Origin of the sequence: Skermanella stibiiresistens SB22 (assembly GCF_000576635.1) — a bacterium.
Lineage (GTDB): Bacteria > Pseudomonadota > Alphaproteobacteria > Azospirillales > Azospirillaceae > Skermanella > Skermanella stibiiresistens.
Genome location: NZ_AVFL01000011.1, coordinates 56,912 through 171,769 on the forward strand (window position 1 = coordinate 56,912; position 114,858 = coordinate 171,769).

The following is a 114,858-nucleotide window of genomic DNA, read 5'->3' on the forward strand; positions in this document are numbered from 1 at the left end:
AAGTGGCGGCCGAGAACGAGGCGAACATCAAGGAACCATCGTCACCGCAAGCCTCGAAGGCCCTACGGGCGGCGTCCTCGAAAGCCTTGCCATGCAGAGTGGTATAAAAGCCCAGCCGCTCACCAGAGAGTGGCTCGTAGGCGTCCCGCCACGCATCCAGCAAGGCGTCCGGCGCGTTCAAGAGCAGTCCATCAGGTTGGACCGCCGCCCATTCCCGGTCGAGCAAGGCCGCGCGAATATTGCTGACATGGCCCAGACTGACATTGGCCGCCGCAGCGAGATTGGCGACACGCCACGCTTTCGCGGGCGAGCGCAGCATGACGCGCAAGACCTGCGCGGATTTCGGCTTGAAGAGGGATTTCAGCTCACGCCGTTCGGCCGGCGGCTTGCCCTCCACGCGGCGTTCGATGAACACGCCGTCGAAAACGATCCGAGCGTTGCCTTCCAAATCAAGGAAGCCAACTCCATTGTCTCGGCACAGGGCCTGAGCTTCCGGAGAGAGATAGGACGCGACAAGGATTCCCATCGCCTCACCCTCGGCATGGGACATCCAGTGACGCAACTGGTGCAGTTGCGCCCTTACGTTTCTAAGCTGCCCACTGAACTTGCATTCCACCAACAATATTTTCTCGCGGCCATCCACATTCAAATGAATGACGAGATCCGCTCCATTATCCCCTTGGAGAGGATTGCGGACAAACTCGACACCGTCCGGCCCGATCGCCGGCACCTGCTCAAGAAGCTGCCTGACAGCGTGAGCCGCCTGCCCCTCGAACGTTTTCACCAATTCATGAGTTTTCAGCATCCGCTGAAAATGCTGATTTCAGTGAAAATTGTCAATCGAGATTTCACTGAAGTAGCCTATTTCAGCATTTGCTAAAACCGCCTCCAGGAGTGAAAACGCCGATCACGCCAGCCTGCTTCGCACAACGTGAAACGGGGGCCGAACCTTCCAAGGGGGCGTCGCTTCCTTGACATTCCGGGGTAATCCGATCAGAGTCGTCGCGGCTCCGCACCCGCGGGGCGGCCGAGCGGAAGGGGGCCAACCCTCCCACCCGGCCTGACCACTGATAGTCCGTCTGAAGGAAACCGTATCAATGGCTACCGCCAGCAATAGCACACCGCCCGGCGCGTTCGCGCGCCGATTTTTGGCGTCCGCCGCCGCGGGGGTTCCGACCCTTGCGGCGGCGGGAAAGCCGCCCCACCGCGTCCCACCTCCGGCCTGAACGCCCAGCCCTCGGCCCGCCTTCCTCCCGAAGGCCAGCCCGCTCCTCGACCCAGGGGCGAGCGCCGCACCCGCGCGCGTCATCCCCCGTCGTCGTGTCGTTCCTCCGGAGACGCGGACCATCCCCCATGTCCAAAAACACCCAAATCGACCCCGACCTGACCTTCGAACCGCTCCGCCGCGTCATCGGCAAACTGCTGCTGGTCTGGGGCGCCCTGCTGCCGCTGATCGCCTTGCCCTACACCCTGGTCGACGCCTATCCGCCGGTCCCCCTGCTGATCCTCCCCCTGACGGCGGCCACCGCAGCCGTCGACCCCGGCGCGCTGGTCCTGGCCTACCACGACATCATCGCGGGAGCGCTGACCCTGATCGGCATGGGACTCTCGTTCCTGGTCCTACCACCACCCTTCCGCTGAAGCCAACCCAACCTGCCGCCGCCAATCCGGACGCTGGTCCTCCAAGACTTCATCGGCATCACCAACGCGCCATTCCACGACGTGATCCCACAAGCGCTTACTTGAAGTCTCCACCCATCCCAATTCGTCATACCCGGACTTGATCCCACAAGCGCTAACTTAAGATGGGTCGCAGTCCAGATCAGGATATCAATTCTCCCACATCGTCATACCCGGACTTGATACGGGTATCTGCCCTCGGGAGATTGGACGGTCGAAACCGAACTTTAGATTGAAGTCACTACGTCGGTTTCGGCCGATAGATACCCGGATCAAGTCCGGGTATGACGATAAGGGGAGTGAGGATCCTTAAGTTAGCGCTTATGGGACTTGATCCGGGCACCTGTCATCGGGAGATCTGCGGGCGAAATCCGAATTCAAGATTGAAGGGACTTCACTGAATACTAGTCTCGTAAGTCATCAATTAGGTATCAACTCGAATGGTTCCCGCCCTCCCACCGCCCCTACCAACCCCCTCCCGGAAGTCGAAACCGCCAGCTCGGCTAAAATTCACTGGCGTCAGTCACCGCGTCCAGAATAGGATAATAATCCATACCCAATCCCATCCCACCAAAGGCCACCGCCATGAAGACCCCAGCCTCCGCCAATCCCGCCCCCAACAAACCCGCCTCCACCCGCCCGAAGCTGACCTCCCGCCAGGAGGCGTTCTGCGAGGCGATGTCGGCCAATGTCGGCGGGGCGGAGGCGGCGAGGCGGGCGGGGTATTCGGTCAGCGGGGCCAAGCAGCGCGGCGCGTTCCTGATGCGCCAGCCGGAAATCCGCCTCCGTGTCGATGAAATCCGGGCCGCCCGCCGCGCCCAGCATCAAGCCCACCTGAACGAGGCCGACGAGCAGGTCGGCTGGGTGATCGAGGACGCGTTCGAGAGCAAGCGGCCGGCTTTGGCTCTCCGCGCCATCGAGTTTCGCCTGAAGCTGCGCGGCGTCATCCAGGACAAGCGCATCGCCCAGCATTACCACGGGGCGCACGATACCCGGCCACACCCCGACGCCGACTTGGAGAGCCTTCCCGGCGATCCGGACGAGGACCTTGATCCCATCCGCTTCAGCCCCGGCTTCGACCAGCACGCTCAAGCCACCCCCGCCCCGCGGGATGACCAATCCGTGCCGATAGTGACCAATGCTGACCTTCCAACGGATTTTCCGCCGCCGCCCAAGCCCGTCCCGGCGAAATCAGCCCTGGCCCCGGTCCCGAACCGCGTCCCGCCCGCCAACCCCCTCGCCGGGATGACCTATGATGACCTTTTCCGCGAAATCGAGCGGATCACCTCCGACTTCCCGTCGCTCCTGACGGCCTCGCCCCCCGCTCCCCCGCTCGGCGCCACCGCTCCCGCCTGACCGGCACCATTTCCCCGAACAACGTCCGGTCAGGCCGCGTCATGCAGGAAGCTGTCCTTGACCCGCGCCAGGGCTTCCGCCCCGGCGCTGGCGATGGCGTCGCCCAGCGGGCCGACGTTGGCGGCATCCCGCGCCCGGCACGCCGCGTCCATGTCGCGCCCCAGAGCCTCCAGCCGGCGCGCTCCCATGTTGCCCGCCGTCGAAATCAGGTCGTGGGCCTCGCGGCGCAGCGCGTCCAGATCGCCCGCCCCGGCCTTCGCGATGATGCGCTCGATTCGCAGTTCCAGGTTCTCGACAAAGCTGGTCACCAGATCGCGGAACTGCTCCGGCGGCACGTCGGCCCGCAGGTCGCCCAGCACGGGTACGTCGAGCACAGGCAAACCCCGCGGCACCGCGCCGCCGGTCTCCCCCGCCTTGACCTCCGCGACCGCGCCGGCCGCCACCTCGCGCCTCGCCGTCCAGCCCGCCACGATCGACAGGAAGTTTTCCGGCGCGAAGGGCTTGGAGACATAGTCGTCCATCCCGGCGGACAGGTATTCCTCGCGCATGCCGCTCATGGCGTTCGCCGTCATCGCGACGATTGGAACCGCCCCGGCCGGGCCGGGCAGGGCGCGGATCGCCCGCGTCGCCTCGATGCCGTCCATGCCGGGCATCTGGATGTCCATCAGGATGGTGTCGTAGCGGGTCGCCGTCGCCGACGCCACGGCGGCCTCGCCATTCTCGGCCGTGTCGACCCGATAGCCCGCCCGCGTCAGCATGATCGTCGCGATGCGCAGGTTGATCTGGTTGTCATCCACCAGCAGCACCCGCGCGCCCTCGGCGGTGACCGTCCTGACCGGAGCCGTCACCACCCGCCGCCGCTCAGGCTGACCCGCCACCGTCACCTGATCGTGCAGCCTCAGCAGGCAATCGCTGATCGCCTGCTGGCGCAGCGGTTTGGTCAGCATCGCGTCGAACGCGAACTCGCCGGCGTTCCTGTTGTCCAACTCGCCGACCGACGACGCCAGCACGACCTTCAAGTCATGGAACAAGGGGTTGGGCCGGATCCACGACAGCAGCGTCTCGCCAGACATGCCCGGCATGTGATGGTCGGTCATGACGATGTCGAACGGCGCCGAGGCCTGCCATGCGTCGTTCAGCGCGCCCAGCGCCTCCAGCCCGCCGCCGACGTCGTGGACCTCCAGCCCCAGTTGCGTCAGGTGGTGGCGCAGGATGCGGCGGTTCATCTCCAGATCGTCGACGACCAGTACCCGAAGCCCACGCAACTGCTCCGGCAAGGCCCGCGCGCTGACCACCAGCCCGGCGGACGCCTCCAGCGGCACGGTGAACCAGAACACGCTGCCGGCGCCAAGCTCGCTCGTCACCCCCAGATCGCCGCCCATCAGCGCCACCAGCTCCCGGCAGATCGACAGTCCCAGCCCGGTCCCGCCATAGCGCCGGCTGGTCGAGGCGTCGGCCTGCGTGAAGGGCTGGAACAGCCGCTCGATCTGCGCCGGCGTGATGCCTATCCCGGTGTCCCTGACCTCGAACCGCAGCCACGTCGCGGCTCCAGCCGCATCCCCAGTCCGGCCACCACCCCCGACCACCCCAACCTCGACCGACACCGAGCCGCGGCTGGTGAACTTGACGGCGTTGCCGACCAGGTTCATCAGCACCTGCCGCAGCCGGGTAGGGTCGCCCCTGTAGGCCGCCTGGACCTCCGGCCCAACCAGCGCCCCGATCTCCAGCCCTCGTTCGCGCGCCTTGGGCGCCAGCAGGCCAACGACGCCCTCGACCACTTCGGAGACCATGAAGTCCATGATCTCCAACTCGACCTTGCCGGCCTCCAGCTTGGACACGTCCAGGATGTCGTTGATGATTCCCAACAGGGCGTCGGCGCTGTCGCGGATCGCCTCCGCGCAGGATTTTTGTTCCAGCGTCAGGTCACTGTCCAACAGCAGCGCGGTCATGCCCATCACGCCGTTCATCGGCGTCCGGATCTCGTGGCTCATGCTCGCCAGGAACTCGCTCTTGGCCAGGCTGGCCTCCTCCGCCCGGCCGCGTTCCTTTTCGGCCTCCAGGCGGGAGCGGTCCAGATCCTCGGCGATGGCGACCAGATCCTCCGCCTGACGCTCCAGCTGGTCGCGCGCCGCCACCATCTCCCGGTCGTGGTCGACATAGACCGACACGTCCCTGCCAGTGCCGCGATAGCCCGCGAATTCACCATCCCGCCCGAACACCGGCTTGCCGCTGATGATGATGTGGCGTTCATAGCCATCCTCGCCGACCAGCGAATAGGCGAAGTCGCGGAACGGCAGCCGCGCCGCCAGATAGCCGTCATACGTCACCCAATGGTCGGCATCGCCTCGCGCCCCGCTACCCGCATCGACCCCCTCGGCCGGCTCGACTCCTTCGAAGGAGGCGGCGAGTTCGCGGCGGTGCTTGCCGATCACACCAGCCGGATCCAGGGAGATCGACCGGACACCCTCGCTCATGAAGGTGAAGCGATGGTCCGGTCCCGTCTCCCAGAACCAGTCGGTCGAGACCTCGGCCAAGTCGCCAAGCCGCTGCGTCGCATCGTCGACCCGTTCCGACATGTCGTTGAAGGCACGCGCCAGATCGGCCAACTCGCCGCCCGACGGCAGCATCGCCGCCCGCACGCCCCGTTTGCCCGCCGCGATCTCTCCCGCCGCCACGGACAGCACGTCGATCCAGCCCAGCACCCACCGCCGGGCCCCGGCCAGGGCGAGGCAGATGCTGGTGGCGACCGACAGGAGCAGGATGCCGATCGACAGATTGAAGCGCCATTGGGCACCAGCCAGCGCCGCGTCCCGGTTTCGCCCCACCGCCAGGACCGCGTCGCCAACCTGGACGAAGCCGAACAGCCGCTCGACGCCGTCCAGTCCCACCGCGTCGGCGACACCGCTGCCCTCCGACAGCAGGCGCCGCACCAGGGGATTGTCGGCGAACGACCGGCCGAGATACGACGCCGTGTCCGGATGATGGGCCAACATCGCGCCATGGCTGTCCAGCAGCATCATGACGGTGTCCGGCTTCTGGCGCGCCTCGGCCGCCGTGCGGTTGATCCAGTCCAGATCCATCGACACGCCGATCACCGACGTCACCGCGCCGTCGGCGCCGACCATCGGCAGGGCGGCGACCATGATCGGCTTGCCCGTCAGCTTGGCGGTCAGGAAGCCGCTGACCGCCAGGGTCCTGGTGGCGACGGCTTGCTTGAAGTACTCCCGGTCGGAAATGTTGAGCGATTGACGCAACATCTCGGCGCCGGAGCCACAGGTGATCGCGCCGTCGGCCCCCGCGCGCCAGATCGCCGCCGCCCAGGGTTGTTCGCCCGCGACATTGGCCAGGACCTCGCCGCACTCCGCCGGCCCGCCGGCCTGAACCGTCGGCACCTTGGTCAGGACGGACAGCAGGGTGCCAGCCGCCGCCTCTATCTCCTCGTGCCACGACGCGGAAATCCGGGCGAGCGTGAACGCCTCCGCGTAGGCGGACTCCATGTCGTCGCGGATCTGCCGATGGGCCAGATAGCCAACCAGACTCGCGCACGGAATGACGGAAACCGCCAGCAGCAGAAGCAACCTCGCTTTCAAGGTGCGCGTTCCATTGCTTTTCGGGTGGATTGTCACGATCGCTCCTTTGGACTTGCGCCGGGAGGATGCGGACTCATTGGTTACCTTACCACTAAGACGAAGGATATGTCGTATTCTGCCAAACTAAATAACGAACATAAATAAAAGGCCAACATTGGAGTCATCACTGCGTTAACCCCCCGATCCTGGGAAAATGGGAACAATTTCATTTCAATTGCGTTCCACATTGCATGGGATTGAGGAGGTTATGTTGGACAAGACCGAACAGGTGATTTGCTTATCTTCAATCGCTCCTATAGTTGCTATCGCGGCGAATGGCCGGGCGATCGGGTTGGAGCGGGGAGTGCGCGCGTGACGGGAGACAGGCACAAGGAGGGCGACGCGGAACCGCGCGGCATCGACATCCAAGGCGAGGGCCGCCAGAGCAGCCACGGCGTTCCCGCCGAGGGAATGCCCGACCACAGCTCCTTCAGCCCGACCGGCTCGCACGGCATACGGCATTGGCAGGAGGGAACGGTCAGCGAACCCGGCCTCGATCAGCGCGGCAACGTCTTCTTCGCGGCGATCGAGATGACCCGGATGCCGATGATCCTGACCGACCCCAACCTGCCCGACAACCCGATCGTCTTCGCCAATCGGGCCTTCCAGGACCTGACCGGCTACGAGGAGGAGGAGATCGCCGGTCGCAACTGCCGTTTCCTGCAAGGCGCCAACACGGACCGCGAGACGGTTCGGGAACTCCGGGAAGCCGTCGTGGCGCGGACGGCGATCCAGACCGAGATCCTCAACTACAAGCGCGACGGAACGCCGTTCTGGAACGCGCTCTACATGGGGCCGGTGTTCGACCAGGACGGCAAGCTGCTCTACTTCTTCGCCAGCCAGCTCGACATCACCAAGCGCCGCGGTTCGGAGGCGGCTTTCCGGCAGGCCCAGAAGATGGAGGCGATCGGTCAGCTCACCGCCGGCTTGGCGCACGACTTCAACAACCTGTTGCAGGTGGTCGCCGGCAACCTCGAACTGCTGGAATCCCATGTCGAGGGCGAGAAGCCGGTCCGGCTGCTCGACACCGCCAGCCGGGCTGTCGAGCGCGGCGCCCGTCTGACCAAGCAACTGCTGGCCTTCGCCCGCAAGACGCGGCTGGAGCCAAAGCCGACCAACCTGAACAGCCTGATCATCGAGTTCGGTGACATGCTGAGCAGCACGGTCGGCGGCTCGGTCGATATCCAGTTCAACCTCAAGCCGCGCACGCCGCCTTGCCTGGTCGATCCGGTCCATCTGGAGATGGCCTTGCTGAACGTCGTCATCAACGCGCGCGACGCCATGCCCAAGGGCGGCACCGTCACCATCAAGACGGCGCCCCTGCGCCTGAACGGCGACGCCGGGTCCCACCACCTGCCGCCGGGCGACTACGTGGCGCTGGCGATCACCGACGAGGGCGAGGGCATGCCGCCCCACGTGGTCGAGCGCGCCATGGAGCCCTTCTTCACCACCAAGGAGACCGGCAAGGGCACGGGGCTCGGCTTGGCGATGGTCCATGGCTTCGTGCAGCAATCGCTGGGCAAGCTGGAGATCGACAGCGAGCTTGGACGCGGCACCACGGTCCGCATGCTGTTCCCGGCAGGCGCGTCCCCCGATGCCGCGACGGCGGCGCCGAAGCCGGCACCCGTGCCCTCCACGGTCGCGCGGCCGCAGCCGGTCGAGCCGCGCGGCTCGGTGGCCCAGACCATCCTGGTGGTCGAGGATTCCGAGGACGTGCTGGTCCTGGCGCGCGAGTACCTGACGGCGTTGGGCTACGCCGTGCTGACGGCCGGCAACGCGGACGAGGCGCTACAGGTGCTGTCGGCCGAGAACACCAGGATCGACTTGCTGTTCACCGACCTGATAATGCCGGGTGGCATGAACGGCTTGGCCTTGGCGGAGCGGGTGCGGGCGATGCATCCCGACCTGCCGGTCCTTTTCACCACCGGCTATAACGAGGATCTTGTGACCGACGGCCAGCGCGCCGCCGGCATGGACCTGATCGGCAAGCCCTACCGCCGCACCGAGCTTGCCGACCGCGTCAACGCCGCCCTCAACCGCCCGAAGATCCGGCGCGCGCCCCACCTGGGCATTGGACACAAGGAGGGGTGATGGGAATAGCATGGGCATTGGTTCCCCCGCGGCGCCGGATCCCGGCGCCCACGCTCCCGAACGGCTGACGGACATCCGATCAGCGGAGACCTGCCGATGACCCTTCCCGCCGACACCACTCCCGAAGACCTGTCCGATCTTCTCCGGAGCCACGGCCTCTGGGCCGCCACCGACGGCGCCCAAGGTGAGCGCGCGGACTTGAGCGGCATGAACCTCGCCGGACGCGCCTTCTGGCGAAGCGACTTGCGTCGGGCGTCGCTCGACCGCGTCAATCTCGCCGGCGCCAATCTCGACCACGCGGACCTGCGGGGCGCCTCCCTCCAGGGCGCCAAGCTGTCCAGCGCCTCCCTGTGGGAAGCCAAGCTGGCCGGGGCCGACCTGCGGGACGCCGACCTGCGCGACGCCAAGTTGGACCACGCCGACCTGCGCGGCGCCGATCTGACGGGCGCCAACCTGGACGGCGCGTCGCTCAAGTCGGCATTGCTCGACGACAAGCCGGCCTCGGCCTGGGGGACGGATTTCCTGGCGGACTGAGCGGGGGCGCCCGCCAGATTGTCCAAAAACATCGTCGTAAGATGCAATATCGGCGTTCCCCGCCGTGCCAGTCTCATGCGATCGAAGCAATTGCCAGGAAGTGACACATGGCCATCCTTAAAACCCGCGACGGGGTCGAGATCTTCTACAACGACTGGGGCACCGGGCAGCCCGTCCTGTTCAGCCACGGCTGGCCGCTCACCGGGGACGCCTGGGAGAACCAGATGATGTTCCTCGCGTCGAACGGCTACCGCGCCATCGCCCATGACCGCCGGGGTCATGGCCGGTCGAGCCAGCCCTTCGACGGCCACGACATGGATCACTTCGCCGACGATCTGTCCGAGCTGATCGAGGCGCTGGACCTGAAGGACATCGTCATGGTCGGCCATTCGACCGGCGGCGGCGAGGTCGCCCGCTACATCGGACGCCACGGCACCAGCCGGGTCGCCAAGGCCGTGCTGGTCGGCGCGGTGCCGCCGCGGATGGTCAAATCCGACACCAATCCGGGCGGCCTGCCGATGAGCGTGTTCGACGGCATCCGCGACGGCGTCGCCAACGATCGCTCCCAGTTCTTCATGGACTTGGCCGTACCGTTCTTCGGCTACAACCGCGAGGGCGCCAAGAGCAGCGACGGTGCCATCCACGCCTTCTGGCGTCAGGGCATGATGGGCGCCATCAAGGCCGAATACGACTGCGTCAAGGCCTTCTCGGAAACCGAGTTCTCCGAGGATCTGGCCAAGTTCGACATCCCGACGCTGCTGATCCACGGTGACGACGACCAGATCGTGCCGATCGACGCGGCGGCCAAGCGGTCCGCCCAGTTGATCAAGGGCGCCGTTCTCAAGGTCTACGCCGGGGCACCCCACGGGCTCGCGGTGACGCACAAGGACCAGCTCAACGCCGACCTGCTCGAGTTCATCAGGGGCTGATCTCGTTGGGGGTCGGTCTGGCCTCGCCGATCCCGGACTGGCGGCTCCGCCGCAGGCGCTGCCAGGTTCCGGGGCTGGTCCCGACCACCCGGGAGAACACCCGGGTGAAATGGCTCTGGTCCGAGAAGCCGCATTCCAGCGCCACCTCGGCCAGCGACATTCCGGTGTTCAGCAGCAGGTCGCGGGCACGCTCGACGCGGGACTCCAGCAGCCACTTGTGCGGCGGCTTGCCGGTGCATTGTTTGAAGGCGCGGGCGAAATGGCTGACGGACAGGCCGCACTCGCCGGCGATCGACGCCAGCGACAGGTCGGTTCCGGGTTGGCCCCCCATCAATTCCTTGGCCCGCCGCTCCTGCCAGGGCGCCAAACCGCCGCGGGCCTGTTGCGCCTGGGGTTCGGAAATGCTAGGAATATGATCTTGTCCGCGTTGCGCGTCCAACGCCAGGGCCACATGGTCCACGAAGATGCGGGTGGCGAGTTCGGGCCTCTCGGTCATGGTCAGCAGGTGGGAGGCGAGCTGTCTCACGATCGGATCGAGAACGCCGTCGGTCGAGGCGCGCAGCGTGCCGATGACGAGTTCCCGCGCGCTTTCCAGCTTGGAGGTCTGGCCGGCGGTGTTCGCTTGTTTCATGTCAATCCTTCCCCGACGAAGCTGAACATCGGATTGGATGCGCCAAGCTTCGTAATTGGATTTGCGGCTTTTGGTTCGTTTCAACAATCCCGCCCGACCGGAGGCGGAGATACTGGGCCGCGTGTGGGGTGAATGATGGAGCCAATCCCGCGTCCCATCCATCGCGCACAGGTTTGCCGAACCGCCGACTTGGTTTGCTCGGCATATACTCAGGTCTTATGGTCTCTGGCCGCATGCTGGGGAACTCAGAGTGGCGCGCGGATGTCGAAACCGTTCCTGATAGCCATCATCGATGATGACGAGGCGATCCGCGTCGCCACGGCCAGCCTCCTCCGGTCGTTCGGCTATGACACGCGGGTCTTCGCGTCGGCCGAGGAGTTCCTGGATTCGGGCGCCGAGCGGGAGGCGGCCTGCCTGCTCACCGATGTCCAGATGCCGGGCATTGGCGGCATCGAGTTACAGCGTCTCCTGGCCGAGCGGTCGTGTCCGTTCCCGGTCGTCCTCATGACGGCGTTCGGCGGCTCGGATCTCCGCCATCGTGCCCTGGCCGCCGGCGCCTTCCGCGTCCTGGACAAGCCATTCGACGGCGAGACGATCTTCCAGTGCCTGCGGGAGGCGCTGTTGGGGAATTGATCGCCCCCTCGGGACGCGACATGCTGGAGGAATGGACATCCCCGAAACCGCGCGTGACGTATCACTTGGCGACAGCCAGCCCATCGACCTCAAGCGCTTCCTGACCGTCGCGATCGGACTGGCCGCGGCGCTCGGCCGGGTCCATCGGAAGGGTTCGCTCCACCCCGATATCAGACCGGGCACGGTGCTGGTCGACGCCGAGGGACGCGTCAGCCTGTCCGATGCCGGCGATGGGGCGGTCGGGCCCCTGATCTACTGGGCACCGGAGCGAACTGGCCGCGTTGGCCGCCCGGCAGACGCGCGGAGCGACCTCTACTCGGTCGGGATCACCCTCCACGAACTGCTGACCGGATCGCCACCCTTCACGACATCCGATCCAATGGAATTGATCCACTGCCACATCGCCCGGCCACCGCCGCCACCAAGCCGCTGGGTGCCGGATCTGCCCGCTCCGGTCGAGGCGATCATCCTGAAGCTGCAGGCCAAAACCGCCGACACCCGCTACCAAACCGCGCGGGGTCTCGAGGCCGACTTGCGTCTTTGCCTGGAGCTCTGGGAGACGACAGGGATGATCGCCCCGTTCCCCCTGGCGGTCCACGACGCGCCCGACCGGCCCATCTTTCCGGACAGGCTCTATGGCCGTGAGACCGCCACCGCCACGCTGACCGCCGCGCTGGACCGCGTGGCCGGGCAGGGTGGCATGGAGCTTGTGCTGGTCTCCGGCTATTCGGGCGTCGGCAAGTCGTCTGTCGTCGACGGGCTGCGCTCCGCGCTGCCGCCGGTGGGCGGCTTGTTCGCCGTCGGCAAGTTCGACCAGTTCAAGCGCGACATTCCCTACGCGACCTTGGCGCGGGCGTTCCAGGGATTGATCCCACCGATCCTGGATCTGCCCGAGCCCGACCAGACCCGGTGGCGCGACGCCCTGGCGGAGGCGCTGGGACCGAACGGCCAACTCATGGTCACCCTGATCCCGGAACTGGAGCGGATCATCGGCGCGCAGCCGCCGGTCCAATCCTTGCCGCCCCACGATACCCAGGTTCGCTTCCAGCAGGTGTTCCGGCGCTTCCTCGGCGTCTTCGCCCGCCCGGAACATCCGCTCGTCCTGTTCCTCGACGACCTGCAATGGCTCGACGCCGCCACGCTCGACCTGATCCGGCACCTGGTCACCGGGCCCGATCCCGGCCCGCTGCTGCTGGTCGCCGCCTATCGCGACAACGAGGTCGGTCCCGACCATCCCCTCGCGGCTGCTCTGGCGTCGATCCGGCACAGTGGCGCCGGCGTCGGCGAAGTCACGCTGGAGCCACTGGGCCTCGGCGACATCGTCCGGCTGCTCGCCGACACCCTCGCCACCGGAAGTGCCGCCGTCGAGCCCTTGGCGAGGCTGATCCAGGACAAGACCGGCGGCAATCCCTTCTTCTCCATCCAGTTCGTGGCGGCGCTGGCCGACGAGGGATTGCTCGTCTTCGATCTGGCGGACCGCGTCTGGCGCTGGGACCTGGAGCGGATCCACGCCAAGAACCTGACCGCCAACGTCGTGGATCTCATGACGCTCAAGCTGCGGCGCCTGCCGGCGGAACAGCGGGACGTCCTGAGGCACCTCGCCTGTCTTGGCGATGGGACCCGCGCTTCGGCGCTCGCTCTCGTCACCGGGGCGCCGGAGGACCGGCTGGAGACATCGCTGCGGGACGCGGTCCAGGCCGGCCTGATCAGCTGGCGGGACGGCGCGCTGGCGTTCGTGCATGACCGCGTCCAGGAAGCGGCCTACGCGCTGGTTCCCGACGACCAGCGCGCGGCTACCCATCTCGTCATCGGGAGGGCCCTGACGGCTGGGATGACCGCGGCGGAGATCGAGGAGAACATCTTCGAGATCGTCAACCAGCTCAACCGCGGCGCGTCCCTGATCGGGGATGAACGGGAAAGGCTGGGACTGGCGGCGATGAACCTGACGGCGGGCAGGCGGGCGAAGGCGTCGACCGCCCACGCGGCCGCGGTCCGCCACCTGACCCTTGGCCGGGATCTCCTGCCAGCCGACCGCTGGAAGAGCCACTACGACCTGGCATTCAAGCTGGAGTTCGATCTGGCGGAATGCGAGTTCCTGACCGGCGATCTGGAGGCGGCGGAGGACCGGCTGGCCGAACTGCTGTTCCGCTCGGCGGATCTGGTCGACCGGGCGGCGGTGACGTGGCTTCAGGTGACGCTCCACACCGCGCGGGGCGAACTCGACCAAGCTGTCGGGATCTGCCTGCTCTACCTGCGGCGGGTCGGTATCGACTGGTCGGCGCATCCGACCCGCGACGAGGTCGTGGCCGAATACCAGCCGATCCGCAAGGTGATCGAGGCCGACGGGATCGAGGTGGGCGGGATCGAGCGTCTGGCCCTGTCGCCTCCCATGACCGACCGGGAGCGGTGTGCCACCCTCGACGTGCTGACCGCCGTCCTGCCGCCGGCCTTCTTCACCGATAAGAACCTCGTCTGCCTCGTCCTGTGCCGGATGGTCAACCTCAGCGCGGTGAGCGGCAACTCCGGCGCGTCCTGTCTGGCCTACGCCTATCTCGGCATGGTGCTGGGGCCATATTTCGGCGAATACCATGCGGGATACCGCTTCGGCAAATTGGGCTACGATCTGGTCAGGGAGCGCGGCTTCGACCGCTTCAAGGCCCGGGTCGGCATGTGCTTCGCCTATCACGTGACGCCCTGGACCAAGCCGATGCGCTCGGGCCTGCCCCTGTTGCGGCAGGCCTACGAAAACGCCAGCGAGGCGGGCGACCTCACCTATGCCGGATTCTGCTCCTGCACCCTGATCTCGACCCTGCTCGGCGCTGGCGGCCCCTTGGCCGATGTCCAGCGCGAGGCGGAACGGGGCCTGGAGGTCGTCCGCAAGGCCCGGTTCGGGCTGGTGGCCGACATCATCGACACCCAGCTCCAGCTGATCCGAAGCCTGCGCGATCCGGCGTCGGGCCTATCCGCCTTCGAGGACGCCGAATTCGAGCGGCGGCTGGCGTCCCATCCGGGACTGGCGATCGCCGCCTGCTGGTACTGGATCCGCAAGTGTCAGGCGTTGGTCCACACCGGCGACTTCGCCGGGGCTGTGGCGGCCGCCACCAAGGCCGAGCCGCTGCTCTGGACCAGCGGTGGGCATTTCGAACTGGCCGAGTACCATTTCCACGCGGCGCTGGCCCACGCGGCGCCTGGCGCTGGCGGGGGTGACCGGAAGGAACTTGTCCCGGTCCTTCGCGGTCACCTCGCCCAACTCCAAATCTGGGCCGCCAACGCCCCGGACAATTTCGAGCACCGGGCGGCGCTGGTCGCGGCGGAGCTGGCCCGCGTCGAGAACCGGGGAATGGACGCCCTCGGGCTGTACGAGACCGCGATCCGATGCGCACGGGAGAACGGCTTCGCCCAGGTCGAGGCGCTGGCCCATGGGACCGCCGCCCGGTTCTGCCAAGCCTCCGGTTTCGCCACCATGGCCCATGCCCATCTGCGCGGCGCCATCGAGGCTTACCGGCGGCTAGGCGCCGAGGCGATGGTGCGGCGGCTCAGCGCCCTGTGCCCAGCTCCCGCGTTGGAGGCGCAGGTCACCGAACCCGCTTGGACGGCCGAGCACCTGGACCTCGCCACCGTGGTCCGGACGTCCCAGGCGATCTCGGGCGAGGTGGCGCTAGACCGGCTGATCGACACCCTGATGGTCATCACCCTGCAACACGCGGGGGCTGACCGGGGCTTGCTGATCGTCCCGAAAAGCGACGAGTTGTGGATCGAGGCCGAGGCGCGGGCGGGGCAGGGCGGTGTCACGGTCGATGTCCGGCAGGTGGCCGCCTCCGACGCGGATTACCCAAGGTCGGTGGTCCATTCCGTCATCGCCACGCGGCAAGCCGTGCTGATCGAGGATGCCGGGTCGGCGGGAGCCTTCTCGGCGGACGAGTATTTCCAGCTGTGGCGCTGCCGGTCCGTGTTGTGCGTGCCGCTGGTCAAGCAGGCGGAGCTGATCGGCCTGCTCTACCTGGAGAATAGCCTGACGCCCTATGTCTTCACGCCGGCCCGGACGGCGGTCCTCAAGCTGCTGGCGTCTCAGGCCGCCCTCTCGCTGGAAAACGCGGCGCTCGGCGAGAAGGAGGCCCTGCTCAAGGAGATCCATCACCGGGTCAAAAATAACCTGCAATTGATCAGCAGCCTTCTCAATCTCCAAGCCTCCAGGATCGCCGATCCCGAGGTGGCGGAGCTGTTCGCCGATAGCCGAAACCGGGTCCGCTCGATGGCCCTGGTCCACGAGAACCTGTACCGCGCCGGCAACTTCGCCCGCATCCCAATGGAGGCCCACGTCCAGAATCTGTGCGCCCACCTGATCCGGGCCTATGGCGCCCAAAGCCGCAACGTGGAATTGGTGACGGTGGTCGAGGACTTGCGGCTGGACATCGATCGCGCCGTCTCCTGCGGCCTGATCATCAACGAACTGGTCTCCAACGCGCTCAAGCACGCCTTTCCCGACGACAGTGCGGGACGGATCGAGGTCTCGCTGGCACGGGGGAACGACGGACGGTGCGCGCTGACCGTGCGCGACGACGGCCTGGGAATGAAGGCGGGGCACGACGACGCTGACACGCTGGGGCTTCAACTGGTACACGATCTGACCCATCAACTGCGAGGCGCCATCACCGTGAACACCGACAGCGGAACCAGCTTCACGATCACGTTCGACCCCGAGGGCCGGTCCAAGGGCCGGCGATGAGGCCGGTCAAGGTCCTGATCGTCGAGGACGACCGCATCGTCGCCCGGGACATCCAGCAGCAGCTGACCCGGATCGGGCACGGCGTCGTCGGCACCACCGCCACCGGCGAACAGGCGCTCGCCCTGACCCTGGAGCTCCGTCCCGACCTGGTGCTGATGGACATCCGGCTGGAGGGGGACATGGACGGCATCGACGCCGCCCAGCGGATCCGCGAGCGCTGCCAGATCCCGGTGATCTTCCTGACCGCCTACGCCGATGACGAGACCGTCGAGCGGGCGAGCCGGACCGAGCCGTTCGGCTATCTGCTGAAGCCGTTCGAGGACAGCCAGCTCCGGACCGTGATCGAGATGGCGATGGCCAAGCACCTGGCCGAACGGAAGCTGAGGGAGAGCGAGCGCCGCTTCGTCGCCACCTTGTCGAGCATCGGCGACGCCGTCATCGCGACCGACGACCAAGCCCGGGTGACCTTCATGAATCCGGTCGCGGAGGCCCTGACCGGCTGGCCCCAGGCCGACGCGCTGGGCCAGCCGCTGCCGCTGGTGTTCCGCATCGTCAACGAGGACACCCGCGAGACGGTCGAGGACCCCGCCGCCAAGGTGCTGCGCATGGGGACCATCGTCGGGCTGGCGAACCATACCCTGCTGCTCTCGCGCGATGGGCGGGAACTAGCGATCGACGACAGCGGTTCTCCGATCGTCGACGATCACGGCGCCATCATCGGTACCGTCCTGGTGTTCCGCGACCTGACCGAGCGCCGGGGAGTCGAGGAGGCGCTGCGCAAGGCCCAGACGGACATCGCCAATGTCACGCGGCTGACGACCATGGGCGAGTTGGCCGCCTCGATCGCCCACGAGGTCAACCAGCCGCTGACCGCCATCGTGACCAACGCCGGCGCCTGCCTCCGCTACCTGGACGAGGCCAAGCAGGCGATGGAGCGGATCGTCCGCGACGGCCACCGCGCCGGCGACGTGGTCAGGAGCATCCGGGGCTTGACCCGTAAGTCGTCGGCGGAACTGGCGCCGCTCGACATCAACGACACGATCACCGACATCCTGACGTTGCTGCGGGGCGAGTTCCGCCGCCATGAGGTGACACTGGAAGCCAGCCTGTCCGACGAGGTCGGGCTGGTGCTGGGCGACAGGGTGCAGTTGCAGCAGGTCATGCTGAACCTGATCAAGAACGGCATCGAGGCCATGGCCGGCGTCACGACCCGGAGCCGCCTGCTGCGGGTCACCACCACTCCGGAACGGCACGATCTGGTGCTGGTCGCGGTCGAGGACACCGGCGTCGGCGTCGATCCGACCCAGCTGGATGGCATCTTCGACGCCTTCTTCACGACCAAGCAGGAGGGCATGGGCATGGGGCTGGCGATCTGCCGGTCGATCATCGAGAGCCACGGCGGCAACCTCTGGGCGGCGCCGCGCCAGCCCCACGGCAGCGTCTTCCGGTTCACCCTGGGATTGGCGACCGAACAGTTCTAGGAGGGTCCCGAGGTCACCGGGCCATCTCCAGCGGCGTGCCGACGCCCAGCGCCTCGGCCTGGCGGACGAGGTCGGCCAAGGATCGGGCGCCCATCTTCCGCATCAGGTTGCCCCGGTGGATCTTGACCGTGATCTCGCTGAGGCCGAGCGCCGCCGCGATCTGCTTGTTCATCAGGCCGGAGGTGACATGGGTCAGCACCTCCTGCTCGCGCGGCGTCAGCGAGGCGAAGTGCGATCGGAGGTTGGAGATCGCCTCCAAGTCGCGCCGTCGCCGCCCATCGCATTCGATCGCGGCGGCGACGGCGTCAAGCATGTCCTGCTCGCGGAACGGCTTGGCCAGGAAGTCGATAGCGCCCGCCTTCATGGCCCGGACCGACATCGGGATATCGCCGTGGCCGGTCATGAAGATGATCGGCAGGTGGATGCCCAACGCGGAAAGCTGGGTTTGGAAGTCGAGCCCGCTGACACCCGGCAGCCGGACATCGAGGACGATGCATCCGGGCGTCTCACCCGGCTTTCCCTGCAAGAACTCCAAGGCGGATCCGAACAGCCGCACCGCCAGCCCGATCGATCGGAACAGCGCGCCGAGCGCCTCCCGCACCGATGCGTCGTCGTCCACGACGAACACGACGGGGCCGGATTGGGATGCGGCCGGAGACGTGTCCCGCGACGTGAGGGTCATGCCCATGCGGGCACGCGAAGCTGAGGCGACATCTCTGTTTCCACTGTCTCTGGCGGACCCGGCCTCCCACGGACCAGGGCGCGCGGCCATTATGGGACGTTGGGGAATTAAATGAACCTAAACCAACGTATGATCATGCCACCATCCCAGGATCGGTGTCTTGGCTGCCCAGCGCAGACCGCGCTTCGCCGATCGGCCGCCATCCCCTATTAGCCGGGACGCAGAGTCATCCAGGAACAGTGTGGCCCACCATGGCGATCTTCGTGAGCATCATCCTGCCGGTGTTCGGCCTGATCCTGATCGGCTACGTCGCGGGCCGGACACCGATCCTGCCCGCCACCGCCGTGCGGGGCATCGCCAACGCCGCGACCTACCTGATGATCCCGGCGCTCCTGTTCCGCTCCATGGTCGGGGATGGCGCGGTCCCCAGCATGGAACCCGGCATTGTGCTCGCCTATTTCGGCGGCTGCCTGATCATCCTCGCCCTGGCTCTGATCTGCGGCCGGGCGCTCTTCCGCATGACCCTGGACCAGCTTGGCGTGTTCGGCATGGCGGCGATGTACTCCAACGCGGTGCTGTTGGGATTGCCCCTGATGCAGACCGCGTTCGGACCCAGCGGCGTGATCCTGCAAACCCGGATCATCGCCTTCCACTCGCTGATCCTGCTGCCGGTGACGACGATGCTGATCGCGGTCGGACGCGGGCAGTCGGGTGGATTTCTCAAGATCATCGGCTCCGCCGTCAAGGACACCGTCACCAACCCCATCATCATCGGCCTGATCGGCGGCCTCGCCTGGAGCTTCACCGGGCTTGGCATCTGGCAGCCGCTGGACAGGATGATGGCTATGCTGGGCGCGGCCGCCTCGCCCACCGCCCTGATCGCGCTGGGCGCCGCCCAGGCGCAAAGCTCGCTACGCCTCGGACGGGAGATGACGGAGGCGCTGACGGCGGCCGCGCTGAAGCTGGTGCTGCACCCGCTGATCGTCTGGTTCCTGACCGCCAAGGTGGTCGGCTTGCCGCCCGAGGCCGTCGCCGTTGCCACCGTGACCGCCGCCTTGCCCGCGGGAGCCAACGTCTACCTGCAAGCCCACCAGTTCGGCGTCTACGTCGCCGGCGCCGTCAACGCCGTGATGCTGACAACCCTGCTCTCCGTCGTGAGCATCACATTGATCCTCGGGCTGCTGCATCCGGGGTGAGGACTCGAGGCCACGGCCTCCAGACTGATGGCCCCCAACTCCTCACCGGTCCCAGCCGCGCCGGGTGTACAGGTAGCGCTGGAAGGAGCGGAGGTCGGAGCAGCGGAGGTGGCGGGCGGCGGCGCTGTCGCCTTCCTCGATCGCCAGTACCAATTCGTCCTGGATGTGCAGGGTGAATTGCAGGAATTCCTGGTCGTCGGGCATGTCGACCGACAGGGTCTCGGTGATGAAGGGGGCGTAGCGGAGGCGGAGCCGCATGACCATCTCCTTCAGGATCGGCGAGCCCGCTCCCTCGGTCAGGTCGGCGTTCCAGCTCATGATCGCGCGCATGGTGGCGTTGATCTCGCGGGCGCGGAAGTGCTCGCGGAGTTCGCGGGTGTGGCGGTAGAGGCGCCGCGCCTCGTCGGGGCGGTTCCGGGCGGCGAACCGCGCCGCCGCCTCGCCCTCGAGCAGGAGCCGGAGACCCCAGATCTCGTCGGCTTGCTCGCGGGTCAGCCGGGGCACCCGGATGGCCCGGCCGCGCGTCATCTCCAATGCTGAGGCCGCCACCAGCCGGCCCACGGCCTCCCGGACCGGCTGCATGCTGGTATCCAGCGACTTGGCGAGCTTCCGCAGGCTCATCTTTGTTTCGGGAGGCCACGTCCCGTCCAGGATGCAGGCCTCCATTTCCGAGTAGATCTGGTGAGCCAGCGTCGACGGCTCGCCGGTTCGTGTCGGGGGGTCCTCCAGGTCCTGTTCCATCGCGTCCTTGTTTCGACCCGGCCATTCCATGCGGAGGCCTAATACGGAGCGGCCGGGTGCCTACTCAAGAACTAACTTGCCGGACAGCTTTTTCTACCCGGCGGCCAACCGCCGCAGTTCCGGCGTCGAGGTCTCCAGCGCTCGCGCGAAGCGATCGACCGCCTCGTCGCAATCCGCCTTGGTGATGCACAGCGGCGGCGAGAACGAGATGACCTCCAGGTAGGGCAGCGCCCGCACCATCAGGCCATGCTCCACCGCGTGCGCCGCCACCAGACGGTGCGCGTTCTGGGCGGCGGCGAAGGGCTTCCGCTTGGCGCGGTCGGCCATGAACTCGACGCCGATCATCAGCCCACGGCCGCGGATCTCGCCGACATGGGGGTGATCGCCCAGGCGCGCCTTCAAGCCCTCCAGCAGATAGGGCCCGACCTCGGCCGCGTTGCCGACCATGCCCTCGTTCTCGATGATGTCCAGGTTGGCCATCGCGATGGCGGCTCCGACCGGGTGGCCGGAATAGGTGAAGCCGTGCATCACCGGACCGTGCTCGGGCGAGGCGGCCTCAAGCACCTTCCAGACCCGCTCGGAGATCACCGAGGCGGAGACCGGGAAATAGGCGCTGGTGATGCCCTTGGCGAGCGTCACCATATCGGGCTTCAGCCCGAACAGCCCGGTGCCGAACCATTGGCCGGTGCGGCCGAAGCCGGTGATGACCTCGTCCGCGATCATCAGGATGTCGTGCTTGTCCAGCACGGCCTGGACCCGCTCGAAATAGCCGGCGGGCGGGATCAGCACGCCGCCGGTTCCCATGATCGGCTCGGCGATGAAGGCTCCGACGGTGTCGGGGCCCTCGCGCTCGATGATCGCCTCCAGGTCGGCGATGAGGCGGTCGCAATAGGCGGCCTCGCTCTCGCCGTCGAGACCGAAGCGGTAGAGGTGCGGACACTCGGCGTGGACGACGTCGGTCGACGGCAGGCTCCAGGCGGTGTGGTATGACTCGATGCCGGTCAGGGTCGCCGCCGCCGCCGTCAGTCCGTGGTAGCCGCCCTTGCGGGAGATGATCTTCCGCTTCTCCGGCGTGCCGCGCAGGTTGGCGTAATAGCGCACCAGCTTGTAGTTGGTGTCGTTGGCGTCGGACCCCGAGGTGCCGAAGAAGACGCGGCGGAGGTGCCGCGCGTCGGCGTGCTCGTGCATCAGGTTGAGCACCCGGTCGGCCAGCCGGATCGACGCCTCGTGCGAGGACGAGCCGAACAGGTGCCAATAGTTGAGGTCGAGGATCGCCTTGCTGGCCGCCTCGGCGATCTCGGGCCTGCCATAGCCGATGTTGACGCACCACAGCCCGCCGGAGCAGTCGAGCATCTCGCGCCCGGCGTGGTCGCGCAGACGCACGCCCTTCGCCCCCGCCATGATCTTGGGACCGCCCTGCTGGTGGGCGGCGATCGAGGTCAGCGGGTGGAATAGGCTGTTCCTATCCATTTCCTCCAGGGAATAGTTGGATCGGTCGGGGGAGGGGCGGAGGTCGAGCATGGTGGGTTGGTTTCCCGGGAAGGATTGAAGGGGCGGGGGCCGCCGCGGCGTCAGGCTCAGCTCTTGTCGAGCTTGACGAACAGGACCCAGAAGAAGGCGCCCATCACCGGCAGGGTGACGGCCAGGATGATGGTGGTGAGCGAGAAGATGATCGGGACCTGCGATTGCTGGGAGGCGGCCATGGCCCAGTTGTAGATCGGCAGGGTGGTCTCCAGCCCGCGCAGGAAGAGCGAGCGTGGCAGCTCGTTGAAGGACAGCAGGAAGCCGAAGATCCCGGCGCCGAAGATGCCGGGCCGCAGGATCGGCATCTCGATGTCCCAGAAGCGCCGCCAGGGCGACGCGCCCAGATCCTCGGCGGCCTCCAGCAGGCGGAGGTCGAAGCGGCTGGCGATGACCAGGATCAGCAGCATGCAGAACGGCAGCGCCCAGACCAGCTGGCCTAGGAAGATCGACCAGATGCCGAGCTTCAGTTCCAGGATGGTGCGCAGGAAGATGAAGAGCGCCGCGCCCGTTGTCAGGCCGGGCACGAACAGCGGCAGCAGCGTCAGCAGGATGACGCCGCCGGGCCGCCGCATGCGGGTGATCGACCGGCCGACCACGGTGGCGATCAGCATGCAGACCAGCGCCACCAGCCCGCTCAACCAGACGCTGGTCCATAGGGGCGGCAACCAGCGACCGTCGCCGCCGAGCTGCCGGTAGTTGTCCAGGGTCAGCGGGAACGGCACGCCCGACAAGGGGCTGGCGGCGAAGGACATCACCGCCAGCCAGAGAAGGGGGATGTAGATCATGGCGAGGGCCACGACGCCGAAGACCTTGGCGAGCGTGATCCACCCGGTGGATTGGCCGAGCCGGCTATGCCGCTTGGTTTGGGCGCGTTCGGCCCGATCCTGGGTGAGGGTCATCGTCGACATGGGGGCGGCTCCGGGATCAGCGGCGGATCGCCATGAACATGGAGGCCATGTCATGACGCTTGCGGGTGACGAGGATGAGGACCACCAGGCACAGGCCGAGCAGGGCCACCACCACGGTGGAGAGGGCGGCGGCGGTCGGGTACTTCAACTGCTGCAGGGCCGAGTTGACCGAGTTGCCGAGTAGGTCGACGAAGCCGCCACCCAGCAGTTGCGGTTCGACGAAGGCCGCCATCAGCGGCACCAGCGTGAACACGATGCCGGCGACGATGCCGGGCAGCGCCATCGGCAGGATGATGTTGAACAGCGTTTGGGCCGGCCCGGCGCCGAGGTCCTGGCTCGCCTGGATGTAGTCGTCGTCGATCAGCGCGATCGACATGAAGATCGGGAACACCATGGTCGGGAAATGGGTGCCGAGCAGCCCGAAATGGACGGCGAATTCCGAATAGAGCAGCCAGTCGATCGGACTGTCGGTGATGCCCAGCGACATCAGGGCGGTGTTGATCGCGCCATTGGTTCCCAGGATCGAGCGCCAGACGATGATGCGCGAGGAGGCGTCGAGGAAGAACGGGATGGTCAGCAGCGTGATGATGACCGATTTGAAGGTCTTCGACTTGCATCCCTTGGCCAGCCACAGCGCGAAGGGGAACGCCAGGAGGAGTTCGATCACCGTCATGGTCAGGCCGATCCGCAGCGTGCGCACGGCGGTCATCCAGCGTCCGGAATCGATCAGCGACACCCAGGTGTCCAGCGTCGGCACATAGACGACCCGGTACGCCTTCACTTGCAGGAAGCTGAACAGGACGATCACGACCAGCGGCGCCAGCACCAGGAACGACCAGGACAGCAGGAAGACCGGCACCGCGAGGCGTGATGGCGACAGCCCGTCGAGCAGGCGCTTCGCGAAGGGGCGTCGCGGGGACGGGGCGGAGGTGTCGGATCGGCTCAGGGATGTCATGACGGTGGCCTTTGTCTTGTCCCGAGGCGGGGAGAGGCGGGGGAGGCTGTTTCCCCCGCCCCGGCGGTCAGGCGTTCAGGAAGCGCTGCCACTCCTCTTCCATGGCGTCGGCGTTGTCCGGCACCACCTTGCAGAAGAACGGCTTCTGGAACTTGCGACGGACCTTCTCCTCACTCCACTTGAGGTTATCGACGTCCTCCTTGGACCAGCCGTTGTCGATCGCGTATTGGACGCCCAGATCCATGTTCGGGCCGGCGTAGCCGCGCTCCTTGGCCTGGAAGGCCCGGTACTCGCCATCGAGGAAGTAGTTCAGCAACTTGTAGATGTTGTCGACGTTGTCGCGCTCCATGGCGGCCTGAGCCACATAGGCGCCGTGGCCCCAGAGGTAATAACCTTCCACGGTGAAGGCGTAGATGACCGAGTTGGGGCCCAGCGCATTGTTCGCCTCCTTGGTCGCCGGCTCCCAGCAATTGATCATGGCCACTTCCTTGTTGGACAGGAGCTGGACCTGTTCCTCGAAGGCGGTGAAGATGGTGCGGAACTGACCGGCTTTCTTGCGCTCGACCAGATAGTCGGCGACTTGGCGCGCCACGGCGGGCGGCAGGTCGGCGGGATCCTCCACGGTGATGCGGCCATGGTGCTTGAGGTAATTGGCCGTCTCCGACATCGACTGGAGCCAGCTTCGGTCGATCGCGACCCGCCCCTTGACGTTCTCGCCCTCGAAGAAGGTGGTCCAGGGAACCTCGTCCATGCCGTTCGGGTTGGCGTCGATCGCCGCCGGGAAATAGCCGAAGGCGTCGCCGTTGCCGATCACCGGGACGCCGAACTGCTTGTCGCCGGCGCGCAGGAAGGCCGACCGCTTCCAGCTATCCGCCGTGCGCGCCCACAGCTTCAGCTCGGGATGGTCCTCGTCGACCTCGGCGTAGTAGCCTTCCTTGCCAAGGATATCCTCGGTGCCGCCATCGAAGATGAAGATGTCGTGGGTCGCCGCCAGGTCGTTGCCCATGACGTCGCGCATGAAGACGCCGATATCGGCGTTGGTGGGCGTGTAGTCGATGCCGACGCCGATCGACTTGGTCATCCGCGACCAGTCCTTCGGCTGCGCCGTCGTGACGCCATAGCCCTTGACCGTCGTTCCCGCCGCCCAGGCCTGCTGCGAGAGACCCGGCATCGCCGATGCCGCCATGCCCATCGCCGTGACGGACAACACGCTCTCCATGAAACCGCGGCGGGACATGGGAAGCCCGTTGGCGATCTTGTCATCACTCATAGTCATCTCCTTCAGACAGCCTGGGGGAAGTGAGGGTGCGCGGGTATCAGTGGGGGAGTTGGTTCTTGGGCGGTGTCAGGGCTCCATGACGATGCAGTCGTCCTTCCGCCACCAGACGCAGGACGGTTCGCCATCGGCGGCCGAGGCATCCCAGATCCTTGCCTTCATCGGCGCCACGTCGGTTTCGACGGCGCGGTCCAGGTACTTGCCCTTGTAGATGGCACCGCCGCCGCGGCAGGGCAGGACGTTGAGATCGGGGCCAGTGGGTGCCGCCCGCGCCAGCCGGAGCCGTTCGGCGCGGATACCGACCGCCACCTTGGCGCCGGCCTTGGGCGGTTTGCGGCCGGACCAGCGGCCGATCAAGTGGTGATCGCCGACGCGGATCAGGGCGTCGCTGCCCGACACTCCCGTCAGTTCGGCGTCGAAGCAGTTCTCCACACCCATGAAGCGGGCGGCGAAGCTGCTGACCGGCCGGTCGAAGATCGTGGTGGGCGGGCCTTCCTGCTCGATCTTGCCCTTGCGCATGAGGATGATGCGGTCGCTCATGGTCAGCGCCTCCTCCTGGCTATGGGTGATGTAGATGAAGGTCATGCCCAGCCGCTTCTGCAACTCCAGCAACTCGACCTGCATGTCGACGCGCAGCTTCTCGTCCAAGGCTCCCAGGGGCTCGTCCAGCAGCAGGATCGCCGGCTGTGGCACGAGGGCGCGGGCCAAGGCGACGCGCTGGCGCTGGCCGCCGGACAGCTGGTGGATCTTGCGGTCGTACATATCGGCCAGTTGAACCAGTTCCAGCGCTTGGCGGGCGCGGGTCCGCCGCTCCGCCGCGGCGATGCCACGCACCTTGAGGCCGTACTCGACATTGGCGCCGACCGTCAGGTGCGGGAACAGCGCGTAGTTCTGGAACACCGTCGTGCAATCCCGGAGGAAGGCCGGGACCTCGCGCACGTCGACGCCGCCCAGCCGGAGCGCACCGATCCGGTAGGGCTTCTCCAAGCCGGAGATCAGCCGCAGCAGCGTCGTCTTGCCGGACCCGCTCTCGCCCAGGATCGTCAGGAACTCGCCGGGCGCCGCCGTGACCGTGACGTTTTCAAGCGCCACGACGCCGTCATAGGCGTGGGTCGCGTCGATGACCTCGAGGATGGGCTGGGTGGGCGCCGGCGATGACGGGCGCCGGGTCGGCGCGGATGTCGGGCTGTCGATCGGGTCTGACAACATGGTGACCTCATCAGCAGTTTCGCGATCTGGTGCTCACCAGCACCCGCGATCAGGCATCATCTGTGATCACAGTTAGCAAGGGGCGTGCCAGTCGCTAATTTGGTTAACGAGAGCGGGAGGACACCTTGCAAGCCGATTTGTCGATCTTAACGCTCTGATTGCTGTGATCACAAGATGGGCGGTTTATCGGGCTCTGGATTCTTTTTGTGCGTCATCTCAAACGCACTCGGCGACCGAGGCCCCCACTCCGAACAGGGTCGTCCCGGCCGAGACGCCAGTGCGGAGCGCCGCGATCAGCACCTCCGCCGGGTCCAGGATCATCTCCCCGGGAACGAAGACGCGCCGTTCGACATCGAAGCCGTCAACGTTGGCATCCTCGGCCAGGCGATGGCGGATCGCCCGTCCATCGAGCCCGGCGTTGGCCATGATCGCCTCGGTCGGGGCGCCGAGGGCGGCGTCGAAGACGCGGCCGACCAGCCGGCCGGCAAGTCCTGCGGGGAGGCTTTTCCGCGCCAGGCGTCCCGCGTGGAGCAGGGCGGCGCTGCCGCCCGGAACCAGCCCGCCGGGTGCCGCCCGGATCGCGGCGGACGCGGCGGCCGCCCGCGCCGTCCGCTGGCGGATCACCGTTTCCGACTGGCCGCCGACATGCAGCTTGGCGACGCCGGCGGACAGCCGCGCCAGACGTTGCCGATGCTGCTCGCGATCGAAGCTCAGGTGGCGCTCCCGCTCGATGTCGAGGCGGATCGCGTTCCGCCGGAGGGCGATGGTGTCGGGATCACCGGCCCCGCCGATGAGGGTCATGCCGTCCCGCGTGACGCGAACGCTCTCGGCGCGGCCCAACGCCGCCGGGCGGAGCCGGTCCAGGCTGGTGCCGAACGCGTCGGCGATCACCGTGGCGCCCGTGGCCGCCGCGATATCCTCCAGCATCGGCATGCGCCAGAGACCCGCTCCGGGAGCCTTGACCGCCACCACCTTCAGGCCGGCGCGCTGCTTGTTGACGATCAGCGTGCCGAGCGCCTCGGCGCCAAAGCCGCCGGCGCAGATCAGCAGGCTCCGGCCCGCTTCCGCCATCATCTCCAGCACCCGCAGCAGCGGTCCCAGCCGCTCGATCGGGCCGTGGTGGAGCAGGATCAGCGGGTTCTCCAGGTCGGCGGTGCCGGCCTCCGCGTCGGTCGCGAAATGCGGCGACAGCCAGCCCTCGTCGAAGTGCAATCCTGGCCGGACTTCCAGGTCGTCCTCGGCGCCCTGTCCCTCGGTGACAATCACGACGCCCTCTCGGCCGGTGCGGCGATGCGCCTCCGCCGCCAGCGTTCCGATGACGGTGTCGCCGCCGGCGGCGCGGACGGCCAGATCGACCAATTCGCCATAGCCGACCGCCGGGCGCGAGCTTGCCCGCAGTTCGCTGGCGATGGCCTCGCCATGGGCCCGCAGCGCCTGTTCCAGCTCGCCCGGCGAGATGCCGGCGCGGAGTGCGGTCATGCCTTCGCGAAGGATGCCGCGGGCGATCAGGATGGCGGTGCAGGTGCCGTCACCGACCGCGTCGCTGGTCCGCCACGCGACTTGGCGCATGGCGGCGACGCCGGCGCGGCAACCGGGATCGTCGACCTCGACCTCCTGGGAGATGGCGTGGCCGCCGCGCATCATGGCTGGTCCCGTGTGGTTCCGCCCCGCCAGCACGGCCCGGCCGGCCGGACCGATTGCGGTGGTGGCCAGATCGGCCACGAGGTCGACGCCCCGCATCAGCGGAGCGCGGGCCGCGTCGTCCAACCGAATGATCCGCGCTGTCATGGTCATGCCTCGTTGGTGAGTGGAGCCGCCCGCAGATGTGCAAACGTCATACCAGCATATGTCATTGGCATGGATATTGCCTTGTGATATCAGTTTTGCGGCGAACTGTGATCACATTTTCTACGTGGTTTCGCCCCATCTTTCAGCGTAGGGAGCAGCGCGAGATGCGACTGGCATGCGATACCGGCGGCACATTCACTGACCTCGTGGTCGAGGACGGCGACGAGATCCGCTTGTTCAAGGCTTCGACGACACCTGATGATCCTGTGCGCGGTGTGCTCAACTCTTTGGCACTGGCCGCCGAGCATTACGGCCGGGACTTGGGTGATTTCCTCGGCGAGGCCGAGATGTTCATCCACGGCACGACGCGGGCGATCAACGCGATCCTGACCGGCAACACCGCGCGGACAGCCTTCCTCACGACCGAAGGGCATCCGGATGTGCTGGTGATCCGCGAAGGTGGGCGGATCGAGCCGTTCAACTTCACCGTGCCCTATCCCGAGCCCTACGTGCCGCGCCGTCTGACCTTCGAGATCCCCGAGCGGATCGAGGCGAATGGCTCCATCCGCAAGCCGCTGGACGAGGCGGCGGTCATCGCCATCGCCGAGAAGCTGAAGCTTTTGAAGGTCGAGGCGGTCGGCGTCTGCCTGCTGTGGTCGATCGTCAACGGCGAACACGAGAAGCGGGTGGGCGAACTGCTCGCCAAGCACCTGCCGGGCGTCCCCGTGACGCTGTCGCACCTGTTGAACCCGACGCTGCGCGAGTATCGCCGCGCCTCGGCGACGGTGATCGACGCGTCGCTCAAGCCCTTGATGTTCCAGTACCTTGATAGTCTGACCCGACGTCTGCGCGAGGCCGGGTTCGCCGGGCGCACGCTGATGGTGACGTCGGGCGGCGGCATCATGGATGCCGAGGCGGTCGCGCGCATGCCGATCCACTCGATCAATTCCGGTCCGGCCATGGCGCCGGTCGCCGGCCGCTACTACGCCGCCCGCGATTTCGACGGCGCCGCCGCCATCGTCGCCGACACCGGCGGCACCACCTACGACGTCAGCCTGGTGCGCGACGGACGCATTCCCTGGACGCGCGAGACCTGGATCGGGCAACGCTTCCGCGGCCACATGACCGGTTTCCCCTCGGTTGACGTCAAGAGCATCGGGGCCGGCGGCGGTTCGATCGCTTGGGTCGACGAGGGCGGCCTGCTGCGCGTCGGCCCGCGCAGCGCCGGCTCGACCCCCGGCCCGGTCAGCTATGGCAAGGGCGGCACCGAGCCGACCGTGACCGATTGCTCGCTGATCCTGGGCTACATCGATCCCGACTTCTTCCTGGGCGGCACCATGGTGCTCGATCGCGACGCCGCCGCCGAGGCCTTGAGGACCAAGGTCGCCGACAAGCTCGGATTGTCGGTGGAGGAGGCGGCCGCCGCCATTTTCGCCCTGGCGACGGAGAAGATGGTCGGCGCCATCGACGAGATCACCGTCAACCAAGGCATCGATCCCGCGACCGCCGTGCTGATCGGTGGCGGTGGCGCCGCCGGGCTGAACGCCGTGGCGGTCGGGCGGCGGCTGGGATGCGCCGGCGTGCTCATTCCGGAGGCGGGTTCGGTGCTGTCGGCGGCGGGTGCGTTGATGTCGGACATCGCTTCCGATTATGCCCAGATGTTGTTCACCACCAGCCGCCGTTTCGCCTTCGATGAGGTCAACGCCGTGCTCGCCAGCCTGGAGGCGCGCTGCCGCGCCTTCGCGGAGGGGCCGGGCGCCGGGGCGCTGAACGTCACGATCGATTTCTCGGTCGAGGCGCGCTACGCCCACCAGATCTGGGAGATCGAGGTCCCGATGACGTCGGGCCGGATCGAAACCGACGCCGATCTGGAGGCGCTCCAGCAGGCCTTCCACGATACCCACCAGTCGATCTTCGAGATCAGCGATCCCGGCTCCGACATGGAGTTCGTCACGTGGCGCGCCAAGGTGAGCTGCCAGTTGCGCGAAGGTGGCACCGGCCAGCTTCCCATGCCCAAATCGGTCAGCCATGAGCTTGGCCGGCGGCAGATCTACTTCAGCGAGACGGGATGGACCGACGCCGAGGTCATCCGGTTCGAATCCATGCCGTCCGGCGTTCCGGTCGCCGGTCCCGCGATCATCGAATCCTCGTTCACCACGGTGGTCGTCGATCCCGGCACCAACGCAGTCCGCAGCGAGGGCGGTGGCTTGCGGGTGACGTTTTGAGGGAGGGCGCTGACATGGACGGCCAATCCCCTCCCCGCCGACGCGACGGCGTCAAGACCGCCATCCTCGCCAGCCGGTTCGACAGCATCGCGCGCAAGATGCAGAACACGCTGTTCCGCACGGCGCGCTCCGGCATCCTCAACACGGCGCATGATTTCTCCTGTGTCATCCTGACAGCCGACTGCCGCCTGCTGGCGGCGGCGGAGAGCCTGCCCAGCCACACGCTGGTCGGACCCGACATCATGTGCCGGACGGTCAAGGCCTATCACCCGGACCTGAAGGCGGGCGACTGCTTCCTGCACAACAGCCCGTACGAGGGCAACAGCCACGCCGCCGACCATTGCCTGATCGTGCCGGTGGTGGACGAGGGCGGCACGCTGCGCTTCTTCGTGCTCGCCAAGGCGCATCAGGCGGATTGCGGCAACTCGCGGCCATCCACCTATCTCGGCGATGTCGTCGATGTCTACGAGGAGGGCGCGCTGATCTTCTCCGCCGCCAAGGTCCAGTCCGACTACAAGGACAACCAGGACATCATCCGCATGTGCGAGACCCGCATCCGGGTGCCCGATCAGTGGTGGGGCGATTACCTCGCCTCGATGGGCTCCGTGCGGATCGGCGAGCGCGAATTGCTGGAACTGGGCGCCAGCTTCGGCTGGGACGAACTGGAGCGGTACGCCGAGGCGTGGTTCGACTATTCCGAGGAGAAGATGGCGACGGCCATCGCCCGCCTGCCCAGTGGCCGTCGGACGCTGTCGAGCGCCCACGATCCCTTCCCCGGCGTGCCGGAGGGCATTCCGGTCAAGGTCGATGTCGAGATCGACGCCGAGGCTGGCCGCATCCGGGTCGATCTGAGCGACAATCCGGACTGCCAGCCCTGCGGGCTCAACCTGACCCAGGGCACCTCGATGAGCGCCGCCATGGTGGCGATCTACAACGGCCTGATCGACCACGGCGTCCCCGTCAACGCGGGCAGCTTCCGGCGGATCGACATCACGGTGCGGGAGAACTGCTGCGTCGGCATCCCCCGGCATCCCTTCTCCTGCTCGGTCGCGACCACCAATCTGGCCGACCGCGTCTCCAACCCGATCCAGCGGGCCATCGCGGAGATAGCACCCGGTTTCGGCATGGCGGAGACGGGGCCGATCATGCCGCCCGCCATGGGCGTCATCTCGGGGCGCGATCCACGCAACGACGGCGAGCCTTTCGTCAACCAAGTCCACATCGCCGTGACCGGCGGGGCGGGGACGCCGGTGACCGACGGCTTTCTGTCGATCATTCATGTCGGCAACGCCGGCATGTGCAGGATCGACTGCGTCGAGGTGGACGAGCTGCACCACCCGATCGTCATCAAGAGCCGGGCGCTGGTGCCCGACACGGAAGGGGCTGGCACGTTCCGCGGCGCTCCGTCCGCCCGCGCCGAGTTCGGTCCCGTCGATGGCTGCGTGATGAAGGTTCTCTACACCGCCGACGGCACCATCACACCGGCGCTGGGCGCGCGCGGCGGCGGTCCGGGCAGCAAATCGCGGGCTGAAAAGCGGGAGAAGGACGGCGGCCTGACCATCCTGCCGGCGTGTTACGGGGCGACGCTGGAGGAGGACGAATGGATCGTCTCGTACTCGTCGGGCGGCGGTGGTTATGGCTCGCCGCTGGAGCGGGAGCCGGAACGCGTGCTCCATGACCTGCGTGAAGGCTGGATCACGGCCGGACGGGCGCGGGATGTCTATGGCCTCGTGACAACAGGGTCGGCCGAGGACGACAGTCTGGCGGTCGATTGGGCCGCCACCGAGACGCTACGCACCACCGCGCGCGCCGTTCGATAGCCCCTCCCTTGAAGCCCCTCCCTTGAAGCGAAGAGGATGGACCAATGCAGTCGACACCCCTCGACAACCAAGAGAGCACACCCGGCATGGCGCGCTCCGGCGTGCGCATGGCGATCATCTCGAACCGGATGGAGAGCATCGCGCGGAAGATGCAGAACACGCTGTTCCGCACCGCCCGCTCCGGAGTCCTCAACACGGCGCACGACTTCTCCTGCGTCATCCTGACGGCCGATTGCCAATTGCTGGCCTCGGCGGAAAGCCTGCCGATCCACACCCTGATCGGTCCCGACCTGATGTGCCAGGCGGTCCGCAAGTATCACCCGGAGCTGAAGGCGGGTGACTGCTTCCTGCACAACAGCCCCTATGAGGGCGACAGCCACGCCGCCGACCATTGCCTGATCGTGCCGGTGGTGGACGATGGCGGGACGGTGCGTTTCTTCGTGCTCGCCAAGGCGCACCAGGCCGATTGCGGCAACTCCAAGCCGACCACCTACATGGGCCACGCCTCCGACGTCTACGAGGAGGGCGCGCTGATCTTCTCGGCGGCCAAGATCCAGTCGGACTACACGGACAACCAGGACCTGATCCGCATGTGCCGGACCCGCATCCGGGTGCCGGAGCAGTGGTGGGGCGACTATCTGGCGACCTTGGGCGCCGTCCGGATCGGTGAGCGCGAGCTTCTCCAGTTGGGCGAGGAGATCGGCTGGGAGGCTCTGGACGACTACGCCGGCGCGTGGTTCGATTATTCCGAGCAGAAGATGATCCAGGCGATCAAGCGCCTGCCGTCCGGGGAGATCACCGTCCACTCGGCTCACGACCCGTTCCCCGGCGTGCCGGAGGGCATCCCGGTGTCGGTGACGGTCAGGATCGACGCGGAGGAGGGACGCATCCGGGTCGACCTGCGCGACAATCCCGATTGCCAGCCCTGCGGTCTCAACCTGTCGGAGGGCTGCGCCCGGACAGCCGCGATGATCGGCATCTACAACGGCCTGATCGACCACGGCGTGCCGCCCAACGCCGGAAGCTTCCGGCGGATCGAGATCGACCTGCGCGAGAACTGCGTGGTCGGCATTCCGCGCCATCCGTATTCGTGCTCGGTCGCGACCACCAACCTGGCCGACCGGGTCTCCACACCCGTGCAGCGCGCCATCGCCGAGATAGCGCCCGGCTTCGGCATGGCGGAGACCGGGCCGATCATGCCGCCGGCCATGGGCGTCATCTCGGGCCGCGATCCCCGCACCGGCGAGGCCTTCGTCAATCAGATCTTCCTGGGCATCACCGGCGGGGCGGGCACTCCCGTGACGGACGGCTTCCTGACGATCATCCACGCCGGCAACGCCGGACTGTGCCGTCAGGACAGCATCGAGGTGGACGAGCTGCATCACCCTCTGTTCGTCAAGGAGCGCCGCCTGATCCCTGACACGGAGGGTCACGGCACGATGCGGGGCTCGCCCTCGATGTACGCGGAATTCGGTCCGATCGAGGACTGCACCATGCACGTGCTCTACACGGCCGATGGCACGATCCATCCGGCCTTGGGAGCCTGCGAGGGGGGAGCCGGCGGGAAGTCGAAGGCTTTCAAGCGGGAGCGCGACGGCTCGCTGACCAGCCTGCCCAATTGCCATGGCGCGGTGCTGGACCATGGCGAATTCATAGTCTCCCATTCCGCCGGGGGCGGCGGCTATGGTCCCGCGATGAGGCGCGATCCGGAGCGCGTCCTGCACGATCTGCGGGAAGGCTGGATCTCGCCCGAGCGGGCCAAGGACATCTATGGCGTCGTCATCACCGGATCGGCCGAGACGGACACGCTGGCCGTGGACCCCGTGGCGACCCAGGTCCTGCGGGAGACACGCTGACTGGGGCGGGGGATCGGCGCCGATCCCCCGCTTTTGGGTTGCTAGATCCTCCCTCGCGCGGCAACTTCCCGGTGCTGTTCGAAAAAGCCCGATCGATCAACGAGTTCGGGTAAAATTTGAGGGGGAATGACGAAGATGTTCGTGACCGCGCGGGATGGAACCCGGCTGCATGTCGAGGAGGCGGGCGAGGGGACGCCCATCCTGTTCATCCACGAGTTCGGCGGCGACCACAGGAGCTGGGAACCGCAGGTGCGCTTCCTCAGCCGGCGCCACCGCTGCGTCGTCTACGCCGCGCGAGGCTATGCGCCGTCGGACATTCCGACGGACATCGATTCATATTCCCAGGCGATCGCCGCCGAGGACGCCTTGGCGGTGCTCGATGGCCTGGGAATCGACAAGGCGCATGTCGTCGGTCTGTCGATGGGTGCTTTCGCCACGCTGCATTTCGGGCTGAGGTTTCCGGAACGGGCGCTCTCGCTGACCGTGGCCGGGGCGGGCTATGGCTCCGAAAAGGCGTTCGAGGAGCATTTCCGCGATCTTTCGCGCCAAGTCGCGGCGAACTTCGAAACCCAGGGGTCGGAGGTGTTCTCCCGGATCTACGCGTCGGGTGCCAGCCGCGTGCAGTTCCAGAACAAGGACCCTCGTGGCTGGGAGGAGTTCGCCAACCGTCTCGCCAGCCATTCGAACGTCGGTTCCGCCTTGACCATGCGCGGGGTTCAGGCGCGCCGGCCGTCACTCTACGACTTGGAGGACGAGTTCCGGCGCATGATGGTGCCGACCCTGGTGATGGCCGGCGACGAGGACGACCACTGTCTCCAGCCGGGCATTTTCCTCAAGAGGACGATCCCAGCCAGCGGCTTGTCGGTCTTTCCCAAGACCGGCCATACGCTGAACCTGGAGGAGCCGCAGTTGTTCAACACGCTGCTGTCCGAGTTCGTGGCCCAGGTGGAGGCCGGCCGCTGGACGCCGCGCGATCCGCGCGCCATCGCCAGCGAGATCATGCGGACCGACTGAGGCCGCTCACCTGAACGGGGGTCACTTCAGCAAGTCGATGACCCCGAGGATCGTGTCGGGCTCCGGCCCATAGCGGCACATCGGGATGTCGATCGATTCGAACTGGCGGTGCTCGCGGCCAGCGTAGAGCAGCGGGCCCCGGCACCGCCAGCATTTTCCCGCCGCGAGCACGCGGGTGAAATAACTGTGAAGATGCTCGCTGATGGCGCCCTGACTGGTGGAGGTGATGACCTCCCCCGTGGCGTTGTGCCCAATGATCTGGATCGCCCGCTCGCCATAGAGGCGCAATTGGAATGAGCCACAGTCGAGCGCCTTGACGATGTATATGTTGCTGGCGAGAGCCGGGTGGCTGGTGATATCGAAGGCGGACCACTGTGGGATGCCGTCGACGCTGACCTTTTCCCACCACCGAAACAATTGCTCCGTCAAGCGGCTTTGGAATGGGGACCGGGCGACTACAGTGGAGTCAACCACTTCTTCGGCGATTCCAAAACTATTCACCGTAATTTGCTTCAAATCATTGAGGAGCATGTCGATCCGGAGCGAACAGCTTGACTGATCATCACTATGGCATGTCCGACATTAATGTAACGTTAGTTGAATTGCCAAGCTCGGATGCCGTGATGGCGACCTTCGGATGATGTTTTCGCGGAGTTGAGCAGTAGGCGCTGACTCGACCCAGCCAACGGACCGGTGATCCATCTCGCTCGACCCCTAGGGCATGAACCTCCTGTTATCGAACCGCGGGGCTCCGAATAGCTGATAATAGACCCAGGCGACACTTCGGAATCGAAACCCAGCCATGCGTCAGACGCGACTGCAAATCATTCGCGTTCTCTGGCGCGACTAGGCTTCGAGGTTTAAGACTGGCTGATCGCCGCCGTTTCGACGGGTTGGCCAAGCAGCAGAGGTCGTCATGAAAAAGTCCTTGCCGAGTTTCGCGAGCGTCCTGGCGCTGGGTGCTTTTCTGGTCGGTTCACCCCTGATGGCGGTGTCGGCGCTGGCGCAGGGCGCCGACGCGGACGGCATCATCATCTACAACGCCCAGCACGCCAGCCTGACCCAGGCTTGGGCGGATGGCTTCACCCGGGACACAGGCATCAAGGTGACGCTGCGGAAGGGCAGCGACATGGAGTTGGGCAACCAGATCGTTCAGGAGGGGGCCGCTTCCCCGGCCGACGTGTTCGTGACGGAGAATTCGCCCGCCATGGCGCTGGTCGATGGCGCCGGCTTGTTCGCCCCGCTGGCCGCCGACACGATCGCCCAGGTGCCGCCGGAATACCAGCCGGCCAATGGCCGCTGGATCGGTGTCGCCGCGCGGTCGACCGTGTTCGCCTATGACAAGAACAAGCTGACACCGGCCCAGCTGCCGAAGTCGCTGCTCGACCTAGCCGATCCCAGTTGGAGCGGCCGGTGGGGAGCGTCGCCGTCGGGAGCCGACTTCCAGGCGATCGTCAGCGCGCTGCTGGAACTGAAGGGCGAGGCGGTCACGTCGTCCTGGCTCAAGGCGATGAAGGCCGGTGTCAAGCCCTACCGCGGCAACAGCGTCGCCATGAAGGCGGTCAACGCGGGTGAGATCGAGGGCGCTGTGATCTATCACTACTACTGGTTCGGCGATCAGGCCAAGACCGGCGAGAACAGCAAGAACGTGGCGCTGCATTACTTCCGCAAGGGCGATCCTGGCGCCTTCGTCAGCGTCTCCGGCGCCGGGGTGCTGGCGTCCAGCAAGCATCAGGCGCAGGCCCAAGCCTTCGTCAAATGGGTCACCGGCAAGGGTGGTCAGGAAATCCTCCGCGATGGTGACAGCTTCGAATACGCGGTGGGCGTCGGCGCGCGGTCCAATCCCAAGCTGGAGCCCCTGGCCAAGCTCCAGGCGCCCAAGGTCGAGGCGTCCAAGCTGAACAACAAGACGGTCACCGACCTGATGACTTCCGCTGGATTGCTGTGACGCCAAGGCGTAGGGGGTTCCCTGGGAACCGCCGTCGGGGAGTTTGAACAACGGCATCGTTATCACCATCGAGCGGCGAGGTCTCCTCGCCTCTCCTGAACGCCGACGGCTGGCGGAGCCGGTTGCCGAGATCATCGGTGACCGGCGTCGCCACGCTCGTCTCGATGGCGGCGCTGCTGCCGCTGGGGTTCGTCGTCTGGATCACCATCCAGACCGGGTGGCAAACCGCCATCGCGATGGTGTTCCGCGCGCGGGTCGGCGAGCTGCTGGTCAACACGCTCCTGCTGGAGGCCTGGACGGTTCCGCTGACGATCGTCCTGGCGATGACGCTGGCGTGGCTGACCGAGCGGACCAACCTGCCGGGAGCGCGGGTCTGGGCTTGGCTGGCGGTGGCTCCGCTGGCGGTGCCGGCCTTCGTCCACAGCTATGCCTGGATCAGCGTGGCGCCGGGGCTGCATGGCTTGCCGGCGGGGGTCCTGATCTCCGTCCTGGCGTATTTCCCGTTCCTATATCTGCCCATCGCGGCGCAGCTCCGCCGGCTCGATCCAGCCGCAGAGGATGTCGCGGCGTCGCTCGGGCTCGGTCCGTGGAGCGTCTTCTTCCGGGTCGTGCTGCCACAGACCCGGTTCGCCATCTGCGGCGGATCGCTGCTGGTCGGGCTGCATTTGCTCGCGGAATACGGCCTCTACGTCATGATCCGGTTCGACACCTTCACCACCGCGATCATGGACCAATTCCAGTCGGCCTACAGCGGCCCGGCGGCGAACATGCTGGCGGGGGTGCTGGTGCTGTGCTGCCTGGGTGTGCTCGGGCTTGAGGCGCGGATCCGGGGCGACGAGCGCTATGCCCGCGTCGGCTCCGGCTCGGCCCGGATGCCGGACCGGCGGCGACTGGGGCGGGCGACGGTCCCGTGCCTGCTCATCCCCGCCTTGACCGCGGTCCTGTCGTTGGGCGTGCCGCTGTTCACCCTGGGACGGTGGCTGGAGTTCGGCGGGGCTGCGGTCTGGCGGATGGAGGCCATTGGGCCGGCGTTGGTCCAGACCCTGCTGCTGGCGGTGGCCGGCGCCGTCCTGGCGACCCTCGCGGCGGCGCCGATGGCGTGGCTGTCGGTCCGGTTTCCCGGACGCCGGCAACGGGCGTTGGAAGTCTGCCACTATCACGTCGGCGCCTTGCCCGGCGTCGTGGTGGCGCTGGCCCTGGTCGCCATCACGGTGCGGGTGGCGATGCCGCTCTACCAGACGGTGTTCACGGTGCTGTTCGCCTACGCCCTGATGTTCCTGCCGCGGGCGCTGGTGGGCTTGCGGGCCAGCATCGCGCAGGCCCCGGTCGAGTTGGAGCGCGCCGCGATGGCGCTGGGGCGCACGCCGTTCCAGTCCGTCCGGCAGGTCACGATGCGGCTGGCGGCCCCCGGCGCCGCCGTCGGCATGGCGCTGGTGGCGCTGGGTATCACGACCGAGTTGACCGCCACGCTGATGCTGGCTCCCAACGGGACGACGACACTGGCGACCGAGTTCTGGTCGCTCACCGGCGAGATCGACTACGCGGCGGCGGCGCCCTATGCCCTGATGATGGTGGTGGCGTCGCTGCCGCTGACCTTCCTGCTTCACGCGCAATCCAGACGAGCGGCCGGACGATGACTTTTCTCCAGCTCCAGGGCGTTGGCAAACGATATGGCGGAACGCCGGCGCTCGACGGCATCGGGTTCGACGTGCCGCCTGGCGGGCGAACCGCCATCGTCGGTCCCTCCGGCTCGGGCAAGACGACGCTGCTGCGGATCATCGCCGGCTTCGAGGCGCCGGACGTGGGCCGCGTGACGATGGGCGGGCAGGTGTTGGCCGAAGGTCCGGCCATCGTCCCGGCCCATCTGCGCGGCATCGGCTTCGTGCCGCAGGACGGCGCCTTGTTCCCGCATCTGAGCGTCGCCGACAACATCGGTTTTGGTTTGGCCCGCGGCATGGTTGGCCGTGAAACCCGTGTCCGGGACCTGATGGACATGGTCGAACTCGACCGGGCCATGGCGGAGCGGCGGCCGCACGAGTTGTCGGGCGGTCAGCAGCAGCGGGTGGCGCTGGCCCGGGCGCTCGCCCGCCAGCCCAAGCTGATGCTGTTGGACGAGCCTTTCTCGGCGCTGGACACCCGCCTGCGGGAGACCATGCGGAAGGCGGTCGCCAAGGTGCTGCGCGCGGCTGGTGTCACCACCATCCTGGTCACCCACGACCAGACGGAGGCGTTGTCCTTCGCCGATCAGGTCGCGGTCCTGCGCGACGGTCGGCTGACGCAGGTCGGCTCGCCGCGCGAGCTTTACCTCCGTCCGAGCGACCGGGATACCGCGGCCTTCCTGGGCGACGTCATCCTGTTGCCGGCCGACCTAGGCGACGACTGTGTTGTATGCGGGTTGGGCCGCCTGCCAGCCGACGTGGGTGGCCGGAGGGGCAGGGCGGAGATCATGCTGAGACCGGAGCAGGTGCGGCTGACCCCCATGGCGCCGGGCCAGGCCGACCCATCCCCGTGCCAGGGCGAGGTGGTGGACGTGGAGTTCGGCGGCGCCGTCTCGATGGTTCGCGTCTCGGTCAGGGGCGGAGCCGGGACGGCTTGGTCGGACACCGAGTTGTGGATCCGTAGCTCGAGCGTCGACCTGCCCGCCGTCGGCGCGCTGGTGGGGATATCGATCCTTGGCGGCGTTCATGTCTTCGATCAGCCGGCGACGGGGCGGACTCTCAGGGCCGGGTGATCCAGATGGCCGTCAGATCATCCTGGACACGCATCCCCGAAGTCTTGAGGACGTCGGCGACGATCGGGATGAGCGGCCCGATGGGGAAATCCCGATGTTCGATGATAAGGTCCAGCAATCCGGGTTCCCCCAGCATCGCGCCGGTGGGTGACCGGCATTCCACCAGCGCGTCGCTGTAGATGAACAGGAACGAGCCCGAGGGAAAGGGTTCTGTGATGTTCTCGTAGACCTCACCCTCGCAAATCCCCAGGAAGACGCCGCTGCCGTCCAGCAGGCGCAGGCCTTCGGCGTCGCCGATCACCGGATTCGTGGTGCCCGCCGCCGCGAAGGTCAGGAGGTCGGCGGACGTGTCGATGACGCCGTAGAGAGCCGTGGCGAAATGGCCGAGCGGCAGCATCCCCAGGAGCCCGGCGGAGAGCTTGGCCAGCATCGCGGCGGGGTCCAGGGAGAGGGCGCGGACATCTTCGCGGGTGATCAGGGTGTGCAGTCTGAAGGTATTGATCGCGGCCGGGATGCCATGGCCGGAAAAGTCGGCAATCAAGACGCCGATGCGGTTTTCGTCGATCTCGAACATGGTCCAGAAGTCGCCGCCGATCTCGTTGCAGGGTTGGAAATGGACGGCGATATCGAGATTGTGCTTGGCGGCGAGTGCCGCGATCGCCTCCTCCTCGGGTGCTATTCCGACCTGCATCGCCTGCGCCATTCGCAGGTCCTTCTCGACGCGCTCACGGAACTCCCTCAATTCCTGGATGATGGCGCGCCGTTCCAGATGATAGCGGACGCGGGCTATGCATTCGCCGGGGTTGATCGGCTTGCTGAGGACATCGTTGGCGCCGGCCCGGAAGCAGATCGTTCGAAGTATGTCGCTGGTCACGACGGTCTGGACCAGGATCGACAGGTCCATCTGCGATTTCTTCCGCCGCAACCGCTCGCAGACTTCGATGCCGTCCATGTCGGGCAGGGTGATATCGATGAGGACGAGGTCGGGAGCGAAGGTTTCCACCATGTCCAAAGCCTCCTGGCCACCGCTGGCGAAGGCGACTTGGTGGATGCCGGCCCATAGGAGAAATCGGGCCAGCGTCTTTTGATTGAACTTGCTTTCGTCAACAACCAGCACGCGCCGGTCCTCCAGCGGTATGCCAAGGTCGATGCCATACAGATTGCGCGTCGGATCGTCCGCGCCGACGATCGCCGCCACCGCCGGGATCACCGGGTCATTTGTCATGGGCGAACCACATGACGGTGCGGCGTCCTCCATCGTGGGTGACGACATCGGTCGCGATGGATCGGACGATACCCAAACCCCGGCCAAAGGAACCCGTGGCTTCCGGCATCGCCTCCGCGGTGTCGGACCGGAAGCCGTTTCCCTGATCCATGACCGAAAGCGACAGACCGGCGCCATCCCAGCCGGCGGCGATGTCGATCCAGCGCCCGCCGCGCTCGGGTTCGGCCAAGCGCTCGCGAAGGTGCGCGCAGTATGTCTCGTACTGCTCGGGCCGCGCTTTCAGGTGGCTCTCGATCTCCAGGTTGCCATGGAGGATGGCGTTGGCGACGATCTCGTGCAGGGCGATCTCGACTTGGAACCTCGATGACTCCGGCAGCACTCCGCGATATGCGAGCGCGTCACAGACCAGCTTGGCGCATTCCACCTTGAACGCCGTGGCTGTCGTGACGCTGAGCCTGAAGGTGTTGGCTCCCCCATCAGACATCAACCGGTCCGTCAACCCGGTGCGGCTTCCGCTCTCGGGGAACTCCACGACGATCCGGTGGGGACCATAGAGGATGGAACTCAGCCGTTCCGTCGTCATGTTTCCCAGCAGCAGGATCGGAACCTCGGCCGATCGTTCATTGGTCCGCGATGCCGCCGGGTGGCCCAGGGTGAAGCGGATCAGGTGAGCGGCACCGAGGCCGATATCGGACAGGACGGCGTTCACCCGCTCCATATCGGTTCCCGCCGCGACCGCGATCGGGTCGTTCCGATCGGACATGGGTCAGTCCACTATCGTGAACATTTTGTGGAATTTGGCGACCTGCATCACGCGCATGACGTCGTTGCGGGCACCCCGTATGCTGAATGACAGCTTTTTCTTGCGCGCCGTATCGCGGGCGATGATGAACATGCCCAATCCCGATGAGTCGACGAAATCCAGCCGGCTGAGATCGAAGACGATCTCATGACCTTCCTCGCCCTCGAAGACGTTGATCACGTTCCGGAAATCATCGTGATCCGCGAACGTGATCCGACCGATCAGCGCGATCTCGGTCTTGCCTGTTTTCTTCTCGATGTCGAAATTCATGATGAGTTCGTTCCTCTCACTAGATCGCGGCTTGTTCAGGCGGTCACCTTCTCCGCCGCCTGGGCCGCCGCGCGCTCCGCCAGCCAGTTCCTGATGATCGCCTTGGATTTGAAGAACGACGTGTCGTAGACATCTTCGTTCTCCAGGAAGAAGCCGAGGAAATCGATGTTCTTCTCGATCGCGACTTCCTGGAGTTCCACCTCGTGCGCGAGTTCCCCGGTTACCCGGCCAGCCGCGACGTTCTGATTATGGGAAAAGATGAAATTCAGTTCGCCGTAGTAGGAACTGGAGAACAGCATCTTGGTCTTGAAGGTCTCCATCTCGACGGCGTTGCGCGGGATATGGTCGCCCCAATCGACGGACAATGGTCTGCCGATGAAGACGGTGTCGCATCCCATCAACTCGCGGAGGATGATCTGCCGGTGGTAGACACCATCGATCAGTGTCTCGCCGTCGAAGGTCTCCTCAAGACCGTAATTCAACAGCCAGAGCGCCGCGCGCAGCATTTCCGGTGTGATCGGCCTGTATTGGGTGAACGGGGCGCCGTTCCTTTCCCAATAGCCGACGGAGTCGCGTGCCGCCTCGTTGTAGTGGACGTATTCGATCCCGAAGATGGGATTGAACGTGTTCAACAGGATGCCGGTCTCGGATTCGTTGAAGACCTTGGCCATATCCTCGAAGTAACTGGCGGGCTTGATCGGGCGCAACGTGTCCGCCGGGAAAAGGATGTCCTCCAGACGGGTATCCGGCTTGCCGATGCTTTCGAGCAGGCGGGCCGCCAGCTTCATGTGATTCGGTTCGAAGACCGTGGGCAGGCCGCGCGTCATGAGGCGTAGCAGGTTCAGATGATTGAACTGGCTCGGGTAGACCCTCAGAGCGGCGATGTAGGCCTTCATCTCGTCGCCCAACGACTTCCCACGCAGGTATTCGGCGACCCAATGGATCATGCCGCTGGTACACGAGATGATCCGGGGCTTTACGCCGACATGCTGGCTGGCTTTGAGAAAAGCGACGCCATGGGCGTTGGCGCCACCCATGCCCCCCAAGGCGAACCCGATCCTCCTGCGGGAGAGATCGACATGGCCATCCCCTACCATCGTAGTCAAGTCTTCGATCATGAACAGGCTCTGAAGTTGAAATGCATACGGCACATGGACAAAGTTAGCCGGACGGAGTTTACATCATGGATGTTACAATTATGTTTAGTGCTAACTATTCTCGATGATTTTGGAGTGGGTGTCAGGTTTCGATGAAATCCTTGATCGCTTGTGCCGTCTGGGCGGTTTCGACCGCCTTCATGTCGCTGTGACCCATCGAGTCGGACCGTTCCAGTATTCGAAGCCTGACTCCGGCTTCCAACATCCGCTTGATCAGTCGATCGGTGTTGCCTTCACTGAACATGTGGTCCGCTTCCGCGAAATGGATCAGCATCACCTCGGCCTGGATCGCCTCGAGGCTTTCCGAGACCGGGCGCTGGCGTCCGACCTTGTAGCTTCTCAAGGCGCGTGTCAGATAATTGAAGTTGTTGGCGTCCATCCGGGTGACCCGGCGCTCCCAGCCGGCCTCCAGGTTCGCTTCGATCAGGTATCGCGCGTCCATGGAGCGGGCCGGGTCCCGCGCCGCGTCGGCCCAAGCCCGGCCGAGCGGCTTCGCCGGGGAATCCTCACCCCTGGCCAGATCATTGGTGTAGTTCCAGTCCCAGCCGATCATCGTGATCAACTTCATGACGGCGGCCATGCCCCGGTCGGGCGGCTCGTTCGGAGGATAGGCTCCGCCGCGCCAATTCGGATCCAGGCTCAGGAGCGACGACCAAGCGTTGGTCCACGCGATCAGCCAAGCGTCGGACGCGGGCGCGCAGGCGATTGGGATGATCTTGCGGATCCGATCGGGGTAGGACGTCGCCAGTTCCAGGCAGTTGTATCCCCCCATCGACAATCCCATCGCCGCGTGCAGGGTGCCGATGCCCAGGCTATCGAGCAAAGCCATCTGGACATCGACCAAGTCATGGAAGGTGATCAGCGGAAAGGTCGGGCCATAGGGTGCCCCGGTCCTGGGATCGATCGACGCCGGACCCGTCGTCACGACTTCCGGACTGCGCGCGTAGGGATTGCACAGGCAATCCGCGGAGATCACGAAATACTTGTCGGTGTCGATCACCTTGCCGGGGCCGATGATCGAGTCCCAGAAGCCCACCCGCTTGTCGGCGATGTCGTATTTGCCGGCGGCGTGGCCGTGGAGCAGCAAGGGATGCAGGATCAGGACGGCGTTGTCACGCGCCGCGTTCAAGGTGCCATAGCTCTCCCAGCCGAACCTGACTTGGTCGATCCGGCCGCCCAGGAACGTCGTATGTGTTTCCATCTCGAAAACGCGCTTGCGCACGATCGGCAGCTCCCGCGGGGGGACGGCACAGGCCTGCTCAGTCATGATCCAAGTACCCTTCGCCAAGTCGTTACGTGCCGAGAGTCCTGGATCAGCCCAGGAACTTGGCGATGTCATCCTCGATCGGCTTGGTGTTGGCCACCGCCTCGATGTGCCCCAGAGCGTCGTCCCGGCGGATCAGCCGCATCTTGGTGCCCGCGCGCATCAGGAGGGCCAAGGTGTTCTGGAGACTGGGGCCGGCGAAAATCTCGTCGTGCGGGGTATAGGACATCAGCACCCGCGCCTTCAGCTTGGTGATGGCCCGCTCGACCGGCTCCCCATCGCCGATTTGGAATGTCTGGATCGCCTTGACCAGATACAGGAAGTGGTTGGCGTCGGCGAACCGGGCGCGACGCACCGAGGCTTCGTGCAGCCCCACCTCGACCAGATAGCGGTCCGTCAGCGAGCGCATGGGGTCGCGGTCGGGGTCCGCCCAGGTTCGGCCATAGGGCTTCTCCAGCGCCCCCCAATGCCGCGCGTTCAGATAGACCAGTTTCATCGCCTCGATCAGCCCAGCCGTCGGTGGGTTGTCCCGGTGGTAATCGCCCTTGTTCCACGCCGGATCGAGCCTGATCGGCGTTCCCCAGGCGTTCATCCAGGCGACGGCCCAGCCATCGCTTTCCAGGGTGGCGCAGATCGGAATGATGCGATCGACGCGGTCGGGCCACGCGGTGGCCAGTTCGTAGGTCAGGAAGCCGCCGAACCCCGCTCCCATGACGGCGTGCAGGCGGCCGATGCCAAGGTTGTCGAGCAGCAGCATCTGGGCGTTGACGATATCCTTGATCGAGATGATCGGGAACCTCATGCCGTAAGGCTCGCCGGTCCGGGGATCGATGGAGGTGGGGCCGGTGGTCCGCACGACGGGATTGAAAGGATAGGCGTTGCACAGGCAGTCCATCGAGATGACGAAATACTTGCGCGTGTCGATGGCCTTGCCCGGACCGATCAGGTGGTCCCAAAAGCCCGGATAGCGCTCGTCCTCCGAATAGCGCCCAGCCGCGTGACCGAACCCCAGCATGAAATGATTGATCAGGATCGCGTTGTCGCCAGCGGCGTTCAATTCGCCGTAGCTTTCCCAGCCGAAGCGCGCCTCGCCGATGGTCTCGCCCTGCCTGGTCCTGAAATCGCCGAACTCGAAACAGTCGCGGGTGACGATGTATTCGGGGTTTTGCTCCAACCCGACCGCGAGCAGGGCGGAGGATTTGTGGACCCGATTGGTTCTGGCCATGTCCCATGCTTTCAGTTGGAAATTCGCGCGCCGCCTTTGGGTTGGCGGTCAGCGCGCGAGGAAACGACCGATCGCGGAGGCGACGCGGGGCTGCTGGATGGCGACGAAATCGATGTGCCCGAGGGTGCCGGAGAGTTCCAGGACCTCCATCCTGACGCCCACCTCCAGCATCCGCGCGATGGCGGCGGTCACGGTTTCCGTTCGGCTCAGATGATCGGCGTTCAGATGGTGGATCATCAGGACCTCGGCGCGGAGGCGCGCCAAGGTGGCCGTCATGGATCCCGATCGCCGTATCGTGAAGGACTTCGCGGCTTGCGCCAGATAGTGGAAGTGGTTGGCGTCCATGTGACGGGCGCCGTTGACCGCTCCACGTTCCAAATCGGCTTCGATCAGGTAGCGGTGATCCGGCGACGTCGCGGGATCACGCTCCGGATCGGCCCATGCGCGCCCGAAGATCTTCCGCCCCCCGGTGTCCGCGGGAATCACGGGATCGTTGGTGTAGCTCCAGTCGCGCCCGATCATGGAGATCATCTTGAGGGCCGCGATCAAACCTTGGGTCGGTTTGCGGTCCTCATGATGGTAGCCGCCGTTCCAGTCCGGATCGAGCTTGAGCTGGGCGATCCAGACATTCGCCCAGGCGATCAGCCAAGCGTCCGACTGAAGCCCGCACGCGATCGGTATTATCTTCCGAACCCTTTTGGGATAGGCCGTTGCCAGTTCCAGGCAATGGTGCCCTCCGGCGGAAACGCCCAGCGCCGCGTGGAGCGTCTTGATGCCGAGGTGGTCGAGCAGGGCCACCTGGGTGTCGACCATGTCATGATAGGTGATGATGGGGAAGGTGGGGCCATACGGCTTGCCGGTGTCGGGATTGATCGAGGCGGGCCCCGTGGTGACGACATCCGGGTGGTAAGCGTTGACGTTGCATAGGGAGTCCATGGACAGGACGAAGAACCTATCCGTGTCGATGACCTTGCCGGGTCCGATCAAGCCGTCCCAATAGCCGGCCCGCTTCTCGGTGGAGCGGTACTTTCCCGCGAAATGGCTGTGCCCGTGAAGATGGTGGAACACCACGATCGCGTTGTCCCGCGCGGCGTTCAAGGTGCCATGGCATTCCCAGCCCAGCCGAACCTCTTTGATGGACTGTCCCAGATAGGTCCGATGATTATCGATCTTGAAAGTCCGCTTGATGACCGCGGGCGGTTCTTGTTCAAGGGCTTGTTCCTTGGACACGATCATGGTCGAGCGCCTGTTCTGAACATCTTCGAGTGTCCGCCGCCATGGACTGGATCGTCACGGCCGTTCATCGCCCGGACTGGGATCGGATTCATGAAAGGCGCGGAAGGGGGGGCACCGACGTCGGTATGCCCGGTCGCGGATCGACCGGGCCACGACCGTTTGTCAGTCGATCTTCTTCAACTTGCCCTCGGCGCGCAGCTTGACGATGCCGGCCTCGATCTTGGCGATCAGTTCCTTGGCGTCGGGACGGGCCGCGGAGATGACGATATGGATCGGAACGTCCGAGATCGTGCTGCTTTGCAGATTATCGACCTTGTAGTCCAGGAGCGCCGTCTCGACGTTCTCCTGGTACTGGAGGAAAATCGGCGCGCGGCCCGCCACCAGGGCCTTCAGGCCCTGATCGACCTGCTTGATGTCCGACGCGATGGTGACTCCGTTCTTGGGATCGGCGATCCAGTCGCGGCGCCCGCCGTAGACGTATCCCTGATTGAGGATCACGGTCTTGCCGGTCAGATCCTCGGTCTTCCTGATGCCGGGATCCTGTCCGATCGAATAGGCTTTCAGGATCACGCGCATGAAGGGAATGGACGTCGCGACGACGCCGCCCTTCTCGACGCCTGCCAGCGAGGCGTTGGCGATCGAGCCGTCGAATTCCCCGGCGGCGAGACCAGCGGTCAGGCGCTTGGCGGGAACTTCCTCGAAGTTGAATTTGATGTCGATGGCCTCGCCTACCAAGTTCAGCGCGTCGATCCAGGAACCAGTGGGCTTGCCATCCGGAACGCTCATCTGCGGAGCGAAATCGATGATCTTGAAGTTCAGCACTTGAGATTCGGCATGGGCCGAGGGGGTGGCGGCAAGCAAAGCCAGCGCCGTGATAGCCTTGAATATGAACTTCATGTTTCAGCTCCGTGACTGATTACTTACAAAACGGCATGTTCGTCCGTTCTTGATCAAACAGCGGCGGAGCTATAACAGAGTTTCATGTTAATTTTGTGAAATTAAAAAACAAATAGTAGATAATTATCTAATGGTGGAAGGGTGTGAAAATGGCGTAATGGCCGGCCGTCGGAAGACCCGCCCCGGTGGATCTCGCGAAGGGCTCAGTCGGTTCGCGCGACGCTTTCGGCCAGCGTCGCGATGACGCCGTAGCCCACCGTGTCGGTTGGGTCCAGCTCGCGAAGCTTCGCCAGCATGGTCAGGGACGCGTCCGTCCGGGTGCCGCGCAGGGTGATGAAGGCCAGCGCCTTGAGGGTGAACAGATAGAAGTGCTGCGGCCCGACCACCGATGTCCAGTCGGCCGCCGCCCGGTCCAGCCGGCGCCAATCCGGGTCGAAGCCGCCCAGCCGGGCCGCGGCCTCCAGGCCGATCAGCGTGACGCGCTCCGCGTCGTCTAGGCGCCGCTGGTTGAAATAGAACTTATAGAGCGCGTAGTAGACCGGCAGGATCTTCGGCCCCAGGTGATGCGCCTCCCACAGGAGCCGCTCCGCCGTTTCCAGGTCGCCGGCCAATCGCGCCGTGACCGCCTCCTGGAGGCGGGCGTCGATATGCTCCGGAACGTCGCCGAACGCCATCCTGCCATCGGGAATGCGGAACTCGATCTGGCGCATGGCGGGCTCTCCTGGCGGCGGTTTCACCAAACGCTAATACCATAAGTATTTTATGGTCATGAAGCGGTTTCTCACAACGGCGACCGCCTCCGTGTGACTTGTCGGGTTTGCGACATGACATCTGTCGGCAAGTCGCCACGCTCCAGCGGAGCTGAAATAAAAGAGTGAGCGAAATCAATTAGTTGCAAATGGCCCAAATCTTGCTCAACGGACTGGTCTGACAAACCTCGCCTTTAAGGAGACCGGTTCGATGGTGACGCTGACGGATTCGGCGGTAAGCACTCTCCAGCGCGTCCTGGCCAATTCGGCCGCCGCGCGAGGCTTGCGCATCCAGGTGGCGGACGGCGGCTGCGCCGGCCTGAAGTACCAGATGGGCCTGGAAGCCGGTGCCGGTGACGACGACACCGTGCTGGAATATGGCGACGTCAAGGTGTTCATCGATGCGGGCAGCATGGTGCACATGAACGGCGTCGTCGTCGACTATGTCGAGAGCGTAGGCGGCGCGGGCTTCAAGTTCGAGAACCCGAACGCGACCTCGACCTGCGGCTGCGGCTCCTCCTTCTCCACCTCATCCTCCACTCCCTCCTCCTGTGGGTCGAACGCCGGCGGCGGGCACGGCGAGGGTGGTGGATCGTGCGGGCATGGTCCCGGCCACCATCACTGACACCACGCGGCATCCCAGTTTGCGGAATTGACGTGGCCGCGAGGGCGGCCTCCGGACATCAAGCGGGTACAGGAGAACAGACCATGTGGAACTACTCTGATAAGCTCAAGGAGCACTTCTTCAATCCGAAGAACGCCGGTGTCCTGGAAGAGGCGAACGCGGTCGGAGAGGTCGGGTCGATCTCCTGCGGCGACGCGCTGCGCCTGATGCTGAAGGTCGAGCCGGAAACCCAGGTCATCCAGGATGCCCGCTTCCAGACCTTCGGCTGCGGCTCGGCGATCGCGTCGTCCTCGGCCCTGACCGAGATGATCATCGGCAAGACGGTGGACGAGGCGCTGACCGTCACCAACAAGGACATCGCCGATTTCCTGGAAGGCCTGCCGCCGGAGAAGATGCACTGTTCGGTCATGGGCGCCGAGGCGCTCCGCGCCGCCATCGCCAATTACCGCGGCGAGGAGTGGGTCGACGATCACGAGGAAGGCGAGCTGATCTGTAAGTGCTTCGGCGTCGACGCCGCGATGATCGAGCGGGCGGTCGAGGTCAACGCGCTGACCACGCTGGAGCAGGTGACGAACTACACGAAGGCCGGCGCCAGCTGCAAGACCTGCCACGAGAAGATCGAGGACCTGCTGGAGACGCTGCTGGCCAAGCAGGGCAAGACGCTCGAGCCGGTCGCCGCGAAGGAGCCCGCCGCCGCCGTGGTCGGCCTGGACGAGATCGCTCCCCTGGCCGCCAAGCCGGCCGCTCCGGTCAAGAAGCTGAGCAACGTCCAGCGCATGCAGATCGTCATGGCGGCGTTGGACGAGATGCGCCCCTACCTGAAGAAGGACGGCGGCGACGTCGAACTGATCGATATCGACGGCAAGAACATCTACGTCCGCCTCAGCGGCGCCTGTTCCGGCTGCCAGATGGCCTCGGTCACGATCGAGGGCATCCAGACCAAGCTCGTCGAGAAGCTCGGCGAACTGGTCCGCGTCATTCCCCACACCATGATGGCGGCGGAGTAAGGGCATATGGGAATCTATCTGGACAACAACGCCACCACCCGCGTCGATCCGGCGGTCGTCGCCGAGATGCTGCCCTTCTTCACCGAGCATTACGGCAACCCTTCGTCGATGCACGGCTACGGCGCCGCCGTCGGCGGCAAGATCGAATGGGCCCGCGGCGAGGTTCAAAAGCTGCTGGGCGCCGCGTTCGACACCGAGATCGTGTTCACCTCGGGCGGCACCGAGTCCGACAGCACCGCGATCCTGTCGGCGCTGAAGGCCTATCCGAAGCGCCGCGAGATCGTGACCTCCGTCGTCGAGCACCCGGCCATCCTCAGCCTGTGCGACTTCCTGGAGAGCAAGGAAGGCTACAAGATCCACCGCATTCCGGTGGACGGCAAGGGCAACCTCGATCTGGAGAAATACGAGGAGGCCCTGTCCGAGAACGTGGCCGTCGTGTCGATCATGTGGGCCAACAACGAGACGGGGACCATCTTCCCGGTCGAGTTGCTGGCGGGCATGGCCAAGAAGGTCGGGGCGCTGTTCCACACCGACGCGGTCCAGGCCGTCGGCAAGCTGCCGATGAATCTGGCCAACTCCAACATCGACATGCTGTCGCTGTCGGGCCACAAGCTCCACGCCCCCAAGGGCATCGGCGCGCTCTATATCAAGCGTGGCGTCCGCTATCGGCCGATGATGCGGGGCGGTCACCAGGAGCGCGGCCGCCGGGCCGGCACCGAGAACGCGCCGGCGATCGTTGGCCTGGGCAAGGCCTGCGAGATGGCGCGCGAGGCCATGGCGGTCGAACTGACGCAGGTCGCGGCGCTGCGCGACCGCCTGGAGAAGGCGCTGGTCGAGGCGATCCCCAACTGCTTCGTTACCGGCAATCCGGCCAACCGCCTGCCCAACACGGCCAATGTCGCGTTCGAGTTCATCGAGGGCGAGGCGATCCTTCTGCTGCTGAACGAGGAGGGCATCGCGGCCTCGTCCGGTTCGGCCTGCACGTCTGGTTCGCTGGAGCCGAGCCACGTCATGCGGGCGATGGGTGTGCCCTACACGGCGGCCCATGGCGCCACCCGGTTCTCCCTGTCGCGCGACACCACGGCGGAGGAGATCGACACGGTGATCCGCGTCATGCCGGGGATCATCGAGCGGCTGCGGAAGCTGTCGCCGTACTGGACCAACCAGGGCGCCCCCGCCGGTTTCCAGCCGGTCTATTCCTAGGCGGTCGAGCACGGGGAGGGGACCGCTGTCCCGCTGTTCGGCGGCGGCACCCTCCCAATCCAACTTCCCCGTTAGAGTTTCCCCGGCCAGAGTTTCCCCGGCCCGATTTCCAGGGGTTTGCCGCGATGCCCGAGCAGCGATCGATCACGATCAACGACACCACCCTGCGTGACGGCGAACAGACCGCCGGGGTCTCCTTCACCCTGGACGAGAAGATCGCGATCGCCCGCGCGCTGGACGCCGCTGGCGTGCCGGAGCTCGAGATCGGCATCCCGGCGATGGGCGAGGAGGAACGCGAAGGCATCCGCGCCGTAGCCGAGGCCGGGCTGAGCCACACCCGCCTGATGGTGTGGTGCAGGATGCGCGCCGACGACCTGTCGGACGCGGCGGCCTGCGGCGTGTCGTTCGTCAACATGTCGATGCCGGTGTCGGACATCCACATCCAGCGGAAGCTGGGCCGCGACCGCTCTTGGGTGCTGGGCCAGATCGACCGCCAGATCCGCACCGCCCGCGACCTGGGCCTGGATGTCGGGTTCGGTGGCGAGGACAGTTCGCGCGCGGATCCCGACTTCATGGCGAGGGTCGCCGAGACGGCGCAGCGCGCCGGAGCCCGCCGCTACCGCTTCGCCGACACGCTGGGCGTGCTCGACCCTTTCCAGACTTTCGCCTTGATCCAGGCGCTTCGCGCGCGGACCGACCTGGAGATCGAGATCCACGCCCACGACGACCTGGGGCTGGCGACCGCCAACTCCCTGGCCGCCGTCCGGGGTGGCGCCACCCATGTCAACACCACCGTCAATGGCCTGGGCGAGCGCGCCGGCAACGCGGCGCTGGAGGAGATCGTGATGGGTCTCCGCCACCTCTATGGTTGGGATACCGGCGTCGAGGCGACGCGGTTGCCGGCGATCTCCGACTTGGTGGCGCGGGCCTCGAACCGCCCGATTCCGATCAACAAGAGCATCGTCGGCGGTGCCGTCTTCACCCATGAGGCGGGCATCCATGTCGACGGGTTGCTGCGGGATCCGATGACCTATCAAGGGTTCGATCCGGCCGAGGTCGGCCGCCGCCACAGCATCGTGCTGGGCAAGCATTCCGGCTCCGCCGGTGTCAAGCTGGCGTTCGCCAGGATGGGCATCGAGCTGACCGACGGCGAGGCGCGCGCCATCCTGCCGCGGGTCCGCTCGGTCGCTGGGGCCTTCAAGCGATCCCCGACCAGCGACGAGCTTCTCCAGTTCCGCCGCGACGCCGCCAAAGCCGACATTTCCACGGTCATGGCATCCTGACCTGAAACCGGGAGACCCGGCATGTCCGGAATCGTTCACGCATCCCCTGACAAGCCCGCCACCGGAGACGTGTCGCCAAGCCGGGAGACGGGCCCCGCGCCCAAGCGCGACCGAAGCATCTGGACCTTGCTGTGCGAGGATGTCGAGTGTGTCGCCGACCGCGATCCAGCCGCGCGCAAGACCTTCGACGTGCTGACCTGTTATCCGGGCATCCACGCGATCATCGCCCATCGGATCGCCAACGCGATGTGGCGCCGGGGAGCCCGCTGGCTGGCGCGCTTCATCAGCTATCTGGCGCGGATGGTGACGAACATCGACATCCACCCCGGTGCGACCATCGGCCGCCGGTTCTTCATCGACCATGGTGCCGGGGTCGTGATCGGCGAAACCGCCGAGGTCGGTGACGACGTGACGCTCTATCACGGCGTCACCCTGGGCGGCACCAGCTGGAACAAGGGCAAGCGCCACCCGACGCTGGAGGACGGCGTGATGTGCGGGGCGGGGGCCAAGATCCTGGGGCCGATCACGGTCGGGCGCAACGGCAGGGTCGGTGCCAACTCCGTGGTGACCAAGGACGTGCCGCCGGAGATGACGGTCGTCGGCATTCCCGGCCGCATCGTCAAGCCGATCGAGCGTCGCATCGCCGACCATGGCATCGACCTGGATCACCACCTGATGCCCGATCCGGTCGGCCGCGCCCTGGCGTGCCTGATCGATCACATTAACAAGATAGAAAGCCGCCTGGACGAGCATACCGCCGCCGATGTGGTCGGCGGGTTGAGCGAGGCCATGGAAGGCATCGTTTGCGCGCGCTGCGGCAACAGCTGCGATCAGCCGGGTTGTGTGATTCCTGGCTGCGAGCATTGAGAATACTCCCACCGACCTCCCTCCCACCGATAGGACGTGTTCCATGAGCAGTTTCCAAGACGAGTTGGACGATCTGAACACCGCCGAGGACTTCCTGCGGTTCTTCGGGATCGCGTTCGACGAACGGGTGGTCCATGTCAACCGGCTGCACATCCTCCAGCGCTTCCACGACTATCTGGCCGAGGAACCCAACCTCGACAGGCTCGACGAGGATCTGCTGCGGGTCCGCCACAAGGTGCTGATCACCCAAGCCTACGAGGATTTCGTCAAGTCCGACGCCATCGCGGAGAAGGTGTTCAAGGTCCATAAGGACCAGGCCGAGCGGCACGACGCCAGCTTCGTTTCCCTGGAGAGCCTGACGCTCGCCGGCGTCCGGTGACAAAGCCGACAAGCGGCGGCTCCTGTCGGTTAACCGACAAGGGCCGCCAAGCGGCGAAGGTTACGGCACTCCTAAAATAAATTGCTTTAAAACAATGGGTTATCCGGCTCCTTCAGGTGTTTTTCGAACTGGCACGGACCCTGCATTAAGTGAATTGAGCAAGCCCCGCGGGGTTCCCAGTCGAGAGGATAACGGGATGCACATCGTCGTCTGTATCAAGCAGGTGCCCGACAGCGCCCAGATCCGGATCCATCCGGTGACCAACACCATCATGCGCCAGGGTGTGCCGGCGATCATCAACCCGTACGACCTGTTCTCGCTGGAGGAGGCGTTGCGGCTGAAGGATCGGTTCGGCGGGCGCGTCACCGTGCTGACGATGGGGCCGCCGATGGCCGAGGCCTCGCTCCGGAAGGCGATGTCCTTCGGGGCGACCGACGCGGTGCTGCTGACCGACCGCAAGTTCGCCGGATCCGACACGCTGGCCACGTCCTACGCGCTGACCTCCGCGATCCGCAAGCTGCACGAGGAGGAGCCGGTCGATCTGGTGTTCTGCGGCAAGCAGACGATCGACGGCGACACGGCCCAGGTCGGGCCAGGCATCGCCACCCGCATGAACATGCAGCAGCTGACCTACGTCGCCAAGATCGAGGACGTGAACCTGGATAGCCGGGAGATCACCGTCCAGCGCCGGTCCGAGGGCGGCGTGCAAGTGCTCAAGAGCCGGCTGCCGGCGATGATCACGATGCTGGAAGGCTCCAACTCCATGCGCTTCGGCACCATGGACGACATGTTCCGGGCGGCGCGCACGCCGCTGAAGCTGTGGAACAAGGACACTTGCGTCGACGACGAGGCCAAGGTCGGGCTGAAGGGCTCGCCGACCGTCGTGTCCAAGGTCTTCGTGCCGAAGCCGCGCGCCGAGAAGGCCAAGATGATCGAGGCCGAGGGCGGCGCCTCCGCGCAAGCCGCCGCCGCGATCGACATGCTGTTCACCACGTATCCGAAGCTGGCGAACGATCTGGTCCGCTGACGATCCCTTCGGGGAGTCCGGCGCCCGGACGAGGCCGCCAACTCCCTCCGATCGTCCGATGTCCCGTCCCCATCGCACCGCCCGCTGAACCCAATCCCGAGACTGTGAGGCCGACATGAGCCAAGCGCCTGCCAATCCACCCCCCGCCAAGAAGGCCGCCGGCGGCCGCAAGTTCGAACTGTCGGAAGAGTTGAAAGCCTACAAGGGCGTCTGGGTCATCGTCGAGCAGGAGCGTGGCAAGGTCCACACCGTCTCGTACGAATTGCTCGGCGAGGCCCGGAAGCTGGCCGACAAGCTGGGTGTCGAGGTCGGCGCGGTGATCCTGGGGGCTCCCGGCCCCTTCATCAACGAGATCTCGGGCGAGGCCATCGCCTATGGCGCCGACGTGGTCTACACCGTGCTGGACGCGGCGCTGGCCGAGTACAGGACGGAGCCCTATTCCAAGGTGATGACCGACGTGGTCAACACCTTCAAGCCGGAGATCGTGCTGCTGGGCGCCTCGACGCTGGGCCGCGACCTGGCGGGCGCCATCGCCACGACGCTGCTGACCGGCCTGACCGCCGACTGCACCGAACTGGACATCAGCCCCGAGAACCGCAGCCTGGCGGCCACCCGCCCGACCTTCGGCGGTACCCTGCTGTGCACCATCCAGACGCTGGCCTATCGGCCGCAGATGGCGACCATCCGGCCGCGCGTGATGCAGATGCCCGAGCGCGACGGCACCCGCACTGGCCGCGTCGTCGAGGTGACTCCCAATCTGGCCGAGGACATCTTCGTCACCAAGGTGCTGGACTTCATCCCGGACAGCGACCAGGAGGAGGCGCAGCTCGCCTTCGCCGACATCATCGTGTCGGGTGGCAAGGGGCTCCAGAAGGCCGAGAACTTCAAGCTGGTCTGGGATCTGGCGGAGGTGCTGGGGGCAGAGGTCGGCGCGTCGCGGCCCTGCACCCAGGCGGGCTGGGTCACCAGCGACCGTCAGGTCGGCCAGACCGGCAAGACGGTGCGCCCCAAGCTGTACATCGCCGCCGGTATCTCCGGCGCCATTCAGCATCGCGTCGGCTGCGAGAACTCCGACGTGATCCTGGCGATCAACTCCGATCCGAACGCGCCCATCTTCGACTTCGCCCATCACGGCATCGTCGGCGACGCGCTGCAAATTCTTCCGGCCCTGACGGAACAGTTCCGCCAGCGCCGGCTGGTCAACCGCAAGGCGAGCTGACCACCCGCCAGAGGAGTGCCTGACATGGTAGAAAAATTCGATGCCATCGTCGTCGGCGCCGGTCCTTCCGGCAACTCGGCGGCGTACACCCTGGCCAAGGGTGGTCTGAAGATCCTGCAGATCGAGCGTGGCGAATACTCCGGCTCCAAGAATGTCCAGGGCGCGATCATGTACGCCGACGCCTTGGAGAAGATCATCCCCGACTTCAGGGATGACGCGCCGCTGGAGCGCCACATCATCGAGCAGCGCATCTGGCTGCTGGGCGACGACAGCTATATCGGCACCAACTATCGGTCCGAGAGCTTCAACAGCGAGCGTCCGAACCGCTACACGATCATCCGCGCCCAGTTCGACAAGTGGTTCAACGAGAAGGTTCGGGAAGCCGGCGCCCTCGTGATCTGCGAGACGACCGTGACCGAGTTGCTGCGCGACGGCAGTGGCAAGGTCTATGGCGTGCGGACCGACCGCGAGAACGGCGAGGTCCACGCCGACGTCGTGATCATGGCCGATGGCGTCAACGCGTTGCTGGCCCGCCGCTCCGATCTCCAGAAGGAGCTGCAGCCGCAGAACGCCGCGCTGGCGGTCAAGGAGATCCACTTCATCGACCCGGCGCTGATCGAGCAGCGCTTCCAGGTCAAGGGTGACGAGGGTGTCGTCATCGAGATGATGGGCAAGGTCACCGGCGGCATGGTCGGCACCGCGTTCCTGTACACCAACAAGGAGTCGCTGACGATCGGCATCGGTTGCCTGATCTCCGACTTCAAGGCCAAGGGCATCTCCCCCTACAAGCTGCTTGAGGATCTGAAGAACCATCCCGTGATCAAGCCCCTGATCCAGGGCGGCGAGGTCAAGGAATACGCGGGTCACCTGATCCCGGAAGGCGGCTACAAGGCCGTTCCGCAGGTCTGTGGCGATGGTTGGATGGTGGTCGGCGACGCCGCCCACCTGAACAACGCGGCGCATCGCGAGGGGTCCAACCTCGCGATGACCAGCGGCCGGTTCGCCGCCGAGACGCTGATCGAGCTGAAGCGCCAGGGCAAGGCCCCAGTCGCGGCCAATCTCGCGCTCTACAAGAAGAAGCTCGACGACAGCTTCGTCATGAAGGACTTGAAGAAGTACAAGAACCTGCCGGAGATCATGCATATGTCTCCCCAGTTCTTCAACGCCTATCCGGACCTTCTCAATGGTGCCGCCCACAACCTCTTCACCGTGGATGGCGTCGACAAGAAATCCAAGGAGAACCAGATCTTCAAGTCCTTCGCCAAGCGGCGTTCGGTCCTTGGGCTGGTCGGTGACGCATTCAAGCTGGCGAGGGCTTTCCGATGAGCGTGATCAAGGTTGAAGAGAAGCTGTACCAGAACCGGTACATCGTCGACGAGAACCGTCCCCACATCCAGATCAAGAACCCCGAACTCTGCGCCACCGAGTGCGGCGATCAGGCCTGCACCTTCTGCTGCCCGGCCAATTGCTACAACAAGGAAGAGGGCGGCGGGGTCAGCCTGGTGACGGACGGTTGCCTCGAATGCGGCACCTGCCGGGTGATCTGCCAAGACCAGGACAACGTCTCGTGGAACTATCCGCGTGGTGGCTACGGCATCAGCTACAAGTTCGGCTGACGCGATTCTGGTGGGGACAAGGAGAAAGGGCTCCGGGAGGTTCGCTCCCGGAGCCCTTTCTCGTGACCACTGGCTTGATGGATGCCGACTTGATGGATACCGGCCGGCTTGGAAGGATCGCCGAGTCGCCATCCCTCGGTTGACAACCACTCAGTTGACGACCGTGACACCGCGGCGGTTCTGGGCCCAGGCCTGATCACCGGACGCGCCGATCGCGGGGCGCTCCTTGCCATAGCTCAACGTCGCGATTCGGTTGGGCGCCACGCCCTGCGTCACCAGGTAGTTCTTGACGGAGTTGGCGCGGCGGTCACCCAGGGCGAGGTTGTATTCCCGGGTACCCCGCTCGTCGGAATGGCCCTCGACCGTCACCGTGACGTTGCCGAATTGCTTGAGCCAAGCCGCCTGCCGCTCCAGCGTCGTTCGAGCCTCGGTGCTGAGATCAGTCTGATCGTAGCCGAAGAACACCCGGTCGCCGACATTGTTGGCGAGATCCTGCTGCGAGCCGGGGATGACGCCGCCAGCGCCGTTGCGGGAACCCGACAGGCCCGCCGCCCCACCGGAGCCCACGCCACCAGCGCCTCCGACACCGACTCCCCCGGGACCGCCGGCGCCGTAGCCATTGCCAACGCCGCCCCTCGCCGCACCCATGCCGCTATTGCTGGAGGCATCCATCGGCGCCGTCTCGCAGGCCGTCAAGACGAGCAGCGCGCCCACGATTCCGATTAGCTTCAACCGCATTGCATACCCTTTATGACGACTGGCCTAGACTCATACGCACACACATAGGTCAACATGGCTACCAAATAGTTAAGGAAATCGTCCCGAGACGGACGTCCCGTACCCAACACCATGCGACATCGTGCCCAAGTGATAGCTGTCACATACCCATCTGCGCAAACTCGATTAGAGTGTCTTTAGGTATTGTGACGGCAAAATGGGATTTGGCTAAGTAGCCGACACATCACCCTATCCTGAGTAGCTCCCCGCTCAACCACTCACCCCCAGAAAACGGCCATGTCGATCCTTACCACCGGCTCAACGGCGGTGGACAAACGCAGTCCGCCCCGGCGGACGATCCTTTCCCTGACCCTCATGTTGGCTGTCGTCGCCGGCACGGCGATGACTCACCTCGGCATTTGGCGCGATAAGACCGCGCCGGTCGATGTGGCGGCGTCGCCGAGTCGCCTTCAATCGGTGTCGTACAGCCCGTCGGGCCGCGACTTCAGCCCCGAGGACGACCACCACGTGTCGGTGGCCGATATCCGCAGGGACATGGCCGCGATCAACGGCGTGGCCGACGGCATCCGGACCTATACGGTTTCGGATGGGCAGGACCGCGCGCCCGGCATAGCCGCGCGCATGGGACTGAAGGTGAGCCTAGGCATCTGGCTGAACGCCGACCCGGAGCACAACCGCCAGGAAATCGATCAGGCGGTCTCGATCGCGCGGGCGACGCCCAACGTCGTGCGCGTCGTGGTCGGCAACGAGTCGCTGCTGCGCGCCGATCAGACCGACGAGAGCTTGGCCGCCTACATCGCCGAGGTGCGGTCCCGGGTGCCCCGGCGTATCCCGGTGGGAACGTCGGATACCTGGTCCGAGCTGCTGACCGCGCCGAAGACAGTGGCCGTGTCGGATTTCGTCGGCATCCACACACTGCCGTACTGGGAGAAGCTCGACAGTTCCGGCGCGCTGCCCTACGCGATGGACAAGATCAAGCGGATCCGGCAGGCCTATCCGGGTAAGCCGATCTGGATCGGTGAAATCGGCTGGCCGTCGGACGGCGACAATTTCGGCGACGCCCACGCGTCGCGCCCCGAGCAGGCCCGCATCATCCGTGAATTCGCCCAGGACGCCAAGCGGATGGGTGTCGAATACAACGTGATCGAGGCGTTCGACCAGCCGTGGAAGACCGCGATCGAGGGCAGCCCCGGTCCGTTCTGGGGCGTTCTCGACGCCGATCGCCAGCCCAAGTGGCAGCTCCACGGCGCGGTCGATCCCAAGCCGGAGGCCTATGTCGTCGGTGTCGTGTCGGTGCTGGCGGGCTTGCTGCTGTCGCTGCCGGCCCTGTTCCGCCGCCGCGCGACCGTGCTCCAGACGCTGCTGTGGTCGATCGCCGCGCATGGTTCGGCCGGCATGACCGCTTGGGCGGTGCTCGCCGCCATCGGCGTCTATCCGACGCCCGGGACGGTGATCATGTGGTGCAGCGGCTTGGCGTTGGGCGGCATCCTGCTGGTCCTGGCGCTCGCCGATCTGGACGAGATGACCCGCACCCTGCTGGGCCGCCGCCCGACCCGGCTGTTGCCGGCGGAAGGTGCCGCGTCCCTGCTGCGGAGTGCCGGCATCGCCGTGCGCGAGCCGATGGTGTCGGTCCACATCGCCGCCCGGAACGAGGATCCGGCGATGCTGAACGCGACGCTCGACAGCCTCGCCGCCCAGGAGTACCGCGCGTTCGAGGTCGTGGTCGCGATCAACAACACCGACGATGTCAGCCTGATCACGCCGGTCGAGGAGTATTGCCGCACCCTGAACGAGCGGCTCGGCCGAACGGTCTTCAAGTTCGCCAACTTCAACCCGATCACGGGCTTCAAGGCGGGCGCCCTCAATCGGGCCCTCGCGATCACCGCCGACGAGGCGGAGATCATCGCCGTGCTCGACGCCGACTACGCGGTGTCGCCGCTCTGGCTGAGCCGTCTGGCCCCGGCCTTCTCGGACCCGGCGGTCGGCCTGGTCCAGGCTCCGCAGGAGCACCGCGACGGCGACCAGTCGTTGCTGAAGCGGATGATGGCGGCGGAGTACCGCGCGTTCTTCGACAGCGGCATGGTCGAGCGCAACGAGGATAACGCCCTGATCGCCCACGGCACCATGATCATGGTGCGCCGGTCGGCGCTGGAAGGCGTCGGCGGCTGGTCGGAATGGTGCATCGTCGAGGACACCGAGCTGGGTCTGACGCTGCTGGAGCAGGGCTGGAAGCAGCACTACACGACGGAGCGCCTGGGCGCCGGCATCACGCCGGACAGCTTCAAGGATTTCCGCCAGCAGCGGCATCGCTGGGCCTACGGCTCGGTGCAGATCATGAAGGCCCACATCAAGACGTTGCTGCCGGGCGCCAAAGGCCTGAACGCTTCGCAGAAGCTGCATTTCTGGTCGGGCTGGGCGCGCTGGTGGTCGGACGCGCTGGGCTTGGTCGCGGCGGCCGGCGCCATCTCCTGGACCTTCCTGGCGACCGTCCTGCCGCTCCACCTGCCGCCACCGGAGGTGACGGCCATCGCGATCGCGGCGCTGATGCTGCGGGCCCTGGCCAGCATGGCGCTGACCAAGTTCGCCTCGCGTCATGGCTGGGGCGAGACGCTTGGCACCTCGCTGCTGGGCATGAGCCTGAATTATACCGTCGGCGCCGCCGTGCTGAAGGGCCTTTTCACCAAGCATGAGCCCTTCAAAGTGACCTCGAAGGGCAAGCGCAAGAAGGCCACGAAGTACCCGGCGATGCCGGAGGCGATCCTGAGCGGGTTGCTGGTGGTCGCTTGCGTGATCGCGGTCGTGCTGAACCATGCGGGAACGGTCTCGCTGACCCTGTGGACGATCCTGCTGGCGGTGATGGCGGTGCCGAACATGGTGGCGGCCTTGCTGGCCGCGAGCGACCTGATGCCCATCCGCGAGAAGGTGGCGGAGATCGTCGCGGCGGTGCCGGAGCCGGTCACCGTGCCCCTGACGGTGCCGCAGCCGACCGGTACGCTGGCGGCGGATGCCGCTGGCGGTTGATCGCGCCGCTCAGGACGTTCCAAGTCCTGTGAATGCCAGCGTCCCGCCGGAGATCAGACGATCTCCGGCGGGACATCGGCGTCTTCATCCATCAGCGACGCGATCCTCTCCAACGCGGGCGCCAGATGATCGATGTCGCGCGCCGCTCCCAGCGAAAGCCTGACCGCCGGGTTCGGCGCGGTCGCGGGGGCCACGGCGAAGGCGCTGTCCGGCACCAGCGCCAGACCGAATCGGCGAGCCTGTGTCGCGAACGCTGTGGCACTCCAGCCCTGTGGCAAGGATAGCCACAGGTGATGCCCCTGTGGGTGGGCGGCGAAGGTTCCGGCCGGCAGCACGGCGGCGGCCAGGCTTTGGCGTGCCGCCGCCTCCCGCCTGATCTCGTCCAGGATGCGGTGCGCCGTGCCGTCACGGATCCAGCGGGCGACCACGGCGGCCGAGAGCGGCGGCGCCATCTGGCTGACCGCCCGTAGCGCCGCCCGCATCCGGGTGGCGCGCCGTTCGTCGGGAGCCACCAGATACGCGACGCGGAGCGCCGGCAGCAGCGATTTGGACACGGTCCCGATATACCAGGTGAGTTCCGGGATCAGCGTGGCGATGGGCGGCGGCGGAACGGTCGGAGACATGCCATATGCGTCGTCCTCGATCACCGTCAGCCCATGGCGGCGCGCCACCGTGGCGACCGCATCGCGGCGTTCCGGTGACATGGTCGCGGTGGTCGGGTTCTGGATCGTCGGGATCGTGTAGAGGGCGGTCGGGCTGAAGCGGGCGCAGGCGGCGTCGAGCGCTTCGGGGATCAGGCCCTGGCCATCGAGGGGCAGGCCCTCCAGCGTCAGGCCCAGTTGCGCCGCCACGGCGCGCAGTCCGGGATAGGTGAAGGCCTCGGTCAGGATGACGCTCCCAGCGGGCGCCAGCGTCGTCAGCAGGGCCGTCAGGATCGCCTGTCCGCCCGCGGCGACCAGCGCGCGGGACGGCGGCAGGTCGCCCAGCAGCGGGGTCAGCCATTGGACGGCCGCCGCCCTGTCGTCGGCTCCACCGCCACTCGGATGGTAGTTGAGCATCTGGGCGGCATCGCCCCTTCGTAGAACGGTCGCCAGGGTTCGGGACAGCAGTGTCGGGATATCCGATGCCGCCGGTAGGGGCGGGAGGTTCATCGACAGATCGACCTCGACGGGTGCCACCTCGGCATCGCGCCGTCCGCGGCCGACATCCCGCACGAAGGTGCCGCGTCCGACCGCGGCGTCGATCAGTCCCCGGCGCCTCGCCTCCCCATAGGCGCGCGTCACCGTCGTCAGGTCCAGGCCCAGGGTGGCGGCCAGCGCCCGGTGGGTGGGTAGGCGATCACCCGGGTTCAAAGCGCCGATCTGTATGTCCGACTGGATCGCGGCGGCGAGGGCGAGATAGATCGGACCTGAGGAGCCGGAGAGATCGGGCGTCCAGGAGATGGCGGCGGGCTCTTCCCTCAAGCGGCACTCCTCACCCCGGAATTGGCCGTGGCGTCGTGTGATCTCGGATTGTAGGGAGTGTAGGGTTCTTTGTGCCGGGCGGCAAGCCGATCCTCGGATTTTACCGATCGCCTCCGCCGTCGTCCTCCGGATCGATGCCCCGATGGCTGGAGAGGCGCGCCTCGCTGGCCTTGTTGATATACTGCGAGCAGACCAGCCAGCCCTTCAAGGGTCGGAGCAGCGCCATGCACGATATCACCAGCAGTGGCAGCGTGGTGATCAGGTGAACCCAAATCGGCGCTTGGAACGCCAATTCCAGCCAAGCCGCGAATCCGACCAGGGGAAAGCTGACGATCGACATCGCGAAGAAGGCTGGTCCATCGGCGGGATCGGCGAAGGAATAATCCAGGCCGCAAACCTCGCATCGGCGCGCCAGCGTCAGGAAGCCGTCGAAGATATGGCCTTTGCCACACCGGGGGCACAGGCCGCGCGCACCCAGCTCGAACGACGTCTTGCCGAGGTTTTCGTATCGGGGGTCCATCTTTGGTCCATCAAGTGTAGGGATCCTTACGACACAATGTAGGCAAAACAATAATCCATACAATGTTCTTATCGCCACGCAGCCTTGTCCTATCGCGATGGCTGAAATGACACAGGGGTCTTGTCCACCAAAAGCCAGATGTCGACGACCCGGAACAACACGAACCGATGAGTGTTCAAGATTTCTCGCAATCCAGTCGGAAGATTTGGCAAGATTTGAGCACCAGGGGGTTTGGTCAGAGTGGCGCATGTGCTTTTAGCCGAAGATGAGGCTTTGATCGCGCTGATGTTTCAAGACGCGTTGGAAGTTGAAGGACATAGGGTGACGGTCGCACGCGACGGTATCGAGGCACTGGAGGCCGATGCCCGAGATCCCGCGGAAGCCTTGGTAACCGATCTGACGATGCCTCGCATGGGGGGCCGGGAGCTCCTGGAGAAGCTTCGTGAGCGCCGCCCCGACCTGCCGGCCGTCGTCGTGACCGGATACGCCGGTCAGGTTCATCTAGGAACGGTCTCCACGGTGCTACTCTCCAAACCGGTCAGCCCGCGCATCCTGTTGGCCCGCCTCGGTGAACTCCTGGAGGATCAGCGCCCAACACGGCGGGCCTGACCGGACGGGGGAGACGGGCATCGAAGATGGATAGGGTCCCGAGGTGATGCGCGAATTTGGAAACGCAGATCCGCGGACCGACGATTTGTATTGAAACGTAATCGGTTAAGCGTCATTTTCGCAGTGCAGCAGAGATGCTGTGACGCCTTTCTTGGGCGTTTCCTCCCTAGACTCCAGGCCGCCTTCGGGCGGCCTTTCTTTTTTGCGGATCCGGTGCTGGTGGCAGCCCTCGGGGCGGCCCTCTGGAGCGGATAGCCGGGCGCTTGTCGATCGCCCCTCCGGGTACTAGGTTGCGGTCCAAGTCTCAACCGGACTGTTCGACAGACATCCCGGTTGTAAATCCAATCCAACGCTTCATTTGAAAGCGCGTCCAAGAAATCCGCGAGGGGGAGGGACCGAGATGTCCGAAGGTCAAAACACACGCGTGCTGCTCGCGGAGCGGCCCGTCAACCGGGCTCCCGTGGCGAGCGACTTCAAGATCGAGCGGGTGCCGGTCGCCGAGCCCGCGGAAGGCGAAGTCCTGATCCGGAACCACTTCCTATCGCTCGACCCCTACATGCGGGGCCGGATGAGCGCCATGAAATCCTACGCCGAGCCGGTGCGGATCGGTGGTGTCATGCCCGGTGAGACGGTCGGGCGGGTCGTGGCGTCGCGCCATGCCGGCTGGCGTACCGGCGACACGGTGATGGCGCATACAGGCTGGCAGGAATATGGGCTGGTCCCCGGCGAAAGGATCACCCGCATCGACACCAATCTGGCACCGGCCTCGCATTACCTGGGAGTTCTCGGGATGCCGGGGATGACGGCCTACTGCGCCCTACTTTATCTGGGGGAACCGCAGCCAGGCCAGACCGTCCTGGTGTCGGCGGCGTCCGGAGCCGTGGGGCAGGTGGTCGGGCAGATCGCGAAGATTCGCGGCTGCAGGGTCGTGGGCATCGCCGGTTCGGACGATAAGATCGCCTATGTCCGGGACGAGCTCGGCTTCGACGCCGTCCTCAACTATAGGAACTCCGATGGGGTCGCCAAGGATTTCGACACGTTGTCGCGCGAGGTCGCGGGGCTTTGCCCAGACGGGATCAACGTGTTCTTCGACAATGTCGGCGGGGTCGTGCACGACGCCGCCTTGAGCAACATCGCCCAGCACGGCCGCGTGATCATCTGTGGGACGATCTCCGTCTACAACGAATTGGAGAAGCCCGATATCGGCTTGCGCTGGATGCGCCAGCTTCTGGTCAAGCGGGCTCGGATGGAGGGATTCCTGGTCTACGACCACGCCCACCGCACCGAGGAATTCCGCCAGACCATGGCCGGTTGGCTGCGCGAAAAACGCGTCATCTTCAAGGAGGATGTCGCGAAAGGCATCGAGTCGGCACCCGACGCCTTCATCGGCATGCTGGCCGGAGCCAATCGCGGAAAGCAATTGGTCCGGTTCAGCCAGGATTGATCCCACCCCTGTGCCACATATGGTGTGACCGCTGAAGCCTACCCTCAGCCCGCCTTGCTGGCGGGTTGGGACGGCTCGTTGGCGAAACCATTATTGAGCGCCCAAATCGCGGCCTGGGTACGATTGGTCGCGTTGATCTTGCGCAGCAAGCTCTTCAGGTGAACCTTCACGGTCGCTTCCGTGATGTTCAGGTGGTTGGCGACGACTTTGTTGCTATCGCCGTTCAACAGGCAGCGGACGATCTGAACCTCACGCTGGGACAGGCCCTTGCGGGCACTGGGCATGTCCAACGCGCTGGTGTTGATCCGGCCACTGATCAGCAAGGCGGCCAAGTGGGTCGGGAACACCTTCTCGCCCATCATGACCAGCCGGAGCGACTGGATCAGCGCGTCGGCCGAAAGGTCCTTCATCAGGCAGCCATCGGCGCCGGCCGCCAGCGCCGCGATCAACCGCTGCGGATCCATGTCGGCCGCCAGCAGCACGATCCGCCCATCGGGCATCATATCGCGCAGCGTGCGCAGGGTCTCGGTTTCGGTGTCGCTGTTCCAGGTCATGTCAAGCAGGACGAGCTGGACCTTCAATCCGGCCTGGACCAGCGTCACGCCTTCCGCGACGGTCTGCGCCTCGCCGGTGATGTCGAATTCGTCACCGCTCAGAAGGAGCTTCAGTCCTTCACGAAACAGTTTGTTGTGGTCGATCAAAAGGACCTGCACAGGGGGCATTGGGTTCCTCAGAGGTATACATGGGACCATCCCAACTTACCTCAAGACGCCAGGATGAAAGTGGAAAAATTAGGCCTTTTCGCCGCCTATTTAGGGTTACTGTCATTATGAGTTAACTCAAAAGTACATGCATAAGTTAAAGTTGTTGAAGAATATCTTTTGGTGAGGAATAGACAGAAGAACTTGCCGTTATTTTGCGCGGATGGTGCCCGGAGGAATCCCCTTCGGCTCGCGCTTATGGCGAAATCGCGTCTTGCTTATGGTGTGTTCCCGTCCCACATTAGAGGTGTCGATGCTGTTCTGGTCTTCCACGTCTACCGTCCTCCGTGCCGGTGCGGGTCTACCCTCAGTCACCTCGATGCCCCTTCGCGATATTGCGCGGGGCAACGCCAGCTTGGGAGAGACATATGTCCACTGGCACCGTGAAATGGTTCAATAGCACCAAGGGTTTTGGTTTCATTCAGCCTGACGATGGCACCCAGGACGTTTTCGTCCACATTTCGGCCGTCGAGCGCGCCGGTCTCAGCGGCCTCCAGGAAGGCCAGAAGCTTTCCTACGAGATCGTTCGCGACCCGCGTCGTGGCAAGAGTTCGGCGGAAAGTCTCCGCGCTCTCTAAGGCGGGATGGGCGGCTTCGGCCGCCCATTTTGTTTTGGATGATCATTCCGCGTCAGGCGCCGGCCATTCGGGTCGGATCCCGCTGGGTCACACTCGGCTCGCCTGACGCCAGTCGGTAAATCAAGGGAGCTTTCCACCATGGATCTCACCACGAAGCTTCCCGGTATGACGGACAGCGCCCTCGACACGTTGAATGGCAATGCCTCCCGCCTGCTGCAGGTCGGCACGACGGCGCAAAAGAAGGCCGCCACCGCGTTGATGCCGGCGCTCGAACAGGAACTCGCCAACCGCCGCGAAGCCAAGGTGGCCGCGAAGAAAGCCTCCGACGCCGCCAAGCCGACTCCAGTTCGCAAGCGCGCCGTCAAGAAGGTCGCCTCCTGAGACTCGACACCACCTGAATCCTGAACTGGCGGGGGTGCCGTCCCGCTGAAAGTCCGCGACTGAACGATCCGGGGGCTGGTATCGGCCACCCCGGTCCGCATGCGTTTTCGCCTTCAGCGTGATCCGGAACAGCCCACGTGCCAATTCCCGTGTGAAGGAAAAGACACATGACGGATCGTCCGTTCAACCGCGTTCTATTGACCAATGATGACGGAATCGGCGAACCGGGGCTGAACATCCTGGAGGAGGTCGCGGCGACCTTGGCGCGCGAGGTCTGGGTCGTGGCGCCCGAGCACGACCAGAGCGGCACCGCCAATTCGATCAGCCTGCACCAGCCGATCCGCGTCCGCGAACGCGGTCCTCTCCGCTACAGTGTCAACGGCACCCCGGCCGATTGCATCCTGATGGGTGTCCAGCATCTGATGGCGGACCAAAAGCCGGACCTCGTGCTGTCCGGGATCAACGCGGGCGCCAATCTGGGCGACGACGTGGCCTACTCCGGCACGGTGGCGGGGGCCATGACCGCGTTGTTCCTGGGGATTCCCGGTATCGCGCTGAGCCAGTCCTATCGGGAGCGGAAGAACGTGCCGTGGGCGACGGCGACCCACTGGGCGCCGACCGTGATCCGAAGCCTGACGGCGGGTGGCTGGCCGGGCGATCTCTGCTACAACGTCAATTTTCCGGATGTCGAGCCGGACCGGGTCAGCGGCATGGAGGCGGCGCGCCAGGGCGAGGGCGGGATCCTGCGCATCGGGATCGAGCAGCGCGAGGACACGCGCGAGAAGTCTTACTACTGGCTCCGCTTCATGCGGGAACGCCGCGCATTGGCGCCGGACACCGACGTTGCGGCGCTCAAGCGCGGCGCCGTCGCCGTGACGCCGCTCAAGTTCGACCGGACCGACATGGACGCCATGACGTCGCTGCGGCAGACCCTAGCCTGAGACCGCCTCCAGCACCTCCAGGGCTGCGCCGCCCTGGACCGGCTGGCCGAAACCAGCCACCGCGAAGTCGATCATCCGCTCGATCAGTGCGTCGGTGTCGTCCAAGTCGCACAGACCGCCGGAGATCGCCTCGAGTCGCCCCAAATCGGTTATGGTGTAATGCATCAGCGCCAGGGTGAAGTGCAGCCTCCAGTAGATCTCGTCCTTGGGCAGGTGGGGCAGGGTGCGGAACGTGGGCACCACGAAGCGGTGTATGTGGCCGACATCCTTGTCCATCAGCTTCCGCATCTCCGGCGTGCCATCCGTCCGCACCCGCGCCATGAACTGGATGAACACGGACAGGCCGCTGGTCCTTTGCCGGGTCCAGCGGATCGGCGGCGACAGCAAGGCGGCGAGGATCTCGCGCAGTGGAACAGGATGGTCGCCAGCGCGGGCCTCTGCCTCCTTCAGCAGGGTGATCCGCTCGCGGTTCAGATCGGTCGCCCGGCGCCTGAACACGGCGAGCAGCAGGGCGTCCTTGGATCCGAAGTGATAGTTGACGGCGGCCAGGTTGACGCCGGCTGCGGCCGTGATCTCCCGCAGGGACACGCTGGCGAAGCTGCGTTCGGCGAACAACCGCTCCGCCGTGTCCAGGATGATCTCCTTGGTTTCAGCCCCGCTCATGATCCAGTCCCTGTTTCAAACGCTGTTCCAATATAATGCATACGCTCGCTTCAATCAATGTTCGACCCTTGAAGCCATCTTGGGCGGCGCGAACGCTTGGCGGCGGTAATCCCGATGCGCGGGCTAGAAAGGGACTTCCCGGCCTGGGTCGCGTGGAGTTAAAACCCTGTGCGAGATGTTGACGGTATCGCCGCCCGCCAAGAGGGGCGCGAACCGTTCGGGAGGATTGGCTTCTGCACATGAATTGGCGATGGCTCAAGGTGGCGGCGCTCGGCGCCGCGCTGGTCCTGGCCGGCGCCCCGACACTGGAGCGCTGGCCCGCTGGCGGCCCGCTGGAAATCAGGATCGGCGCCGACCACGCGGAGGCCCGCTCCCGGTCGGGGCGGTCTTCCGGTGGTTATTCCCGTCCCAGCTCCGGCGGCTATTCCCGCACGCCGTCCTTCGGGTCGGGTGGCGTCACCCGCACGCCGTCGACCAACCGGGGCTCCAGCGGCGGCTATGGCCGCCCCTCCACCTCGGGCGGCGGAAGCTCCTATGCGCCGGCGGCGCCGTCGGCGGGCGACAGGGCGATGTCGCGGCAGTCCAGCGGCGACGCGCTTGGCCGGTACCGGCAGCAGCAGCAACCACCGGCGGCGGCCCCCTCGGCACCAAGTTATGGCACCCCTGGTCGTGACCAAGGCGGTTACGACTATGGCAGCCAGCGCCGCGGCACGGGTGGCTGGGGTTCGGGTGGCTGGGGTTCCAGCGGCGGAAGCTATGGAAACCGCGGCTATGGCGGCGGCGGGTTCGGAAGCTGGACCGGAGCGCGCGGCTGGTCGGCGCCACCCTACGCCTATCGCTCCGCACCGCGATTTGGGATCTGGGATGGGCTGTTCCTGTGGTTCATGCTCGATAACCTCACCCGGCCAGGCTACACGGACTTCTTCCACAATCAGCAGAACGATCCCGGCTACCAGCAATGGCGCGCCGAGGCCGACCGGCTCGCCGCCGACAACGCCGATCTGCGATCCAAGCTGAACACCCTCGACCAGTCGCTGTCGACGCAGGCGGACAAGCCGCGCGACCCCAATTACCTGCCGCCCGACACGCCGCGCGACGTGGCGCTGGCCGATGCTGCCAACACCACCGATTCGTCGACCGGGACGGGGGATGTCTCCGGCGGTTTCGGTGTCGTCGCGATCATCCTGGTGGTCGGTGGCGTGGTTTTCCTGGTCTGGCTGTGGCGCAAGCAACAGGGCGCCCGGCCCGCCCGATCCGGAGGGAGTGGCTCCATGAGCAATCTGAGGACAGCGGGCAACATCCTGCGACAGAAACTGTCCGGCGAAACCTACACGCCGTCCCTGTTCCGGGTCGGCATGACGCTGACGCTGGACCCGACGCCGTTCATCCTGGCGTCCGGGGCGACCAAGGTCGCGGCACCGGCCGAGGTGTCGGGCGACAACATGCTGACGAGCGTCGCCACGGTCTCGACCGTCAGCGACGGCGCCGCGACCCTGCATCGTCTCTACCTGCCCGAGGAGAAGGGCTTCTTCCAGATCCATCTGAACACCGCCGGCCAACCCGACGAGTGCCGGTTCTTCTCGCTGCTGGACGAGATCCATCCCGGTAGCGAGGACGAGTGGAGCTTCTGGCTCGACCCGGCGGAGGGAATGATCGGCTGGCCGGAGTTCCAGACCAAGGACGGCAAGGTGTATCCCCGCGCCTGGACGCCCGGAGCGTCGCGCGTCAAGCCGCACACCCTGTACGAGAACGGCACCGACGTGAAGGGTGTGACCGTCAGGACGCTCAACACGATGCTCTACGCCGCCCCCACCGGGGCCGCCGATCCGGCGCCGCCGACCGAGTACATCATGGTCTCGGCGGTGGAGCAGGGGGGGCAGGCCTGGGTGGAGATCCACGCCGGCATCGACGTCAATCCCGCCACGCTGTCACTCGCCTGATCCAGCTCCAGTTCCACCAAGCCCGCCACCAAAGAAGCACGGACACTCCATGGAAACCGAATTCGGCAACGTCCTCAGCAGCCTTGGCCAGGGTCTGCCCATCCTGCTGCTGCACTTCGTGGTGACCCTGCTGCTGCTGGCCCTGGGCGTCACCTGCTACACCGCCATCACACCGTTCAACGAGCGGAACCTCGTGCGGGGCGGCAACATCGCCGCCGGCATCGTCTATGGCGGCACCATCATAGCCTTCGCCATCCCGCTGGGCGCCACGCTGGTGACGAGCTTCGTGCTGCTAGATATCGTGATCTGGGGCTTGATCGCCCTGGTGCTGCAACTGGCCGCCTTCGGCATCGCGACGCTGATGTTCCGCGACATGCGGCCGATGATCGAGGGTGGCAACGTCGCCGCCGCCCTGACATTGGCTGGAATTCAAATCGGAATTGGCATCCTGAACGCTGGCGCGATGGCGGGATGATGCCTAAATCCGCACTGACCTACTTGGCAAGGAGCCGAAGATGATCTCGTTCATTCGCAACCTCGTTGGTGTAAAGACCGACCGCGCCGTACAGGCCAGTGTCGAGGCTCTGGTTCGCTGGGATCCGCAGGCCGCCACGGAGGCCGAACTGCGCACTATGGAACAGCATCTGGACGATCTGGGCCTCCAGGTCGCCCATGCCCGCGCCACCTATGAGCGGGAGAAGAAGGAGGCCGACGCGATCAACTCCCTGTCGCGCCAGCGCCTCGCCGCCGCCGAGCAGATCGAGAGGCAGGCCGCCGCCGAGACCGATCCCGGCCGCAAGGCGGCCCTCGAGAAGAGCTTGGCCACCTTGGTCAACATGCTGGAGGAGATGGCGCCCGAGATCGAGCGCGAGGAATCCGAGGCGACCGACGCCAAGGACTTCGTCCAGATGCTGGAGCAGACCTACGCCGACGCAGGCGCCAAGCTGAAGCGCGCCCGCGGCGATCTGGAGCGCGCCCAGCGGGACATGTCGCGTGCCCAGCAGCAGCGCGACGCCGCCGAGCGCCGGGCCGAGGCCGCCCGTCAGGCGGCGGGCTTGGCGAGCGCCACCAGCGGCCTCAGCGTCGCGCTGAAGTCTATGCAGGACTCGGCGGCGCGCGATCTGGCTTCGGCGGATGCCGCATCCGCCAAGGCGAAGCTGCTGAAGCCTACCAAGCCGGAGGAGGACGACCCGAACATCGCCGAGGCCCTGCGTCTCGCGTCCGGGCAGTCGCCGGCTCCGGTCGCCCTGTCGGACCGGTTGGCCGCCATCCGCGCCCGGAAATAGGCTCCCGTCATCGGTGGGGTGGTTTTGAAAAGCGCGGCGATGGGAGCGAACCCATCGCCGCGCTTTTTCGTTTCGGCGTCACCAAGGCGTTTCCAAGCACCGCCATTCCGGATACCCAGTGGGGGAAGCCCGCTGCTGGTGATTGACTCATACGTTTGTTTGAATGTAAGATCTTTCCAAGCTCGGTTACCAGAGCATCAAGGAAGAATGGCAGCCTCTGGGGAGGTCACGCAGATGACGCCGGTTTCCGGCCTCTCCGTAGCCATCGGCTTGGCCCCATCCGCGCATGGGACCGGGCCGATGGTCGCGTACCCGCGAAATATCTCCTAGCAATCACATCGCCTTGGGCGCGGAGCCCCTGCCGTTGAGGCTGACGCTGCGCATGGACTGCTCGGCCGTCGCCAAATGGGCCTCGCAATTCGGCGCCTCCCCCGTGAACACGATGAAGTGCGCGGTGGTCGCGTCGCTCGCCATGAAGACCGCCACGACGCGTTCGTCGGCACCGGAATCGACCACGGCCGTGGCGATGCGGCCGACCGACCCGTCGCCCGTGCGCAACTGTGCCGGGGGCTGTTCCTTGAGTATCCGCAACGGACCCTTCACCGAACTCCAGGTCTGCTGAAAGAACGGCACGGGCCGTTCGTCGCCCAAGGCTCTCGGCGCCAGCACCGACAGGCTGCACGCGTCCTTGCGGTAGACGACGTTTTGGCCCTCCTGCGACCGCGACCAGCCGGTGGGCGGATCGAGCGTGACGCCGTTGGCCCGCTCGGACGCCTGGGTGGTGGCGGGTGCCGTGAGGAGGCACAGCGCCAGCGCGCCGGTGGCGAGCCAGAAGGATCTCGGTTTCGTCCAGGCTTGTTCGGATGTCATGGCAGTCGCTCCCTCGCCGTCCGTCACGTCATCATCGTCTTCGTACGATCATACACGGTTTGCGCTTGGAGAAGGGGCCCGCGCGACGGTCCGGCCTCCGCGCTGTTGTCTGTCCAGGATCACAACGATCAAGGACTAGGACATGAACGACCGTGAAGCCCGCGAACAGCGTGACAAGCCGGTGGGCGAGCGTCCCCAGGACATCCGCAGCCGGACCGACGTGATCATGGAGCGTGACGCCAACCATCTGGCCGATGAAAAAGGCGAGTCCGCTTCCGTGGGCGAACTCAACGCCGAACCGGACGAGGCGATGAGGACCGGCAAGGAGCGGCGGATGGCGGAGGGCGCCTCACCGACCCTTGACGCCAACGGCAAGCCCTATGGTGACGACGAGGACCCGGATTCGACCGGCACCAAGGCCGGCACGCTGGGCGGCATCGGCGGCTTGCCCTGAACTCGGCCTTGGACGCCGAGGATATCCGAAGGAACCGCGAGGGGAGAAAGAACCATGGATCGATCGATGACGCCGCCAGATCATTGGGGCCGTTACGCCTTGCTCGCCGGTGGCGGGCTACTGGCGTTGCAGGGTTTCCGGCGCGGCGGCTGGGCGGGAGCCGCCTTGACGGCGGCCGGCGCCGGACTGCTCGCCAGTGGGGTCGCCAATGAAGCCGTCCGGGAGAAGCTTCATCTGCCGGACCTGCGCGAACTGCCGCGAGCCGTTTCCAAACCGGTCACGATCCACCACACGGTCACGATCAACAAGCCGCGCGAGGAGCTTTACAAGTTCTGGCGCGACTTCGGCAACTTGTCGCGGATCATGCCGGAAATCGACCGCATCGACACGCGCGACCAGCGCCATTCCCATTGGGTCGTCACCGGTCCTGGCGGCGCCAAGGTGCGCTTCGACGCGGAGGTCACCGACGAGAGCGAGAACCAGCGCATCGCTTGGCGGAGCGTCGGCGACGCCGACGTCAAGAATTCCGGCAAGGTCACGTTCAACGACGCGCCAGGTGATCGGGGTACCGAAGTGCGCCTTGAGCTGACCTATGACGCGCCGTTCGGCAAGCTGGGACAAGGCGTCGCCATGCTCACCGGGCAGGAGCCGCAATTGCAAGCCCACCGCGCGCTGCGTCGGCTGAAGCAGTTGATGGAAGCCGGCGAGATCACGACCAACCGCATGCGGTCACCGGCAGCCTGACTGACGGGCGATGATGGTGGGGAGGCGCCACGGGTGCCTCCCTCCTCATGCGGTGCCGGTCAGATGTCGGGACCGATGAAGCCGGGTGGCCGAGGCTCCTGGACCACTCCATGGGCAAGCCACGCCAAGCAGGCGTCGATGGTGGCCAGCAGGGTTCGTTCCGTGAAGGGCTTCCGGACCAGGCCGATCACGCCCGCGTCCCGGGCTATCTCCATTGTGACGTGACCGGTCACCAGCAGTGTCGGAACCTGCCAGCGGTCCATGATCAGACGTGCGGCCTCCAAGCCATCGGTGCCGCCCAGTTCGACATCCAGAAGCGCCAGATCGGGACGGTATTCGGCCACCAAGGTCAAAGCCTCGTCGGCGTTCGACGCGATGCCGCAGACTTCGTGACCGGCACCCGTCACGATCGTTTCCATATCGAGTGCCACCAACAACTGATCCTCGGCGATGATCAGACGGACTCCGCGCACGTAAATCCCCTTTCGCCAAATAGGCCATCCGATATTCTCGTTCCCATGGAAATCTCAACACGGGCCGTTGCGGATCAGCCCCCATTACTCCGGAAGATTTGCAATTCCTTGATGTGGGAGGCGGTTCCACTCAGGGAAGTTTCCAGTCCATCGGCGCCAATCAAGCTCTCGGCGTCATGCGGGGGTGAGGTGCCCTCGCCACTCCAAAGCCCCACGATGATGGGCGTCGAAGCGCCTAGCCGCGTCCGCAGCCGTCGCACCACGCGGCGCGCGTGCTGGACCGACCCAGGATTGAGGTAGGACAGGCAAATCAGGCGAACATCCGCCACGTCCAGCCGCGGCAGGTTGCGGAGCGCCACCGACTCGCAGGGCAGTGACTCCGCCTTGAAGCCATCGCGTTCGAGCAGATGGGCCAGCAGGGTGGATGCCGCGCGATCAAGCTCATTCCGTCCGGCGATGCAGAGGATACGGGCCGGAACAGTGGGTGCCGCGGCTTCCGAGGCGGGGCTGGCGGATGTGACCTCGTTGTCTCCTGGCTTGGCGTTCCCGGCTTCCACCGCTTTGGCTTCCGCTTGTTTGCCGTCGGTCGCCTTCTCCGGCTTCTGCTCGTAATCGTCCAGCGTCTCCACCACCGTCTCGATGCCTTCGGCGACCGCCGCCTGGGTCGTGTTGTCGATCGCGCCACGCTGGCGGTCAGCCTCGGCGAGGTGAAGGGCGGGAAGCACCATTTCGTCGTACAGGACGCCCAGCGGGCGGTTCTCGGCGGCTTCCTCGACAAGTTCGGCCGCCTCGGCGGGATCGCGCGCCAGCAGTCGCTGATAGAACCTCGCCTCGACCGGCAGCACGGGATCATTGCCGAACATCACATGCAGGAATTGCAGTTGTGGCACGTGCCTTCCGATCACCACGAGACACACGGTCAAGGGTGTTGCCAGCAGCACGCCGATCGGTCCCCACAGCGTGATCCAGACGACAGCCGCCGCGATGATGGCGACCGGCGACAAGCCGGTGCTGCTGCCATAGAGCCACGGCTCCAGCACATTGTTGCTCAGCAATTCCAGACCGAGGAACAGTCCGATGGTCAGTAGCGGATCGGTCCAGCCGGGCGACACCGCGAAGGACAGCACGATCGGGAAGAACGCCGAAACCACGGGACCGACATAGGGAATGAACCGCAGCACCGTCGCCAGCACGCCCCACAGGATCGGATTTGGCACGCCGATGAAGTACAGACCGAGGGCGACCGGAATGCCATAGGCCACGTTGATGACCAGTTGCATCAGCAGATAGCGGCTGACCCGGGCGCCGGCCTCGTCCATCGCCTCCGTCGTTCGATGAAGGTCGTCGGCGCCAACCAATCGGATCAGCCTATCCCTCAGATCCTCGCGCTGGAGCAGCATGAAGATGACGAACACCAGCACCATGCCCGCCGTGCCGATCGGCGCCACCAGGGGTCCCAGGAAGGTCTGGATCTCCGTCCACGGCGAGGGGCGCGGCTCGTGGACCTCGACCGGGATCGGACGCAGGACGTCGACCTTGCCGTCGGATGATCCCTGTTGGACCGCCCCCGCGGCGGCCGGGCCGGCGGCCCGCTCCAACTCCTTGCTGAGATCGCGCAGCATCTGTGACGCCTGGTCGATCACGCCACCGCCACCACCCTCGGTGGCGCCCCGAACGCTTTGGATCTTGGCGCGGATATTCTGCTGGTAGTTGGGGAGGTTCTGCGCCAGATCGACGATCTGGCTGGCGACCAACGTGCCGAAGCCAACGATCGCCATGAACATCAGCAGGACGACGATGATGACCGACGGCACGCGTCCCAAGCCCCAGCGGCGCAGCCTGACGACGATCGGCGCCAGCGCGAAGCTGAGCAGGATCGCCAAGGCGACCGGCATCAGGATGTCGCGGCCGAAATAGAGGGCCGCGACGACGGTCACGATGATGCCGAGCGTCGTGCCGGGCGAAACCGGGGACTTGGCTGGCTGCACGCTGATGGGCTTGGCGGATGCGTGATGCGACCGTGCCGTGAAGGCCGGCATGGATGCTGGCTTGTTACTGGCAGGGGAACCGGACGTCGTGACGGACATGGTGGGCTACGGCTACCAGTGGGGAAAGGGTTCCCAGTGAACATCCGCCCCGACGACTTGTTGCGCCCGCCTTCCCGAAGGGACGAAAACACGCCTTTGGCTGTTTACTGTGGATGCAAGGGGCGAACACGCCAACCACGGCCACTGATTCGCCAAGGAGGTTAGCATGCGTGGATTGGGAATTGTTTTGATGGCGACGGTCCTCCTGACGGGAGCCGCCGCGTCCGCTCGAGCGCAACAGGATTGTCTCACGGAAGTCGACCGGATGGCTGGATCGCTCGGACTGTCGGGAGGGGCGCCGCAAGCCGGAAGCGCCGGAACGGAAAGTCTCGCCCAATCCGGTGGCGTGATCCAGCCGCCCGATGTCGGCGCGGCCCGGGTGGTCCAGCCGCCGAACCCCACGGCGGACGGAATGAACACGGCTCCCGCGATGCCCCGGCAGGACGGCGCTCCCGAAGGCGCCGTTCCGGACGCGTCGCCGGGTCAGTCCTCAGGGCAGCCCAGGGTCGGCGCCGCCGAGCGGGCGAAGCTGGAGACGCTGTTGCTGGGCGCCCGCAACGCTGGGCGGCAAGGTGACACGGCCCAGTGCGAGGAGCGCCTGGAGGAGGCCCGTGATCTCGCCAAGGAAAGTGGTAACGGCTCGCCCATGTGACGGGCAATGTGACAGCCTGACGATTTTGGAGGGAACAGCCTCGCCGAACCGGCCTTAACATACCGGGGCTCGTCACTATCGGGGAGGTTGTTCGATGAACCGGACGCGGATGCTCGCCGCATGGCTGATCGTGATCGGCGCGGCGGTGGTGTCGCCGCCGCCAGCTTGGTCGCTCCAGTTGAACGATCAACTGCCGCCGGAGATCGCTACCGGCTTTCGCGCGAAGCCATTGGTCACGGCCGAGCGGGAGATGGTGGTCACCGCCAACCCCGAGGCGTCGCGCGCCGGTTTGGCGGTGCTGGAGCGCGGCGGCAACGCGATCGACGCGGCCATCGCCGTACAGCTGGTCCTGGGACTGGTGGAGCCGCAGTCCTCGGGTCTGGGCGGCGGCGCCTTCCTGGTCTACCGAGACGCGGCGGCCGATCGCCTGATCACCCTCGACGCGCGGGAGGCTGCCCCAGCCGCCGCGACCGGCACCCGCTTCGAGGGGCTGACGTTCGCCGACGCGGTTGAAAGCGGCTTGTCCACGGGAGTGCCCGGCGTTCCGCGCCTGATCGAGGACATGCATCGGCGCTTCGGATCGCTGCCGCTGGCCGATTTGGCCGCACGGGCGACCGAGTTGGCGCGTGCCGGGTTCGAGATCTCACCGCGCCTCGCCGATTCGATCCGCGAATCCACCCGCATCGTCAACGATCCAGCCGCCAAGGCGTACTTCTTCAATGACGAAGGTTCGCCGAAGACCGCCGGGACCCTGCTGCGGAACGAGGACTACGCCCAGTCGGTCGAGTCCCTGGTCCAGCATGGCAACGCCGACGCCTTCTACTCCGGGGTCATCCGGGACGACATCGTGGCGGCGGTGAGGCGCGATCCCCGGCCCGGAGATCTAGCGGCGGAGGACTTCACGTCGTACCGGATCAAGGAGCGGGTGCCTGTCTGTGGACCATACCGAACCTACAAGGTCTGCGGCATGGGGCCACCCTCGTCGGGCGGCATCGCGGTGGCCCAGATACTGGCGATGCTGGAGCCGTTCGACATGGCCGCCGCGGGCGCCAACACGGTCAAGTCGGTCCAACTTTACACGCAAGCCAACCGGCTGGCCTTCGCCGATCGCAACCGGTACGTCGCCGATGGAGATTTCGTCGACGTCCCCGTGCGTGGTCTGCTCGATCCCAAGTATCTGGCGTCGCGGAGCGCATTGATCGGGACGGACAGGGACATGGGACCGGCGGAGGCGGGGGAACCACCGTTCAAGACGGGCCTGTTCTTCGAAGGCATCCATCACGACCTGCCGGCGACCAGTCACATCTCGATCATCGACCGTTTTGGCAACGCCGTTTCCATGACGACGACGGTGGAAAGCGCCTTCGGGTCCGGCCGCATGGTGCGTGGCTTCATGCTCAACAACGAGCTGACCGACTTCTCGTTCGCCGCCGGGACGCCGGACAAGCCGGTCGCCAATAGGGTCGAGCCGGGCAAGCGGCCACGCAGCTCCATGGCTCCGACGATCGTGTTCGACAAGGACGGCAAGGTCAAATACGTGCTCGGCTCACCAGGAGGTTCGTCGATCATCTCCTATGTCGCCCAAAGCATCGTCGCCCTGGTCGATTGGGGATTGGACCCGCAACAAGTGGCGGCGCTGCCGCACTTCCAAAATAACAACGGCAAGCCACCCGCCACCTTGCTGGAGGCCGGGACGTCGGCCACCGATCTGGCCGCGGAGTTGGAGCGGATGGGGCACGGCGTCATGACGACCGATCTGACCAGCGGCCTGAGCATCATCGCCGTTGAGGATGGCAAGCTTCTCGGCGGCGCCGACATTCGGCGTGAGGGCTTGGTCGTCGGCCGCTGAGATTTAGGTGGAGGAAATCAGGTGAAGGCTTTGAACGTGATGAGGGTGAAGGTGTCCTTCACCCCAGGCAGGGTCTGAACCTGCTCAGTCACGAAACGGCCGATATCCATCTCGTCGTCCAAGTAGCACTTCATCAGCAGGTCGTATTGGCCGGAGGTCGAGTGGACCTCCGACACTTGCTCGACATCCTGCACCGCGCGGTCTGCGACCTCGTACGCTTGTCCGAGGTCGCATTTGACCATGATGAAGATGGTCTGCATCGGCAGGTCTACCTTCAAGCTTCTGGAGCGGCGAGTGGGCGGGCGCGGCGTAGCAGGAAGGCGGGGACATGGTCGCCGAAACCGATCACGACCTCGTCGTCGTCATCCTCCTCGCGGCGGCGGCGGCGATCGTCACGATCGCGGCGCGGCGGTTCGGAGCGCATGACGTCGACACGCTGTTCGCGGTCGGGTCGAGCCTCGCGTTCCGGACGGGGCGGACGCGCCTCGACAGGCTTCGGAGCGCGGGCGACGGCGGCGCGGGGCTCCTCCTCGCGGCGGGGCTCCTCCCGGCGGGCTTCCTCCTTGCGCGGCTCGTCGCGGCGGGCCTCGTCCTTGCGGGCGGGACGGCGGCGGCGCCGATCCGACAACTCCTCGAACTCGGCCAAATCGATCCCGTCGATCGAGATCAGCGGAATCTCCCGCTTGATCAGCTTGGAGATCGCGGCGATCTGCTTGCCTTCCTCCGGATTGGCGATGGTGAAGGCGCGGCCCAGCTTGCCGGCCCGACCCGTGCGTCCGATTCGGTGGACATAGTCCTCCGCGTGGAGTGGGGTGTCGAAGTTGAAGACATGGCTGAGGCCGGCGATGTCGATGCCGCGGGCCGCCACGTCGCTGCACACCAGCAGGGTGATCTCGCCCTTCTTGAAGGCTTCCAACGTCTCGGTGCGCTTGCTCTGCGGCATGTCGCCGTGCAGCGCCCCGGCGTTGAAGCCGTGCTTCTCCAGGCTCTTGTGCAGGATCGCCACGTCGCGCTTGCGATTGCAGAAGATCAAGGCGTTCTTGACGTCCTCGGTCTTCAGCAGATGGCGGAGCGCGCTGCGCTTGTCGTCCGGCTGGACGATCGTCATCGCGTGGGTGACGGTTTCCGCCATGGACGCTGGCGGCGAGACCGAGACCTCGCGCGGGTTCATCAGGAAGTTGTCGGCCAGCCGCTTGATTTCCGGCGGCATGGTCGCCGAGAAGAACAGGGTCTGGCGCATCTTCGGCAGCAGGGCGACGATCCGCTCAATATCGGGGATGAACCCCATGTCGAGCATCCGATCGGCCTCGTCGATCACGAAGATCTTGATGTCGCTCAGCAGGATGTTGCCGCGCTCGAACAGGTCGATCATGCGGCCCGGGGTCGCGATCAGCACGTCGACGCCGCGGTCCAGCTTCTTGATCTGGTCGCCGAACGACTCGCCGCCGATCAGCAGCGCCATGTTCAGCTTGTGGTGCTTGCCGTAGGTCTCGAAGTTTTCGGCGACCTGTGCCGCCAGTTCACGCGTCGGCTCCAGGATGAGCGAACGCGGCATGCGCGCCCGGGCCCGGCCATTGGCCAGGATCTCGATCATGGGGAGTGTGAAGCTCGCGGTCTTGCCGGTGCCCGTCTGGGCGCACCCGAGGACATCGCGTCCCTGAAGGACCCAAGGTATCGCTTGTTCCTGGATCGGAGTCGGTTGGGTATAACCCGCATCCTCGACGGCGCGCAGGACTTCGGGCCCGAGCCCAATTTCCGAAAAATTCATTAAGCCAGTGTCGGTTGGAGAAAGCAGCGTAAGCCCTTTGGCTTGCAGCACAGATTGGAGCGGCAGTATGGAAAGTCAAACCATCATGTCAACAATCCGTATCGTCGCACCGTTTTTTCCCCTCCGGTTGGTTCCGGAACGGCTTTCAACGGTGTTGGAGGACACGGCGCGATAGGCTTGGCTTCTCATCATGCCGCACGATAGTGTTATGACCTTGTTTTCGCAAGCGGCACGTCGAAAAGAGTGGGTTCGGCAACAAGGGATCGCGCCATGCTTCTAGACCGCGAACGCTCAATTCTGCTGGTCATCGATGTCCAGGAACGTCTGGCGCCCGCCATACACGAGGGTCCGGCGGTCGTGGCGACCATCCGGAAACTGTTGTCAGCCGCGGCGGAACTGGCGGTTCCGGTATTGGCGACCGAGCAGTATTCCAAGGGACTGGGACACACGATCGAGCCGGTGGCCGAACTGCTGCAGGAGGGCGCCGTGATCGAGAAGATCAACTTCAGCGCCGCTCGCGAACCCCTGTTCCTGGAGCGCGCGCGCCGACTCGACCGTTCCCAGATCGTGGTGACCGGGACCGAGACCCATGTCTGCGTGCTCCAGACGACGCTGGTATTGGCCGAACTGGGGTTCGACTGCTTCCTGGTCGCCGACGCGGTCGGCTCGCGGGCACCTGTCAACCGCGACTTGGCGGTGGAGCGGATGCGCGCGCGGGGCGTTCAGATCGTGACGGCCGAGATGGTCATGTTCGAATGGCTCGGGCGGGCCGACACGGCGGCCTTCAAGAAGGTGCTTCCCCTGATCCGATGATGAAGAATTCCCCCATGACCAAGTCCCCCTTGATCCTGCTGCCCGGCCTGCTGTGCGACGCGGCGTTGTGGGAGCATCAATCCCGGTACCTGACCGAGGTGGCCGATGTCTCGGTGGCGGACCTGACCGGGCACGATGGGATCGAGGCTCTCGCCGATTCGGTGCTCGCTTCAGCACCGCCGCGTTTCGCCTTGGCCGGATTGTCGATGGGTGGCTACGTCGCCCTGGAGATCCTGCGGCGGGCGCCCGACCGCGTGATCAAACTGGCATTGCTCGACACCAACGCGCGGGCCGACACCGACGAGCAGCGCCGGAGGCGGCGTGGCTTGATGGCGCTGGCCAACCAGGGCGAGTTCCGGGGAGTCACGCCGCGCCTGCTGCCAATGCTGATCCATCCGAGCCGCACCGACGAGGCGGAATTGACCGGCGTGGTGATGGAGATGGCGGAGCGGGTCGGCAAGGACGCTTTCCTCCGCCAGCAGACCGCCATCATGAACCGCCCCGATGGGCTTCCCGATCTGGGTGCCATCGCATGCCCGACGCTGGTCCTGTGCGGTCGGCAGGACGCGCTCTCCACCTTGGAAATGCATGTCGAGATGGCCGACGCGATACCCGGCGCCCGGCTCGCCGTGGTGGAGGAGTGCGGCCACTTCGTCACGCTGGAGCGGCCCTTCGCCGCCACGGCGCTGATGCGGGACTGGCTGATTTACGCCTGACCGCCCAACCGTCCGGCGGTCAGGGCGGCACTCAGCAGTTCGGCATGCGGCAGTTGTCGCTGTGGTTGGGGTCGCGGATCGGGAATAGCGAGAACGTCGCGTCCGCCACCAGCGTGCGGAAGGTCGGGTCCTCGGGCGACGTCAGGGCGGGGGCGTAACCGCTGGTCGAGGTCAGGGCGCCGCCGCGGCAGAAGGCGGCCCGCAAGCGGATCGGCTGGCCGGGCCGATCGTCTGTTGCGATCCGACGGCCCGCGCAGATCTCCGAACCGAGCAGGGTTTCGGTCGGGTTGAAGACCATCACGACCTTGTACAGACGGTTCGCGCCGTCATCGGGCGTCGTCGTGAAATGGGTCGTTGGGCCAAAATACTGATCCTGCATGAGATCGGTCACCGACTTGTCGAAACTAGCCTTGTCCCCGCCAAAGGGGTTGCCGACGACCTCGGTCCTCAGATCGCGGCCACTGCCCGCGACGCTGAATTCCAGCGGTGAATAAGCCGAGCTGGGAGTGTCGGAAACCACCCGGCTGGCGCCACAGGCGGACAGGAGCAGGGCGGCGGCCGAACACGCCACCAATCCGGGACGCATCATTTTCGAACCTCTCGCGGGATGGGATACCCCTCTGATATGAAGTCGGGCAAGCTGTCCGCCAATCAGGATCTCGTCAGCGCATTGGTGGAATGCCAACCCCATGCCCTTCCGTCCGCCGCCGGCCATCATCGTCTTGATCCCGTTGCTGTCCGGCTGCGGCCCGGACCCCGGCGCGGTCGAGACCTGCCGCCGCGTGATCGGCGCCTTCGAACAGGATCCCGCCGGGCTCGAGATTGGACAGGGGGCCGCCGATCCAGCCGACCCCGACGGTGTCATCATCGACTATGCCACCGAGAACGACGGACCCCGCTGGATCGCCTGCCGGTTTTCCAGCCATCGGGTGGAGAACGCGCCGCTGGAACCGACGCGCGTCGCGACGAGCGAGACCGGTGAGCTTTCGGAGATGAGGCTGTTCTTCCTCAAGCGATGGCTCGGGCTCGACATACCCCTGGCGAGGGTCGCGGTCGAAGGCTCCACGCCAGCCCTGGAGGACCCGGGCCGGACCACGGCGCTCTACGCGGCGCAGCAGGCGGTCAACGGCCTTGTCCTTGGCTGCATCTACGCCCTGCTCGCTGTTGGGTTCTCGCTGGTCTATGGGATCATCGGCCGGATCAACTTCGCGTTCGGCGAACTCATGATGCTGGGCGCCTACCAGACGGTGATCGCCGCCGTGCTGTTCATGGCTTCGGCGGGAAGTCCCTGGACGCTGCCGCTGGTGCTACTGACCGCCGCCGGGTTGACGGCGGGGCAGGGGTGGTTGATGGACCGGCTGGTGTTTCGGCCGTTGCGGCGGGCCTCGACGCAGGTTCCGCTGATCGCGGCGATCGGGACCGCCATCGCCCTTCAGGAAGGTGTCCGCCTGCTTCAGGGAGGACGCGACCGCTGGCTGGCCCCGGTGTTGACGGGCAGGATCACGCTGGCCGGCTCCTCCGGCTTCCCGGTCACGATCTCAATCGGGCAGGTGCTGATCGTGGCGTTGACGCTGGCCTGCTCCGCCGGTTTGTGGTGGTTGCTGACGCGGACACCGTTCGGGCGGAGCAATCGGGCTTGTGGCGATGACAGGGCCATGGCGGAACTGCTGGGTGTGGACACGGAGCGGACGATAGGCGGCACGTTCGCGCTGGGAGCCGCCTGCGCCGGTGCCGCCGGCTTCGTCGTCGCCTTACAGTATGGTGGCGTCAACGCGTACATGGGTACGCTGCTGGGGTTCAAGGCCCTGACCGCCGCGATCGTCGGCGGCATCGGATCGATACCCGGAGCCTTCCTGGGTGGCCTGCTGATCGCGCTGCTGGAGACGGGATGGGCGGCTTGGTTTCCCATGGCGTTCAAGGATGTCGCCGTGTTCGCCTTGCTGATCGCAGTGCTTGTCGCGCGGCCCACCGGCTTGCTCGGTGTGGAGCGCGAGGAAGTCAAGCGATCGGGTGGCGGCTGAGGCCAATCCGCCGCATGGCTGTGCGGTGCTTGGTGGTGGCTTGCCCCTTGACCTGGGTGAGGCGGCGCCGATATGGTCATCGGCATGTACACGGCATCCTACCTTGCGATCATCGCGCGAATTAGCGGCCCGGTCCTCCTCTGAGGGCCGGGGTTGATTGCCGCTACTTGACCTGATTTGATCGCTTTAAGGATTGCCTTCGATGGCCATGCCCACTTTGTCGGCACCCAGTGCCGAATCCCGCCCTTACGACGCCGACACGACCGCCTGCTTCTCCGTCCAGGCCAACGCCGATCCCGGCGTCATGTCGCGCGTGCTTGAACTGTTCGCCAAGCGCGGGCTGGTTCCGACCTCCTGGCACAGCCGCGTCGGCGGTATCCGGGGTGACGAACTGATCATCGATCTTCAGATGCATGGAATGGTGCCGTCGGAGGCGGAGTTCGTCGCGGCGTGCCTGCGCCAGATCCCCGATGTCGACAGCGTCCTGACGTCGGAGCGTTTTCGCGCCGCCGCCGAGTGAGCCGCTAAATCCGCGTGACGAACCTCATGGGGGAGGGTTAAATCTTCCTCCATGAGCTACCTGCACCACATCGAAGCCTGCAATACCCACGATCTGACCGGCTTTCGCCCTTTCCGGGTGGGCTCGGACCAGATCGGCTGGGTCCGCCACGCGCTGGCGGACCGCCTCACGAAATTCACCGGCATCTTCGTCGTTGAGTCCGGCGGAGTGGCCCTCCACCCCAGCCTCGACACCTTCCAGGCCCGCACCGACGCCATGGCCCTGGTAGTGGAGACCATGGTCGCCGAGGGTGCCATCGGACGTTTGCGGCGCGAGGACTATCCTGTCGTCACGTCCTGGGGCGCCGAGCCGTTGTTGAGGATCGACCGGGCGGCGGTCGCCCATTTCGGCATCCGCTCCTTCGGGCTCCACATCAACGGCTATGTCCGCAAATCGGACGGCTTGCATCTCTGGATCGGCAAGCGGGCGATGGACCGCGGCATAGCACCCGGCAAGCTGGACAACCTGGTCGCCGGTGGGCAGCCTCACGGCTTGTCGCTGGACGAGAATCTCGTCAAGGAAGCGCGGGAGGAGGCCGGCTTGTCCCCTGAGGGAGCGCGCCGCGCGGTGCCGGTGGGAGCCGTGACCTACCTGATGGAGAACAAGGCGGGGCTGAAGCCCGACACGCTTTTTCTTTATGACTTGGAGGTTGACGAGGATTTCACGCCGCGCAACACCGATGGTGAGGTCGAACAATTCATGTTGTGGCCGCTGGAGCGGGTCGCGGAGCGTGTCCGCGACAGTGACGACTTCAAGTTCAACGTCAACTTGGTGATCATCGACTTCCTGATCCGCCACGGTCATCTCAAGCCGGAGGAACCGGGTTACCTGGATCTGGTGACGGGTTTGCGCCGCCCGCTCTGAACCCGCGTCACGGGAATCCCGCCATCGACCTGACTTCGGCGGCGGTCTTGCCGGCGGCGCGCAACGCCCGCAGCGATACGGCCTTGTCGCGCTTGGCCAGCCGCTCGCCGCGCTCGTTGGTCAGCAAGCCGTGGTGATGGTAATCCGGCGTCGGATAACCCAGCAACGTCTGGAGCAGGCGGTGCAGATGCGTCGCGTGGAATAGGTCCACTCCGCGGGTGACCAGCGTGATTTCCTGAAGGGCGTCATCGACCGTGACGCTGAGGTGATAGCTGGTCGGCACGTCCTTCCGCGCCAGCACCGCGTCGCCCAGGATCTCCGGAGTCGCCGCGATCTCCCCGGCGGCGCGGTCGCGCCAGGTCAGCGGTCCGGTCAACTCCAAAGCCCGATGCGTGTCCAGCCGCGTGGCGAAGGGCGTTCCCGCCGCCACGCGGGCCGCCCGTTCGGCTGGTGCCAAGGCGCGGCAGGTGCCGGGATAGAGCGGTCCATCCGGTCCATGCGGCGCGTGGCCGGCGGCGGCGATCTCCTGTTCGATCTCGCGTCGGGTGCAGAAGCACGGATAGGTCACGCCGAGCTGGTCGAGGCGGTCCAGGGCCGCCCGGTAATCGGTGATGTGTTCGGACTGGCGGCGCACCGGCTCGGGCCAGCGCGGCCCCAGCCAAGCCAAGTCCTCCAGCAGGTCCGCCTCGTATTCGGGGCGGCAGCGGCTGGGATCGATGTCCTCGACACGGAGCAGGAAGCGGCCACCCTGGTCGGTGGCGGCATGCCAACCGAACAGGGCGGAGTGGGCGTGACCCAGATGCAGGTGCCCGGTCGGGCTTGGGGCGAAGCGCGTGACGATGCTCATGGCGGCATCATCTGGCCCAAATGGCCCCGGTTTGCCAAGCCTCGATCACCCGCGATCCAGCCCATCCACACTGGGTAACCCAATGACAGCGGGTAGCCCATTGACAGCGGAGACCACAATCGCCACAACAGCGCGCATGAGCGACCTTGCAAAACTCTCGGGACCCTCGGTCCCGCCCGCGTCCGGTGGTCCGGCCAAGCAGCTGGTGATCCTGCTGCACGGAGTCGGCGCCGATGGCGACGATCTGATCTCGCTGGCGGATTATTGGGGCACCCTGTTGCCGGACGCCGAGTTCATCTCGCCGAACGCGCCGGACCCGTGCGACATGTCGCCTTACGGCTTCCAGTGGTTCAGCCTGCTCGACCGTTCCATGCCGGCGCTGACCGAGGGCGTCAAGCGGGTCGCTCCGGTGATCGACGCCTTCATCGACTCGGCCTTGGCCGAGCGCGGTTTGATGGCGGACAAGCTGGCCCTCGTGGGGTTCTCGCAGGGTACCATGACGTCGCTTTACGTGGCGTTGCGGCGATCCGACTCGGTCGCCGCCGTGCTGGGATATTCCGGCTCCCTGCTGGCTCCCGAGTTGCTGGCCACCGAGATCAAGTCGCGCCCGCCGGTGCTGCTGGTCCACGGCGACGCCGATCAGGTGGTCCCGCCCCGGTCCCTGCCAGCCGCCCAGTCGATCCTCCAGAGCGTCGGAGTGCCTGTGGAGGTTGAGGTACGGCCGGGCCTTGGTCATGGAATCGACCAGGAAGGGCTGACCCGCGGTGGTTTCTTCCTCAAGCGCGCGTTGCTGGGATGAGTCGAAGCCGACGGTAGCCTTCCCAGCGCCCCCTTCAGGCGGTTCAGCGCGTCTGATCGTTACAGCACCATGAAGTTCGAGACACCTCGCGGTCCAGCTTGTTGAGTTTGGATCGGGGATGTTCTATGACAGGAGAGCATCCAAGTCAGGCGCTTGGGCCTGACAGGCAAGGGAACCAGAGGAGGGCGTGGGCTTGGCACCACCTCCCGATCACTGTCCGGCGCTGGTATTGAATGCGGATTTCCGTCCGCTGAGCTACTTTCCCTTGTCCCTGTGGTCCTGGCAGGAAGCGGTCAAGGCCGTGTTCCTCGACCGCGTGAACATCATCTCCGAATATGACCGCGTCGTCCGGTCGCCGAATTTCGAGATCAAGCTGCCCAGCGTGATCTCGTTGAAGGAGTACATCCCGGCGACCCGCCGGCCCGCCTTCACCCGGTTCAACGTCTTCCTGCGCGACCGTTTCTCCTGCCAGTATTGCAACGAGCCGTTCCCAACCCCGGAGCTGACGTTCGACCACGTCATCCCCCGTTCCAAGGGCGGGCGAACGACCTGGGAGAATGTCGTCACGTCGTGTTCGGCGTGTAATCTCAGGAAAGGGAACAGGTTACCCAATCAGTGTGGCATGGTGCCCTTCATGCCACCCTTCCAGCCGACGGCGCATCAGCTTCAGGAAAACGGTAGATCATTCCCGCCAAACTTCTTGCACGAGAGTTGGCGGGATTTTCTTTACTGGGATACCGAACTTGATCCGTTCTGACGGACAGTTTCGTCGGGCTGTTCTTACCGAAGTCCTATCAAGAAACCAATTGGCGGAAGTGTCGCCGTAGGTCGGGTAGAGCGCAGCGGCACCCGATAAGCAGGCGAGTTGGTGTCGGGTGCCTCTGCGCTCTACCCGACCTACGTTTGACAGCCGGTTCCGGTCGGGCCAGCCGTTTCTGGAACGTCTGCCGCCTAGAACCGCTGGGCCGCCCAGATGGCCGCCCGCGAACCAGCCTTGATCGCGCGGGTCAGCAGCTGATAGGCGGGCGTCAGTTCCGCCTCGTGGGCGAGGCCGATGTCGCGGTGCTCCAGCTCTTCGGCGCGGAACTTCTCGATATGGGCCTTCAACTCCGGCTCGCTGTCGCCCAGCGCCTCGGCCTGTTCGGCATAGTGCTCGTCGATGACCTCCTCGACCGCGACCGTGCAGGCCATGGCCGCCCGCTGGCCCATCATCGCCGTCGCGGCGCCCAGCGCGAAACCGGCGACGTGCCAGAGGGGATGAAGCACGGTGGGGCGGACCCTGCGCTCGACGATCAGCCGGCTGAAGGTGTCCAGGTGCTCCTGCTCCTGCTCTTGCATGTGCCGGATCGTCTTGGCGACGGGCGAGTGGCGCAGAACGGCCAACTGTCCCTCGTAGATCCGTTTGGCGCCGTACTCGCCCGCGTGGTCGACGCGGATCATCCGCCTCACCCGCTCGTCCGGCCTGGGATCGCCCGGCAGGTAACGGGGCCGCGTCGGCTTCGGCGCTTCGGCCAGTGCTGGCTCTACCGCGGTGGAGGCGATCAGCTTGTGCTCGGTTGGGCCGGCCAGCAGGGGGCGTTCGTTCGTCAGGGTCATCAGGCGCTCCTCAGTCTCTCACCCGCGCCGCCGATCGCGGCGCGGGCGGCGGCGGCCAAGGCCATCACCGCCAATGCCAGTGAGATCAGGATATTGTATCCCGCCATCGAAACGCCAAACAACGACCACGCCACTTGGTCGCAGCGGACAACGGGGGCCGCCATGATCTGGGCCCGCAGCGCATCCACCGAGGTGGCCGAGGCGGGCACGCCGCAGCCCGGCGTGCCCGTCCACCAATGCTGCTCGACCCCGACATGGAAGACGGCGATACCGCCGCCGATCAGGAATGCCACGCCGCATAGCGCCAGCAGCGCCGCCCGCGCCCTGGGACCCGGCTTGATCAACAGGATCAATCCCGCCATCACGATCACAGCGGCATAGGGCCACCGCTGCCAGATGCACAGCACGCAAGGCTGCAAGCCGATCACGTACTGGAAGAAGAAGGCGGCCAGGAGGGACCCGGCGCTCGCCAGCAGCAGGAGCAGGGCGGGCAGGCGGGGCGCTGACAGGGTGTCGACGGCGTTCATGTCACTCCACGGAATCGATCCGTTCGACCGAGAGGTCAGAAGACGTAGCGGACGGCGGCGAACCCGCCTACCAGCAGCGCGAAGAACGCCGTGGCCAGGATGCCCAGGTTCTTTTCGATGAAGGTGCGGATCGGCGGCCCGAAATACCACAGCAGACCGGCGACCAGGAAGAACCGGGCCCCGCGCGAGACCACCGAGGCGATCATGAAGACGGCCAAGTCGAGGTGGGTGACGCCGCTGGCGATCGTGATGACCTTGTAGGGGAAGGGCGTGAAGCCGGCGCCCGCGACGATCCAGAAGCCCCACTCGTTATAAAGTGCCGCGAACTGTTCCATCTTGTCGGTGTAGCCGTAGAAGCCCATGACCTGCTGGCCGATCGTGTCCCACAGGAAATAGCCGATCATGTAGCCGAACAGGCCGCCGACCACCGAGGCTAGCGTGCAGACGGTCGCGATGGCCCAAGCCCGGTCGCGTCGCGCCAACACCATCGGCATCATCAGGGCATCCGGCGGCACCGGAAAGAACGAGCTTTCGATGAAGGACACGGCCCCCATCGCCCACATGGCATGGCGATGCCCGGCGAGCCGCATCGTCCAATCGTAAAGCCGTCTGATCACGCGAAGCCCTCCTCAACGGAATTCCGACAATTCCGACAATGCCGCCCGTGTCTAACAGCCTACCGCACCGCACGCAATCGCCCCGATTGTCCCACCGGCGACCCTTTCAAGCGACCGCGCATGGGAAACCCGACCGCGATCGCCCGTCGGAATTCCGTTGACTGGACGGGGACGGCGGGTATTATTCCGCCACTTTCCCGCAGTATCACTGTGGCGAAACTACCAATGTGCGGGTGTGGTGGAACTGGTAGACGCGCCGGACTCAAAATCCGGTTCCGTAAGGAGTGTCGGTTCGATTCCGACCACCCGCACCACCTTCCAAGGAAGGTGAGCCTCGCCGAGCGCCGATTGGATCGGTGAATTTGTTCGTGGCTACCCAACTCACACGACCTTCATAGCCTCCAAGTCGACGACAACGCCCATGAGACGCCGCGATTACTGCGTCTCGTCGTCCTGCACCTTTGAGGCTGCCACACCTACCTCTCCGCCTCCGTCCAAGATGACGTTTTTGTTACACTTCCGCTTAGGCGGCAGGCTTCCGACGAAGGAGCCGACGTCCAAGAAGCAAAAGCGAAAACCGGAGGGGACGGGACGTGACCAATCTCGACGAACGCTATGAGCCCATCGTGGTCGAAGACCGTGACGATATCGGCTCCAACACTTCGGCCAATGTGCCGCTGCTCGAAATCACACAGGCATGCCCCAGCCGGCGTGGCCTGCTGAAAGGCCTGATGGCGTCCACCGCCGCGGTCGCCGCCTCGTCCGCGGCACTGCCAAGGATGGTCGGCGCCGCCGCGGCCGAGGAAGCCGCCAAGGGGCCCTCGACCCTGACCTTCACCCAAGCGCCCCATGAGATCGGCGAAGCACATCAGGTGGCCGCCGGCTACGACGCCAATATCCTGATCCGCTGGGGAGACAAGGTGGTGGAGGGAGCGCCCGCCTTCGACCCCCTGCGGCAGACGGGAGCGGCACAGGAAAAGCAGTTCGGCTACAACTGCGACTACATCGGCTATCAGCCGCTGCCGCTCGGCTCCAACAGCTCGGACCACGGCCTGCTCGGCATCAATCACGAATACACCACGCCCGACCTGATGTTCACCGACTGGTACCGGCCACCGGCGGCGGGCAAGACGGAGCCGACCGAGCGTGGCACCACGCCGGAGGAGACCCAGGTCGAACTGGCCGCCCACGGTCACACCATCATCGAGGTCAAGAAAGAGCAGGGTGTCTGGCGCGTGGTGGAGAACAGCCCCTACGCCCGCCGTATCACCATGAACACGGCCTGCCGGATCTCCGGGCCCGCGGCGGGACACGACCGGCTGAAGACCAACGCCGACCCGACCGGCACGAAGGTGTTCGGCGTGCTCAACAACTGCGCCGGGGGCAAGACACCCTGGGGCACGATCATGATCTCGGAGGAGAACTTCAACGGCTACTTCGGCGGCGGCGATCCGGCCAGCATGCCCGAAGCCGCCAACTACAAACGCTATGGCATTTCCGCCAAGTCGCGGTATTGGTGGCGCGAGACCGTGGACCGCTTCGATCTCGCCAAGGAGCCGAACGAGCCGAACCGCTTCGGCTGGATGACCGAGTACGACCCCTATGACGCCTCGTCGGTGCCGGTCAAGCGGACGGCGCTCGGCCGCTTCAAGCACGAGGGCGCCACCAGCATCGTCAACAAGGATGGCCGCGTCGTCTTCTACTCCGGCGACGACGAGCGGTTCGACTACCTCTACCGCTTCGTCACCGCCGGCCGCTATGACCCGAACGACCGGGCCGCCAACCGCGACCTGTTGGATGCGGGAACCCTCTACGCCGCCAAGTTCAACGGCGACGGTTCCCTGGAATGGTTGCCGCTGATCCACGGCCAAGGGCCTTTGACCCCGGCCAACGGCTTCAAGTCCCAGGCCGACGTGCTGATCGAGACCCGCCGGGCGGCGGACGCGCTGGGGGCGACCCCGATGGACCGGCCGGAGGATGTCGAGCCCAATCCGGTCAACGGTCGCGTATACGTGATGCTGACCAACAACACGCAGCGGAAGGACGGGCAAGTCGACGCCGTCAACCCGCGCGCCGCCAACCGCCATGGCCAGATCGTCGAGCTGATCCCGCCAGGCGGGGAGGGGCACCAAGCCGACCATACGGCGGACCGCTACCGATGGGCTCACGTCCTGCTGGCCGGCGATCCCGCCAAGTCGGAGGACAAGGCCGTCTACCATCCGGCGACCGAAACTTGGCTGTCGTCGCCCGACAACTGCGCGTTCGATCCGCGCGGCAGGCTATGGATCTCGACCGATCAGGGCGAGGCGCAGACCAAGAATGGCATCCCCGACGGAATGTACGCCTGCGACCTGTCCGGTCCCGGGCGGGCGCTGGTCAAGTTCTTCTTCGCGTGTCCGATCGGAGCCGAGATGTGTGGTCCCGAGTTCACGCCCGACGGCAAGACCCTGTTCGTCGCGGTCCAGCACCCGTCGGAGGTTCCGGGAGCCACCGTCGAAAAACCCGCCACCCGCTGGCCGGACTTCCAGGAAGGCATGCCTCCAAGGCCATCGGTGGTCGTGATCACCAAGCGGGACGGTGGTGAGATCGGAGCGTGATGGGGGCTTCCAACCTCACCCACGTTTTAGGGCGCTGGACCTGACGCCACCCGTCAGGTCCAAGGCTCCCAACCTACTTCTTCCCAGCCTTCTCCGCCGCGGCCTTGGTCTCCGGCACCGGCGTCAGGGCGCCGCGTCCGTCGAACCAGGACACCAGATTGTCCACCACCAACTGGCCCATGGCGTTGCGGGTGTGGACCGTGGCGGAGGCGACGTGGGGCAGGAGGACGGCGTTCTCTCGCGCGATCAGCTCGGCCGGGACGTTGGGCTCGTCCGCGAAGACGTCGATGCCGGCGCCCAGGATCGTCTTGGAGCGCAGAGCCTCGATCAGGGCGGCTTCGTCGACCACGCTGCCGCGGCCAACATTGACGAAGACGCCGTCGGAGCCAAGCGCCTCGAAGACGGCGGAGCCGATCAGCTTCTCGGTCGCGGCGCCACCGGGCAGGACCGAGATCAGGATATCGACCTGACGGGCCAGTTCGACCGGATCGGCGACATAGGGGAACTCGACGCCGTCCTGCTTGTGCCGGCCATAATACGAGATCGGCAGGCCAAAGGCTTGCAACCGCTTGGCGATGGCCTTGCCGATGCGGCCCAGTCCCAGGATGCCGACCTTGCGGCCGCGCAGCGACGCGGTCAGCGGATAGTTGCCGGCGGGCCATTTGCCCTCCCGCAGATGCCGCTCGGCGCCGGGGATCTGGCGGACCGTCGAGAGCAGCAGGCCGATGGTCAGGTCGGCGACCTCGTCGGTCAGGACGTCCGGGGTGTTGGTCACGACGATGCCGTGCTCGCCGGCCCATTTGGCATCGATCTGATCATAGCCGACGCCGAAGGCGCCGATGATTTCCAGGGTGGGAAGCCGGGCCATCAGGCTCTCGTCGACCCCGGCGTGGCCTCCGGCGGCGACCCCCCTGATTCGCGCGCCATGCTCCGTCAGCCAGGCGTCCTTGTCGGAGGCTTCCCACAAACGATGCAGGGTGAACATCTTGTCGAGCTGATCGGTGACGATCGGCAACATCGGGGCGATCTGCAGGATCTCGGGCTTGGACATGGCTTTTCGGAGCGCCTTATTGGTTTGAACACGGGCACCAGGACGGTGGCGGCACACCATGGCGCGTCTGTCAATCCTGGGCAAGTTTCGTTCCAACCAATTCCAGCTTTGATGTGACATGAAGCCACGGTAGGATCGGGACAAAGCTGCCATACCAGAGCGGCATAACAGGGGAAGGCAGGCCCGTGCCGAACGACACGGACATTCTCGAACTCATCAGAACCCGGCTGTTCACCGCCGTCATTGGCGACGTGATGGATACGCGCGGCTTGACCCGACAGTTCCTGCCGCCGGAAATCCGCGCGCTAGACCCCGACATGATGATCGCCGGCCGCGCCATGCCGGTGCTGGAAGCCGACTGCCATGGTGACACCCTTGGTGCCGAGAGCGGCAAAGCCAACCCGTTCGGCCTGATGCTCCGGGCTCTCGACGAGCTGAAGCGGGACGAGGTCTATATCTGCACCGGCGGCTCGCCGCGCTACGCCCTGTGGGGCGAACTGATGAGCACGCGCGCCCGGACGCTCGGTGCCGCCGGGGCCGTGGTCGATGGTTTCCACCGCGATACCCGGGGCATTCGCGCCCTGGGGTTTCCCGTCTTCTCCCATGGAGCCTACGCGCAGGACCAGCGGGTGAGGGGTCGCGTCATCGACTTCCGGTGCTCGATCGAGTTCGGCAACGGCACCCGCGTCGCTCCTGGCGATGTGATCGTGGGCGATATCGACGGCGTGCTGGCGATCCCCCGCGAGCACGCGGCCGAGATCGTGGCGCTGGCTCTGGAGAAGGTCGAGGGCGAGGAGGCAGTCCGGGTGATGATCGAGCGCGGCGACCGCACCGAGGACATCTTCGGGAGGACCGGCATCATGTGATGGAGGTGACGGTCTTCGAAAGTCTGGCGAACACAAGTCAAAGAAAAGACGATGAGAACAGTGGAGGATGCGATGAAATCTATATTGTTGGGTGCCGTTTTCGCGGTTGGTCTGACGGCCATCGCCGGACAGGCGTCGGCGCAGGAGACGCTGAACGTCTATTGGGTCAAGGGCTTCTACAAATCCGAGGACGACGCGCTCTACGCCGCGATCAAGAAGTTCGAGGAGAAGACCGGCGTCAAGGTCGAGCTGTCGCAGTATCCCGTCCAGGACATGATCCCGAAGACGGTCGCGGCGCTGGACTCGGGCACGCCGCCAGACGTGGCCTATTCCGACGTCTATGATTTCCAGGTCACCGGCAAATGGGCCTACGAGGGTCGGCTGGAGGATATCTCGGACGTCATCACGCCGCTCAAGGACCGGTTCGCGCCGAACACGATCGAGACGACCTATCTGCAGAACGAGGCCAGCGGCAAGCGCGCCTATTACGCGTTCCCGATCAAGCAGCAGACCATGCATATCGAATACTGGATCGATATGCTGAACCAGGCCGGTTTCCAGGAGTCCGACGTTCCGAAGACATGGAAGGAATACTGGTCGTTCTGGTGCTCCAAGGTGCAGCCGGCCTACCGCAAGGCTTCGGGCCAGCGGGGCTATGGCATCGGCCAGCCGCTGGGCGTCGACAGCAGCGACTCATTCTTCTCGTTCCTGACCTTCGCCGACGCCTACAACGTCAAGATGGTCGATGACGACGGCAAGCTCCTGGTCGACGATCCCGCCGTCAAGCAGGGCTTGGTCGGCGCCTTGACCGACTACACGGCACCCTACACGTCGGGTTGCGTGCCGCCGTCGGCGACCAGCTGGAAGGACCCGGACAACAACGTCGCGTTCCACAACAAGACGACCGTCCTGACCCACAACGCGACCATCTCGATCGCGGCCAAGTGGCTGGACGACATGAGCAACGCGACGTTGAACGACGAGCAGCGGGCCCAGGCCAAGAAGAACTATAACGAACTGATCCGCACCGCCGGTTTCCCGCAGAAGCCCGACGGCTCCCAGATGGTCTACCGGGCGGCGGTCAAGACCGGCGTGGTCTTCGCCAACGCCCGCAACAAGACCCGCGGCAAGGAGTTCGTGAGCTTCCTCCTGCAGGAGGAGAACCTGACCCCCTATGTCGAGGGTTCGCTGGGCCGCTGGTTCCCGGTGACCAAGGAAGGCCAGGAGCGGCCGTTCTGGAAGGCCGACCCGCATCGCCAGTCGGTCTACAATCAGTTCAAGGCCGGTACCGTGACGTTCGAGTTCACCAAGAACTACAAGTTCACGATCCTGAACAACGAGAACGTCTGGGCCAAGGCCGCCAACCGCGTCCTCAACGAGAAGGTGCCGGTCGACAAGGCGGTCGATGAGATGCTGGCCCGCGTCAAGGCCGTCGCCGGCTAAGGCTTGGGCGGAAGCCGGGCCGTTCGGCTCCCCGTCGCCGTGAGGGCGATGGGGAAGCCGGTCGGCCCCGGCGCCATTTCCGGCGATCCCTCAGTTTCCCTCTCCAACGAGTGCGGCGGATCCTATGAACACGCTGACGGTTTCCGAGACGGGCACCGCTACACGGCCCAAGCCCAAGGGCTGGTCGCAAACGCGGATCTGGGGCACCATCCTGCTGGTGCCCTACGTCCTGGTCTTCCTGTTCTTCGTCGTCTATCCCGTCTGTTACGGCTTCTGGCTGGCGCGGGACCCGCACAACTATGTGGAGCTGTTCGAAGATCCGATCTTCGTCCGCTCCATCTTCAACACGCTCGTCTTCCTGCTGATCGGCGTCAACCTCAAGATGGCCGTGGCGCTGCTGCTGTCGGGGTTCTTCCTGCATGACAGGATCTGGATCCGCTGGCTGTCGCTGATCTTCATCCTGCCTTGGGCGGTGCCGTCGATCCCGACCATCCTGTCGGTCCGGTTCATGCTCAACCCGGAATGGGGCATCATCAACCAGTTGATCTTCAGGTTGACCGCCGAGGACGGGCCGAACTGGCTCAACGATCCGACCCTGGGCCTGGCCTTCTCGATCCTGGTCCACATCTGGAAGAGCCTGCCGTTCTGGACCCTGATCCTGCTGTCCGGCCGGCTGGCGATCTCCAAGGACCTGTACGAGGCGGCCTCGGTCGATGGCGCCAGCTCGGTCCAGCAGTTCCGCTTCGTCACGTGGCCGTCGATGAAGACGCTGTACGTGACCTGCACGGTGCTGTCGATGATCTGGACACTCGGCGACTTCAACAGCGTCTACCTGCTGACCGGCGGCGGTCCGGCCGACCTGACCCACGTGCTGGCGACCCTGGGTATCCGCTACCTGCGCCTCGATCAGGTCAACCTGTCGATGGCCGCGATCGTCACGGCGCTGCCGCTGGTGCTGCCGCTGGTGTACTTCATGATGAGGCGTCTGTCCAAATGAAGGCGAATATCCTCAAGAACGTCACGGGCGAGGCCAAGCTCCTGCTGATCGGCATCCCGGTGCTGCTGTGGACGCTGCTGCCCATATACCATCTCGTGCTGTTCGCGATCTCGCCGCGCGACACCGCGTTCTCCGGCAAGCTCTGGCCCGACGAACCGACGCTGCGCAATTTCCAGATCGTGCTGAACCAGGACCACTATTTCCTGATCCACTTCTGGGAACAGCTGGCCAACTCGCTGATCATCGCGGTTTCGACCGGGGTGCTGACACTGCTGATCGCGACCTTCGCGGCCTTCGCGATCAGCCGCCTGAAGGTGGAGGGCGGACGCACGGTGATGAACCTGGCGCTGTTCACCTACTTCATCCCGGCGGCGTTCCTGGCGGTCCCGATGTACAGGACCATGGGCGTCTATGGCCTGCTAAACAGCAAGTGGGCGCTGATCCTGGCGATGGTGACGGTCGCGACCCCCTACGCCATCTGGGTGCTCAAGCAGGCGTCGGACAAGCTGCCCTATGAATTGGACGAGGCGGCGGTGGTGGACGGCGCCTCGCCCATGCAGCTGTTCTGGATGGTCTATCTGCCGCTGATGAAGCCGTCTCTGGTGGCTGTCGGGACCTACGCCCTGCTGCTTGCCTGGAACGAGTACCTCTACGCGTTCCTGCTGCTGTCGCGCGACACCGAGATCACGCTGCCGGTGGCGCTGGGCAACTTCCTGTCGGCCGACGATTCGCCGTGGGAACTGCTGATGACCACCGGCCTGATCTACGCGCTGCCGCCGGCCGCGATCTACTACACCTTCAAACGCTACATGGTCGGCGGCCTGACGGCCGGAGCGGTCAAGAGCTGAACGCGTCCCCCGACAAAGAGGAATTCCGCTATGGCATCGGTTGAGATCAGGGACGTCCGTAAGGCCTATGGCGCGGCGCAGGTTCTCCATGGCGTTTCGGTGGACATCCAGGACGGCGAGTTCGTCATCCTGGTTGGCCCCAGCGGCTGCGGGAAATCGACGCTGCTGCGGATGCTGGCCGGGCTGGAGAGCATCACCGGCGGGGAGATCCGCATCGGGCCGAGGGTGGTCAACGACGTGCCGCCCAAGGAACGCGACATCGCCATGGTGTTCCAGAACTACGCGCTCTACCCGCACATGACGGTCGCGGAGAACATGGCCTTCTCGATGCGGCTGCGCCGCGCCAAGAAGTCCGACATCGAGGTCCGGGTCAACAAGGCGGCCGACATCCTCGGGCTGACCAAGCTGCTGGACCGCTATCCCAAGGAGCTGTCCGGCGGCCAGCGGCAGCGCGTCGCCATGGGCCGGGCGATCGTGCGCGATCCCAAGGTGTTCCTGTTCGACGAGCCGCTGTCGAACCTGGACGCCAAGCTGCGGGTCGCGATGCGCGCCGAGATCAAGGAACTGCACCAACGCCTGAAGACCACGACGGTCTATGTCACCCACGACCAGATCGAGGCCATGACCATGGCCGACAAGATCGTGGTGATGCGCGACGGCATCGTCGAGCAGATGGGAGCGCCGCTGGAACTATACGACAGGCCGGGCAACGTCTTCGTCGCCGGCTTCATCGGTTCGCCGGCCATGAACCTGCTGGAGGGGCGGATCGAGGGCGGCGCCTTCGTGACCAGCGGCGGCATGCGCCTGCCGCTGCCGACCGATCGGTTTACCGGAGCCGCCGCGTCCGGCCGTCCCGCCATCTATGGTTTGCGGCCCGAGCACATCACGCTGAGCGACGCCGGCGTGCCGGTCGAGGTCGTGGTGGTCGAGCCGACCGGATCGGAGACGCTGATCGTGGTCAAGGGTGGCCACACCGAGCTGGATTGCCTGTTCCGCAGCCGCATCCTGCCCAACCCTGGCGAGACCCTGCGGATCCAGCCGGATACCGCGCATGTCCACTTGTTCGACGCCGAGTCCGGCCAGCGGCTGGACTGAGGAACGAAGGGTCGGGCCGAACCGCACAGCACTGGATAGAAAAGCACAATGGCAAAGCTGACTTCCATCACCCCCGGCTTCTACCGCATCCCCCTGCCGGTGGTGTTGAGCGATAGCACCCACGGCGAGATCAAGGCCTTCGAGCTGAACACCGTCCGCCTGCGCGACGCCGATGGAGAGGAAGGCGTCGGCTACACCTTCACCGTTGGCCGCAACGGCGCCGCGATCGACGCCGTGCTGACGCGCGAGATGACCGAGTTGATGGCCGGCGAGGACGCCGACGCGATCGAGCGGCTGTGGCTGAAGGCGTGGTGGGCGCTGCACTACGGCGGCCGCGGGGGACCGACGGTGCTGGCCATCTCGGCGTTCGACATGGCGCTGTGGGACCTCAAGGCGCGGCGGGCCGGGCTGCCGCTCTGGCGGCTGCTCGGCGGCTACGATCCCCGCGTGCCCTGCTACGCCGGTGGCATCGACCTGGACCTGCCGCTCGACGCCTTGCTGCGCCAAACCGACGGCAACCTGGACAAGGGCTTCCGCGCGATCAAGATGAAGGTCGGCCGCAAGGACCTGTTCGAGGATGTCGAGCGGATCGCCGCGATGCGCGAGCACCTGGGCCGGGGATTCCCCCTGATGGTCGACGCGAACATGAAATGGGGCGTGGACGAGGCGATCCGCGCCGCCCGCGCTTTCCAGCCCTACGACCTGACGTGGTTGGAAGAGCCGACCATCCCCGACGACCCCGCCGGCCACGCGCGGATCGTCCGCGAGGGCGGCCTGCCGATCGCGGCGGGCGAGAACCTGCGCAGCCTGTGGGAGTTCAAGCTCTACATCGCGGGCGGCGGCGTGACCTATCCCGAGCCGGACGTCACCAACTGCGGCGGCGTCACGCCGTTCATGAAGATCGCCCACTTGGCGGAGGCCTTCAACCTGCCGGTGACCAGCCACGGCGCCCATGACGTGACCGTCCACCTGCTGGCCGCCTGCCCGAACCGCTCCTATCTGGAAGCCCACGGCTTCGGCCTGGAGCGCTACATCGCCGAGCCCCTGCGGGTCGAGGACGGCGTCGCGGTGGCGCCCGAGCGGCCGGGACATGGCATCGCGTTCGACTGGAGCGGTCTGGAGAAGATCAGGGCCTGAGTTTCGGCGGCGGGCTCACGCGTCCAGCGTGGCGCCGCCATCGACCCGCAGGTCGTGAAGGGTGATGTGGCGGGCCCGGTCCGACACCAGGAAGACGACGGCGTCGGCGATGTCCTCCGGTGTCGCGATCCGCCTCAGCGGTATGCCGAGCCGATGGGCTTCGAGCGAGCCGGCGATGACGCGGTCGGGGCCTGACGCGTCGGTCCAAAGCTGGCGCTGCATGTCGGTGTCGGTCGAGCCGGGCGAGACGATGTTGCAGCGGATGCCGTGATCGGCCAATTCCAGGCCCAGGCATCGCGTGAACATGGTCGACGCGGCCTTGGACGCGGCGTAGGCCGCCATGTGGACGCGGGGAACCGCCGCGGCGTTGGAGCTGACCGTAACCACCGCGCCCGACCGGCGTTGGATCATCCCGCGGGTCACGGCGCGCGAGACGTGGAAGACGCCGGTGGTGTTGACGGCGAAGGTGGCGACCCAATCCTCGGCGGTCAGGTCCTGGACTGGGCCCAGGCGCAGGATGCCGGCGACGTTGACCAGGATGGCGATCGGCCCAAGGTCCCGCTCGACCCGCTGGACGGTGGCCTCCACCGCGGCGGCGTCGGTGATGTCGGTGACGATCGGCGTCACGGCGGGTGTATCGGACCAGCGGTCGGCGAGGGCGCCCGCGTCCCGGTCCAGCGCCGCGACGCGGGCCTCCTGATCTGACAGGGCTTGGACGACGGCGGCGCCGATGCCGCGCGCGGCGCCGGTCACGAGGGCGATTCGGTTGTGGGGCATCGCCGTCAATCCATGGTGTCCATGATGCGGTGCCGTTCCTCGTGGTAGCCTTCCTCCGTCAGGCTGGCCTTCCAATAGGGCACCGCGTAGATCGCGTTCCGGTCCAGGCCGCGTTCGCGGCGCAGATAGTCCCGGATGGCGACCACGGCGCCGCTCTCCCCGGCGATCGTGGCGGAGAGGGTGCCGTCGGGCCAAGGCATGGCGCGCACCGCCTGTTCCAGCAGGTCGGCGCGGTCGTTGCCCGCTTCATCCCGGTGAAGCCAGTGGATGGTGACCTGGGACGCCGTGTCGATCCGCTGCCGCTCGCCGGCGTCTGGCACCTCGATGAAGGCGTGACCGCGGGCGGCGGCCGGCAGGGATTCCAGCGCCGCGGCGATAGCGGGAAGGGCGGACATGTCGCCCGCCATGACATGCCAGTCGGCGTCGCGGATCACCCGGTCGGGTCCGGCTGGTCCGGCCAGTCCGATGAAGTTTCCCGGCTTGGCCGCCGCCGCCCAGGACGAGGCGGGACCCGCGTCGTCATGCAGCACGAAGTCGATCTCCAACTCACCGCGGCCGGCGTGATGGCGGCGGACGGTGTAGGTCCTGGTGATGGGGCGCTGATCGCGCGGCGGCCAGACGGGACCTTTCGGGCCCAGGGTCGGCAATACGGGCCTGTCTTGCCCGGCGAGCGGCAGGAAGACCTTGATGTGCGATCCGTCCGATCCCTCGGGGAAACCCGCCATGTCGGCGCCACCCAGCGTGACGCGCAGCATGCGCGGCGTCACCCGCGTGGCGCTAAGCACCTGCAGCAGCCGGGGCGGCGTTCGGCGGGGGGCGGTCTCCACCTCCGTCATCGCTTGTGTCCAACCGCGGTGAAGCCGGTGACGGCGCTGAAGAACAGCCCGTCGGCGTCCGCTTGCCGCAAGTGGTCGAGCCAGCCGTCCGCCTCCCCGTTCAGGGCCCGGGCGGCGGCCTCCAAGCCGTAGAACTGGTTGGCGGTGGCGAAGTCGGTCAGGACCAGGGTGGAGGTGTCGGCGATCTCGACCCGCTCCAGCCCGGCCCTACGGAACAGCCGATACAGTTCCCGGCCGGCCCAGCCGTTCAGCACGACCCGGTCGAAATGACCTTGAATCACCCGCCGTGTCAGGTCCCGGCCGGGACCGTCGATGATCAGGGTGTCCCAGTCCGGCTCGCGCACCAGCACCCGGCCGCCCGGCCGCGTGACGCGGATCATCTCCGCCAGCGCCCGTTCGCGGTCGCGCAGGTGCATGAAGACGCGGTCGGCGCGGCAGCCGTCGAAACCGCCATCCGGGAAGTCCAGCCGATGGACATCGCCGGCCGTGAACTCGACCGCCGCCGTCTCGGCCGTCACGCGCGTCCGGGCCTCGTCGATCAAGGATTGGGAATGGTCGAGGCCGACCACCCTGCCACCGTCGCCGACCATCGCGGCCATGGCCAGCGCGTCGTCGCCGGTGCCGCAGCCGATATCCAGGATGCGCGATCCGGGTCCGACGCCGAGAAGCCGATACGTGCGCTGCTTATAACGCCGCATCTCGGATTGCGCCGTGACGCGGTCCAGGTAATCGACGAAGTAGCCGGGCGCCGCCGAGCCTTCGATGTCGCTCCAGTCGGGGGACTGGTTCTCGGCTGGATGTGCTGGGGAGGCGGTCATTGGAAGCTCTTTCCGGGGAGGGGGCGCCGCTCGATCCGCGCCGCGAGGTGGCGGCAAATCTCGGCGAGTGGCGCCGGCTTCAGCATGGCGGGATGCGCGCAGTCGAGGTCGACGTTGTCGATCCGGCCATCGACATGCGGCTGCCAGGCCCGCCACGACAGCCAGGTTTCCGGGCGCGGAACGGCGGCGGTGAAGAACAGGGGATCGCCGCGGAAACGTCCATGGCGGGCGCCGCGCAGCAGGTTGATCATGGTGGACGTGACCGTGATCAGGCGGTCCAGCCGTTCCGCGTCCAGCGAGGCGAGGGGGCCGCCCTCCGCCCGAAGCAGTGTCAGGGCGCCGGCGCGGTCCAAGGCGGCATCGCGGAGCGCCGTCCTGTCGTGGCCCGCGACGTTGAGCAAGGCCGCCAGGGCGTCTCGCTCGCCGGGCGGGCCAAGATGCGACCATTGCTCCGACGGATAGGCGTCCAGCATCGCCAGCAGCGCCACCTCCTGTCCATCGGCTTGCAGTTGGACGGCCATCGCATGGGCGATCACGCCGCCAGCCGACCAGCCCAGCAGGTGGTAGGCGCCGGTCGGCTGGAGCCGGCGGATTTCCGCCACGTAGTCGAGCGCCAACGCCTCCAGGCTGGTCGGCGGGGGCTCGTCCGCCTCCAAGCCGCGCGCCTGGATGCCGTGGATCGGCTGGTCCGGCAGCAGCTTCGCCATGGCCAGATAGCACCAGGCCATGCCACCGGCGGGATGCACGCAGAACAGCGTTGGCCGGGTGGCTTCCGGAGGTCCGGTGTCGAGGAACCCGGCCAGCGCCGCCACGGTGGAGTGCTGGAACAGGGCCGCGACCGGGACGTCGCGACCGATCCGGACGGAGAGCCGGTTGGCCGCCTGGATGGCCTGGAGCGATTGGCCGCCCAGTTCGAAGAAGTCGTCGGATGATCCGATGTCCGCATGGCCGAGGACATCCCGCCAAACCTCACCGACGATCCGTTCCATCTTCGTCATCACGGGCGGCGTCAGGGCGGGCGGGGAGGCATCCTCGGCGTTGATGCCGGGCGCCTCGCGCAGCGCCGAGCGGTCGATCTTGCCGTTGGCGTTGCGGGGCAGGCGGTTGGTGAACACGAAGCCGGCCGGGATCACGCTTGCGGGCAGCGCTTGGCGCAGGTGGTGGCGCAGGGTTTCCAAGGCCGGCGGCGGCTGGTCGGCCACGACATGCGCGGACAGGCGCCGGGCGCCTCCCGGCAGGATGTGGCCGACCACGGCGGCCTCGCGGATGCCGGGACAGGCGAGCAGCGCCGCCTCGATCTCCTGCGGCGCCACGCGGTGGCCGCTGATCTTGAACTCGTCATCGACCCGGCCGACGAACACCAGCCGGCCATCGCCGCCGAGCCGCACCAGATCGCCGGTGCGGTAGGCGCGTGTCGTGCCGAGCGCTCCGCCCAGCGTGACGAAGCGCTCATCGGTGCGTTCCGGGCGTCCGAGATACCCCTCGGCCAGGGCGCCGCCGACCAGATGAAGTTCGCCGACGCCGCCGCGCCGGACCGGCCGTTCGTCGCCGTCGAGCACCGTCGCCCACATTCCCGGCAAGGGCAGGCCGATCGGGATGTCCTCGCCCGGTGGCGGAGCGCCGGAGCCGGCGAGGGTCGCGACCGTAGCGACCACCGTCGCCTCCGTCGGACCATAGGTGTTCAGCAGCGTGACGGCGGACCCCACCGCCTCGCGCCAGCGCCGCACGGGTTCCGCGAGAGCCGCCTCGCCCCCGATGATGACCAGCCGCACCGACGGCGGCAAAGGTGCGGCACCCGACGCGACGGCGTGGGTCAGCTCGTTCCAGTACGCCGTCGGCAGGTCGAGCACGGTGACGCCGTGCCGTGCCACGGCGTCCACGAACCGGGGCAGGGACCCGATCATCGCGTCGGTGCGGAGCACCAGGACGGCGCCGGCGCACAAGGTCAGGAGGATCTCCTCGACGCTGGCGTCGAAGTGCAGGGGCGCGAACTGAAGCACCCGGTCGTCGCGGGTGATGCCGTAGCGCGCGGTGGCGCCCGCGACGAAGTGATCGAGCGCCCGCCGGCTGATCATCACACCGTTCGGAAGCCCGGTGGAACCGGAGGTGTAAATGACATAGGCGAGGCTTTCGGCCGGCAGGATCGGCCCGAAACCGGCGTCGAGCGCCGTGATCGCCAATTCCGGCCCGATCAGCAGGGTGGGGGCGGCGTCCTTGAGGATGGCGGCGTCGCGGGCCTCCGGCCCCTCGGGGTTGAGCGGTAGGTAGGCCGCTCCCACCAGCATGACACCCAGGATCGCGACGACCCAATCCGGGCCGCGCGGCATCCGGATCGCGATCAACTGGCCGGGTCCCGCACCCTGCTCCGCCAGCCGCCCAGCGAGGTCGGCCGCCGCCCGGACCAATTGGCCATAGGTCAGTTCCGTTCCGTCCTGGACCACCGCCAGGGCCTCGGGGCGGAGGCGGGCTTGTTCGGTGATCATGTCGAGTACCGCGCGCGCCGCTCCGGGCAAAGGGCCGCCATCCAGGATCGGTGTCCTCGGCGCCAGCCGCGCCACCTCCGCCGGCCGGTCAGACGACCGGATCGAGTTGGTCAGGAAGTCGATGAACTCCCGGCGCAGGTCCGCCAGCTCAACCGCGTCGTAACACGCCGGATTGGCGTCGAAGTCGATGCGCGGTCCCGTTCCGTCGGAGCGGCTGTAAACGCCGATCGACAAGTCCTCCACCGGTCCGGCGGAGATGTTGTGGGCGGTGCCGGGATGGCCGTCGAACCGCAGGTGATAGTCGAACGGCATGATGTTGACGACGGGGCCGAACAACCGGCGCTGGCCGTTCAGCATCTTCCAGTCCCGGCGGATCTGTTCGTGCCGGTAGCGCTGGTGGGGGCGGATCAGCCGCAGTTCCTCCGCCACCTGACGCGTCAGGCCGGACAGGCTGAAGCCCGGTTCCAGCCGCAGCCGCAGGGGCACGATGTTCATCGCCATGCAGGGTACCCGCAGCGAGGCCGAGCCCAGTCGGCCCATTACCGGCGATCCCAGCACGATGTCGGTGGCGCCCGTCCTGCCGTGGAGGAACGCCGCCACCGCCGCCGTCACCACGTCGGGCCAGCCGGCGCCGGCGTTGGCCGCCACCGCGGTCAGGCGTTCCAGCACGCTCGCCGGCAGCGACCCGGTCTCCCGGATGAAGCCGCGCGCGATCGGCGACCGGCGCTCCGAGAAGCTCACCGGTTCCGGCCAGCCGGTCGACCGGTCGAGCCAGAAGTCCCGGTCGTGGTCGAAGGCGGGCGACGAGCGATAGGCCAGATCCTCGTCGACCACGGCGCGGAACGGTGCTATGGCGGCGGCGGGCTCGGGCCGGTTCGCCGCCAGCGCCGAATAGAGGTCGGCGACGCGCCGGGCCAGCAGCGAATAGCCGAAACCGTCCATCGCGACGTGATGGATGCGCTGGTACCAGAACCAGCGGTCGTCCGCCGCCTTGAACAGCGCCTGCCCGAAAAGCGGGTCGCGATCGAGCCTGACGATGGTTTCCAGATCCCGCCGCATCCAGGCCATGGCCGCGGCTTCCGGATCGGGGGCGCCGCCGACATCGACCATGGGCATGACCCAGTCGACTCCTTGGCGGATCTGCCGGGGCCCGTCGGCGTCCTGGACGAACAGCATGTGGACAGCGTCCGTCTCCTCCATCGCGCGGCGGACGGCGCGCTGGAACAGGCTGGGATCGACCGGCCCCGCGATCTCGACACAACCGGCCGTGTTGTAGGCCGGGCTCGCCGGGTCCAGTTGCTGGCCAAGCCAAATACCGTACTGGGCCGCCGACAAGGGCCAGCCGGGGTGTCGCGCGTCAGGCATCGCGGGTATGTCCAATCCGTGTCGCCAGGAGCGCCCACCATGCCCCGACCGTCGGGCTATCCGCCAGTTCGACGAAGGTGACCTCGGCGCCGACCCGGCGCCACCGCTCGACCAGGCTCATGATGCGGATCGAATCGATGCCATGGTCCAGCAGGTTGTCGTCCAAACCGATATCCGCCACGGGCACGCCAAGGGCCTGGGCGACATCCGCCAGCACGTCGGCCGGCCCGGCCGGCGGGTGCGCCGCTCCCGCCGCCAGCGACCCGGGATCGACCACTGTTGCGCGGGGTTCTCCCAAATCGTCCAGCAGGCTCGCTGTCGTGGTGACGACGCCGCAGCGCTGTGCCACCCAGGTCAGCGCCGTGGCGTGGTTCTCGGCCGAGAAATCGGCCAGCGCGTCGGCGACGAGGAACGGCTTGACGTCGCCCATGAAGGCGTCCGCCGCCGTCATCATGCAGCCGATATGGGCGTAGACACCGCCTATGATCAACTGGTCGCGGTCCCAGTCCAGCATCCTCTGGCGCAGGTCGGACCGCTGGAACGCGCTGTAGCGCCATTTGACCAGGACGACGTCACCGGGTGCCGGCGCCAGTTCGGCGATCACCGGCTGGCGGTGCGGCCGGGTCTTCAGCCCATGTCCCCACATGTCGGTCAGCAAGCCGCGCTGTTCCGGCGTCTGCTCCGCCGGCTGAGCCGTGAAGACCACCGGAATGCCGAGCGCCGCGCAGCGCTCGCGAACGCGGCGCAGGTTGGCGATCAGCTCCGGGATCGGCTCCCGCGAGACATCGAAGAAGTCGAGGAAGTATTCCTGCATGTCGTGGATCAGCAGGACCGCCCGTTCCGGATCGGGTCGCCAGGCCACCTTGCCGGCGGGCAGGTCCGCGGGTCCGGGCATCGGGTAGGATTGGATGGTCGGGATCGCCATGGCGGATCGGTCTCCTTTGCTTGATTTCGGTAACGGTCGAAGTCTTCTCGCGGCGGTTTAGGAGGGGGCGCCGCCGCGCGATTTCGCCGCGATGGCCGCGCGCAGGGTCTTCTTGCTGACCTTGCCGACGCCGGTCTCGGGGAAGGCGTCGACGAACTCGACGCGGTCGGGGATCTTGTAGGCGGCCAGCCCCCGGTCGCGGAGGAAGCGGGTGATCTCGACGCCCTTGGGGGCGGCGCCCCGAGCGATGACGAAGGCGCAGGTCCTTTCCCCCAGGAAGGCGTCGGGCATGGCGACGACGGCCACGTCGCGGACGGCGGGATGGGCCAGGATGTGGTTCTCGACCTCCTCGGCCGCGACCTTGTCGCCGCCGCGGTTGATCTGGTCCTTGGCCCGGCCCTCGACGACCAGATACCCCAGGGGGGTCAGCCTGACCAAGTCGCCGGTGCGATAGAAGCCATCGGGGGTGAAGGCGCGCGCGTTGTGCTCGGGCGAGTCGTAATAGCCCCGGATCGTGTAGGGGCCGCGCGTCAGCAGATGGCCGACCGCACCGGCCGGCACCTCGCGGTCGTCGTCGTCCACCACCAGGATCTCGTCGTCGGGCGAGATCGGGCGCCCCTGGGTGTGGATCACGATGTCGTCGGGATCGTCCAGCCGCGTGTAGTTGACCAACCCCTCGGCCATGCCGAACACCTGCTGAAGCTGGCAACCCAGCGTCGGCTTTACGCGGGCCGCCGCCTCCGGTCCGAACTTGGCGCCGCCGACCTGGAGGACGCGCAGGCTGGACAGGTCGTGGCGGAGTGTCGCGGCGGCCTCCAGCCAGACCAGCGCCAGCGGCGGCACGACCGCCGTGATGGTGACGCGCTCGCGCTCGATCAGCGGAAACGCCTCGTCCGGGCTGGGCCGGGGCGCCAGCACCACGGTGCCGCCGGCCAGCAGGGTTCCCAGCGTGCCGGGTGAGCTGAGCGGGAAGTTATGGGCGACCGGCAGGACCGCGAGATAGACGCTGGTGTCGTCCAGCCCGCAGATCTCGACGCTCCCGCGCAGGCTGAGGATGTAGTCGTCGTGGGTTCGGGGGATCAGCTTGGGCACGCCGGTGCTGCCGCCGGAAAGCTGGAAGAACGCCACGTCACCGCCGGTGGGACCGGCGCTGGACACGAACTGATCGTGCGGCTCGTCCAGCAGATCGTCCAGGGCGATCACGCCGCCCGACGCTCCGGGCGACTCCCCCGCGACGATGACGTGTTCGACGCTGGACACGGTGTCCCTGATGCCCGAAGCCAGTCCGCGATAGTCGAAACCCGTCGCGGCGCCGGGGATGACATAGGCCTTGGCCCGGGTGAACTCGCAGAAATATCGTATCTCCAGGCTCCGGTGGGCGGGCAGGGCGAAGACCGGCAGGGCGCCCAGCCGGAACAGCGCGAAGATCACCGCGAAGAACTCGGCCGTGTTGGGCAGTTGCACCACGACCGCGTCGCGCGGCCCGAGGCCGAGGCGGGCGAACCCCGCCGCCAGCCGGTCGGCTTTCTGGTCGAGATCGCGGTAGCTCCAGCGGCGCTCGCCATCGACGAGGGCGGTCCGGCCGCCGAAGCGTCCGGCGAGGGCGCGCAGCAGGCCGCCGAAGGTATCGCCGCGCCAGTGTCCCGCCCGCCGGTACCGTTCGGCCCAAGGTTCCGGCCAGGGGATGAATCCGGGCAGGGGAGTGGGAGGCGCGCCGGCCATCACGCCGTCTCCACCGGGTGCCGGATTCCCATGCCGTTCAGCATGGTGCGGAACTTGGCGCCGGTCTCCGCCAACTCCTTCTCCGGCGTCGACCCGGCGACGATGCCGGCCCCGGCGAACAGCCGGAGCTTATGCCCCTCGACCTCGGCGCACCGGATCGTCACCGCCCACTCGCCATCGCCGATCGCGTCGCACCAGCCGACCATGCCGGTGAAGAAGCCCCGGTCGAACGTCTCGACCTCGCCGATCAGCGCCCGCGCCTCGGCGGTTGGGTGGCCGCACACCGCGGGGGTGGGGTGGAGCGCCGAGGCCAGTGTCAGCGACGAGGTCGCGTAATCCGTCAGCTCACCCCGGATCTCGGTCGAGAGATGCCAGAGCGTCCGCGTCTGGATCAGCGATGGCTCGGCGGGGACGTCGAGCCACCGGCAATAGGGGCGCAGGGCGGCCGCGACCGCGTCGGCCACGACGGCGTGCTCGTGACGGTCCTTGGCCGAAGCCAGCAGAGCCTCGGCGCGGCGCTGGTCCTCGACCGGATCGGCGGAGCGGGCGGCCGATCCGGCGAGCGGATTGGCGACCACCTGCCGGCCTGACTTGGAGACCAGAAGCTCCGGGCTCGCCCCGATCAGCGTCCTGCCGCCCGGCAGGTCCACCGCGAAGCTGTAGCCCTGGGGGTTGTGGCGTGCCAGGTTGTAGAGCAGGCGCTCGACCGATATCGGCGTGTCGGAGGTCAGTTCCAAGGTCCTCGACAGCACGACCTTGGCCGGGCTTCCGCCAGCGATGCGCTCCAGCGCGGTCTCGACGCCGCGTCTGTATTCGGCCGGTTCCGGCACCATGCGCGCAGCGCAATCGCCGGCCGCCGGTTCGGGCGCCTGATGGGGCCGGTCGAACGACAGCCGGCCGGCGCTGTGGAGCGTCCGCGCCACGACCAGCTGGGCGGGCGTCGCCGGGTCGAACGGAATGGCGCCGACCACCGCCGGGTTGGAATGGCCGGACTTCCGGGCCAGCGCCAGCGTCCGCGCGACGCGCTGGGGCAGGTCGCCCGGCTCGGTGGCCGGTCCCGCGACGCGGGAGTGGACGCCCTGCGCCAGCAGCGTGCCGCGCGGCGAGGCGAAGAAGAAGGGCGATCCGGCCCTGTGGTTTCCGAGAAGTTGACTGGCGGAAGCGGCGGAGTCGAAATCGCACCGCAGGGCTTCATTACCGCTCATCTTCGAACTCCTTGTCGCGACGCGATCATGGGGAATGGTGGTCCAGGGAAAGGGCGTGGTCGGCCAGGACGATGGCGAAGCCCCTGGAGCAGGCTTCGACACGCGCCTCGATGCCGTAGGCCCGGCGCAACACATCGGCGTCCAGGGCCGTGGCGGGCGGGCCGGACGACAGGACGCCGCCCCCGCCGAGCACGACCAGCCGGTCGCAGAACCGGAGCGCCAGATTGATGTCGTGGATGGCGATGACGCAGATCGCCCCCTCCGCGTCGGCCATGCGGCGGACGGTCTCCAGCACGGTGAGCTGCCAGCGCAGGTCGAGCGCGCTGGTCGGCTCGTCCAGCAGCAGCAGGCGCGGCTTCCGCACCAGCACCTGCGCCAGGCCGACCATCTGCCGCTGACCGCCGGACAGTTCGCGGAGCCGGCGCATCGCCAAGTCGCGCAGGCCGAGCGTGTCGAACACCTGTTCGATCGCGGCCGCTCCGCCGGCGCGCGGGCTGTCGGGGCGGGCGGCCCTCACGGCGCTCATGACCGCCTCGTAGGCGATCAGCGAACTGCCTTGCGGCAGGGCCTGGGGAAGGTAGCCGATGCGGCCGACCAGCATTTCCGGAGGCAGTTCGGAGATGTCCTGCCCGTCCAGCACGATCCGGCCCTTGGCTTCGCCGAGCCCCGCGATGCCCCGCAACAGGGTCGATTTGCCAGCGCCATTGGCGCCGACCAGCGCCACGATCGATCCCGAGGGCACCTCGGCGAGGTCCAGGCCGGACAGGACGGGACGCCCGGCGTAGCCGGCGGAGACGTTCTCCAGCGACAGGCTCACGGCCTCCTCCCCTGAGTCAGGATCAGCGCCATGAAGAGGGGGATGCCGACCAGGGAGGTGACGATGCCGACCGGCAGGATCAGTCCGGGCACGAGATTCTTGCTGGCGATCGAGGCGAGCGACAGCAGCAGGGCGCCGGCCAGCGCGCTGCCCGGCAGATAGAAGCGGTGGTCCTCGCCCAGGGTCAGGCGCGCGATGTGCGGGCCGACCAGACCGATGAAGCCGATGGTTCCGACGAAGGCGACGGCGGCGGCCGACAGCAGGCTGACCCGCAGCAGCACGCGCAGGCGCAGCCGCTCGACGGGGATGCCGAAGCTGCGGGCATGGTCGTCGCCTCCTCTCAGCGCCGTCATCGCCCAGACGCTCCGCATCGACAGCGGCACACAGGCGGCCAGCACCAGGGCAACCACGGCGACCTTCTCCCAGGTCGCGCGGGCCAGGCTGCCCATGGTCCAGAACACCATTTGCTGAAGTGCATCGGTGCTGGCGACGTATTGGACCAGCCAAAGCAGCGCGTTCATCGCGAACAGCATGGCGATGCCGAACAGGACGACGGTATCGGTGCCGGCGCCGAACCGGCCGGCCAGGGTCTGGATCAACAGGGTGGCGGCCATGGCGCAGGCGAAGGCGCTGAGCGGGATCAGCCAGGTCTCGTCCAAGCCGGGCACATCCGGCTCCAGCGCCATGGCGAGCGCCGCGCCCAGGGTGGCGGCGGCCGAGACGCCCAGCGTGAACGGGCTCGCCAAGGGATTGTTGAGCACGGTCTGCATCTCCGCCCCAGCCAGCCCCAGCGCGGCGCCGACCAGGACCGCCATCACGGCGTAGGGCAGGCGGATGTTCCACAGGATCACGGCTTGGCCGCGCGGCAGGGCGTCGCGGTCGAGCAATCCGGTCAGGATGTCGGCGACAGGCAGGCCCGATGGACCCGTCGCGACGTCCAGCACCAGCGAGCAGGCCAGCCCCACGGCCAGCAGCCCGATGGCGATCAGCCGGTTGCGGATGAACCCGCCGTAGAGATCCGCCAGCGAGGCGGACCGCTCCTGGAGCGCTGTCAGGTGGCGGGTCACTTGAGATCCACCCAGTAGGTGCCGGAATAGGCCACCGGCTGAAACCGGCGGTACAGCGAGCGCAGGGTCCCTTCCGGGTCCAGGTCTGCGAACAGGTCCGGGTGGAACCACTTGGCGAAGATCTGGACGGCGGCGACGTTGAACGGCGAATTGTAGAAGTGGTGCCAGATCGCGTGCGCCCTGCCCGAGGCGACCGCGTCCAGGTCGGCGATGCCGGGCCGCTTGAGCGACCGGGCCAGCGTCTCACGGGCGAAGTCCGGTTCCACATCGGGGCCGAGCGCCACCCGCTTCGGCATCTTGCCGGCCCCGGCGGTCGAGCCGATGGCGGTGGCGAGATAGATGTCCGGCTGGTTCGCCAGCAGGTATTCGAGATTGACGGTGCCGCTGACTCCGGGGACCAGCGCCGTCGCGATGTTGAAGCCGCCCGCCTGTTCGATGAAGCGGCCGATCATGCCGTTGCCCATGGTGGCGCAGCACTCGTCCGACAGGCCGACGCGGGCTTCGACGAAGACCTTGGGGCGTGTCGTGACGCCGGCCAGACGGCTGGTCACCAGATCCATCTGGCTCCGATAGTACTCCACGAACTCCGCCGCCTCCCGCTGGCGACCCAGCACCTCGCCCAGCAGTTCGACGCTGCGCGGCGTGTTGACCAGCGGATCCTTGCGGAAGTCGACGAAGATGACGGGAACGCCGGACGCCTCGAGCTGATCCAGCAATTCCTTGGCCTTGGGCGAGGGGCTATGGCCCTCGATGCCGAAGATCGCCAGATCGGGCGCCAGGGCGAGGGCCTTTTCGGCCCCGAAGCTGTCCGGTCCCGCCTGCCCGACGGGCGTCACCTCCGCCAGTTCGGGAAACCGTTGGAGCCACGCCTGATAACTCGCGGGATCGAGAAGGGCGAACTCGCCCATCATCCCAACGACGCGCCGCACCGGATCGTCACGGTCCAGGATGGCCAGCGCTGGCAGGTAGCGGCCCTCGCCCAGGATGACGCGTTCCACCTTTGCCGGAACCGCGACGTGGCGCCCGGCGATATCGGTGACCTCGACCGCCCCCACCGGCCGCGCGTAGGCGAGCGGCAGCAGTAAGCCGAGGATCAGCAGCGTCTTCCCGATCATGTCATGAGCCTTGCGATGTGCTTGTCTGGGAATGTTTTGACTTGTGGATGACCGTCAGAGCTTGGCGGCGACCTTGAGCCAGTAGCTGCGTGGCTCGCCGTAGTAGTTGAACAATGTCGATCCAGCCGTCCGGGAGTAGTATTCCTTGTCGAGGATGTTGTTGACCGACAGGGTGGCGCTGACGTTCTTGGTCAGGTCATAGCCGATCTGGGCGTCGAACAAGGCGTAGGCGTCCTGCGTCCAGCGGGTGGCGCCGGATTGGGCGTAATAGCTGCTGACGGCCTTGGCGCCGGCTCCGACGCTGAAGCCATCCAGCGGTCCCTCGCCGAAATCGTATGTCGTCCACAGGTTGAAGGTGTGCTTGGGAGTCCAGGTGTTGAAAACCTGACCGACCTGCGCCGGCGTGCCCACCAGGTATTCGCTCAGCAGATAGGAATAGCTGGAGAAGATGTTCCAGCCCGGCAGCGGCGAGCCGCCGACCTCCAACTCGATGCCCTTGGATTCGACCTCGCCGGCCGCGGTGGAGAAGCCGGGGGTGGCGGGGTTGGCGACGGGCCGGTTGGTGTCCTTGGTGCGGAAGAAGCCGATGCTGCTGGTCAAGTCACCATCCAGGAACTCACCTTTCAGGCCGATCTCGAACTGTTCCCCCTTGCGCGGATCGAGCGGCTTGCCGTTGCTGGCCAGTGTGGTCTGCGGTTGGAAGATCTCGGTGAAGCTGGCATAGGCCGAGAAGTTCTTGGTCAGGTCGTAGATCAGGCCAAGCTGGGGCGTGAACTCGCCATCGACCTCGACTTCGGATACCGCGTTGGTGATCAGGTTGGTCGTTTCGAGGTTGTAGTAGCTGAGACGGCCGCCAAGGATCGCGGTCACGGGGGTGATCGGCTTGACCCGGAGCTGGGCGTAGCCGGCGTATTGCTCCGGCACGTTCCGGGTCCGGAGGGTGTTCCGGATGGTCGGTTCGGCCAGATTGCTGGTGGGGTTGAAGACGTTGACGGTGCCGGGCACGGTGGCGGTCCCCTGACCCAGTTCCTGGTCGTACCGGCGATAGTCGGCGCCGACCGTGACGTTGTGGGTTTGGCCGAACAGGTCGAAGGGCCGGCTGACATGGACATCGGCCGCCAGCGATTCCTCCTCGTACTGGCGCGCCAGCGCCGTCATCGTGACGGTGTTGGTGACGGGATTCACGAAGCTGCCGGCATAGGCGTATTTGAAATCGACGTCACGATCGACGAAGCGGACGGCGGCGCGCGCCTCGCCTCCATCGTCGAAGCGATGCTCCAGGTCGATCATCGCCTCGTTGGACGAATTGTCGAAGCGGTTCCAATCGGCGCCGATGAAGGTCGAGCGGCTGACATCCAGCAGTCGGCCATCGGCGTAGGAGGGCAGGCCGTTGAACGGCGTGATGTCCTTGACCTCCCGCGACACGACGAAGGAGAGCGTCGTCTGTTCGGTCAGATCCAGCTCGACCGTGCCGTAGCC

Annotated in this window: 101 protein-coding genes and 1 tRNA gene (2 of these 102 only partly in view); 54 read left to right on the plus strand and 48 right to left on the minus strand. The window is 66.2% G+C overall.

The window, feature by feature from the left end; all coding sequences use genetic code 11:
• Positions 1–805, minus strand: the 5' portion of a protein-coding gene (locus N825_RS16150) for a restriction endonuclease (protein ID WP_037453906.1). 284 nt of this gene lie to the left of the window's left edge; only the first 805 of its 1,089 coding nucleotides appear in the window; its start codon is at positions 803–805; its stop codon lies off the left edge, out of view.
• A 548-nt stretch (positions 806–1,353) separates the two neighbouring features.
• Here N825_RS16150 and N825_RS16155 point away from each other — a divergent pair.
• Together N825_RS16155 and N825_RS16160 are read left to right on the plus strand one after the other, a co-directional pair.
• The gene (locus N825_RS16155; RefSeq protein WP_037453909.1) at positions 1,354–1,641 is read left to right on the plus strand and encodes a hypothetical protein; all 288 of its coding nucleotides are present in this window, start codon (positions 1,354–1,356) and stop codon (positions 1,639–1,641) included.
• Between the two features lie 624 nt (positions 1,642–2,265).
• Positions 2,266–3,036 (plus strand): terminase small subunit, encoded by a 771-nt coding sequence (locus N825_RS16160; protein ID WP_037453912.1) that lies wholly within the window; start codon positions 2,266–2,268, stop codon positions 3,034–3,036.
• 29 nt (positions 3,037–3,065) lie between these two features.
• On the opposite strand, the gene N825_RS36575 is transcribed toward N825_RS16160, so the two are convergent.
• Positions 3,066–6,626 carry a response regulator gene (locus tag N825_RS36575; protein WP_157619281.1) on the minus strand — a complete coding sequence of 1,187 codons (3,561 nt, stop codon included), beginning with the start codon at positions 6,624–6,626 and terminating at the stop codon, positions 3,066–3,068.
• A gap of 351 nt (positions 6,627–6,977) precedes the next feature.
• On the opposite strand from N825_RS36575, the gene N825_RS16170 reads away from it, so the two are divergent.
• The 3 genes from N825_RS16170 (at position 6,978) to N825_RS16180 (ending at position 10,219) form a co-directional block, all read left to right on the plus strand.
• The gene (locus N825_RS16170) at positions 6,978–8,756 is read left to right on the plus strand and encodes a histidine kinase famiy protein (RefSeq protein WP_037453915.1); all 1,779 of its coding nucleotides are present in this window, start codon (positions 6,978–6,980) and stop codon (positions 8,754–8,756) included.
• 96 nt (positions 8,757–8,852) lie between these two features.
• Positions 8,853–9,290, plus strand: coding sequence for a pentapeptide repeat-containing protein (locus N825_RS16175; RefSeq protein ID WP_051512448.1), 438 nt, complete (start codon positions 8,853–8,855; stop codon positions 9,288–9,290).
• Between the two features lie 107 nt (positions 9,291–9,397).
• Positions 9,398–10,219 (plus strand): alpha/beta fold hydrolase, encoded by an 822-nt coding sequence (locus N825_RS16180; protein WP_037453919.1) that lies wholly within the window; start codon positions 9,398–9,400, stop codon positions 10,217–10,219.
• On the opposite strand, the gene N825_RS16185 is transcribed toward N825_RS16180, so the two are convergent.
• Positions 10,209–10,850 carry a helix-turn-helix domain-containing protein gene (locus N825_RS16185; RefSeq protein ID WP_051512449.1) on the minus strand — a complete coding sequence of 214 codons (642 nt, stop codon included), beginning with the start codon at positions 10,848–10,850 and terminating at the stop codon, positions 10,209–10,211. The genes N825_RS16180 and N825_RS16185 overlap by 11 nt on opposite strands.
• A gap of 261 nt (positions 10,851–11,111) precedes the next feature.
• Here N825_RS16185 and N825_RS16190 point away from each other — a divergent pair, with 261 nt between their 5' ends.
• From N825_RS16190 to N825_RS16200, 3 genes are read left to right on the plus strand one after another with little or no spacing between them, the layout of a single operon-like run.
• Positions 11,112–11,483 (plus strand): response regulator transcription factor, encoded by a 372-nt coding sequence (locus N825_RS16190; protein ID WP_037453920.1) that lies wholly within the window; start codon positions 11,112–11,114, stop codon positions 11,481–11,483.
• Positions 11,484–11,514: 31 nt separating this feature from the next.
• Positions 11,515–16,209: an AAA family ATPase gene (locus N825_RS16195; RefSeq protein WP_051512450.1), complete on the plus strand. Its 4,695-nt coding sequence runs from the start codon at positions 11,515–11,517 to the stop codon at positions 16,207–16,209.
• A complete protein-coding gene (locus N825_RS16200; RefSeq protein ID WP_037453922.1) occupies positions 16,206–17,690 on the plus strand; it encodes an ATP-binding response regulator in 1,485 nt (494 codons plus the stop codon). The genes N825_RS16195 and N825_RS16200 overlap by 4 nt, the downstream gene beginning before the upstream one ends.
• 13 nt (positions 17,691–17,703) lie before the next feature.
• On the opposite strand, the gene N825_RS16205 is transcribed toward N825_RS16200, so the two are convergent.
• Positions 17,704–18,378, minus strand: a complete 675-nt coding sequence (locus N825_RS16205; RefSeq protein WP_342666026.1) for a response regulator transcription factor — start codon at positions 18,376–18,378, stop codon at positions 17,704–17,706.
• A 245-nt stretch (positions 18,379–18,623) separates the two neighbouring features.
• On the opposite strand from N825_RS16205, the gene N825_RS16210 reads away from it, so the two are divergent.
• Complete coding sequence (locus N825_RS16210) at positions 18,624–19,568, plus strand: AEC family transporter (protein WP_037453924.1); 945 nt, start codon at positions 18,624–18,626, stop codon at positions 19,566–19,568.
• Positions 19,569–19,610: 42 nt separating this feature from the next.
• Here the strand turns inward: N825_RS16210 and N825_RS36580 are convergent, their stop codons facing one another.
• The 7 genes from N825_RS36580 to groEL all read right to left on the minus strand — a co-directional run bounded on the left by N825_RS36580 (position 19,611) and on the right by groEL (position 27,969).
• Positions 19,611–20,309, minus strand: a complete 699-nt coding sequence (locus N825_RS36580; RefSeq protein ID WP_198038354.1) for a GntR family transcriptional regulator — start codon at positions 20,307–20,309, stop codon at positions 19,611–19,613.
• A 93-nt stretch (positions 20,310–20,402) separates the two neighbouring features.
• Positions 20,403–21,830, minus strand: coding sequence for an aminotransferase (locus N825_RS16220; RefSeq protein ID WP_198038355.1), 1,428 nt, complete (start codon positions 21,828–21,830; stop codon positions 20,403–20,405).
• Between the two features lie 56 nt (positions 21,831–21,886).
• Positions 21,887–22,741, minus strand: a complete 855-nt coding sequence (locus N825_RS16225; protein WP_037453926.1) for an ABC transporter permease — start codon at positions 22,739–22,741, stop codon at positions 21,887–21,889.
• A gap of 16 nt (positions 22,742–22,757) precedes the next feature.
• Positions 22,758–23,696 (minus strand): ABC transporter permease, encoded by a 939-nt coding sequence (locus tag N825_RS16230; RefSeq protein ID WP_084164785.1) that lies wholly within the window; start codon positions 23,694–23,696, stop codon positions 22,758–22,760.
• Between the two features lie 67 nt (positions 23,697–23,763).
• The gene (locus N825_RS16235) at positions 23,764–24,966 is read right to left on the minus strand and encodes a type 2 periplasmic-binding domain-containing protein (RefSeq protein WP_037453930.1); all 1,203 of its coding nucleotides are present in this window, start codon (positions 24,964–24,966) and stop codon (positions 23,764–23,766) included.
• Between the two features lie 75 nt (positions 24,967–25,041).
• Positions 25,042–26,181: an ABC transporter ATP-binding protein gene (locus N825_RS16240; RefSeq protein ID WP_051512452.1), complete on the minus strand. Its 1,140-nt coding sequence runs from the start codon at positions 26,179–26,181 to the stop codon at positions 25,042–25,044.
• 216 nt (positions 26,182–26,397) lie between these two features.
• A complete protein-coding gene (gene groEL / locus N825_RS16245; protein WP_198038356.1) occupies positions 26,398–27,969 on the minus strand; it encodes a chaperonin GroEL in 1,572 nt (523 codons plus the stop codon).
• A 164-nt stretch (positions 27,970–28,133) separates the two neighbouring features.
• Here groEL and N825_RS16250 point away from each other — a divergent pair, with 164 nt between their 5' ends.
• The 4 genes from N825_RS16250 (at position 28,134) to N825_RS16265 (ending at position 34,884) form a co-directional block, all read left to right on the plus strand.
• Complete coding sequence (locus N825_RS16250) at positions 28,134–30,194, plus strand: hydantoinase/oxoprolinase family protein (protein WP_037453937.1); 2,061 nt, start codon at positions 28,134–28,136, stop codon at positions 30,192–30,194.
• Between the two features lie 14 nt (positions 30,195–30,208).
• The gene (locus N825_RS16255; protein ID WP_037453940.1) at positions 30,209–32,014 is read left to right on the plus strand and encodes a hydantoinase B/oxoprolinase family protein; all 1,806 of its coding nucleotides are present in this window, start codon (positions 30,209–30,211) and stop codon (positions 32,012–32,014) included.
• A gap of 44 nt (positions 32,015–32,058) precedes the next feature.
• Positions 32,059–33,870: a hydantoinase B/oxoprolinase family protein gene (locus N825_RS16260; protein ID WP_063833841.1), complete on the plus strand. Its 1,812-nt coding sequence runs from the start codon at positions 32,059–32,061 to the stop codon at positions 33,868–33,870.
• A gap of 126 nt (positions 33,871–33,996) precedes the next feature.
• A complete protein-coding gene (locus N825_RS16265; RefSeq protein WP_245613138.1) occupies positions 33,997–34,884 on the plus strand; it encodes an alpha/beta fold hydrolase in 888 nt (295 codons plus the stop codon).
• A 21-nt stretch (positions 34,885–34,905) separates the two neighbouring features.
• Here the strand turns inward: N825_RS16265 and N825_RS16270 are convergent, their stop codons facing one another.
• Positions 34,906–35,415 carry a PAS domain-containing protein gene (locus N825_RS16270; protein WP_037453943.1) on the minus strand — a complete coding sequence of 170 codons (510 nt, stop codon included), beginning with the start codon at positions 35,413–35,415 and terminating at the stop codon, positions 34,906–34,908.
• A gap of 385 nt (positions 35,416–35,800) precedes the next feature.
• Between N825_RS16270 and N825_RS16275 the strand changes: the two genes are divergently transcribed.
• The 3 genes from N825_RS16275 to N825_RS16285 all read left to right on the plus strand — a co-directional run bounded on the left by N825_RS16275 (position 35,801) and on the right by N825_RS16285 (position 39,563).
• Complete coding sequence (locus tag N825_RS16275; protein ID WP_037453946.1) at positions 35,801–36,832, plus strand: iron ABC transporter substrate-binding protein; 1,032 nt, start codon at positions 35,801–35,803, stop codon at positions 36,830–36,832.
• A gap of 122 nt (positions 36,833–36,954) precedes the next feature.
• Positions 36,955–38,469, plus strand: a complete 1,515-nt coding sequence (locus N825_RS16280; protein ID WP_245613139.1) for an ABC transporter permease — start codon at positions 36,955–36,957, stop codon at positions 38,467–38,469.
• Complete coding sequence (locus tag N825_RS16285; RefSeq protein ID WP_037453952.1) at positions 38,466–39,563, plus strand: ABC transporter ATP-binding protein; 1,098 nt, start codon at positions 38,466–38,468, stop codon at positions 39,561–39,563. The genes N825_RS16280 and N825_RS16285 overlap by 4 nt, the downstream gene beginning before the upstream one ends.
• Here N825_RS16285 and N825_RS16290 read toward each other — a convergent pair.
• The 9 genes from N825_RS16290 to N825_RS16330 form a co-directional block, all read right to left on the minus strand.
• Positions 39,550–40,788, minus strand: a complete 1,239-nt coding sequence (locus N825_RS16290) for a PP2C family protein-serine/threonine phosphatase (protein ID WP_084164786.1) — start codon at positions 40,786–40,788, stop codon at positions 39,550–39,552. The two genes, N825_RS16285 and N825_RS16290, sit on opposite strands and share 14 nt — an antisense overlap.
• Positions 40,778–41,551, minus strand: a complete 774-nt coding sequence (locus N825_RS36585) for an ATP-binding protein (protein ID WP_051512453.1) — start codon at positions 41,549–41,551, stop codon at positions 40,778–40,780. The genes N825_RS16290 and N825_RS36585 overlap by 11 nt, the downstream gene beginning before the upstream one ends.
• A 3-nt stretch (positions 41,552–41,554) precedes the next feature.
• Positions 41,555–41,860 carry an STAS domain-containing protein gene (locus tag N825_RS16300; protein WP_037453955.1) on the minus strand — a complete coding sequence of 102 codons (306 nt, stop codon included), beginning with the start codon at positions 41,858–41,860 and terminating at the stop codon, positions 41,555–41,557.
• 35 nt (positions 41,861–41,895) lie between these two features.
• On the minus strand, positions 41,896–42,978 hold the full coding sequence (locus N825_RS16305) for a hypothetical protein (RefSeq protein ID WP_037453958.1): 1,083 nt from the start codon (positions 42,976–42,978) through the stop codon (positions 41,896–41,898).
• Between the two features lie 121 nt (positions 42,979–43,099).
• Positions 43,100–44,239 (minus strand): alpha/beta fold hydrolase, encoded by a 1,140-nt coding sequence (locus tag N825_RS16310; protein ID WP_198038357.1) that lies wholly within the window; start codon positions 44,237–44,239, stop codon positions 43,100–43,102.
• A gap of 91 nt (positions 44,240–44,330) precedes the next feature.
• On the minus strand, positions 44,331–45,506 hold the full coding sequence (locus N825_RS16315) for an alpha/beta fold hydrolase (protein ID WP_051512455.1): 1,176 nt from the start codon (positions 45,504–45,506) through the stop codon (positions 44,331–44,333).
• 48 nt (positions 45,507–45,554) lie between these two features.
• Entirely contained in the window at positions 45,555–46,742 is a 1,188-nt protein-coding gene (locus N825_RS16320; protein WP_051512456.1) for an alpha/beta fold hydrolase, read from the minus strand.
• Between the two features lie 162 nt (positions 46,743–46,904).
• Positions 46,905–47,639, minus strand: a complete 735-nt coding sequence (locus N825_RS16325) for a substrate-binding periplasmic protein (RefSeq protein ID WP_037453962.1) — start codon at positions 47,637–47,639, stop codon at positions 46,905–46,907.
• 203 nt (positions 47,640–47,842) lie between these two features.
• Entirely contained in the window at positions 47,843–48,349 is a 507-nt protein-coding gene (locus tag N825_RS16330; protein WP_084164788.1) for a tetratricopeptide repeat protein, read from the minus strand.
• 250 nt (positions 48,350–48,599) lie between these two features.
• On the opposite strand from N825_RS16330, the gene N825_RS16335 reads away from it, so the two are divergent.
• The 10 genes from N825_RS16335 to N825_RS16380 all read left to right on the plus strand — a co-directional run bounded on the left by N825_RS16335 (position 48,600) and on the right by N825_RS16380 (position 57,614).
• Entirely contained in the window at positions 48,600–49,013 is a 414-nt protein-coding gene (locus N825_RS16335) for a HesB/IscA family protein (protein WP_084164789.1), read from the plus strand.
• 83 nt (positions 49,014–49,096) lie between these two features.
• Positions 49,097–50,020, plus strand: a complete 924-nt coding sequence (nifU, locus tag N825_RS16340; protein WP_037453964.1) for a Fe-S cluster assembly protein NifU — start codon at positions 49,097–49,099, stop codon at positions 50,018–50,020.
• 6 nt (positions 50,021–50,026) lie between these two features.
• Positions 50,027–51,223: a cysteine desulfurase NifS gene (gene nifS, locus N825_RS16345; RefSeq protein ID WP_037453966.1), complete on the plus strand. Its 1,197-nt coding sequence runs from the start codon at positions 50,027–50,029 to the stop codon at positions 51,221–51,223.
• Positions 51,224–51,348: 125 nt separating this feature from the next.
• On the plus strand, positions 51,349–52,506 hold the full coding sequence (nifV, locus tag N825_RS16350) for a homocitrate synthase (protein WP_037453969.1): 1,158 nt from the start codon (positions 51,349–51,351) through the stop codon (positions 52,504–52,506).
• A 21-nt stretch (positions 52,507–52,527) separates the two neighbouring features.
• Entirely contained in the window at positions 52,528–53,373 is an 846-nt protein-coding gene (gene cysE / locus N825_RS16355; protein ID WP_084164790.1) for a serine O-acetyltransferase, read from the plus strand.
• Between the two features lie 43 nt (positions 53,374–53,416).
• Entirely contained in the window at positions 53,417–53,752 is a 336-nt protein-coding gene (gene nifW / locus N825_RS16360; RefSeq protein ID WP_037453973.1) for a nitrogenase-stabilizing/protective protein NifW, read from the plus strand.
• Between the two features lie 196 nt (positions 53,753–53,948).
• The gene (locus N825_RS16365) at positions 53,949–54,779 is read left to right on the plus strand and encodes an electron transfer flavoprotein subunit beta/FixA family protein (RefSeq protein ID WP_037453976.1); all 831 of its coding nucleotides are present in this window, start codon (positions 53,949–53,951) and stop codon (positions 54,777–54,779) included.
• A gap of 115 nt (positions 54,780–54,894) precedes the next feature.
• Positions 54,895–55,998: an electron transfer flavoprotein subunit alpha/FixB family protein gene (locus tag N825_RS16370; protein ID WP_037453978.1), complete on the plus strand. Its 1,104-nt coding sequence runs from the start codon at positions 54,895–54,897 to the stop codon at positions 55,996–55,998.
• Between the two features lie 24 nt (positions 55,999–56,022).
• A complete protein-coding gene (locus tag N825_RS16375) occupies positions 56,023–57,324 on the plus strand; it encodes an FAD-dependent monooxygenase (protein WP_037453981.1) in 1,302 nt (433 codons plus the stop codon).
• Positions 57,321–57,614 (plus strand): ferredoxin family protein, encoded by a 294-nt coding sequence (locus N825_RS16380; RefSeq protein WP_084164791.1) that lies wholly within the window; start codon positions 57,321–57,323, stop codon positions 57,612–57,614. The genes N825_RS16375 and N825_RS16380 overlap by 4 nt, the downstream gene beginning before the upstream one ends.
• A gap of 150 nt (positions 57,615–57,764) precedes the next feature.
• On the opposite strand, the gene pal is transcribed toward N825_RS16380, so the two are convergent.
• Positions 57,765–58,352: a peptidoglycan-associated lipoprotein Pal gene (gene pal, locus N825_RS16385; RefSeq protein ID WP_037453984.1), complete on the minus strand. Its 588-nt coding sequence runs from the start codon at positions 58,350–58,352 to the stop codon at positions 57,765–57,767.
• A gap of 276 nt (positions 58,353–58,628) precedes the next feature.
• On the opposite strand from pal, the gene N825_RS16390 reads away from it, so the two are divergent.
• The gene (locus tag N825_RS16390; RefSeq protein ID WP_051512458.1) at positions 58,629–61,373 is read left to right on the plus strand and encodes a glycosyltransferase; all 2,745 of its coding nucleotides are present in this window, start codon (positions 58,629–58,631) and stop codon (positions 61,371–61,373) included.
• Positions 61,374–61,426: 53 nt separating this feature from the next.
• On the opposite strand, the gene N825_RS16395 is transcribed toward N825_RS16390, so the two are convergent.
• On the minus strand, positions 61,427–62,836 hold the full coding sequence (locus tag N825_RS16395; RefSeq protein ID WP_037453986.1) for an aminotransferase-like domain-containing protein: 1,410 nt from the start codon (positions 62,834–62,836) through the stop codon (positions 61,427–61,429).
• 100 nt (positions 62,837–62,936) lie between these two features.
• A complete protein-coding gene (locus tag N825_RS16400; RefSeq protein ID WP_037453989.1) occupies positions 62,937–63,356 on the minus strand; it encodes a DUF983 domain-containing protein in 420 nt (139 codons plus the stop codon).
• Positions 63,357–63,596: 240 nt separating this feature from the next.
• Between N825_RS16400 and N825_RS37920 the strand changes: the two genes are divergently transcribed.
• On the plus strand, positions 63,597–63,965 hold the full coding sequence (locus tag N825_RS37920; RefSeq protein ID WP_245613140.1) for a response regulator: 369 nt from the start codon (positions 63,597–63,599) through the stop codon (positions 63,963–63,965).
• 400 nt (positions 63,966–64,365) lie between these two features.
• Entirely contained in the window at positions 64,366–65,409 is a 1,044-nt protein-coding gene (locus N825_RS16410; RefSeq protein ID WP_037453996.1) for an NADP-dependent oxidoreductase, read from the plus strand.
• Positions 65,410–65,453: 44 nt separating this feature from the next.
• Here the strand turns inward: N825_RS16410 and N825_RS16415 are convergent, their stop codons facing one another.
• On the minus strand, positions 65,454–66,131 hold the full coding sequence (locus N825_RS16415) for a LuxR C-terminal-related transcriptional regulator (protein WP_037453998.1): 678 nt from the start codon (positions 66,129–66,131) through the stop codon (positions 65,454–65,456).
• Positions 66,132–66,538: 407 nt separating this feature from the next.
• Here N825_RS16415 and N825_RS16420 point away from each other — a divergent pair, with 407 nt between their 5' ends.
• The 3 genes from N825_RS16420 (at position 66,539) to surE (ending at position 68,070) form a co-directional block, all read left to right on the plus strand.
• Positions 66,539–66,748: a cold-shock protein gene (locus tag N825_RS16420; protein ID WP_037454001.1), complete on the plus strand. Its 210-nt coding sequence runs from the start codon at positions 66,539–66,541 to the stop codon at positions 66,746–66,748.
• Between the two features lie 138 nt (positions 66,749–66,886).
• Positions 66,887–67,129, plus strand: coding sequence for a hypothetical protein (locus N825_RS16425; RefSeq protein WP_037454004.1), 243 nt, complete (start codon positions 66,887–66,889; stop codon positions 67,127–67,129).
• A gap of 167 nt (positions 67,130–67,296) precedes the next feature.
• Positions 67,297–68,070: a 5'/3'-nucleotidase SurE gene (gene surE, locus N825_RS16430; RefSeq protein WP_037454007.1), complete on the plus strand. Its 774-nt coding sequence runs from the start codon at positions 67,297–67,299 to the stop codon at positions 68,068–68,070.
• Here surE and N825_RS16435 read toward each other — a convergent pair.
• The gene (locus tag N825_RS16435; RefSeq protein ID WP_051512459.1) at positions 68,062–68,733 is read right to left on the minus strand and encodes a TetR/AcrR family transcriptional regulator; all 672 of its coding nucleotides are present in this window, start codon (positions 68,731–68,733) and stop codon (positions 68,062–68,064) included. The two genes, surE and N825_RS16435, sit on opposite strands and share 9 nt — an antisense overlap.
• 239 nt (positions 68,734–68,972) lie before the next feature.
• Between N825_RS16435 and N825_RS16440 the strand changes: the two genes are divergently transcribed.
• From N825_RS16440 to N825_RS16450, 3 genes are read left to right on the plus strand one after another with little or no spacing between them, the layout of a single operon-like run.
• Positions 68,973–70,673, plus strand: coding sequence for a DUF2491 family protein (locus tag N825_RS16440; RefSeq protein WP_051512460.1), 1,701 nt, complete (start codon positions 68,973–68,975; stop codon positions 70,671–70,673).
• A gap of 49 nt (positions 70,674–70,722) precedes the next feature.
• Positions 70,723–71,148, plus strand: coding sequence for a DUF350 domain-containing protein (locus N825_RS16445; protein WP_037454010.1), 426 nt, complete (start codon positions 70,723–70,725; stop codon positions 71,146–71,148).
• 40 nt (positions 71,149–71,188) lie between these two features.
• The gene (locus N825_RS16450) at positions 71,189–71,959 is read left to right on the plus strand and encodes a hypothetical protein (protein ID WP_037454013.1); all 771 of its coding nucleotides are present in this window, start codon (positions 71,189–71,191) and stop codon (positions 71,957–71,959) included.
• A gap of 333 nt (positions 71,960–72,292) precedes the next feature.
• Here N825_RS16450 and N825_RS16455 read toward each other — a convergent pair whose 3' ends face one another.
• Positions 72,293–72,829 carry a hypothetical protein gene (locus tag N825_RS16455; RefSeq protein ID WP_037454016.1) on the minus strand — a complete coding sequence of 179 codons (537 nt, stop codon included), beginning with the start codon at positions 72,827–72,829 and terminating at the stop codon, positions 72,293–72,295.
• Positions 72,830–72,971: 142 nt separating this feature from the next.
• Between N825_RS16455 and N825_RS36590 the strand changes: the two genes are divergently transcribed.
• Entirely contained in the window at positions 72,972–73,283 is a 312-nt protein-coding gene (locus N825_RS36590; protein ID WP_051512461.1) for a hypothetical protein, read from the plus strand.
• 66 nt (positions 73,284–73,349) lie between these two features.
• On the plus strand, positions 73,350–74,027 hold the full coding sequence (locus tag N825_RS16465; RefSeq protein ID WP_037454019.1) for an SRPBCC family protein: 678 nt from the start codon (positions 73,350–73,352) through the stop codon (positions 74,025–74,027).
• A gap of 59 nt (positions 74,028–74,086) precedes the next feature.
• Here the strand turns inward: N825_RS16465 and N825_RS16470 are convergent, their stop codons facing one another.
• On the minus strand, positions 74,087–74,500 hold the full coding sequence (locus N825_RS16470) for a response regulator (protein ID WP_051512463.1): 414 nt from the start codon (positions 74,498–74,500) through the stop codon (positions 74,087–74,089).
• Positions 74,501–74,574: 74 nt separating this feature from the next.
• On the minus strand, positions 74,575–76,539 hold the full coding sequence (locus N825_RS16475) for an AI-2E family transporter (protein ID WP_037454021.1): 1,965 nt from the start codon (positions 76,537–76,539) through the stop codon (positions 74,575–74,577).
• A 313-nt stretch (positions 76,540–76,852) separates the two neighbouring features.
• Here N825_RS16475 and N825_RS16480 point away from each other — a divergent pair, with 313 nt between their 5' ends.
• Together N825_RS16480 and ggt are read left to right on the plus strand one after the other, a co-directional pair.
• Entirely contained in the window at positions 76,853–77,239 is a 387-nt protein-coding gene (locus N825_RS16480; protein ID WP_211098396.1) for a hypothetical protein, read from the plus strand.
• A gap of 94 nt (positions 77,240–77,333) precedes the next feature.
• The gene (gene ggt / locus N825_RS16485; protein ID WP_037454023.1) at positions 77,334–79,088 is read left to right on the plus strand and encodes a gamma-glutamyltransferase; all 1,755 of its coding nucleotides are present in this window, start codon (positions 77,334–77,336) and stop codon (positions 79,086–79,088) included.
• Between the two features lie 17 nt (positions 79,089–79,105).
• Here the strand turns inward: ggt and N825_RS16490 are convergent, their stop codons facing one another.
• Both N825_RS16490 and N825_RS16495 read right to left on the minus strand, forming a co-directional pair.
• Positions 79,106–79,348, minus strand: a complete 243-nt coding sequence (locus N825_RS16490; RefSeq protein WP_037454026.1) for an Lrp/AsnC ligand binding domain-containing protein — start codon at positions 79,346–79,348, stop codon at positions 79,106–79,108.
• Between the two features lie 14 nt (positions 79,349–79,362).
• The gene (locus N825_RS16495; protein ID WP_037454029.1) at positions 79,363–80,856 is read right to left on the minus strand and encodes a DEAD/DEAH box helicase; all 1,494 of its coding nucleotides are present in this window, start codon (positions 80,854–80,856) and stop codon (positions 79,363–79,365) included.
• A 270-nt stretch (positions 80,857–81,126) separates the two neighbouring features.
• Between N825_RS16495 and N825_RS16500 the strand changes: the two genes are divergently transcribed.
• Both N825_RS16500 and N825_RS16505 read left to right on the plus strand, forming a co-directional pair.
• Positions 81,127–81,669 carry a hydrolase gene (locus N825_RS16500; RefSeq protein WP_037454032.1) on the plus strand — a complete coding sequence of 181 codons (543 nt, stop codon included), beginning with the start codon at positions 81,127–81,129 and terminating at the stop codon, positions 81,667–81,669.
• Positions 81,670–81,683: 14 nt separating this feature from the next.
• Complete coding sequence (locus tag N825_RS16505) at positions 81,684–82,385, plus strand: alpha/beta fold hydrolase (RefSeq protein ID WP_157619285.1); 702 nt, start codon at positions 81,684–81,686, stop codon at positions 82,383–82,385.
• A 31-nt stretch (positions 82,386–82,416) separates the two neighbouring features.
• Here N825_RS16505 and N825_RS16510 read toward each other — a convergent pair whose 3' ends face one another.
• On the minus strand, positions 82,417–82,974 hold the full coding sequence (locus tag N825_RS16510; protein ID WP_051512465.1) for a hypothetical protein: 558 nt from the start codon (positions 82,972–82,974) through the stop codon (positions 82,417–82,419).
• 100 nt (positions 82,975–83,074) lie between these two features.
• On the opposite strand from N825_RS16510, the gene N825_RS16515 reads away from it, so the two are divergent.
• The 3 genes from N825_RS16515 to N825_RS16525 all read left to right on the plus strand — a co-directional run bounded on the left by N825_RS16515 (position 83,075) and on the right by N825_RS16525 (position 85,829).
• Positions 83,075–84,406, plus strand: coding sequence for a branched-chain amino acid ABC transporter permease (locus tag N825_RS16515; RefSeq protein WP_245613141.1), 1,332 nt, complete (start codon positions 83,075–83,077; stop codon positions 84,404–84,406).
• Between the two features lie 202 nt (positions 84,407–84,608).
• On the plus strand, positions 84,609–84,926 hold the full coding sequence (locus tag N825_RS16520) for a hypothetical protein (RefSeq protein ID WP_245613142.1): 318 nt from the start codon (positions 84,609–84,611) through the stop codon (positions 84,924–84,926).
• 51 nt (positions 84,927–84,977) lie between these two features.
• Positions 84,978–85,829, plus strand: coding sequence for a DUF4743 domain-containing protein (locus tag N825_RS16525; protein WP_037454039.1), 852 nt, complete (start codon positions 84,978–84,980; stop codon positions 85,827–85,829).
• 7 nt (positions 85,830–85,836) lie between these two features.
• Here N825_RS16525 and gluQRS read toward each other — a convergent pair whose 3' ends face one another.
• A complete protein-coding gene (gene gluQRS / locus N825_RS16530; protein WP_037454041.1) occupies positions 85,837–86,676 on the minus strand; it encodes a tRNA glutamyl-Q(34) synthetase GluQRS in 840 nt (279 codons plus the stop codon).
• 136 nt (positions 86,677–86,812) lie between these two features.
• Here gluQRS and N825_RS16535 point away from each other — a divergent pair, with 136 nt between their 5' ends.
• Together N825_RS16535 and N825_RS16540 are read left to right on the plus strand one after the other, a co-directional pair.
• Complete coding sequence (locus N825_RS16535; RefSeq protein ID WP_037454042.1) at positions 86,813–87,475, plus strand: alpha/beta hydrolase; 663 nt, start codon at positions 86,813–86,815, stop codon at positions 87,473–87,475.
• Positions 87,476–87,668: 193 nt separating this feature from the next.
• Positions 87,669–88,232 carry an HNH endonuclease gene (locus N825_RS16540; protein WP_037454271.1) on the plus strand — a complete coding sequence of 188 codons (564 nt, stop codon included), beginning with the start codon at positions 87,669–87,671 and terminating at the stop codon, positions 88,230–88,232.
• 194 nt (positions 88,233–88,426) lie between these two features.
• Here N825_RS16540 and N825_RS16545 read toward each other — a convergent pair whose 3' ends face one another.
• The 3 genes from N825_RS16545 to N825_RS16555 are packed head-to-tail and all read right to left on the minus strand — an operon-like array spanning position 88,427 to position 90,215.
• Entirely contained in the window at positions 88,427–89,071 is a 645-nt protein-coding gene (locus N825_RS16545; RefSeq protein WP_084164792.1) for a demethoxyubiquinone hydroxylase family protein, read from the minus strand.
• On the minus strand, positions 89,071–89,598 hold the full coding sequence (locus tag N825_RS16550; protein WP_037454044.1) for a disulfide bond formation protein B: 528 nt from the start codon (positions 89,596–89,598) through the stop codon (positions 89,071–89,073). The genes N825_RS16545 and N825_RS16550 overlap by 1 nt, the downstream gene beginning before the upstream one ends.
• Positions 89,599–89,633: 35 nt before the next feature.
• Positions 89,634–90,215 carry a YqaA family protein gene (locus N825_RS16555; protein WP_037454047.1) on the minus strand — a complete coding sequence of 194 codons (582 nt, stop codon included), beginning with the start codon at positions 90,213–90,215 and terminating at the stop codon, positions 89,634–89,636.
• Positions 90,216–90,444: 229 nt separating this feature from the next.
• On the opposite strand from N825_RS16555, the gene N825_RS16560 reads away from it, so the two are divergent.
• Together N825_RS16560 and N825_RS16565 are read left to right on the plus strand one after the other, a co-directional pair.
• A tRNA-Leu gene (locus N825_RS16560) sits at positions 90,445–90,529 on the plus strand.
• A 279-nt stretch (positions 90,530–90,808) separates the two neighbouring features.
• Complete coding sequence (locus tag N825_RS16565) at positions 90,809–92,812, plus strand: PhoX family protein (protein ID WP_037454052.1); 2,004 nt, start codon at positions 90,809–90,811, stop codon at positions 92,810–92,812.
• Between the two features lie 73 nt (positions 92,813–92,885).
• Here N825_RS16565 and N825_RS16570 read toward each other — a convergent pair whose 3' ends face one another.
• Positions 92,886–93,863, minus strand: coding sequence for a 2-hydroxyacid dehydrogenase (locus tag N825_RS16570; RefSeq protein WP_037454055.1), 978 nt, complete (start codon positions 93,861–93,863; stop codon positions 92,886–92,888).
• 185 nt (positions 93,864–94,048) lie between these two features.
• On the opposite strand from N825_RS16570, the gene N825_RS16575 reads away from it, so the two are divergent.
• From N825_RS16575 to N825_RS16600, 6 genes are all read left to right on the plus strand, one after another.
• Entirely contained in the window at positions 94,049–94,729 is a 681-nt protein-coding gene (locus N825_RS16575; protein WP_037454057.1) for an RraA family protein, read from the plus strand.
• A gap of 72 nt (positions 94,730–94,801) precedes the next feature.
• Positions 94,802–96,172, plus strand: coding sequence for an ABC transporter substrate-binding protein (locus N825_RS16580; protein WP_037454060.1), 1,371 nt, complete (start codon positions 94,802–94,804; stop codon positions 96,170–96,172).
• A gap of 124 nt (positions 96,173–96,296) precedes the next feature.
• On the plus strand, positions 96,297–97,169 hold the full coding sequence (locus N825_RS16585; RefSeq protein WP_037454063.1) for a carbohydrate ABC transporter permease: 873 nt from the start codon (positions 96,297–96,299) through the stop codon (positions 97,167–97,169).
• Positions 97,166–98,017, plus strand: coding sequence for a carbohydrate ABC transporter permease (locus N825_RS16590; protein WP_037454066.1), 852 nt, complete (start codon positions 97,166–97,168; stop codon positions 98,015–98,017). Before N825_RS16585 ends, N825_RS16590 begins: the two co-directional genes overlap by 4 nt.
• Before the next feature lie 30 nt (positions 98,018–98,047).
• Positions 98,048–99,112 (plus strand): ABC transporter ATP-binding protein, encoded by a 1,065-nt coding sequence (locus tag N825_RS16595; RefSeq protein WP_037454069.1) that lies wholly within the window; start codon positions 98,048–98,050, stop codon positions 99,110–99,112.
• 48 nt (positions 99,113–99,160) lie between these two features.
• Positions 99,161–100,249, plus strand: coding sequence for a mandelate racemase/muconate lactonizing enzyme family protein (locus tag N825_RS16600; protein ID WP_037454072.1), 1,089 nt, complete (start codon positions 99,161–99,163; stop codon positions 100,247–100,249).
• Between the two features lie 15 nt (positions 100,250–100,264).
• On the opposite strand, the gene N825_RS16605 is transcribed toward N825_RS16600, so the two are convergent.
• The 11 genes in view from N825_RS16605 to N825_RS16655 are tightly spaced (at most 57 nt apart) and all read right to left on the minus strand, a layout consistent with a single transcriptional unit that may run on beyond the window.
• The gene (locus N825_RS16605; RefSeq protein ID WP_037454075.1) at positions 100,265–101,026 is read right to left on the minus strand and encodes a 2,3-dihydro-2,3-dihydroxybenzoate dehydrogenase; all 762 of its coding nucleotides are present in this window, start codon (positions 101,024–101,026) and stop codon (positions 100,265–100,267) included.
• 5 nt (positions 101,027–101,031) lie between these two features.
• Positions 101,032–101,862 carry a siderophore-interacting protein gene (locus N825_RS16610; protein ID WP_051512466.1) on the minus strand — a complete coding sequence of 277 codons (831 nt, stop codon included), beginning with the start codon at positions 101,860–101,862 and terminating at the stop codon, positions 101,032–101,034.
• Positions 101,859–102,680 (minus strand): methyltransferase domain-containing protein, encoded by an 822-nt coding sequence (locus N825_RS16615; protein WP_051512467.1) that lies wholly within the window; start codon positions 102,678–102,680, stop codon positions 101,859–101,861. Before N825_RS16615 ends, N825_RS16610 begins: the two co-directional genes overlap by 4 nt.
• Complete coding sequence (locus N825_RS16620; RefSeq protein WP_063833847.1) at positions 102,677–106,528, minus strand: non-ribosomal peptide synthetase; 3,852 nt, start codon at positions 106,526–106,528, stop codon at positions 102,677–102,679. Before N825_RS16620 ends, N825_RS16615 begins: the two co-directional genes overlap by 4 nt.
• Positions 106,521–107,453, minus strand: a complete 933-nt coding sequence (locus tag N825_RS16625) for an isochorismatase (RefSeq protein WP_037454079.1) — start codon at positions 107,451–107,453, stop codon at positions 106,521–106,523. The genes N825_RS16620 and N825_RS16625 overlap by 8 nt, the downstream gene beginning before the upstream one ends.
• 57 nt (positions 107,454–107,510) lie before the next feature.
• Positions 107,511–109,175: a (2,3-dihydroxybenzoyl)adenylate synthase gene (locus N825_RS16630; RefSeq protein WP_037454082.1), complete on the minus strand. Its 1,665-nt coding sequence runs from the start codon at positions 109,173–109,175 to the stop codon at positions 107,511–107,513.
• Positions 109,175–110,380 (minus strand): isochorismate synthase DhbC, encoded by a 1,206-nt coding sequence (gene dhbC / locus N825_RS16635; RefSeq protein WP_051512469.1) that lies wholly within the window; start codon positions 110,378–110,380, stop codon positions 109,175–109,177. Before dhbC ends, N825_RS16630 begins: the two co-directional genes overlap by 1 nt.
• A gap of 25 nt (positions 110,381–110,405) precedes the next feature.
• Positions 110,406–111,197 (minus strand): ABC transporter ATP-binding protein, encoded by a 792-nt coding sequence (locus N825_RS16640; protein WP_037454085.1) that lies wholly within the window; start codon positions 111,195–111,197, stop codon positions 110,406–110,408.
• Entirely contained in the window at positions 111,194–112,264 is a 1,071-nt protein-coding gene (locus tag N825_RS16645; RefSeq protein WP_037454087.1) for a FecCD family ABC transporter permease, read from the minus strand. The genes N825_RS16640 and N825_RS16645 overlap by 4 nt, the downstream gene beginning before the upstream one ends.
• A complete protein-coding gene (locus N825_RS16650) occupies positions 112,261–113,379 on the minus strand; it encodes an ABC transporter substrate-binding protein (protein WP_037454089.1) in 1,119 nt (372 codons plus the stop codon). Before N825_RS16650 ends, N825_RS16645 begins: the two co-directional genes overlap by 4 nt.
• A 54-nt stretch (positions 113,380–113,433) precedes the next feature.
• A protein-coding gene (locus tag N825_RS16655; RefSeq protein WP_157619289.1) for a TonB-dependent siderophore receptor crosses the window boundary here: on the minus strand, positions 113,434–114,858 show its 3' portion. Its footprint extends 744 nt past the window's final position; only the last 1,425 of its 2,169 coding nucleotides appear in the window; the start codon falls outside the window, past its right edge; its stop codon occupies positions 113,434–113,436.

What these genes read in the sequence shown, in the direction of transcription:
- N825_RS16155 (WP_037453909.1), top strand. Translation starts at nt 1,354, where the DNA reads ATGTCCAAAAACACCCAAATCGACCCCGACCTGACCTTCGAACCGCTC.
- N825_RS16160 (WP_037453912.1), top strand. Translation starts at nt 2,266, where the DNA reads ATGAAGACCCCAGCCTCCGCCAATCCCGCCCCCAACAAACCCGCCTCC.
- N825_RS16175 (WP_051512448.1), top strand. Translation starts at nt 8,853, where the DNA reads ATGACCCTTCCCGCCGACACCACTCCCGAAGACCTGTCCGATCTTCTC.
- N825_RS16180 (WP_037453919.1), top strand. Translation starts at nt 9,398, where the DNA reads ATGGCCATCCTTAAAACCCGCGACGGGGTCGAGATCTTCTACAACGAC.
- N825_RS16185 (WP_051512449.1), bottom strand. Translation starts at nt 10,850, where the DNA reads ATGAAACAAGCGAACACCGCCGGCCAGACCTCCAAGCTGGAAAGCGCG.
- N825_RS16190 (WP_037453920.1), top strand. Translation starts at nt 11,112, where the DNA reads ATGTCGAAACCGTTCCTGATAGCCATCATCGATGATGACGAGGCGATC.
- N825_RS16195 (WP_051512450.1), top strand. Translation starts at nt 11,515, where the DNA reads ATGGACATCCCCGAAACCGCGCGTGACGTATCACTTGGCGACAGCCAG.
- N825_RS16200 (WP_037453922.1), top strand. Translation starts at nt 16,206, where the DNA reads ATGAGGCCGGTCAAGGTCCTGATCGTCGAGGACGACCGCATCGTCGCC.
- N825_RS16205 (WP_342666026.1), bottom strand. Translation starts at nt 18,378, where the DNA reads ATGGGCATGACCCTCACGTCGCGGGACACGTCTCCGGCCGCATCCCAA.
- N825_RS16210 (WP_037453924.1), top strand. Translation starts at nt 18,624, where the DNA reads ATGGCGATCTTCGTGAGCATCATCCTGCCGGTGTTCGGCCTGATCCTG.
- N825_RS36580 (WP_198038354.1), bottom strand. Translation starts at nt 20,309, where the DNA reads ATGGAACAGGACCTGGAGGACCCCCCGACACGAACCGGCGAGCCGTCG.
- N825_RS16220 (WP_198038355.1), bottom strand. Translation starts at nt 21,830, where the DNA reads ATGCTCGACCTCCGCCCCTCCCCCGACCGATCCAACTATTCCCTGGAG.
- N825_RS16225 (WP_037453926.1), bottom strand. Translation starts at nt 22,741, where the DNA reads ATGTCGACGATGACCCTCACCCAGGATCGGGCCGAACGCGCCCAAACC.
- N825_RS16230 (WP_084164785.1), bottom strand. Translation starts at nt 23,696, where the DNA reads ATGACATCCCTGAGCCGATCCGACACCTCCGCCCCGTCCCCGCGACGC.
- N825_RS16235 (WP_037453930.1), bottom strand. Translation starts at nt 24,966, where the DNA reads ATGAGTGATGACAAGATCGCCAACGGGCTTCCCATGTCCCGCCGCGGT.
- N825_RS16240 (WP_051512452.1), bottom strand. Translation starts at nt 26,181, where the DNA reads ATGTTGTCAGACCCGATCGACAGCCCGACATCCGCGCCGACCCGGCGC.
- groEL (WP_198038356.1), bottom strand. Translation starts at nt 27,969, where the DNA reads ATGACAGCGCGGATCATTCGGTTGGACGACGCGGCCCGCGCTCCGCTG.
- N825_RS16250 (WP_037453937.1), top strand. Translation starts at nt 28,134, where the DNA reads ATGCGACTGGCATGCGATACCGGCGGCACATTCACTGACCTCGTGGTC.
- N825_RS16255 (WP_037453940.1), top strand. Translation starts at nt 30,209, where the DNA reads ATGGACGGCCAATCCCCTCCCCGCCGACGCGACGGCGTCAAGACCGCC.
- N825_RS16260 (WP_063833841.1), top strand. Translation starts at nt 32,059, where the DNA reads ATGCAGTCGACACCCCTCGACAACCAAGAGAGCACACCCGGCATGGCG.
- N825_RS16265 (WP_245613138.1), top strand. Translation starts at nt 33,997, where the DNA reads ATGACGAAGATGTTCGTGACCGCGCGGGATGGAACCCGGCTGCATGTC.
- N825_RS16270 (WP_037453943.1), bottom strand. Translation starts at nt 35,415, where the DNA reads ATGCTCCTCAATGATTTGAAGCAAATTACGGTGAATAGTTTTGGAATC.
- N825_RS16275 (WP_037453946.1), top strand. Translation starts at nt 35,801, where the DNA reads ATGAAAAAGTCCTTGCCGAGTTTCGCGAGCGTCCTGGCGCTGGGTGCT.
- N825_RS16285 (WP_037453952.1), top strand. Translation starts at nt 38,466, where the DNA reads ATGACTTTTCTCCAGCTCCAGGGCGTTGGCAAACGATATGGCGGAACG.
- N825_RS16290 (WP_084164786.1), bottom strand. Translation starts at nt 40,788, where the DNA reads ATGACAAATGACCCGGTGATCCCGGCGGTGGCGGCGATCGTCGGCGCG.
- N825_RS36585 (WP_051512453.1), bottom strand. Translation starts at nt 41,551, where the DNA reads ATGTCCGATCGGAACGACCCGATCGCGGTCGCGGCGGGAACCGATATG.
- N825_RS16300 (WP_037453955.1), bottom strand. Translation starts at nt 41,860, where the DNA reads ATGAATTTCGACATCGAGAAGAAAACAGGCAAGACCGAGATCGCGCTG.
- N825_RS16305 (WP_037453958.1), bottom strand. Translation starts at nt 42,978, where the DNA reads ATGATCGAAGACTTGACTACGATGGTAGGGGATGGCCATGTCGATCTC.
- N825_RS16315 (WP_051512455.1), bottom strand. Translation starts at nt 45,506, where the DNA reads ATGGCCAGAACCAATCGGGTCCACAAATCCTCCGCCCTGCTCGCGGTC.
- N825_RS16320 (WP_051512456.1), bottom strand. Translation starts at nt 46,742, where the DNA reads ATGATCGTGTCCAAGGAACAAGCCCTTGAACAAGAACCGCCCGCGGTC.
- N825_RS16325 (WP_037453962.1), bottom strand. Translation starts at nt 47,639, where the DNA reads ATGAAGTTCATATTCAAGGCTATCACGGCGCTGGCTTTGCTTGCCGCC.
- N825_RS16330 (WP_084164788.1), bottom strand. Translation starts at nt 48,349, where the DNA reads ATGCGCCAGATCGAGTTCCGCATTCCCGATGGCAGGATGGCGTTCGGC.
- N825_RS16335 (WP_084164789.1), top strand. Translation starts at nt 48,600, where the DNA reads ATGGTGACGCTGACGGATTCGGCGGTAAGCACTCTCCAGCGCGTCCTG.
- nifU (WP_037453964.1), top strand. Translation starts at nt 49,097, where the DNA reads ATGTGGAACTACTCTGATAAGCTCAAGGAGCACTTCTTCAATCCGAAG.
- nifS (WP_037453966.1), top strand. Translation starts at nt 50,027, where the DNA reads ATGGGAATCTATCTGGACAACAACGCCACCACCCGCGTCGATCCGGCG.
- nifV (WP_037453969.1), top strand. Translation starts at nt 51,349, where the DNA reads ATGCCCGAGCAGCGATCGATCACGATCAACGACACCACCCTGCGTGAC.
- cysE (WP_084164790.1), top strand. Translation starts at nt 52,528, where the DNA reads ATGTCCGGAATCGTTCACGCATCCCCTGACAAGCCCGCCACCGGAGAC.
- nifW (WP_037453973.1), top strand. Translation starts at nt 53,417, where the DNA reads ATGAGCAGTTTCCAAGACGAGTTGGACGATCTGAACACCGCCGAGGAC.
- N825_RS16365 (WP_037453976.1), top strand. Translation starts at nt 53,949, where the DNA reads ATGCACATCGTCGTCTGTATCAAGCAGGTGCCCGACAGCGCCCAGATC.
- N825_RS16370 (WP_037453978.1), top strand. Translation starts at nt 54,895, where the DNA reads ATGAGCCAAGCGCCTGCCAATCCACCCCCCGCCAAGAAGGCCGCCGGC.
- N825_RS16375 (WP_037453981.1), top strand. Translation starts at nt 56,023, where the DNA reads ATGGTAGAAAAATTCGATGCCATCGTCGTCGGCGCCGGTCCTTCCGGC.
- N825_RS16380 (WP_084164791.1), top strand. Translation starts at nt 57,321, where the DNA reads ATGAGCGTGATCAAGGTTGAAGAGAAGCTGTACCAGAACCGGTACATC.
- pal (WP_037453984.1), bottom strand. Translation starts at nt 58,352, where the DNA reads ATGCGGTTGAAGCTAATCGGAATCGTGGGCGCGCTGCTCGTCTTGACG.
- N825_RS16390 (WP_051512458.1), top strand. Translation starts at nt 58,629, where the DNA reads ATGTCGATCCTTACCACCGGCTCAACGGCGGTGGACAAACGCAGTCCG.
- N825_RS16400 (WP_037453989.1), bottom strand. Translation starts at nt 63,356, where the DNA reads ATGGACCCCCGATACGAAAACCTCGGCAAGACGTCGTTCGAGCTGGGT.
- N825_RS16410 (WP_037453996.1), top strand. Translation starts at nt 64,366, where the DNA reads ATGTCCGAAGGTCAAAACACACGCGTGCTGCTCGCGGAGCGGCCCGTC.
- N825_RS16415 (WP_037453998.1), bottom strand. Translation starts at nt 66,131, where the DNA reads ATGCCCCCTGTGCAGGTCCTTTTGATCGACCACAACAAACTGTTTCGT.
- N825_RS16420 (WP_037454001.1), top strand. Translation starts at nt 66,539, where the DNA reads ATGTCCACTGGCACCGTGAAATGGTTCAATAGCACCAAGGGTTTTGGT.
- N825_RS16425 (WP_037454004.1), top strand. Translation starts at nt 66,887, where the DNA reads ATGGATCTCACCACGAAGCTTCCCGGTATGACGGACAGCGCCCTCGAC.
- surE (WP_037454007.1), top strand. Translation starts at nt 67,297, where the DNA reads ATGACGGATCGTCCGTTCAACCGCGTTCTATTGACCAATGATGACGGA.
- N825_RS16435 (WP_051512459.1), bottom strand. Translation starts at nt 68,733, where the DNA reads ATGAGCGGGGCTGAAACCAAGGAGATCATCCTGGACACGGCGGAGCGG.
- N825_RS16440 (WP_051512460.1), top strand. Translation starts at nt 68,973, where the DNA reads ATGAATTGGCGATGGCTCAAGGTGGCGGCGCTCGGCGCCGCGCTGGTC.
- N825_RS16445 (WP_037454010.1), top strand. Translation starts at nt 70,723, where the DNA reads ATGGAAACCGAATTCGGCAACGTCCTCAGCAGCCTTGGCCAGGGTCTG.
- N825_RS16450 (WP_037454013.1), top strand. Translation starts at nt 71,189, where the DNA reads ATGATCTCGTTCATTCGCAACCTCGTTGGTGTAAAGACCGACCGCGCC.
- N825_RS16455 (WP_037454016.1), bottom strand. Translation starts at nt 72,829, where the DNA reads ATGACATCCGAACAAGCCTGGACGAAACCGAGATCCTTCTGGCTCGCC.
- N825_RS36590 (WP_051512461.1), top strand. Translation starts at nt 72,972, where the DNA reads ATGAACGACCGTGAAGCCCGCGAACAGCGTGACAAGCCGGTGGGCGAG.
- N825_RS16465 (WP_037454019.1), top strand. Translation starts at nt 73,350, where the DNA reads ATGACGCCGCCAGATCATTGGGGCCGTTACGCCTTGCTCGCCGGTGGC.
- N825_RS16475 (WP_037454021.1), bottom strand. Translation starts at nt 76,539, where the DNA reads ATGCCGGCCTTCACGGCACGGTCGCATCACGCATCCGCCAAGCCCATC.
- N825_RS16480 (WP_211098396.1), top strand. Translation starts at nt 76,853, where the DNA reads ATGGCTGGATCGCTCGGACTGTCGGGAGGGGCGCCGCAAGCCGGAAGC.
- ggt (WP_037454023.1), top strand. Translation starts at nt 77,334, where the DNA reads ATGAACCGGACGCGGATGCTCGCCGCATGGCTGATCGTGATCGGCGCG.
- N825_RS16490 (WP_037454026.1), bottom strand. Translation starts at nt 79,348, where the DNA reads ATGCAGACCATCTTCATCATGGTCAAATGCGACCTCGGACAAGCGTAC.
- N825_RS16495 (WP_037454029.1), bottom strand. Translation starts at nt 80,856, where the DNA reads ATGAATTTTTCGGAAATTGGGCTCGGGCCCGAAGTCCTGCGCGCCGTC.
- N825_RS16500 (WP_037454032.1), top strand. Translation starts at nt 81,127, where the DNA reads ATGCTTCTAGACCGCGAACGCTCAATTCTGCTGGTCATCGATGTCCAG.
- N825_RS16505 (WP_157619285.1), top strand. Translation starts at nt 81,684, where the DNA reads ATGACCAAGTCCCCCTTGATCCTGCTGCCCGGCCTGCTGTGCGACGCG.
- N825_RS16510 (WP_051512465.1), bottom strand. Translation starts at nt 82,974, where the DNA reads ATGATGCGTCCCGGATTGGTGGCGTGTTCGGCCGCCGCCCTGCTCCTG.
- N825_RS16515 (WP_245613141.1), top strand. Translation starts at nt 83,075, where the DNA reads ATGCCCTTCCGTCCGCCGCCGGCCATCATCGTCTTGATCCCGTTGCTG.
- N825_RS16520 (WP_245613142.1), top strand. Translation starts at nt 84,609, where the DNA reads ATGGCCATGCCCACTTTGTCGGCACCCAGTGCCGAATCCCGCCCTTAC.
- N825_RS16525 (WP_037454039.1), top strand. Translation starts at nt 84,978, where the DNA reads ATGAGCTACCTGCACCACATCGAAGCCTGCAATACCCACGATCTGACC.
- gluQRS (WP_037454041.1), bottom strand. Translation starts at nt 86,676, where the DNA reads ATGAGCATCGTCACGCGCTTCGCCCCAAGCCCGACCGGGCACCTGCAT.
- N825_RS16535 (WP_037454042.1), top strand. Translation starts at nt 86,813, where the DNA reads ATGAGCGACCTTGCAAAACTCTCGGGACCCTCGGTCCCGCCCGCGTCC.
- N825_RS16545 (WP_084164792.1), bottom strand. Translation starts at nt 89,071, where the DNA reads ATGACCCTGACGAACGAACGCCCCCTGCTGGCCGGCCCAACCGAGCAC.
- N825_RS16550 (WP_037454044.1), bottom strand. Translation starts at nt 89,598, where the DNA reads ATGAACGCCGTCGACACCCTGTCAGCGCCCCGCCTGCCCGCCCTGCTC.
- N825_RS16570 (WP_037454055.1), bottom strand. Translation starts at nt 93,863, where the DNA reads ATGTCCAAGCCCGAGATCCTGCAGATCGCCCCGATGTTGCCGATCGTC.
- N825_RS16580 (WP_037454060.1), top strand. Translation starts at nt 94,802, where the DNA reads ATGAAATCTATATTGTTGGGTGCCGTTTTCGCGGTTGGTCTGACGGCC.
- N825_RS16585 (WP_037454063.1), top strand. Translation starts at nt 96,297, where the DNA reads ATGAACACGCTGACGGTTTCCGAGACGGGCACCGCTACACGGCCCAAG.
- N825_RS16590 (WP_037454066.1), top strand. Translation starts at nt 97,166, where the DNA reads ATGAAGGCGAATATCCTCAAGAACGTCACGGGCGAGGCCAAGCTCCTG.
- N825_RS16595 (WP_037454069.1), top strand. Translation starts at nt 98,048, where the DNA reads ATGGCATCGGTTGAGATCAGGGACGTCCGTAAGGCCTATGGCGCGGCG.
- N825_RS16600 (WP_037454072.1), top strand. Translation starts at nt 99,161, where the DNA reads ATGGCAAAGCTGACTTCCATCACCCCCGGCTTCTACCGCATCCCCCTG.
- N825_RS16605 (WP_037454075.1), bottom strand. Translation starts at nt 101,026, where the DNA reads ATGCCCCACAACCGAATCGCCCTCGTGACCGGCGCCGCGCGCGGCATC.
- N825_RS16610 (WP_051512466.1), bottom strand. Translation starts at nt 101,862, where the DNA reads ATGACGGAGGTGGAGACCGCCCCCCGCCGAACGCCGCCCCGGCTGCTG.
- N825_RS16615 (WP_051512467.1), bottom strand. Translation starts at nt 102,680, where the DNA reads ATGACCGCCTCCCCAGCACATCCAGCCGAGAACCAGTCCCCCGACTGG.
- N825_RS16620 (WP_063833847.1), bottom strand. Translation starts at nt 106,528, where the DNA reads ATGCCTGACGCGCGACACCCCGGCTGGCCCTTGTCGGCGGCCCAGTAC.
- N825_RS16625 (WP_037454079.1), bottom strand. Translation starts at nt 107,453, where the DNA reads ATGGCGATCCCGACCATCCAATCCTACCCGATGCCCGGACCCGCGGAC.
- N825_RS16630 (WP_037454082.1), bottom strand. Translation starts at nt 109,175, where the DNA reads ATGGCCGGCGCGCCTCCCACTCCCCTGCCCGGATTCATCCCCTGGCCG.
- dhbC (WP_051512469.1), bottom strand. Translation starts at nt 110,380, where the DNA reads ATGAGCGGTAATGAAGCCCTGCGGTGCGATTTCGACTCCGCCGCTTCC.
- N825_RS16650 (WP_037454089.1), bottom strand. Translation starts at nt 113,379, where the DNA reads ATGATCGGGAAGACGCTGCTGATCCTCGGCTTACTGCTGCCGCTCGCC.